Source organism: Paracoccaceae bacterium Fryx2, from assembly GCA_032334235.1.
In the GTDB taxonomy this organism is placed as follows: domain Bacteria; phylum Pseudomonadota; class Alphaproteobacteria; order Rhodobacterales; family Rhodobacteraceae; genus JAVSGI01.
In genome coordinates, this window is sequence record JAVSGI010000005.1 from 1 (window position 1) to 112,507 (window position 112,507).

The following is a 112,507-nucleotide window of genomic DNA, read 5'->3' on the forward strand; positions in this document are numbered from 1 at the left end:
GTGTTGCTCTGCCAGTGCCGCAGCAAAAGCAGCGGTTACATCTCGGCTCATGTCAGACTTCCTCGCAGTTCAAAGCGCCTCTCGGGCTGAGATCGTAAACCGATGCTGATCCGCCCGGCCAATGACCGTCGGCACCGGCGCCGTTAGCCGAAGAAGAACGGACGGGGCATTCAGGCCGATCGGCGTGCCGAGTTGAACAGTGCTGCGCAGGGAGGGTACAAACGCCAGCTCGGCCTCGCTACCCACTGGCGTCACATCCGCCGTCAGTTGATAAAGCCGTGTCGTCGCGTCCAATCCCAACTGGAAAAAATCCCCCGCGCGCAGACCAAGTCCCCAGCCTGCGGTGCGCAGCGTTGTGCCACCCGCCGCCTGCGTCTCGGTAACATAAGGATTGCCAGCCCCGACCAGCACCTCAATCGTTGGGTCGGGAAACAGGAACCGCCCCCGCAAACCGCCCAAAGCGGCAAAGAACGCAGACAACCTGCGCCCATTGGTGCCTTGCGTTACCGCCATTTCAATCTGGTACTCCCACCATGATGCGCCCCAGTCCTGGATCTGCGACGTGCCGGTAAAGGGTGAGCGTGCCTCGGCCACGGATGTAACCAGACGCCGCTCAAGTGCGGACACCAGCACCAGTGGCAACACCGCAACTGTCATATCGCCTGACCCCGCCGCCGCCCGTCCGCGACGCTTTGCTTGGCGATGCGCGCGATTTCGGGCAGCGCCGCGCGCAGGCGTGCCTCAATCTGTTCGGCCACGCCGATTTGTGCGCCGCGCGCGTCAATTGAGATCGACATGTTTGGCGCGGCACCACCTGCGCCATAGCCCGCTGCCTGCCTGCGGCTCAACACCCGCTCGCCGCGTTGCAAAATCGCGGGCACCTCATCGGGTTTCAGGCCCGCCCAGCCTCCAGCATGCATCCGCGGGGCTGCTGCAAAGGCCAGCGCGGGAACCCTGCGGCTGGTTCCGTCAGTCCCGACCATGCCGCCTGCATGCAAAACCGAGCCAAATATATCTCCACCCCCAAAGACCCCCGACAGCGCGTTGGCGATCGGGCCCAGAACCGCGCGCTTGAACGCCAGCGTTGCCAAATCAGCAAGGATGGAAGACACCAAGGACTTGAAGTCGAACTTGCCGGTGGTGATAAATTGCTTGAACGCAGTTTCCGCCGATTGAAAGCCACTGACTAAAGTGCTGCCAAGGCCCTTGCCCCAGTCCATTGCCTGCTTGGAATACTCCGCCAAGGATTGTGAGACGGCCGCCCAGCCGGTTTTGGCCACGTCGGCGGCGGTCTTGACCGCCCCACCTGCAGAGTTGGCCGCGTTTGTTGCGCTGTCCAAGGCCTCCGCAACGCCTGAGGCCGAGGCCTGTGCCTCATCAAGCGCATCAGCGCCCGCAGCACCACTGCCGCTTACGGCATCTTTGAGCGCCTGCCAACTTGCAAGCGGCGCTGTGGCCCCTGCAGCAAGATCGCTCGCGGCCTGGCGGTAGCTGTTCGCGGTCGCAAGCGCGTCAGTGGCAAGGCCGCTCAGACCAAGATCAGGGGCGGTCAGGGGATTTTTGGCAAAGGCGCGCTGGAACGCTTCGGCCGCCGCCGTGCCCGCCTCGGCTGAGGCCCCGGCAAAGGGGTTTGCAATATCGCCAAGGCTGATCTCGCCAATCTGACCAAAGGCTGTCTCGATCCCAACAGCTGCCAGCGCATCCCGGATTTTGCCGGTAAAAGCATCAATTTGCCCGAGGGCCCCGTTCAGCATTGCCTCAATGCCGTCGAGCATGCGGTTGGCCGCTGTGAACACCAGATCGCCGATCACGCCAGGCAGGCGCGACCAGATTGCCTTCACGGCCAAAAGAGCGCCTTCAAAGGTGTTGGCTGTCGCATTGCCAAACCCCACCACGCTGTCGATCGCGGATGCCATGCCCATGGCCGCATCTGACTTCAGATCGTAGAACATCGCGGTGGCCGTTGCTCCGGCCGAGCTGGTGGCCATTTTAATGCGGCCCCAGACCTCGACCGCGACGTCCTTCAATAGCCCCATCGCCGCGCCAAAGCCGCCAGCACCTGCAACAAGCCGGGTGAACCAATAGACCAACTCACCCGCCCCCACGATCAGCGCGCCAATGCCTGTGCGGATCAGCGCGCCCCGCACGATGACAAGGGCTGTGGCAAGCCCGCGTACCGACAGCGCCGCTATCGCCATTGCGCCAACCCAGCGCCCCGCAAAGAAGGCCGCAAAGGTTGCAGCATAAGTGCCAAGCCGTCCAAGATTGTCAAAAACACCCGCAATCGCTTGGCCCAGCGGTCCCGTGGTCTTGGATACCGCCGCCAGTGCGTTGGCCATCGCTTCAAGGGCTGGTGCCGCTGCCACCGCCAGCTGGTTTGACACACCCCGCCAGATCAGCCCGAGGCGCGACAGCGCATCATTGGTGCGCTCAATCTGGTCTGCGTCTTGCTCGGAGACAACAATGCCAAAATCAGTCACGTCAGCGGTGGCTTGGCGCAGCGTGGCGGTATCAATGCGCGTAAACACGAGGGCTGCGCGGTCGCCAAAGAGCTGTGAGGCGACAGCCGCGCGCTCGGCCTCGGGCACAAACTCCGCCAGCCGGTCCTGGATCAAGGCAATACGCTGATCGAGCGGCAGGCTTTGCAGCGCTTGGACTGACAGACCAAGGCGGTCAAGCGCTTGGACGGCAGGGCCAGCACCTGCCGCTGCCTGGCTCAGACGCCGTGTCAGCTGCACCGTGGCCTGCTCGACATTGCCCATCGAGACGCCAGAGAGATCAGCGGCCCGGTCCAGCACTTGCAGACTTTCCACCGTGGTGCCCAGAGATTGCGCCATTTTGGCCTGCGCATCGACGGTTTGCAGGCCAGAGCGGATCATGGCCACCCCGGCTACCACTGTGGCCGCAGCCATAACGCCCGCGGCAAGGGCCGCCCGGCGCGACAAGGCCGCAAGCCGCGCATTGGCCAGATCCATCTCGCGGGACAAACGCCCAAAGCCACGCGTGCCCGCATCGCCCACACCTTCCAGCTCGGCGCGCACTTGCCGCCCGCCGCTGGTAGAGAGGCGCACAGAGACCCGTTTTTCGCTCATAGCCCTTGTTCCATCCTCTCGTTAAGTTTCTGAACCATCACCGCCTCAACAGCCGGTAGCATCTCGGCCACAGCCAGCGGCGAAAGCCCAAGCGCGGAGGCCAGCGCAAAGGCCGCCCCCATGTCCCAGCCAATCACCGCATTGCCTGACACCCCTTGCGCCAGCCGCAGCTGGCCGCCCAAGCGCTGCACCAGGTCCCAAACCTGCCAGCCTTCATAGGTCTGCGGTGCGTTTACGCGGCTGGGGCAGTCGAGGCAGTCTTGCTCACAGGCGGCGCAATAGGCGTCACCCCCGCCGAAGGACCACTCGGCAAGGGCGCAAAGCCGTTTTTTTCCGCATCGATCAACAGGCCTTTGGCAACATATTGGGTCTGGAACGCCTCGAATAATGGCCAGAGATCCAGAAGCGCATCAATGGCAGCCTCCGAAGGTGGAAGTGGCACGCCGTCCGCATCGCCCACCCCCTCCCAATCGAGAATGGCCAGGCGGGCCAGTGCCTTGGCAAAGGCCACCGCGCGTTCATCATCACTGGCACCAGTGGCAAGGCCTTGGATCGCAGGATCCGCGCGCGCGGCCACCATCAGCGAGGTGGTGAGCGGGCGCAGCTGCAAACGCAGGCCTGCGATGAGATCAAGCCACTTCGGCCCGTTGGAAAGGTTGAGTTCTATCATGCATAGCTCGCGACTGAGTTGGTGAGGACAATGGTGCAAAGCCGTGCAGGCGTTGTCCCCTTCGCCGCCTGCCAATCAAACGAGGCTTGAATGCCCTGCGGCCCTTGGATCTCGATCCGGGGCCGGGGCAGATAGACCGCATGGGCCGTAAAGCTGAGGCTGGCACTGGCCCCAAGGCTGTAGCTGAACTCCAACTCGCAAGGTGCGCCGTCAATGGCTTGGGTCACCAGCGCGCTATCAGCAAAGCGCACATCAATCTTGCCCGTCAAAGCCGCCATCGCCGGATCCGCCCCATCAATCTTGCCATCTGCTCGGATGGTCTCCACCCGTTCCAAGGTTATTGGCATAGGTAATCTCTGCCGAGACCACATGGCCGAGGGCTGTGCCATTGCGCTTGATGGAGCCGTTAAAGTGGCCAAAACGCTGCAGCGCGATTGCGGCGGGCGTGCCCGCACCGGAGACTGTGGCAATCGTCTCGCCTTGGGCAATGATCTTTGCCGTTGCCGTCAACAGCCCCGAGCGCTGCATGGTCCAGCTCAGTTGATCCAGCATGCAGCCCGAATACATCGCATAGCGCGGTACCTCCGGCATGCCGGTTTCCACCGAGAAGCTCGGCAGCGCCCAAGACCCTGAGGTGAAGCTATGGGTTTTTGGCGTGGTGCCGCTGGTGGCGGGCGCGCCAAAGGCCGCCTTGAGCCAAAACCCGAAGGCCTCGATATCAATTGGCACCGAGACATCGCCGTCCGCCGTCACCGCATCTTTGATCGGGGCCAGCGGGTCGCGACCATAGCCCAAAAGGTCCGAGGCCAGCAGCGGTTGCTCAGCCCCGAGCGAGGTGCTGGCAAAGGGCATCAGCTTGTACCCCGTGGTCGGGGCGGTGCCATACGTCGTCTCAAACGCCAGCGCCATCTGCGCCCGCGCGCCTTGCGCTCGTGCCATCTTCATCTCCTCGGTATTGTTTGAATGAGTCCTAAAGCTTGACCAAAACGGTCTTTTTGGCTCAACTGGCCAAAATCAATGACAGAAGCTGCCAGTTTAATGTTTTCAAAAGGAAAGCCAGAACCCTCTAAGCCCGATGTCGCGCCCAACCGCGAAGCACCACAGATCGATGAACGACGCTCAATTCTTCTTGAGGGCACGTCCATCAAAGGCAATTTCTCTGTGGGTGGCATCGTTGAGTTAGGTGGCAGCATTGTTGGCGAGCTCACCGCAGAAACCCTCGTTGTGACAAAGTCTGGAAAAGTCGAGGGTGGGATCCACGCAGCAAGTGTGATTGTCGAAGGCCAGGTTGTTGGCACAATTCACGCGACATCCCTCACCATCAAACCAGGCGCGCGGGTCAAGGCCGATATAATAACCGCTGCAATCTCAGTTGATTTTGGCGCCAAGATTGAAGGTCGCATTAAGATGCCGGTACAACCTGTTGTCCCCGTTCAGGAAAGCGGATCCCCAGTTGAATAATGCAGCACGACCGTAAGGACGCCAGCTTTCAGGTTTGCTGCCCCCTCGACCGGCAGATCAACCGGGCGCGGCGCTTCCGCCTCAACCCAGTCGCAGAGGCCACCAAGCGTGTGGTCCGCAGAGATCACGGCACCGATCTGGCCGCAAAGTGTGGCAAAGCCCGCATCACGGTCCACACCCTGCACGATAACCTCCAGCTCCACGCGGTGCTGGAAGTGATACAAAAGCGGCGACAGCGTCACCGCCGGATCTCCCGGATCGCCGTCGCGTAGGATTATGAGGCCAGCTGCTGGCACGCGTTCCGGCACAACCTCGCCGCGCAGAACCGGGACGGACGGGATCAGCCGCAAGAGATCCGCAAGGGCGGTCAGGATGGTTTCGCGTGTCATCAGACTTTGCCCTCCACCCAGTTCGCTACAATCAATCCCGGCACGCGGTCAACGGCCCGCTCAGCATCGCGCGCCAGATCAAGGCGTTTCGCCAGCTTCACCTGTGGCACCAACAGAAATATCGGCACGGTCGCGACGCCACGCCCGGTCTTTGACTTTGACGCGACACCCAACCCACGGCTGTTTAGTCGCCCTTCAGCCACCAACAAACTCGGGCCCCGCCTGCGATAGATAAACAGCAACTTCAGACCTTGCTTGCGTTCCCATTCACCCGGAGTGATCCGGCCACCACGGGCTGACTTGCCCGCAGCCGCTGTCGGGATCGCCAGCCAAAACCCATTCTTGGACCGGATCAACGGCCCGGTGTCATGCGCGCGGAGGATCACCGGCGCTTGCGACCACACCAAAGCGGCCGCACTTAGGCTGTCACCAGATTTTGGGTAAGTTTGGCTTCTTATCGAGTTTGCAAGCCGCCGCCCAAGCCCGGCACTGGTGATCTGAGCGCGCCAAGCGGTCTTCAGCCCTGTACCCGCCTCGCGCATGGCGGTTGAGACAGCTTTTTCGCCTGCTTTGATCTCGGCGGCCATCGCCGCGATCAGATCAGGCGCAAGATCGAGTTTGATCCTCATGCTGGGGCCGCCTCAATGGTCCAAATCAGCCGGTCGCGGTCGCGCACAGGCTTGCCTTGAATTAGAAACGTCTCATCGCCGATCTGGATTTGCTCTTGCGAGCGGGGATTGGGCAGCTCTCGCACGCGCACATCAAAGCGGAAGGTCTCGGACCAGAGCCTTGCCGCCCCAAACTCCGTGATGCTGTCGGCACTGCGCGTAATGATGCGGAGCTTGGTGAATTGTCCCTCGCAATCACGATACCAAGCTTCCTGGGCAAGGTTTGGGTCCGCAAAAAGCAGATCCAAGGCCATTGCAAATGCGTGCATGTCAAACGGCCTTAAGTCGAACTCGTCAGTCGTATTGCCATGCGCGGCCGCTTGTTGACCGGCAGGATCGAGCTTTCCGTCATCAGATCAATCCAGCGGCCTTTTTCATCGAGATGCTGGCGGGCATAGAGGGGCAGACCGATGGTATTGGCGGCTTCCAGCAGATTGGCCGGCCCGCCATAGGTGGTGAAGGTGTCAAACGTGCCCAAGGGAAAGGCAATCCCGTCCCCCGCTGGGATCAACCGTTCTGCCGTCCCATTCGAGAGGGTGACAGAGCCGTTATATTCCTCAAACAGAACGCCCGCGAAAGGAAACGCGCGGCGCATGTCTTCGCGTAAGGGCTGCCCGCCCGTTGCGGAGAAGAACTTATAGGCTTCTTCGGTTTTGGGATGGCTGATCAGCTTGTCAAAGAACTCAGAGCTGACCAGCGCATGCGCGGTGGTCATGGTCTCGCCCAAAAGGTTGTCCTCAATCGCGCGCAACACAGAGCGGACCTTGCCTTGGATATTGGTGCCCGCAGTACCAAAGACAAAGTCGATGGCGAGTTGCTCAAGGCCAAACTCCGTGAAGTAATTGTAAAGCGTGGTGCCCGCGCCATCTTTCACAATGCCGCGCAGCGCATTTATCTCCATATATTCGCGGGTCTGGGCATGCTTGCGCCGCATCAGCTGCAGCTTGCGGTTCATCACCTCAACCAGCGGGTCGGCTGCGTCCGAGACGCCGAGTGCGGGCATGCCCTGAATATCCGAAGGCAGGATCACATCATCATGCGGGATCCAAGGCAGCGCGAATGAGCGCATGGAGCGGGCTTCACGATTGCCGACGGTGGCAGGGGCACCGAGTGGGACCGAGGGCAGGAGGCTCAACACGCCTTGATGCTGTTCGATCACGATGGCGCGTTGCGAGACACCCTCAAAGCGAAAGAGGCCGATCTGGCCAAGGCGGGTGTAGAGGTTGGGCAGGATGTTAATCGCCTGCGTCATCTCGGCGAGCGAATAGCCGCCCGCGTCAAATGGGTTACGGGTGAGGGTCATGGGAAACTCCAGCAAAAAGGGTGGGGATAGCCTTGGTTTGGGGATCATGGGCAGCGAAGCCGCCCGGCTGATGCGCCGTTGCGCGATCTGGATTAAGCGGTATCGCGCGGAATGATGCCAATGGCTGCGAGCTGGCCGTGCTTGGTCGCGGTTTTGGCGGCATCATCGACGGTGGTGTCAAAGACAAGGGCGGCTTTGGAGACGATGGCGGGGCCGCGCGCGATGATAAGGCCGGTGCCATCAGCGCCAGAGGCATCTACGTGGTAGAGCAGCATGGCGGCAGCTGTCTGCGCGCCATCCGTACCGCCGGAGGTGGCCAGCTTATATTTACCGCTGGCGGTGATGCGGCCCAGCACAGCACCCACGGGATAGGTGGTTCCTGCCAGCAGAGTGATAGTTTCTCGGGTATAATTTGGGTTTAGCTCATATTTGAGGATATCGCCCAGGCTGGGCGGTTGGGTCAGGACAGTCATGTCGGGGATCCTTCTGGGGATGGAGGCATAAGCAATCCGCCGCCTGGGAGGGAAGGCGGAGTTTTAACATGGTCGTGGCAGTATGGCGGCTGTGGAACCGCTCAGCGTTTTGCCCCGGAGGCAGCGGCGCGTTTGGCTGCGGCAACAATAGGGCTTTCACTGTTCGAAGAAACCACCGGGGCTGGGGTGATTGCCACCACATCCCGCGCATCGGCTGCGGCCGCCGCGTGCTCCAACACTGAACGGCGCAGCGCCGCAGGCGTGGTGCCCTCCCTCAGGGCTTTTGCTGCATCAATAGTAACGCCAAGCCGTCCCGCTTGCGCTGCAATCTCGGTGATCTCTGCCGCTTCAAGGCGAAGCTGGGCGGAAAGTTCGGCCCGCAGGGATGTCTGAAGGGCGGAGACGGGGTCAGCTTTTGGTGAGTTTGATGCTGCGGAAGGGGCTGCGAGCGATTGGGAAACAAGGGCTGTAGCAGGTGGCACTTCGGGATCTGTGCCGCCATTTGCGGCAATATCACTCTGCGTTTGGCTGTCTTGAGCTTCATCGGGGACGGGTTCAGTCTGTGGCAAGGTGTCGTTGCGCATGAGAGGATCCTTTCGGGATTGAATTTGGGCCGTGGTGGCCACGCGGGATGGGAGGGTTGCGCGGATGGAAGACAAGCTTTGTCGAAAACTGGCAAACCCACGCGCAAGATCGATGACTTCGTCGGCAAGACCCGCCGTCACAGCCTCGGTCCCGCGAAAGCTGGCGGCCTCGGTGGCGAGTGCGGCCTCTTGGCTAAGCCGCGCGCCGCGTCCCGCGGCCACTGTTTCCGCAAAGAGAAACCGCAGCACCTCTATTTCGCGCTGAATGTCGTCTTGGATATCAGCGGGCAGGGGCGTGTAGGGATTGGCATCAACCTTGTGCGATCCTGCGTGGATCAGCGTGACGCGCACCCCGTCTTGATCCAGCTGCCCGCTGAGATCGGCGTGCATCACCACAACACCGATGCTGCCCACCGCCCCGGTGCGCGGCAGCAAGATGCGGTCGGCCTGGCTGGCCAGCGCATAACTGGCCGAGAAGGCGTGTTCTGCCACAAAAGCCCAGACGGGCTTGCTAGCGCGAACCGCACGAATACGATCTGCGAGGTCAAAAACACCCGCAACCTCGCCGCCAAAGCTGTCAATTTCCAATGCAAGCCCGAGCACGGACGGGTCGCTTGCTGCCGCCTCGATCTGGGCCGCGATCCCCTCATAGCTGGTCTGGCCCGAGGACTGTCCGATCCAGCCCCCACGATGGATTAGCACGCCAGAAATTTCAATCACAGCGATGCCATCCACCACCGCGTAGGGGGCCTCACCATGCTGGCGGTAATCGTCCAGCATCACACCTGCCAAAATGCTGGCACGCGCTGTTGGCGGATGGGCGCTTTGCAACGCGAGGCCCTGATAAGTTGTCTCAACCTGCTGCCCGAGGATACGTGGCCCAAGGCCGGAGAGAAACGCCATGGCTTTGGAGGGCTCAACCAGCAGCGGCGTGTTGAAGGCGCGCGCGGCAATGCGGGCATGCAGCATCAGGTCTGGTCCTCAGGCTTGCGCGAAGGGTCTTCCGCGTCATCGGTTTCATCTGCCGGGTCGCTGTCGTCGTTTTCGTCTCCATTTTCATTCGGGCCGGGCAAAGCTTGCACACCTTGCGCGGGCGATCCGGGGCGGCGGAAGTCGAGGCCGAGCAATCGCTCGCGGCTGCGTTCGGCCGCGATCTCGCGGTCGACCTGTTCTGCGTCATAGCCGCGCTCGGCGATGGCTTGGGTGCGGGATTTGAGCCCTGCCTCGATCTGAGCGATTTCGGCATTGGCATCCTTCAGGGGATCAACCCAATCCCATTTGGTGGGGAGCCAGTTGGCCGCAAGGAACTGCGACCGGTTGGCCTCATAGCCGGGCAGAACCAATGCGCCCGATAGCACGGCAGCGTCCATCCAGCGCGCATAGACGGGACGGCAAAGTTGAAAGACCATCACAGAGTGCTGCCAGGCCGAAACGCGACGCCGAAATTCGATAAGGGCTAGTCGCGAGTTCGAAAAGTTCCCCTTCACCATGTCATTGGTCAGATAAGGATAAGGAATGCCCAGCGCCGAGGCGACCTGTAGCAGCGTGCGGTACTGGAACGGCTCGTAGGTCGCCCCTGAATCCGCAGGCTGGCCCACGGTGACATCCTCGCCCGGATCCAGCCGCACAACCTGGCCGGGGCTGATCTCGAAGCCGCCCAGCGTGTCGTCATCCTCGGACGGCAGCAGGGGGTTTTCTGGGGCAGGGGAGGTCACAAACATCGCATACATCGCGGCGACCTTTTTGCGGTCCAGCTCGGCATCGTCGTATTGATCGAGCAAAAACAGCCTCACGATGGCCGGTGCCAGCTTTGAGACCCCGCGCAATTGACCCGCTTCAACCGGATCGATCACATGGATGACCTCGCTTGCTGGAACCCGCACCATTTCGCCCGCCAGCCCCGGATCGGTACTGTCGCCGGGGTGCCGCCGGAGGAAGTGATAGGCCACACGGCGTCCGACCCGGTCAAATTCGATCCCCTGACGGATGGCATTACCATTGGCAGCCAGACCCGTTTGGTGCAGCGGCAACATCTCGGCGGGCAACATCTGTAGCTGCAAGGGCACCGACAATCCGTCACCTGCACGTCTAGGGCGAATCCGAAAGAAAACCTCACCGGCCAAAAACACTTCACGCGCCGCGCGCCGCTGCAGCCCGTAGAAATCGGTCAGACCTTCGCTGTCTGCTTCATCTGTCCAAGCCATCCAAAGGCGTTGTAGCTCTTCCTTGCGCGCAGCGTCCGTAATTTGCGAGATTGGCTTTATTCCGTCGCCCACGGTATTTGCGGCCCAGCTTTCAACAGCATTGGCCGCATAGCCATTATTGCGCACCAACCAGCGGGCGCGCGCAGTGATATCAGGTCCAGACGCCGCAATCAGCGCATTCACATGGGCGCGCGTTGCTTGGAACCCGCGCAGGCGGCGATGATGCTGGCCAGCATCAAAGCCACCGACAAAAGCCCCGAGGCGCTGCCGCCAGTTCATAGGTCCTTCACCGCATGGGGGCGCAGGATACGCCCAGCGCCGCGCTCAAGTTTCGCAATGCGGCGTTCGATGTCCCCTATCGCAGCGGCCAGCTCAGCATCAGTGCCATAGGTCAGGGTCTTGCCATCATAGCTTACAGAGCGTGTGCCGCTGTAGCGCGCAGTCAACAGCGCGCTGTGGTGGGATTTGAGGTCATCGAGGGTCATTGCGTACTCGCTATTCCATGTATTTGGGCGTGCTTACCCGCCAGCCCCGCTTGCGCGGAGCGGCGATCCGCCCGGCTTGAGGCTCGGACGGTGTGTCAGTGTCGGCTTTGGTGGCAGCCGTGAGGGTCTCTACCCCGGCTTGTTTTTCGAGTTGTCGCCACATCCGCTCATCGAAGCGGTCGGCCCCTAGGATCCAGACGGCGGCGCGGGCATAGACACGAGTATCCAGCGCTTCGTTGCGTTCGCGCATCTTTTGCCATTCTTGGCGCGCGTAGCCCCGCTTGTTGCGGATCGTGACCAGTTGCTCGGCCACCAGCTGCTTTAGCCATTCGCTGTCTGCCCAGTCTGGCATGTGGATCGTGCCCGCAGGATTTGGCGCGCCACTGGCACGGTCTACATCGCTCGGCCGCTCCAGCCGCAGATAGCGATAGGTCTCCGCCTTGAAGGTCGCGGTGGCCACCGTCCAGAGCCGCGCGCCGCGCTTGAGCTTTCGTCCGTTTACTGTCGCATCAACGTAGGTCGGCCCTGAGACCGGCGTTGTGCGGTTGAAGCCTTCCATGCCTTTGACGGGGGCCACCTGCGCGATGCCTTGGATGCGAGCCCATGCGTAGACGGCTGCCGTCTCATACCCTGTGTCGATGGCCAACTTTGCCAGGGGCATGACAGCACCGTGTTCGTGCACCCATGTTTGCCCCAGCAAAGCTGTCAGCTTGTCCCAGCAGGCAGGATCATCTGGCCCGCCAGAGATCACGACGTGATCGACAAGCCAACTTTCTAGGCCACGGCCCCAGGCCCAGACATCAACCTCGATGCGGTCCTTCTGCACGTCCGCCCCTGCGGTCAGGAACAGGCCGCGTGCAGGGATTTGTGCCACGAACGTCTCGCGGCGATCAGCAAGGCGCTGCCATTCTGGCGCATCACCAGACTCGACCCATGTCTCGCCCAGCAGGGTGTTGCGCGCGGCGCGAAGCATCTCTTCCGAGCCTTGGGCCGCTAGCCATTCGCGCGCGATCTGCTGCCAGCTCTTCCAGCCCAAAGGCGAATAGAGCGCGGAGATATGGAAGCCGATGGAATGCGGGTCGGACGACACGGCCGTTGCGCGCCATTCGCCCTGTTCAAGCATCTGCGTCTTGTGGTGCTCGGCGATGGGCTTCTCACAACCCTCGCAATGATAGGCGGCGGTGTCGGGTCGCCCTTTGTCCCAGCGCAGGCGCTCAAACTGCAGCCATTGCATCGCCCCGCAATGTGGGCAGGGCACGAAGTAGCGCCGCTGGTCTGATGCCTCGTATTCCCGCTCGATCCGGCTGATGCCCCGGATTGTCGGGGTGGAAACCATGAACACCTTGCGCCGGTGCGAGAATGTCGTGGTTCGGGCTTCGGCCAGCGTGACCGGATCGCCTTCCTCATCGGCAGAGGCTGGATAGGCGTCAACCTCGTCCAGAAAGATATAGCGCGCGGGCATTGAGCGCAGGCCGGTGGCAGAGTTCGCCCCGGTCAGCACCAGGATGCCACCTTGAAATTCCTTCGACAGCATCGAGTTTCCCGCGTCGCGCGACCGGGCCGGATTGACCAGCGCACGCAGCACCGGGCTTTCCGAGATCAAGGGGTCCAATCGCCCGCGCGAGGTGCGTTTTGCCATCTCCACCGTCGGCAGCACCGCCAGCATCGGGCCCGGCGCGTGGTGAATAACAAAGCCAATCCAGTTATTACCCGCCTCCGTGGCGCCGACCTGTGCGGCCTTCATGAAGCTGATCCGCTGCGCCGGGTGGCGCGGCGACAACGCATCCATGATGTCGCGCAGGTAGGGCGCGCGGGCCGTGCGATATCGCCCCGGTTCGGCCGCAGCACGCGACGACAGCCAGCGATGCGCATCCGCCCATTCCGACACCGTCAGGTCAGGATCCGGGCGCATGCCTTTGCGCCAGCTGCGCAAGATATCCTCGGCCCCATCAAACCCGAGGTCGAGGTCTGCGGTCAGGTCATCGCTATCTGAGGCTGACCCTGAGATCGGCGAGGGCTTCGAGGTGCTGTCTGACATGGGTTTCCAGCACCCTCTGCAGGATCGCGGCCTCGATTGTCACCGGTTTGGCCGTTTGTTTCTCCACCTCTGCCGCCACTTCGGCGGCCATTAATGCCGCCACCCTGCTGGGCCAGGTGACCCATGTGTCGCGTTCCTGACGCGCCAACCGGAACACCAGCGCTTCGGCGCGGGCCCGGTCCACCAGCGTGCCCTTCTTTTTCTGGATGCCAAGTTGCTTGTCCTGCGCCTGGTAGACGGTCAGCGCCGTGCGGGCCTTTAGGTATGACGAGCTGTCGGCGGGGCCGCTGAAACTGCTATCGCCGCCGCCGGTGCTGCGGCGCTGCTGATCAGGATCAGTCATATCGGCCCGGCGCACATCAGACGCGGCCGCGTTGATCGACCCGTCGCTGTAGACCACCAAGCGGCTGGCCTTGCGTGCCTTCTGGATCGCCCCGCGCGACAGGCCGGTATGGGCGGAATACTCGCGTTCTGACATACCTTCCATGGCGATTGCATTAACCTCAAGATGTTGGAATTAAACGAAAATAACGATCTTATTCAGTTGATTACACTCCGCGATAGAGCGATTCATGGTGCAAGGCAAACGGGTGCATCGCACCCCTTAAATGAGGATCGGAGACCACCATGCGCGCACAGGAAAAGATGGGACACAGCTCGATGAGCGACGGATGGCGGGACCACACCAGCCCCGCGCAGGAGCGGGTGAACTGGGTGATGGATGAAGTCATGTCGGGGCGGATGAGCCAGGAAGGCGGAATGGTCGAGATGGCACGCGCCCACGAGATGATGCGCGAGGAAGCCTGCGCGCGCACGACCCACCCAGAGCACCGCTGGGAGGAGTGATCATGGCCAAACGCAAAACCACCCCTACACCCGAAGACGTCCGCGAGGCCTTGATCCTTGGGATCGCCCGAAACCGGTTCTTCATTGAAACGCTGGAGACCCGGAACCGCGACCGCCTCGATTTCCACGATGTCGCGGTCTGGGCGATCCACGCGGCACTTGAAGACGCCTTTGAAGCCGGACGCCGCGCAGGCGCTGCTGCAAAACCCCAATCCTGAAAGGACAAGATCATGACCGCCACCACCACCATCCGCATCGACTACGTAACGCTGCCCGTACATTTCGACCGCTCGCGACCGAACGCCGTGGCCGAGGCCATCGAGGCCGCGCTGCGCGAGGATGGGATCACGGCTGAAGCCTCGGATGTGTTCTCGCACATCAAGATCGAGCTGCCGACCGCCCAGCTTGCCGCCGCCAGCGCGGTGCTGGCTGATCTTAAGCTGATCTGAGGGGAACGACCATGAGCACCCGCGCACAGATTGCAATTCAGATTGGTCCCGATGCATGGGCCCATGTTTATTGCCATTATGACGGCTACCCCTCTCACATGCTGCCAGCGTTGGCGCGCTGGACGCCCGAAGACATCCTCGCTGCAAAGGAAATCCGCCAAGTTCGCGCGGACGCGATCGACCGTTTCGATCCGCCACGCGAACCGCCCATCCTGCAGCGACCGACCTGTGAGCTATGCCACCTTTACGTCTGGCAGGACGGGGTGTGGGTTGAACTCAAGCCCAGTGCTATTCAGCCCGAAAGCCCTCAACCATGACCCTCACCCTCAACTGCCTGCCCGAAGGCGAGACCCTCGATGATGTCGTGCGTCGCAACTGCGCCATCGGCTTCGATCTGCGCTTTTGCCGCAGCGTCGCCGTATCTCAGGACGACCGCGACACCATCACCTGCGACCCGCCCGAGGCTGAATTTGCCACGCTTTACGCCCTGACCGATCTGGGCGAGGCCATCGCCATCCATGATGTGGAGCTCTCCAGCGCAGGGGCAGACGAGGTGGCCGCCGTCGCCCGTGCGCTGTTTGTCGCCATGATCAACGCGCGGCGTGATCCACCCGACGCGGCACAACGACACGAGGCCGAACAGGCGGCGCTGACCGATCCCCACCAGATATATTGATCATAAAGCAATGATATTGCTTGTTATTGCCTACACTAACCACCCCGTCAGCGCGATGGTGATTAGACCTAAACGATGCAACTTACCGAAGAAAGACCAAGCCATGACCACCCGCTGCGCCACCGACAAATCCAAAGCCCTCGACGCCTGCATGACCACCAAGTTCCAGATCGACGCGATGCTGGAACGGCTGCAGGCCCTGAGCGACGACCATTTCAACACCCACCCCGACGAGATCAACTGGGGCGACGTTGGCACCCTGAACCACTACGCCAGCCTGCTGCGCCAGATTACCGACAGCGCCTTCAAGGAGGGCGAACATGCCGATTGATCCCGCCCAACGCCACCAGATCGAACAGGACCCCGTCATGATGAAACTCACCGACACCCAGACCATCATCCTGAGCGCCGGGGCCCAGCGCCCCGAGAACATCGCCCTGCCGCTGCCCAAAGGGCTGCACGGTGCGGCAGCGAAGATGGCTGTCACCAAAATGATCGCACAAGGCTGGCTTCAGGAGGTCGACGCCAACCTGCGGCGCGGTGAACCGCTCTGGCGCGAGACCGGCGATGGGCATGGCACCACGCTGGTGGTGACCGACGCGGGGCTGCTGGCCATCGGGGTCGAGCCGGTGGCGGCCAGCACGGTGACCAACCTGCGCAATGCCAAGCCTGTGCCGGACCCACAGCCGACCGCAGCGGAGACGCCGAAACCGGTCAATATCCGCGCGGGCACCAAGCAGGCCCAGATCATCGCTCTGCTGCAGCGCCCCGGGGGTGCGGCGATCACCGAGATCGTAGCAGAGACTGGCTGGATGGCGCATTCGGTACGCGGCATGATCTCCGGGGCGCTGAAAAAGAAGCTGGGCCTTCCCATTGCCTCTGAAAAGGTTGAGGGCAGAGGCACTGTGTACAAGCTGGACGCGGCCTGACGCCCTGCTTCACCCCACGGGTCACCTGCGATGTGGACGCGAGCACCAGCGTTCGAACAAGCGGCGAAGCGTGTAGCTGCGCAGCAATGAGATGCCCACAAAGATCGCGCCGATGGCGAGGTTCTCGCCCAAGCTCGGATGCAGCCCGAACCATGGAAACACCACGATCTGCGTCGCCAGCGCCAGCGCATAGCCCACGGCAACATTGGTGACGGCTTCAACAAGTGACATGCATCGGGACTGGATCATTTGGCTCCCTCCGGCGCGTGCAATTCATCGAGGATGTGGTTTGCGATCTGACCCAGATTGACGACGATGCACGCGCGCTCATCTGGTGTGATCAAAATATCCCCGATGTTGGCGAGTTGAACAAACTCGCAACGGCTTACTTTTTTGAACCGATCTTCCAACCCATAGATCAACCAGACCACCCCAGTGCAATCGCCCGGCTGATCGACGCTGTCGCGCAGATATTGCAACAGGTGGTCCTGCACATACCGAAACGCGATTGATGGCCCGAGGCCGATGTTGCGCAAGTCCTGTGCCACGGCAATGGCCACCACGTCTCGCCAGCTATACCAGCGCTCCTTTCCGGGCTCGGGGGTGTGCTCCGGGCAAAAACCGTCGCGTGATATGGCCTGGTTCAGATCACCGCGCGGGATCGGGATCGCCTGCACCAGATCGCCCACTCGCCAGCGCATGTTCATTCCGCCGTTCCTTCCAATTCATCAACGGCCACGCCCTTGTGCTCGCGCCGTGCTACCTTCCCCGTCGCAATCTCCCACCGTCGCACGGCGACATCACAATAGACCGGGTCCAATTCCATCGCGAAGCATCGCCGTCCGCTGCGTTCGGCAGCGACCAACTGGGTGCCAGAGCCGCAGAACGGCTCATAGATCAGGTCGTCGGGATCGCTGAACGCGGTCAGCACCGCCTCGACCAGCGCCACCGGAAACACCGCTGGGTGCGACCCTGCTGCGCCCAGCCCGCCCTTGTGGCGCATGATGCGGAAGACGCTGTCGGGAATGCGGTGGCTTTGGATCGCGTTGCCGGTGCCGGTCTTGGCGTGAACGGTGCCGTCGGCGCCGCGCAGCCCACCGCCGCCGAGGGTTTCGCCTGCGTGCTTGGACGGGACTGTCTTGTGCGGTTTGCGGGGCGCGCGGTTGAAGTGGAAAATGAACTCGTGCGACGGGGCCAGGCGGCCGTTCCAGTCGCCCGGCAGGCCCGGACCCTGATCCCAGACATACCAGCCAAAGCGTCGCCAGCCAGAGGTGCGCATCCATTCCACCCATCCTTCCCAATAGGGCTGCCATTCACTGTCTCGGTGCACGAGGCCGAGGTTGACCAGCAGCTGCGCCTCAGCGGTGACCGGGGCGGCAGCAAACACGCCCTGCATCAGCGCATCCCAATCGCCGACCTTTTCCTTGGCCGCGCCGTAGTCGCGCTGCTGGGCATACGGTGGCGAGGTGAACATCAGCGTGGCGGTTTCACCTTGCATCAGCTTGGCGACAGCGGTCGGATCGGTGGCATCGCCGCAGCAGAGGCGGTGTTTGCCCAGCGCCCAGATATCGCCCGGCTTGGTGATAGGTTCGGCGGGCGGGTCGGGGATCGTATCGGCCGCATCATCGGAAATCGTTGGGCGGTCATCGGCGTCTGCCAGCAGGGCGTCCAGTTCATCTTCGGGGATCCCGATCAGGCCGAGGTCGAAATCCTCGGCCAGCAGGGCCTGCAATTCCTGCAAGAGCAGCGCTTCATCCCAGCCGCCCAGCTCGGTTAACTTATTGTCAGCGATGCGATAAGCCCGGCGCTGCGCCTCGGTCAAATGGCTCAGCACGATGACCGGAGCCTCGGTCAGGCCAAGATGGTCGGCGGCCAGGACACGGCCATGACCCGCGATCAACTCGCCGTCCTCGGCCACAAGGCAGGGCACAGTCCAGCCGAACTCGGCCATGCTGGCAGCGATCTTCGCCACCTGAGTGGCATCATGGGTCTTGGCGTTGCGGGCGTAGGGTTTGAGGCGGGCGAGGGGCCAGTGCTCGATCCGGTCGGGCTGCATCATCATTGCGCGGGTCCGGTCAAGGGCGTGTAGACCACCAACGTGGTTGTGCCGGGAAGCCACCAGCTTGGGAAATCCTCCGGCCAAGTGGTTTGCAGACCTTTCAATTCCGCAAACGCAGCGATGTCCTGCCGTTTGGCGGCATCAAAGGTGCCATAGAGATGTGCGGCGACGGCGCATGCCATCCGGTCCTTGCGATAGTAGAACGGATGATCAACCAGTTCCCGTGACCAGGGTTCAGCGTAGTAACCGCGGCCGTCGAACAGACCGCGCCGCGCCAGCACCGCCGCAGTAAAGTCGGACCGGGACAAGGCCCAGCCACGGGTCGCGCCAAACAGCACCGCAAGTCGTTGCTGCACGGTGCGCAGATCCTGTTGCAGGGCGTTCAGGCGCAGGACGGATTTGGTCCCTGCGATCATGGCGCGCTTGTCGGCAATGGCGCTGATCAGGATACTGATCTCCATTGCGCTTGGGCCGGTGATGGTGCCAGGCAATTTGGATTTTGCGTTGTTCATGCCGCCAGCCTCTTGACCTTCAGGTCGGCGAAGGTTTCGCCGGTGTCTGCCAGCACGGCATTGGCGCCGGTGAATTTCTGCCAGCGCTCGATGGCGACATCGACGTAGACCGGGTTCAGCTCGATCCCGAAGCACACCCGCCCGGTGGTTTCCGCCGCGATCAGCGTGGTGCCGGATCCCATGAAGGGTTCATACACCGCCTGACCGGGGTTGGAATTGTTCAGCATCGGGCGGCGCATGCACTCGACTGGCTTCTGGGTGCTGTGGATGGTGGTAGCGTCCTGATCCTTATTGGCGATCTTCCACAGCGTGGTCTGCTTGCGGTCACCGGCCCAATGGCCCTTGCCGGTCTTCTTGACGGCATACCAGCAGGGTTCATGTTGCCAGTGGTAATCGCCACGGCTGAAAACGAGGCTCTCCTTGGCCCAGATGATCTGCGACCGAACGTTGAAGCCTACCGCCATGAGGCTCTCGGCCACCTCTGCCGCGTGCAGCGCACCGTGCCAGACATAGGCGACATCGCCGGGGAACAGCGCCCAAGCCTCGCGCCAGTCGGCCCGGTCGTCGTTCAGCACAAGGCCGGTGCGCTTGGTCTTCGCCGCGCCCGTCTGGTTGCGCCAGGAGGGATCGTATTCGACTCCATAGGGCGGGTCGGTCACCATCAGCAGGGGGCGAACATCACCGAGCAACCGCCCGACCACATCAGCGGAGGTGCTGTCGCCGCAGATCAACCGGTGTGATCCCAGCTGCCAGAGGTCACCCGCAACCGACACCGGCGTGACCGGCGGTTCGGGAATGTCGTCTTCGCCCTCAACCGGCCCGTCGCCGCCCAGCGCATCTGGATCCCGCAACAGCGCATCCAGATCTTCGTCGGTGATCCCGAGCAGCGACAGGTCGAAATCCTCGGCCAGCAGCCCCGCGATCTCGTCGCGCAGCATCGCCTCGTCCCATTCGCCCAGCTCGGTCAGTTTATTGTCGGCGATCCGGTAAGCCCGACGCTCGGCTTCGTCGAGATGGCTGAGCCGGATCACCGGTACGTCCTTCAACCCGAGCATCGCAGCCGCCAGCACCCGACCATGCCCGGCAATCAGCTCGCCGTCGTCGGCCACCATGCAGGGCACAGTCCAACCAAACTTTGCCATGCTGGCGGCGATCTTGGCGACCTGGTCGGTGCCGTGGATTTTGGCATTGCGGGCATAGGGGCGCAGCCGGTCGAGAGGCCAAGTCTCGATCTGGCTCGGTGCAAAGACCAGGTCCATGGGGCGGTTCTCATTTGGGGCAGGGCGGACGTACCAACGCGCGCGGGCAACATGGCCAGCGACAGGATCGGCATCCGCGATGTGGGGAAAACAAAAACGCCCGCGAGGTTTATCCTCCGGGCGTAATTTCTCAATGATTTATAGGTAGGTCAAGGGGGCTAGAAATGTCAAGTGAAAAAATGACGTGGATTCAATGACTTCTTACGGGGTGGCTTCCGCTGGCTGATGGAGTGGATGCCTCCCTCCCCTACGGCATCGTAATGTGCCAAGCTTTGGACGTTGAAACCAAGCAAATCGAAGGAGGCATCCGTGAAAGAAGTGACCATCATTGGCGTTGATCTTGCAAAGAACGTTTTCCAGCTTCATGGCGCTGCGGCCGATGGTTCGGTCGTGTTCCGCAAGAAGCTTACGCGGGTTCAGTTTCATAAGTTCATGTCGGGTCATCCCGCCTGCCTTGTGGCGATGGAGGCTTGCGGCAGTTCGCATTACTGGGCGCGTGAGGTGGCACAGATGGGCCATGACCCACGTCTGATCGCGCCCCGCTACGTCAAGCCCTTCGTCAAGCGGCACAAGAACGATACCGCCGATGCCGAGGCCATCGTCGAAGCGGCCCTGCGTCCAACCATGCGCTTTGTGGACCCCAAGACGCCAGATCAGCAGGGGGGGGCGGTTTTGTTTCGGACCCGCGCGCAGTTCATTCGTCAGCGCACCGAGGCCATAAACGCGCTGCGGGCGCATCTTTATGAATTCGGCTATATCGCGCCGATCGGGGTTCAGAATGTGAAGCAACTGGTCGAGATCGTAGACGCTGACAACAGCGACCTGCCCGCGCTGGTGCGCTTTTCCTGCCGCGAGTTGATTGAACAGATCTCGCGGCTGACCGAGCGGCTTGCGGTGCTGGACAAGGAAATCTCTCGTCTTTCAGGCGAGGTCGCCCGGCGTCTGCGGACTATGCCGGGCGTCGGGCCGATCACGGCGCTGGCCGTCGAAACCTTCGCGCCGGTCATGGAAAGCTTTCGCTGCGGGCGTGATTTCGCGGCATGGCTTGGTCTGGTGCCATTGCAACGATCAACGGGCGGCAAGCAGATCTTGGGCAAGACATCGAAAATGGGCCAGTGCGATATCCGGCGATTGCTTATTGTCGGCGCGATGGCGGTGGTGGGTTCATCGGTTCGAAGGGGCGCTCCCAAGGGATCATGGTTGGAGAAAATGCTGGCCCGCAAGCCACGCATGCTGGTCGCCATCGCCTTGGCCAACAAGATGGCGCGCGGTCTTTGGGCCATGTTGACGAAAAACGAGGAATACCGGGGGCCGGTGATGGTGGGGTGAAATTGAACCCTGCCGCAACCCGCCGCCCGGGAGTGTGAGGAAGGCAATGACCTGCATGGGCAAATGATCGATCAGATCGGGATCAGGAAAACCAGGGGAAGCCAAAGCGCCAACTTGAGCGCGTCTGAGCTGATTTGGACCTGATCCGCGTATCTCCATACCGGCCCGCGGCATGTGAAAAGCCGCACAGAGAGGCCTGACACATGACCGCACTCGATCACATGCCAAGAAGGTCAAAATTTTCCTTGCACAACGGGAGGCATCCACACATGGCTTCCGGCAGGGTGGCTTCCACAAAGTGGATTCCCTGGATTCCGAAAAGAATCCAGCACGCCAAGATCATGATTCCGCAAGCCTTTGATAATGAGTCGCTTTTTCCAAAATCGAGTGGCAGGTGGATTCCGCCTGGATTCCCCGGTGAAAGTGCCTGTCGCTAGCGAAATGGCGCGCTGCGCCCCCCCGCATACGTTCAGGGCCGGGGAGGAACCATGCCGTGGGGGGGGGTGCGGTTTGTGGTTCCGGGCAATTATGACGGGTTGAGTGATCCCGCAGTCGCGCGTATCGTTAAAGAGAAAAAACAGCGGAAGTTGAAGGCAAACAAGCCCTTCCGAGGACTTTGGAAGGTGATATTTTGAGCCAGGACACGATCAAGACCAACGCCGGTTACATCTGGTCCATCGCGGAAATCTTGCGCGGGGATTTCAAACAATCAGAATACGGCAAGATCGTTCTGCCTTTTACTGTCCTACGGCGACTCGATTGCCTTTTGGAATTGACCAAAGCTGCAGTACTTGAAACAGCCGCCACGCTGCCGGAGGAAACCGACGACGAAGCGCGCGCGATGATCTTGACGGCTATCGCCTCACCGGGCGGGCAAATCTACAACGAAAGCCAGTTTACCTTCGCCTCGCTACGGGGACAAGACCCACGCCAGCTGCGGGCAAACCTGATCGATTACATTGCCAAGTTCAGCCCGAACGTCCGAGACATCTTTATCGAGAAATTCGAATTCACTGAAACCCTGAAGAAGCTGGACAATGCCGGTATTCTCTGGGCGGTTTTCGACCGGGTCAGCCAAATTGACTTGCACCCGGAAGCGGTGTCCAACCTTGAAATGGGATACCTGTTCGAAGAGCTGATCCGCCGTTTCTCGGAAATGTCGAACGAAACCGCTGGGGAGCATTTCACCCCGCGCGAAGTGGTGCGTCTGATGGTTGATCTGCTGATCGCCAATGATCAGGGTGCATTGTCCGGGCGCCACATCGTGCGGCGCATATATGATCCAGCATGTGGGACGGGCGGCATGTTGTCCATCGCCGAGGAACGCATGGTGGAGATGAACCCCACCCTTCACGTTGACCTGTTTGGCCAGGAACTAAACGCTGAATCCTTCGCCATCTGCAAATCTGACATGCTGGTGAAGGGCCACGATGCGTCGCGCATCGCTTTTGGCAACACCCTGATCCAAGATGCCCACAAGGGGCAGACCTTCCACTATATGCTGTCGAACCCGCCCTATGGGGTCGACTGGAAGAAATATGCCGATCCGATCAAGGAAGAGGCGGCTGATCGTGGGATGAAGGGGCGGTTCGGCGCGGGGTTGCCGCGCATCTCGGATGGGCAGCTGCTTTTCCTGCAGCACATGATCTCGAAGATGCGTGACGATGAAAATGGCTCGCGCATCGGTATCGTGATGAATGGATCGCCGCTGTTCACCGGTGGCGCGGCATCGGGTGAGTCCGAAATTCGGCGCTGGATGCTGGAACAAGATTGGGTCGAAGCGATCATCGCGCTACCAACTGACATTTTTTATAACACGGGCATTCAGACCTATGTGTGGATCCTGACCAACCGCAAGCCGGTTGATCGATGTGGCAGGGTACAACTAATCGACGGCTCTGGCGAGCGGTTCTGGCGATCCATGCGCAAGTCCCTGGGGTCGAAGCGCCGGGAAATCACGGATGACGCCCGGGCCGAGATCGTGCGCATCTATGGCGAGTATCTGAACGGCCATGCCGGTTACGGTGACGTGTCAAAGATTTTCCCCATTACAGATTTTGGCTATCGCGAGATCCGGGTGGAACGCCCGCTGCGTCTTCGCTTCGAGGTCACGGACGAGGCGTTGATCACGCTCGCCCAAGACAAGGCGATGGAAAAGCTGACCGCCACCGAGAGGCAGGAGCTGCTTATCGCCCTCAAAGCTGATCTGGGTGGCGAGGTGTTCATGGACCGGGTTGATTTTGACATTGCCCTGACCCGTGCTCTGCGCGACGCACGGCTGAAAATCGGAGCGCCGGTTCGTAAGGCCATTCTGTCCCAGTTTGGCACGCCGGATGAAGAAGCAGCGATCTGCCGTGACAAAGACGGCAACCCCGAACCCAACACCAGCCTGCGCGATCATGAACTGGTGCCGCTGCTGGAAGGCTGGCAGCTCTATTTCGACAGGGAGGTGCGGCCCTTCGTTCCCGATGCTTGGGTGGACACCGCGTATACCGATGACCGCGACGGCCTGGTGGGTCGGGTTGGGTACGAGATCAACTTCAACCGGTACTTTTACCGTTACGTCCCGCCACGCCCATTGGCCGAGATCGACGCCGAACTGAAGTCGCTCGAGTCGGAAATCGCAGCCCTCCTGTCCGAGGTGGTGGTATGAAATTTTTGTGTCTCGGTGCGGATCGTTATTGCTTTAGTGATACCTCTCGACTATCTGTATTTACAACAAGACCCGCCACGCCTCGGGCAGAGCTTCGGCTTTGTACTGCGCACCCTGGCGGGTTACTTGTTTTTAGGGCCTGCATTCGCGCCAAAACCAATAACATGGTGGCCCGATGAAGTTCACCAAGCCTGCCACATCCATTGATGATCAACTCGCCCTTCTGCGTCGTCGCGGCATGGTCATAGCTGACGATGTCTCCGCGCGGCACTACCTGCAGCACATCTCCTATTATCGTCTGCGCGCCTACTGGCTGCCCTATGAGGCCCCGGTTGCAAACGGTGATCATGGCTTCCTGCCCGATACGCGGTTCGAAGACGTGCTGGCCTTGTACGTTTTTGATCGGCAGCTGCGGCTGCTTATCATGGACGCGGTTGAGCGCGTGGAAGTAGCGTTGCGTGCCGGATGGGCGCATCACATGGCAATGACCTATGGCGCGCACGGCTACCTTGAGCAGAGATTATACGATAGCCGAGACCGCCACGCGCGCGCCGTTACGACACTGTCGGTTGAATTCAGTCGGTCAAAGGAAACGTTCGCCGATCACTATCGCACCAAATACACCGATCCGGTCCTGCCTCCGGTCTGGATGGCGGCCGAGGTCGTTTCGTTTGGGCAGCTGTCGAAGTGGATGGGCAACTTAAAGCTGCGGGCCGACCGCCAAGCCATCGCAAAGCCCTTTGGACTGGATGAGAAGGCATTAATCTCGTTCGTGCATCACATGAGTTATGTGCGAAACATCTGCGCCCACCACGGGCGGATGTGGAACAAGCGGTTCACTGTCACCATGTCTGTGCCAAAGTTTCCGGCAAAATTGCCGGTGGCGATGCGCGGTGCCCATGACCGGATGTTGCACAACACTCTTGTCATGCTGGATCACCTACTTCTGGTCGTGGCACCCGACAGTGGTTGGCGCGGTCGGCTGGTGGAGTTGATTGACGGCTGCCCGCAGGCCGATCCGGCGGCGATGGGCTTTCCGGCGGACTGGCGGGCGCGCGCGGCATGGAGGGTGGCGTGATGGAAATCATGCGCTTGCGTCATGTTGCGACCGTCATGAACAGCAATGTCGACAAGGTGATTGACCCTACCGAGATTCCGGTTCGGCTCTGCAACTATGTCCATGTTTACAAAAACGATTTTATCACGCCTGAAATGGAATTCGACAACGGCTCGGCGACCGAGGCTGAAATCAAGCGGTTCAGCCTGCGGGTAGATGACGTGATCATCACGAAAGATTCCGAAGATCGGCACGATATTGGCGTACCTGCCTATGTTCGCAATACGGCTGATGACTTGGTTTGCGGCTATCATCTGACTATCCTGCGCGCATTCAAGAAGAAGTGCCGTGGCGGTTTTCTGTTCTGGGCCTTGCAGTCCAAGGGTGCTCAAGAGGCATTTGCAGTCGCGGCAAGTGGAATTACTCGCTATGGACTGGGGCAAGAGGGCATCAAGGGCTTGTCGCTTCATCTTCCCGGCCTATCCATCCAGAAACTGATCGCCGATCTCCTCGACACTGAAACAGCCCGCATTGATGCGCTGATCGCAAAGAAGCAGCAGATCTTGTTGGCGATTGCGGACGCGCGTTTCTCCACCATTTCTCGCGCGGTCTCGGTCGGGCTGGATGCCAATGCGCCGCTTGTCGAAACCGAGTCACCCTACCTACCCAGCATACCTGCAACTTGGCGCATCTGGCGGCTGAAACATCTTGCCCGGGTTCGTGGCGGAATGACATTGGGTCGAACACTCCCCGAGGGCGCTGTTGTTATCACAACACCCTATCTGCGGGTCGCAAATGTGCAGGCGGGTTGGGTCAATGTCTCCGATGTTGCAGAAATCGACGTGACCGAAACTGAGATCAAGCGGTTTAGCCTGCGACGCGGCGATGTTCTGATGAACGAAGGGGGCGACAACGACAAGCTCGGTCGGGGTGCCGTCTGGCATGCGCCGTTTGAACCCTGCCTGAACCAGAACCATGTGTTCTGCGTCACGCCGGGCGATCTGCGCTATTCCGACTGGATTTCGATGGCCACTAATGCCCGATACGCACGAGACTTCTTCTATCTGCACTCGAACCAGAGCACAAACCTTGCGTCGATATCCAAAACCAATGTCGAAAAGCTGCCGATTGCGGTTCCGCCGCCCGAGGAAATGCGAGCGGTCCTTGACGATTTGAATGCCCGGCTCGATCGGTTCACCGCGATCTCGGAACGGGTCACAAACTCCATAGTTCGCCTGCGTGAATACCGTGCCGCCCTGATCACTGCCGCTGTGACAGGGCAGATCGATGTTGCTGCACATGCTCAATCAGCGGCTGCCAAGCCGCCGACGCGCGCTGTCGCCGAGGTCGTCCCGGTGCATCCCACCCCGCAACCCGTCACCGGACCAGATCGGTGCACTGTCCGTGTGCTGGTCGCCGCCGACGTGGTGCATCGGCTCGGCGCGCAGCCATCATTGGGGCGCATAAAGCTGCAAAAGATGATGTACTTGGCCGAAGCCCACGCTAACATCAATGAAATCGATGGGCGATATGAACGCTATCGCGCAGGCCCTTACGACGGCGCCATGATGCCGGAAATCGAAGTCGGGCTGCGCCAAGGACAGTTCTTCGACGCCAAGGAAGATGGCACCGCCGACCGCGGCAGGATCACTTTCCAGCGCATGCCCCGGGCCGGGGACCATCGCGACGCCTTGTCGGCACATCTAGGCGACAAGGTCGCCAGCCTTCGCAGCATGGTGGATCTTTTCAGGGACATGAATACCGAGGCAACCGAAGCCGTCGCGACCCTTTACGCCGTTTGGAACGACGCGCTGATCGATGGCCAGCAGCCCGACGATGCCGCGATCATCCGAGGCTTCCGCCAAAACTGGCACGCAGACAAGGGTAAGTTCAAAGAGGCCGATTTGCACAACTGGCTTGCCTGGATGCGCCGCAACGGCATCGTCCCGCATGGCGCGGGGCCGCGAACGATATCGACCAGCACGCCCAGCCTTTTTGAGAGTGAGTGACGGGATGATCGGTTATCAGTGGAGCGGTGCATGAGTGACGACGCAGACCATCTGCGGCATACACCGCTATTCACCGAGATGGATGACAGGGCCGCGCGTTTTGATGAATGGTCCTACCCGAAGGGGATTTTGCGGGACGGGATGGTTGCGTTGGTAGAAAATAAGCGTGGATTGGCAGATCAATACTTCAACGCGGCCGAAGCCATTGTGAAGCTGGTGAACGATAACCATGTGGCCGATTATACTGTCTCCAGCCCGATCCTTTATCTCTATCGCCACTCGTTTGAGCTTTACCTCAAGTCCCTGATCGAAGCGCATGGCGGAAAACCTGGCAGAGAACATGATCTGGCAAAGCTGATCGTCATGGCACCATGCCTGCCTGACTGGTCGCAGAACCGCATTCTTGAATTGCATGCGGTTGACCCACGCTCGACCTACCTGCGATACGGTGGCGAAAAAGGCCAGTTTCCCGGCCCCGAAGGTTGGGCCGAGATGGACTTTCTCCGCGACGCCATGCGTGCGCTCCGTGATCATTTTGTTGATTTGATTGAACGCCTGCGTCTGAATGTTCCGGCCAGCGTCGCTCGAGGAAAAAATTCATGACCAGCCCCAATATTCGCCGCGAGAAGTTGCACACCGAAGAGGCTGTCGAAATCCACCTCGTGGACCAGCTTGTTACACAGCAGGGCTGGGTGGAGCGTCCCTATGCGGCCTTTGACCGAGCGAACGCCATCGACCCCGAGATGGCGGTCGAGTTTATTCGTGCGACTCAACCCGGTGCATGGACTCGACTGAATGACCAATACCCCGGCCGCGCCGAGGCCGAACTTTCCCGGCAGATTGCCAGCCGCCTTGGCGCTGTCGGCACGCTGGAGGTGCTGCGGCAGGGTATCACCATCGTTCCAGGTATTCGCATAAGCCTGTGCGGGTTTCGTCCTGCTTCAGCGATGAACCCGGATCTGGTGCGTGCCTACGAGGGCAACATCCTGACCGCTATGCGTCAGGTGCGCTACAGTCGGTCATCGGAGAACGCCATCGACGTGGTGCTTTTTGTGAATGGCATTCCGGTGATCACGTTGGAGATTAAGAACACTCTGACGGGTTCCACCTATCAGACGGCAGAGACCCAGTATCGCCGCGACCGGTCGCCAAACGGTGAGTTCCTGCTGACGTTCAAGCGCGGGGCGCTGGTCCATTTCGCCTTGGACCAAGACAACGTGTCGATGACGACCCATCTTGAAAACGGTCGGACTCGGTTCTTGCCCTTCAACCGGGGGCGGAATGGTGGCGCGGGCAGTCCAGATATCGAAGGTGAATTTCGTATTGCCTACCTGTACCGCGATGTCCCAGGCTGCAAGGCGGTGTGGTCGCGCGAAGTGCTGCTCGATATTATCCACAAATTCGTATTGGTCAGTGAAGTCGAGGAGTCGGGTGGTAAGGTCAAGCGTACGACCATCTGGCCCCGTTTCCATCAACTTGATGCCGTGCGTCGCCTATGCGCAGATGCCAAGCAAAAGGGCGCTGGGCAGAACTACCTGTTCCAGCATTCGGCGGGTTCGGGAAAATCCAACACTATTGCATGGGTCGCCCATCAGCTTGCCACCCTGCACGATGATCAGGATCGACCAGTCTTTGACAGCGTGATCATCGTTACTGACCGGGTAGTCTTGGACAGGCAACTTCAGAACACGGTGAAATCCTTTGCCCAGACCGCGAACTATGTGAAGGCCATCGATGGCACGTCGAGGCAGTTACGGGCCGCCATCGAGCAGGGTGCCAAGATCATCATATCGACGATCCATAAGTTTTCCACGGATCAGATGAGCGTTCTGAAAAATGAGGCCCAGCGCCGGTTCGCGATCCTGATTGATGAAGCGCACAGTTCGCAATCGGGCAAACATGCCGATAGCATGGCGCGGATATTGGCGGACGGCGGGATTTCCGACGATGATGAGCACGATGGGGTGGAACGGGCCCTGCTGGAGTTGCAGCGCCTACGCGGTCCACAAACCAACCTATCGTATCTGGCTTTCACCGCGACACCTCGCAACGTTACGATGGAACGGTTCGGCATCAGTGGGCCAGACGGGTTGCCCGTTCCGTTCCATCTCTATTCTATGCGGCAGGCAATTGAGGAGGGGTTCATCCTCGACGTGCTTCAGAACTACCAGACGTATCAGGCCTATTTTGCCTTGGAGAAGGCCATCGACGAGGATCCGGAGCTTCTGGAACGAAAATCGCGGCGGAAGGTTGCCCGATACGTTGATTTCCATGAAACCGCGATGGATCAGAAAGCCGAGGTGATCGTTGAACACTTCCGTCGCCACGCCCTGCCAGAGCTGGGTGGCCACGCAAAGGCAATGGTTGTAACCTCCAGCAGGGAACATGCTATCCGCACCCATCAGGCGATCAGCCGATATGTCGTCGCGCAGGAATATGAGAATGTGCATTCTCTAGTAGCGTTTTCGGGCGAGATTTTGGTGGATGGTCAGTCCTACTCTGAGCCGGGAATGAACGGTTTTCCGGAAACGGAATTGCCCCGTCGGTTCGATGGAGCTGAGTTCAACGTGTTGGTAGTTGCTGAAAAGTATCAGACCGGATTCGACCAACCAAAGCTGTTGGCGATGTACATCGACCGCAAGCTGGACGGATTGCAGGCAGTACAAACGTTGTCGCGTTTGAACCGGACCTCTCCGACGAAAACCCGGACCTTCATTCTGGATTTCAGAAATGCGGTCCAGGACATCCAAGAGGCATTCAAGCCTTATTTCAATGCCACAGGAATGGAAGACCGTTCAGACCCAAATCAAATCTACAACCTGCAGGCGCGGTTGAATGCCTTCGGGATCCTGCAGCAGGATGAGATTGACCGCTTCGTTGGCCGGTTCCTCGGAAATAGGCAAGCTGCCGATGAGCGACCGGTATTGGAAGGGATTGTCCGTCAAGCGGTTGCTCGCTTTGAAGCCCAACTGGCTGAAGATGAACAGGAGGAATTTCGCCAGCTTTTGGCGTCGTTCCTGCGCTTCTATTCCTTCATCGCGCAAGTGGTCAGCTTGCAGGACACGGGGCTGGAAAAGCTGCATCTGTATGGCTCCTGGTTGAAGCGGTTGCTGCCGTCGCGTGCCGCGCCTGAAGGTGAAGACATAACTGACGACATGTTGCAGATGACTGCATACCGTCTACAAGATCAGGGTGTTTCGGATGGCCGCCTCCAACGTGACGATACCGCCAGCCTGTCACCAATCGACCGCTTTGGTGCGAATGCCTATACCGAGGAAGAACAAAGGGCGCTGTCCGAGATTATCGATGCATTCAACGCGCGTCATGGCACAAACTTCACTGAAGAGGACTATATCCGCTTCGAGGCGGTTAACGACGCTATTTTAGATGACGAGGCGTGGGTTGAGATTCTGCGCAACAATGCGCCGGAAGTGGTCAAGGACCGCTTTAACGCTGAGTTCATGCGCCGTGCGATCCATGTTTTCCAGCGGGACAACCAGATGCGAAACGCTTTCATGCAAGACAAGGAGGCCCGTGACATGTTGATGGAGTTGATGTTCCGTCGTGTGATGCGTGCAGCCCGAGCTGCATGATCATATGCGGTTTGAGGGTTGTGTCCTCTTGGACAGTGCCCATGGCTGCACCTTCGGCATCACCGCCGTCACTTCCATCTCGCGCAGCATGCCACCCGCCACCAACCCATCCCTCACCCAATCCAGCGCCTGCCACCAATCCTCATAGCCGCGCCGGGCGGCTGCGATCTGTTCCGGATGCGGTCGCCAGGTCACCGGGCAGGCGAGGATATCTATGGTTTTCCAAGTGCCGCGTGCAGTCGGACCTCGAACCCGGATGCGCTCAAAGCCCACGATGATGGTGCTTGATCGTTCGCCATACTGGTTCTGCTTGGTTTCCACCGGCACGCAGCGCGGCACCGCGCCGGGCATCCAGTCGGGCGTTATGCCTGCGTGCGCCATTTCGGCCACGCCGATCGCCATCCGGATGCCGCCGAGATTGTCAGGCATCCCCGCGACTGTGGCAGCGATCACTTCGGCGTCGGCATGGGTGTAGCTGCCCATCTTGTGCTGACCACCGTCAACCTTGCAGCCCAGCGCCGCGCGTTGCAGCAGGATGTATTCGAGACCAAACCCGTAGCCTTCCTCGATGGCACCCTTTGGTGGGGGCAATTCCAACTGCGCTTGTTCCACCCGGAACGCCCATTCCAGCAGCGCTTGCACGCCCAGCGCGCGTTTCACCTTAGCACCACCGGCGCGGCCAATCCGTCCCTGCATGCTCATGGCAGCGATCCGTCAAAGAGGCTCATTTGCGCTGGGCCCTCCGTTCCCTCGGTCGGCCGCCAGATCCAAGGGCCCGAGGCCATGGGCAGCTGCGAGAGTGCGCCACGCATGCGCTGCTGCCAGAGGATGAACTCCGTTGCCGAGCAGGCGCAGAGCGCATGCCCGATGGGCCAGCCCATCAGCCATCCGACGAAGATCGGATTGAGCCGCCGCCGTGCCCGGGCTTTCAGGATCCGTCGCGAGACGACCCGCCCATGCAAGGCAATCATTGAAGCCCACAGCGGGCGCGAGATCGGGCCGTGCGGTGAGAACCGCCGCCCATGCCTCCCGATCGCCGGGTCCGGGTGGGTGAAGCCCTGCTCCGCCCGGTAGTGCAGGATATCCATCCGGCTCTTGCCATCGGCGCGGGTGATGCTGGCCGCACTGCTGCCCTTCCAGTTCTGCGCCGCCGGTGTCGGCCACTGGATCGCCTGCGCCGACAACTTCGGCTCGCCCCGGCTGTTGATCTTGCCGCGCAGCCGGTCGACCTGATCGTCCGCCACCGGCGTCTGCCATTGAGCCGCCTGTGCTGGCAGGGGTGGGGTGCCGCCCGAACCATAGCTCTGACCCGGCCCGCCCTTCGCGCCGTCCGTCGCCTTGGGCGTCGACCAGTTCGTGATGCCCAGCGCAAGCGCTTCCGCCTTGCGGGTGAAGTCGCTGTTGCCCGCCGGGTTGTAGGTGGCCGTGCCCGGATGCAGGCTCATCGGTGTGGGCCAGGATGAAGATTCGTAACCGCTGGTGCGGCGCGCCAACTTCAGCCGCGCTGAACAGGCCTGCCGCAGGCGTGTAGCCCATTCTCCAAAGGTCTCGCAGCACGGCTTCAAGGCCGAGGCTGACGTGACCGGCGACGTTCTCAACGAAGACCCATTCTGGGATGCATTCCCGGATGACCCGGGCGACTTCGGGCCAGAGGTGGCGCGGATCGTCGGCGCCGCCGCGTTTGCCAGCGGCACTGAAGGGCTGGCAGGGATATCCGGCGAGAACCGTGTCAAAGGCACCGCGGAAGGACCGGGCTTTGAGGCTGCGCAAATCATCCCAGATTGGCGCTGGGGCGAAATACCCCGCGCGCTGGGCGGTGATGAGCACAGATCGAGGCCAGTCTTCACATTCGACGAAGGCGCGGGTGTGATAGCCGGGCTCGGCCAGCATGAGGCCCATATCCAAGCCTCCGCCGCCTGCGCAGAGGGACAATCCATGCCGGGGACGTGACACCATGCCATTCACCGCCCCTTTCGCAGCAGCAGCCGCTCGCGGGTGACAAGGCCACGCGCCAGCATGGCCTCGCACATGGCGTTGCTGATCATGCTGGCGGGCAGATATTCGTCGGAGTTCACCTTGGCGGCGTAAAAGGCCGCGAGTTGATCTTCACTGGGTGGAGGGCCAACATCGCGCTTGCGCTGCCGTTTGGCTTTCCCGCCGCTTGCATCTGCTGCGGCCTGCGCATCACGCTGAGCGGCGCGTTCCATGAACCGATCCAGCGCCTTTGGGCCATCGGGCGGGTTCGGGTGATCGCGCCGAGTCTCGGTGGCGGTCTCGATGATCCGATCCTCAGACAACCCGAGGTCATCGATCCAGCGGCGAACGTGCAATTGCGCTGGTAAGCCCTGCCACCACGCTGGGAGGCTGGCATCGGCGGCAAAGCCCAGCGCGCCGAGCAGTTCTGCGAAGAAATTCTCAAAATTGGAATCTCGCGCTTGCGCGTCCTCCTCCTCCTTTACAGGTTTACTTAAAGGTTCCCTTACAAGGTTAGTCTCCGGATTCCGGAGATGGCTTTGGGCAAAATCCGGAGATGGCTTTGTCGAAAATCCGGAGATGGCCCTATCTCCGGTTTCCGGAGTTGGGTCGACGTGTTGTTCTTCCTCTGTTCTGCTTAAACCGTGTCCGGTTTCCGGAGTTGGCTCTTGTGGAAACACTTCTTCAAACCCCAAGATGTAGCGTGTCGCCTGGCGCTTGTGCGTGCGCGGATCATGGACGCGGACGCGGTGGATCAAGTGCAGTTTTTCCAACTTGGCGAGGTGTTCGTTCAGCGCCGAGATCGACATTTCGGCATCATCGGCAAGCCGGGCCTGCGTCGGAAAACAGCCGAAATCCGGGTTGTGCCGGTCGCACAGAAACCAGAGCACGATCTTGGTGGCAGGCTTCAGCCCGCGTTGCTGGATGGCCCAGACAGTCGCTTTGTGGCTCATGGCTGGGCCCTCCGCACCAAGGTGGCCTCAGCGCGCTGAAATGTGTCGTGACTGACCACGCGGGTGGTGAACCCATGATCGGCAAGTGCACCCAGCGCATCGTCGAGACTGCGCACCAGTGCCCAGCCAAAGCCCTGCGCCAGCATGGCATCTCGAAACGCCTCCTGCGTGGGGCTCAGCCGCCCCTTGAGGGATTTCAGCTCCAGGAACAGTACGCGGCCATCGCAGAGCACGATCAAATCCGCAAAACCTGCATGCACACCCATGCCCACAAGGATCGCCTGGCGCTTCGCCCCACGGGGACCTGCCTCGGTTACCTCGTTGACGCAGTGATGAATGATTGCCCCCTTTGGGAGGGCAAAGCGAAGGGCGACCACAACAGCGCGTTGCAGATCTGCCTCCGGTGTCCCGCGCCGCTTCATCCTCGGTCCTCCCCGTCGCGAGACCTGCGATCGTCACGTCCGGGTGATTTAGCGTCTATGATGACCAGTAAGATGCGCGCATCCTCGCATTCCTCTGGCGTCTCGCCGTGCTGGACCAGAACCTTGCAGGCCATGCGCAGCAGGTGATCGGAATGATGAGCCACATCGGCCACAACTATCCGCGCCTCACGGCGGCGGTCGTCGATCCAGTCCTGGCGGGCCGCGTCACGCTCACCGCGCTGGTTGTGCTTGCGGAAGGGCAGCGAGATGCTCATCGACGGCTCCTCCGTTGACGGGGCGCGCGGCTTTGCTCACGGTTCAGCAGCCACTGCTCGACGCTGCTGCGGCGATAGAAGACCTTGCGCCCAATGCGCATGCAGGGCGGTCCCTCGCGCCTGGCCTCCCAGCGCGACAGCGTGTCGGGCTTCAGCATAAGGTCTTCGGCCAGATGCTCGCGGCTGATCCAGTCCGAGAGCAGGCTCAAAGGCTCGGTGGTCGGTTCAAGTGTCATCGTCTCTGACATGGGTGATCTCCTCGGTTCGCGCCCGAGACAGTCGGGCTGGGGAGATCACAGCAGAGGCCGAGGGGTGGAAACGAGGCGGAAGGTGGAATTGGGGCCGCAGACAAATTCCACCCCATATTTTATTGGGTATTTTTAGTTTTGTGCGCGCCAGCCGTTCGGTTTTGAAGGCAGATTCCGGAATTTTCCGGGGTAATTCCACCCCCACAGAATGGACACTTCAGCGCTGCTCCATGAATGGCTGCTTTGGTTCAGCGTTCAGCGGGGCGCACGGGATGGGCTGGGTGCGGAACGGCATGGGAACGCGTTCCACTCGGACGAGACCGCGTTTTTATGGAAATGAGGGGAAATCACTGCGCCGGTGTTCAGAAACCAGCTCGCGCAATTCATCCGGAGCGACGACTTCAACCGTGTCGCCCCATTTGTAAAGATGCCAGGCCATCTCCAACCAACCGCCCGCCTCAAAGCTGACGATCAGACCGCCATCTTGGTCATCCTGCAGTATCTGATTGGGATGAAACACATAGTCCCGCGCGAAGGGTGCCGCACGTTTGTTAAAGCGCCAAATCACGGTGCCAAATTCGGTTTCTGAATCAAACGACCCAAATGTTCGCGCGGCATGTGCATGGAGGTCAAATTCCTGATCCCGTGCAAAGCTCTCGTTCAGGCGTCGGGCCTTGAGGATACGATCAATCTGCAAATGCCTGGTGCGTTTGTCCGCATCGGGCACGCGGCAAACGAGATAACAGCGCAGACCGAACAGAACCCCGTATGGCTCAACAGTGCGCATGCAGGGGGCATCATCCCGCTCACCCAGATAGGTGATTTCCAGCTTGAACGGTCCCTTGAGGGCCAGATCGATCACCTCGAGAATTTCGGGATCATAGGAGGTATGAGGGCTGGGGCGACAGGTATGTCCCCGAGCTTGCAGCGTGGCCTCCGCGTCCACCTCAGCGCGCAGGACCTCGCCCACGGGATGAAGCGATATCACGCGATTGCGTAAAGTTTTCAGTGCTCTCGCTTCGGTTGCGGCCCCTTCCCGCAGAGCCCGGCGTATACCCATCTCCAGCGCGGAGAGTTCGTCATCCTGGATGCCCTGCAATCGCAATTGGCGCGTATCCCCTGCAAATGACCACCATTTCCGGCGGTCGGTCAAATCGATGCGCACGTTCACCGCCGGGAAGACAGTCTCCAGCGCACGTGCCATGCGCTGCGCGCTGCGGTGGTTTACATTGAAGGTGGCCTGAATATCCAAGAGGCTGACGCCCTTTGGGCGCAGGGCTGCCATGTCGGCGAGCTTCATCAACTCCAGCGTTTTTGAAAAGGGAACATAGGTCATGAATGGGGGTGCCATAGTTTTACGCCCTCACTAGTGCATTTGGTGCAGGTTTCCGCAAGCTGTCAGAACCGGCTGGAGCGATTCTTGCGCTCCCTTGGTACATAGATTTCGCAAATCATCCCCGCGCGCTGTCAGCGCGCGATCGGGAACACATTGCCCGGGCGCAGCGTGGGCAATGGCGAAGTATGTGCGGCTGGCTGAATGGTGGCGGAAACAAAGGAGAATGATTATGACAGCCTCACCAAGTGCGTTCTTTTCGATCATGGAATTGGCAATCCGCTGGGAATGCCCTGTGCACAGGGTGGTGGATGCTGCCATCCTTGGGCAGCTGCGCGTTATTGTCGGTATTTCGCCGGTCAATTGCGGGCATCACCGGATCGGGGGGCTCGTCCAGGTCAATGTCGCGGATATGATGCCCATGTTTCGTCGGATCGGTCCCAGCGAAGACGCAGCCACGCTGCGCCGTCTTGCCCCGTATGAGGGAGGAGATTGGATATTCATTACCGATCCGGCTGAAGGGATTGTTATCCGCAGCGCTGATCTGCTGGTGCCGGGACAGGATGTTCAGCGCTATGAAGATGAACACGACATTTTGCGCAGAAGCGCCCACTCGGCTGGGGCAACGCCGCGGTATGATTGGGATGCCATGTACGCGTGGCTCTTCAAACGCATCAATGATGAAGGGGTGCCAGAAACTCAGGCGGCCTTGGTGGGGGATGTGCAGGACTGGTTCATCCGCAACTCGAAGTCCGGCAAGGTTCCGGAGGACAGCACGATTCGAAAGCGCATCCTGCTGATCTGGCGGCTCTTGCGCGGGGGGAAGTAACGCCCAGCGCTTAGGCTGAGCGATTGTCCTTGTCGGCATCATGGACAAGCTGGGGGCGTGGCCGGAAAATGCTGGCCACGCTGTCCACGCCTGCACGCAGTGGCGATTCCATCAAATGGGCATAACGCTGTGTTGTTTGCATCTGGCTGTGGCCAAGCAGCCGCCCGATGACTTCGAGTGAGGCGCCACCGCTGACCAGAAGCGACGCGAAGGTGTGGCGCAGATCGTGGATGCGCACATCTGGCAGATCGGCCTCCTGCCGGATTTTGAGCCAGAAGCGGCGGACTTCCCGCACGGGCTTACCGATGGCATCGCCGGGAAAGAGCCATACATTTTCTTTCGGTACCACCAGCTTGCGCTGGCGCACGATGGCCACCACGTCTTGCGATATCGGCACACGGTGGATCTTGCGCTGCTTGGTGGTCGATGCGGGTTTTGACCAGATGGCGTAGTCGAGGTTGAACTGTTCAAACCGCGCCGTGCGCACCTCGCCGACGCGCGCGCCGGTCAGCATACACAGGCGCATGATTGAAGCGCCCCGCTGATCCGCCGCTTTGTCGAGTGCTGCGGCAAGCCGGACCAACTCCTCGGGGCTCAGGAAGCGCTCGCGGGCATGCTCAAGCCGCCGGTGAAAGCCCTGCGCGGGGTTGTCTGCGCGCCACTCCCATTCCACGGCCAATGTGAACATCTTGCGCAGCACCTCGCCCACGCGGTTGGCGCGTACTGGCGTTGGCTTGTGGCCCTGAAGCTTGCGCGCGCGGTTGTTGGGCTTTAGCTTGCAGGGGCGCGGTCGGCCCTCGGCCACAAAATCCAAAAACTTCGCAACATCAGATTTGGTGATGTCGGTGACCAGCCGGTCACCCCATGCAGGCTCAAGCATCTGCCGGAGCATTGATGTCTGATCACCCGCGTTGACCTGTGCCAGTTTGGGCAGGTGTTCGCGGATGTAACGGTCGATCATGTCGGTGATGTGTGGCGCTTCGCGCAGCTCTTCCTTGGCCGCCAGCGGATCCTGACCTTCGTCGATCATGCGGCGCAGGTCTTTGGCACGTTCGCGCGCGGCCGTCACACTCCACTCTGGCCAGCGGCCAATGGTCATGCGCCGCTGGCGCCCGGCGTAACGGTAATCCAGCGTGAACGTCCGCATGCCGGACGTCTGCACCTTTGCCGCAAGACCAAGAATTTCTGTGTCAAAAATCTGGTAGCTGTTGCCCTCGATTGGCTCTGCCTCACGCAGAGCTTTCTCATTCAGTTTCAATCGTTTGACCATCAAATTGGCCTCCTTTCCCAATAGACACAGGCGTAGATCGGCACCTCTATCAAGTCAGAACATGGGGCAGGGGGCGGAAAACAGGCGGAAGGTGGAATTGGGGCCTAGCTTGAATTCCACCCAATGATGCCAATGGGTTAGGATTGGCACCCAGCGCAGGCTGGGAGAGAATCGCGGAAACATTGGGAATAATCCGGACTTCGTTAAAGGGGCGGCACGCGCCCCAACGATTTATCTTATTGGACGGCGATTTTGGCCCTACTTTCGCCTCTGGTCCTGACTCCAGCATCACACATGAAATACGCACGTCGCTTGGTTCTGCGATGGTTGAGCGGCATAATCACTTCCTGCTTGTCTTATGAAGGTCCCAGCTTTTGTGCGAAACAAGAGCCACAGACAAGCATTTTGAAATGCTTGTCTGTGGTGGTGGTTGGATCGTTTAGAGCTTGGTCTTTGAGGACCGTATCAGAGTAAGATCAACCACCACCTTCGCCACAGGCCTGAACGGATACAGAGCGGCACGAAGCCCTCTAGGACAAGCATAGGATATGACGAAGATGCCCGATGATACCATTGGTATAGATATTTCCAAAGCCACTTTAGACATTCACCGGCTGAGCGACGGGAAGATGATGTCGTTTAGCAATTGCCCTGCAGGATTTAAGGCGCTTTCCAAGTTCTGCGCACAGACGACGGTAACACGCGTTGTTTATGAAGCAACAGGCGCTTACCACGGTGGGCTGGAGCGCGCCTTGGGTGCGCATTTACCATTGGTAAAGGTGAACCCTTTGCAGGCGCGCCGATTTGCGCAAGCACAAGGTGTACGCGCAAAAACCGACGCCGTTGATGCAAAAATGCTGGCCGCCATGGGGAATGCTTTTGCATTACAACCAGATGAGCCAGCCACAAAAATACAACATGACCTTAAGGAGTTACGCTCATTCAGATCGGGATTGATCAAGGATAGAACGGGCATCATGAGTCGTCTGAAAACCCAAACCCTGCCCATCACTTGCCGTCAAAGTAAAACCCGCTTGGCTCAAGTTGATAAGAACATCGCTGAAATTAATGCTGAGATTGACCGTCTGATAAATTCCAATGACACGCTGGCGAACTCAATGAAAATTCTCCGCTCAATTCCTGGCATTGGTGCGGTCTGTGCTTCAACCATTCTCATAGAGATGCCTGAAATCGGGAGTATGGACCGAAAGCAGGTGGCTTGTTTAACTGGAGTAGCGCCGATGACACGGCAATCTGGACAATGGCGAGGGAAATCATTCATTCAGGGTGGTCGCAAAGTAGTGAGGGACGCCCTCTACATGCCAGCCTTGGTCGCGATGAGATTCAACCCTGACCTCAAGGCAAAATATCAAGCCATGATTAAAGCTGTTGATGAGCGACAACCATCTTGGCCGGTGCCGACAACCACCTTGGCCGGTGGGGCTGGACGGAAGACGGGCATGCCCGTCTGGAGGGCAGCCCCACCGGCCTGATTGATTTTGGGAATAGGTGCAGGTCGCTGCGGGTTGGTAAACTGGGGTCTTCTGCCTTCAAACGGAGGACCTGGATTGGCCTACAAACCCATCACCGACCAGCAATTGAGAGTATACATGACCGACCTCCAAAATCACAGTCAGCGCACCGCGGCTGCCCGCGCCGGGTTCAGCGAACGGACCGCCAGACGCTTCGATGCCGACCCGACACCGCCTTCGCATCGTAAGATCATTCATGGGCGCACGGTGGCCGATCCCCTTGAAGACTATTGGGAGACCGATCTTCTTCCTCTGCTTGAGAAGGACAGCGCGTTGCAGTCCGTCACCCTGTTGCGCCACCTTCAAAGCGCGCATCCAATGGCGTTCCCCGATGATCGTATTCGGCGCACCCTGGAGCGGCGGGTGCGCCAGTGGCGGGCGCTGAGCGGCCCCGAGCGCGACATCATCTTCCGCCAGACGCCGGAGCCGGGATATATGGGCCAATCCGACTTCACCCATGCTGACGAGCTGGGCGTGACGATCGCAGGGCAGCCGTTCCCGCACCTGCTTTATCACTTCGTCATGGTCTACAGCCGCTGGGAACATGTCGGCGTGGTTCTTGGCGGCGAAAGCTTCACGGCCTTGGCCGAGAACCTGCAGCAGGCCCTTTGGTCGCTTGGCGGCGTGCCGCAAAACCACCGCACCGACAGCCTCTCAGCCGCTTTCCGTAATCTGACTGTCGATCAACGCGAAGATATGACGCAGCGCTATGATGCCTTCGTCAGTCATTACGGCATGGATGCCAGCCGCAACAACCGTGGTGAGGCCCACGAGAACGGGGCGGTGGAATCCCAGAACCGGCACCTCAAGTCCGCAATCAATCAGGCGTTGATCCTGCGCGGCAGCCGCGACTTCGCATGCGTCAAAGACTACCGGCGCTTTGTCGACATGCTGGTTGCCAGGCGCAACAAGCAACGGGTGGCTGCCGTTCAGGCAGAAAGGACGCATTTGAAGCCCTTGCCGCAACGGCGGACGACAGACTTCACTGAGATTGTGGCGCCGGTCACCCGGACGGGTGGGTTCCTGATCAAGAGCATCTTCTACAGCGCCCCATCGCAGTTGATCGGGCAACGTTTGCGGGTTCACCTCTACGATGACCGCATTGAGGCGTTTCTGGGCGGCACCCTCGTCGTGACCCATCCCCGGGCCCGTGGACGCAACGATGGCCATCGCGTCCACGTCATCAACTACCACCATGTCATCCACGCCCTGAAGCGCAAACCGCAAGCCCTGTGGAGTTCGATCTACCGCGACAGCCTGTTCCCCCGGACTGAATACGCCGAGGCATGGAAGGTATTGCAGCGGGACCTGCCAAGGCGGGACGCCTGCCGCCGGATGGTCGATCTGCTGTTCATTGCACATGTTCAAGCCTGTGAGGCGGAACTGGCGCATCTGCTGGCAGCAGACCTCGACGCAGGTCGGGTGCCGGAGCCCAAGGCCCTGGTGTTGCTGCTGGCTCCAAAGGCCACAGCATTGCCAAGGGACGTTGCTGTCGCTCACCCCTCGCTGGACAGCTTCGATGCTCTCTTGGGGGCAAGCGCATGACCGCCCGCGAGATCGACATCCACACGCTGCCCAGCATGCTGACCGCGCTGCGGCTGCCCAGCTTCCACAAACTCTGGGCCGAGATTGCCACCCGCGCCGACACCGAAGGCTGGCCAGCCGCCCGTTTCCTTGCCGTTCTGGCGGAATATGAACTGGCCGAGCGGGACATGCGCCGCATCAGGCGGCATCTGAACGAGGCACAACTACCGGCAGGCAAAACACTGGCAACCTTCGACTTCAAGGCCCTGCCAACCTTGCCGCGCCCCCGCATCGAGGCCCTGGCGGCAGGCGATTGGCTGGACGGCGGCGGCAACCTGATCGCAATCGGCAACTCAGGCACCGGCAAGACCCACATCCTGTGCGCTATTGGTCATGCCTTGATCGAAGCAGGACATCGCGTCTTCTACACCCGGACCAGCGATCTCGTGCAGAGGCTTCAGGCCGCGCGACGCGACCTCGTTCTCGAGGCGGCCTTGGCCAAACTCGACAAGTTCGACCTGATCATCCTCGACGACATCACCTATGCCCACAAGGATCAGGCTGAAACCGGCGTCCTCTTCGAACTGATCGCTCGGCGCTATGAATATCGCAGCATCGCCATCGCGGCCAACCAACCGTTCAGCGGCTGGGATCAGATCTTCCCCGACAAAGCCATGACTGTCGCCGCCATCGACCGCCTCGTCCATCACGCCAGCATTCTTGAGATGAACGCCGAAAGCTTCCGTCAGCGCGCCGCCGCCTCAAACAAAAGGGCACAGGCCGAAGCCCCAGCGACAACCATCACCGACAACCAAAACGAAGGAGAAACCTAACCAGAAACATTGAACGACACGCCAACCTCAGCGGCCTGAAACCCGGCCAAGATGGTTGTCGCGCGCTGACAAGGTGGTTGACGTTCTACAAGCTGGAAAGCCACCAAAAGTCGCCCTTACTGCGCTCATGCGAAAGCTGATTGAACTCGCCAACGCCCTCATCAAAGCAAACCGAAATTGGGTGATTAAAGAGGCTTGATCAAGACGGATACTCTGGTCAACGTCTGGTCAACCCGTGAACACAATTTTGGGCACATTGAGAGCCATCTCAACCCTTCGAAATCCGATCAAAAACGGCGAACACGTTTGTGCTTTCAAAGGCTTGTCCCGTAAGTGCTTGAAATTAAGAGGTTCCTGTATTTCAATGGGTTGTGGCTCATAACCTGAAGGTCACAGGTTCAAATCCTGTCCCCGCAACCAACACTAATTCGCAAATGTTATCAATGGCTTCGGAAATTCCATCCGAGGCCGCGCGGCTGTTTGGGCCCCCGGTGGCGCTGCCGGGGCCGACCACGGGCAGCCCGGTCGCGAATCGCAGCAGGCCCGCCAGCGCCCCGTGCAGGTCGATCAGCAGCCCCTCCCCCTCAGGGTCTGGGCTCAGCACGATCTTCTCGATCAGCGCCCGCAGCGTCTCCTTCGACATCTCCATCCCGTCCGCGTCCCCCAAGGCCGCGATCAGCGCCGAAACCTTGGCACGGTAGACCCCCGCCATCCCCGGATGAAACCGCACAGGGGCGGGGGCGTCGGTCGCGGCCAGCTGCGCCTCGAGCAGTTGGCGCCGCGCATCGAGGTCGATCATCCGGTCCCTGACCTGCAGCGCCGGGACGCCCGCGATGATGGCGTCCACCAGCTTCGCGTGGTCGCGCTTCTGTTGCGCGACAACCATCTTGGCCGGTGCCGACAACCACCTTGGCCGGTGGGGCTGAACGGAAGACGGGCATGCCCGTCTGGAGGGCAGCCCCACCGGCCTGATTGATTTCGGGGAAGGTGCTGGTCGCTGCGGGTTGGTAAGCCGGGTTCCTCTGCCGTCAAACGGAGGATCCGGGTTGGCCTACAAACCCATCAACGACCAGCAATTGAGATTATACATGTCCGACCTCCGATATCACAGTCAGCGCACGTCGGCCGCCCGCGCCGGGTTCAGCGAGCGCACGGCCCGACGGTTCGATGCCAACCCGACGCTGCCCTCGAACCGCAAGATCGTTCACGGGCGCACGGTGGCCGATCCCCTCGAGGGTTATTGGGAGGGCGACATCCTTCCCTTGCTGGAGAGGGACAGCGCCTTGCAGGCCGTCACCCTGCTGCGCCACCTTCAGGGCCTGCACCCGCTGGCCTTCCCCGATGACCGGATCCGGCGCACCCTGGAACGGCGGGTGCGGCAGTGGCGGGCGCTGAACGGACCCGAGCGCGACATCATCTTCCGCCAGACGCCGGAGCCGGGCCGCATGGCCCAGTCCGACTTCACTCATGCCGAGGAGCTGGAGGTGACGATCGCGGGCCAGCTATTCCCGCATCTGCTCTACCACTTCGTCATGGTCTACAGCCGGTGGGAGCATGTCGGGGTGGTCCTGGGCGGGGAGAGCTTCACGGCCTTGGCCGAGAACCTGCAGCAGGCGCTCTGGTCGCTCGGCGGGGCACCACAGGAGCATCGCACCGACAGCCTCTCGGCCGCTTTCCGCAACCTGACGGCTGACCAGCGCCAGGATATCACCACGCGCTACAATGCCTTCGTCGGCCATTACGGCATGGAGGCCAGTCGCAACAACCGCGGGGAAGCTCATGAGAACGGCGCGGTGGAGTCCCAGAACCGGCACCTGAAGAAGGCCATCGAACAGGCGCTGATCCTGCGCGGCAGCCGCGACTTCGCCAGCATCGAGGACTACCGCCGCTTCATCGACATTCTGGTGGCACGGCGCAACCGGCAGCGGGCGGCGGCCACGCAGGTGGAACGGGCGCATCTGAAGCCCCTGCCGTCCCGGCGCACCACCGACTTTACAGAGACCGTGGTTCCGGTCACCCGCACCAGCGGCTTTCTGGTCAAGAGCATCTTCTACAGCGCCCCGTCGCAGCTGATCGGGCAGCGCTTGCGGGTCCACCTTTACGACGATCGCCTTGAGGCCTTTCTCGGCAGCACCCTGGTCGTCAGCCATACAAGGGCGCGAGGTCGCGGCGATGGCCATCGCGTGCATGTCATCAACTACCATCACGTCATCCATGCGCTGCGGCGCAAACCGCAAGCCCTGTGGAGTTCGATCTACCGCGACAGCCTGTTCCCGCGAACCGAATACGCTGAGGCCTGGAAGGTGCTGCAGCGCGATCTGCCCCGCCGCGACGCCTGCCGCCGCATGGTCGACCTGCTGTTCATCGCCCACGACCGGGCCTGCGAGGCGGAACTGGCACATCTGCTGGCAGCAGAATTGGACGCGGGCCGGGTGCCCGATCCCGGACCTCTGGCATCCTGCCTGAACCCGCGGCAAACGGCGCTGCCGAGAGATGTTGCCGTCGCCCATCCCTCGCTCGACAGCTTCGATGCCCTTCTGGGAGCCTGCGCATGACCTCCCGCGAGATCGACATCCACACGCTGCCAGGCATGCTGACCGCGCTGCGCCTGCCCAGCTTCCACAAGCTTTGGGCCGACATCGCCACCCGTGCCGACACCGAAGGCTGGCCCGCTGCCCGCTTTCTGGCCGTCCTCGCGGAATACGAGCTGGCCGAACGCGACATGCGCCGCATTCAGCGCCACATGAACGAGGCACAGCTACCGGCTGGCAAGACGCTGGCGACCTTCGACTTCAAGGCGCTGCCAACCCTGCCGCGCGCCCGGATCGAGGCCTTGGCGGCCGGCGACTGGCTGGAGGGTGGCGGCAATCTGATCGCCATCGGCAATTCCGGCACGGGCAAGACGCACATTCTCTGCGCGATAGGCCATGCCCTGATCGAGCGGGGACACCGCGTGTTCTATACCCGCACCAGCGATCTGGTGCAGCGACTTCAGGCCGCCCGCCGCGATCTGGTGCTCGAAGCCGCGCTCGCCAAGCTCGACAAGTTCGACCTGATCATCCTCGACGACATCACCTACGCCCACAAGGATCAGGCCGAAACCGGCGTGCTCTTCGAACTGATCGCCCGGCGCTACGAATACCGCAGCATCGCCATCGCCGCCAACCAGCCCTTCAGCGGCTGGGACCAGATCTTCCCGGACAAGGCGATGACCGTCGCCGCCATCGACCGGCTGGTTCATCACGCAGCGATCCTGGAGATGAATGCCGAAAGCTTCCGCCAGCGCGCGGCCGCCTCCAACAAAGAGGCGCTGAGCAGACCGCCAACGACAACCATCGCCGACAACAAGGACAAAGGAGAAGGCTGAGCGAAAAACAATTCCAGATACGCCAACCCAGCGGCCTAAAACCGGCCAACGTGGTTGACGGTCACGGACATGCTGGTTGACGCGCTACACGCTTCACCGTCGCCAGGTCCTTCTCGACCGTCTTGCGGCTGGTCGTGGCAGCATTGGCCAGCCGGTTGCGCTCGGCGGTGTATTCCGTGCAGAAGATCGCCACGGCTTCGGGGTCCATCAGGTGATGCTGCAGTGCATCCAGCACCGCCCCCTCCAGTTCCGTCTGCTTGATCACGGCCATGTTGGTGCAGACCGCCTTGCCCTTGTTCCTTGCGGCCGAACAGCCGAAGGCGTCCTTGGAAATCTTCGAGAACCCCGACCCGCAGCAGCCGCATTCCATCAGGCCGGAAAACAGCGTCCGTGGGCGGCGGCGATCCCAGACGGGGATGTCGGTGTCCTTCGACTTCAGCACTCCCTGGCGGGTGCGGACCTTGTCCCACAGATCGTCCCCGATGATGCGCAGGTCCGGCACGTCGGTGATCACCCAGTCGCTCTCGGGGTTCAGGCGCGAGATGCGCTTGCCGGTGCCGGGATCCTTTACATAGCGCAGCCGGTTCCAGATCTGGCGGCCGACATAAAGCTCATTGTTCAGTATCCCGGTGCCGCGTTCGCGATTGCCATGGATGGTCGAGGTGCCCCACGGCCCGCCCTGCGGGCCCGTAATGCCTTCCAGGTTCAGCTGTTCGGCGATCTTCTTCGGGGAAACCCCCTTCGCATAGTTCCGGAAAATCCGGCGCACGATCGCCGCCTCGGCGGGTTCGATCACCCGCTCGCCCCGGATCAGGTCGCCATTGCGGTCCAACGCGCGCACGGCGCGGTAGCCGTAGGTCAAACCGCCCGCGGATTTGCCCGCCAGCGCGCGGCCCTTCAGCCCACGGTGCGTCTTCACCGCCAGATCCTTGAGAAACAGCGCGTTCATCGTGCCCTTCAGCCCGATATGCATCTCCGAGATCGCGCCCTCCGAGACCGTCTCGATCATCACATCGCTGAATTGAAGCGTCTGGTAGATCTGGGCGATGTCGGCTTGGTTCCGGCTCAGCCGGTCCAGGGCTTCCGACACGACGACGTCGAAGCGGCCGCTGCGCCCGTCGCGCAGCAGCTTCTGCATGCCGCTGCGCATCAGGCTCGCGCCCGACATGGCCCGGTCCGAGTAGACCTCGACGACCTGCAGACCCTGCCGCGCCGCATGGTCCCGGCACGAGCGGATCTGATCCTCGATCGAGGCGTCGCGCTGCATGTCGGTCGAAAACCGCGCGTAGATCGCGGCGCGAAGCTGTTCGGTCATCGTTTCACTCCCCGGATGCGTGACAGATGGTCAGGGCTGTTCGCGGTCATGATCCTGCCGCGCGGCCTCGCGCGCAAGCGCCCGGATGAAATCGAGATACCGAGACCGGGCGCCCGTTGCATCGGGCGGGGCAGGGGCCGGACGGCCGGACGGGTAAGCGGCGGCCGGGGCGGGGGCTGCGTCTTGCGCGGCACCCTCCCGGTTCCCGACATGCCTCTTCCGTTCCCGCGCCATTGCGAGTTGCCCCCGACGCACTGCCGGAGACCGGCGGCGGCGTTCTGATTGTTGATCCGCGGCCGGGCTGCAGTGCCTTCGCCGACAGGTTCATCATAGCGCATCAGGCCCATCCTCGTTCGTGTGAATTGCGCAAGGTGTTGTCATGATTGTGGAAAACTCCGCCAAGAATGTGGAAATCTCGTCACGGGAAAATCTTTGCTTGCGGTCTCGAAGCCCTCGCCCGGCACCAGCAGCCGGTCAGGGCGCGTTGAAGCGGCCCGGCGCGCCGCGATGAAATCCGGAAAACATGGAAAACCTGTCGTCCAGCGTGAGTCTTCCTGATCGTCCTCAAGGTCGATCCTCGCCCCACCTCCTGAAAATACAAAACCAGAAATGACCCGGCGGCAGACGGGAAGAAAGGGGAGAAGGAAGAAGGCACCGATCCCTGCCAGAAGGGAAACGAAAAAAGCGGAACGGAGAAGAACAGGAGAGGCGGCCAAAAGATATGGGACGGGGAAGGTTCAAGAAAAGGGTAAGGTAAGTGTAGCGCGTCAACCAGCATGTCAGTCGGCCATGGTGTCTGTCGCTGTACCGGTAAGGCCCTTACAATCACACTGACCGCAATGGCCCCACTGCATCGGGCTCAGTCTCCCCTCCCACACCCAGCTCGAGGCTAGCAGATGCCATCATCCGCATCGCTCAGCTTCAGGCAGAAGGCGTCCACCAGTTGCAGGAACCTCGGCCAGGCGATCCTCCCCCTCGCGGCCTCAGCGCCCACCGTCTTGACCTTCTCGTCGATGCCCAGCGGCTGGCCGAGCCGATAGCAGCCATCGAGGCAGCGGATGACCAGTCCCGGCGTTGTCTCGATCACGATGACCGCGGCGGTCAGGATGGGACGCGGTGCCAGCACCCCGAAGGTCGCCGTGCCATGGATGTGCGGGACATCGTGATCTGCGATAGCACACCAGTCGTCGATGATCGGGAAGACATTGACCAGATCGGGCGACAGGGGTTTGCGGCATTGAATCAAGGCCTGCTCGATCTGGGTCTGCGCCTGCTCTACGGTCTTCTGCATCTGTGGTGCTCCATCTACATCTTCAACGGCCGGATAGTCCGTCTCATCAACAGGCCAGCGGAGAGGCCTGCGGGCCAGCCAGGTCGACATCGGTCTTCAGAGCGGCCAGCAGCCCGCCCAGCCGCGCACCGGAGAGTTCACCCTCCGCCACGAGCGCATCGGCCAGGGCCAGCAGCTCTGCCTGATGCGCGATGATCACCCCGGTCGCGCGCGCCTCTGCCGCCTCGAGACGCGTGCGGACCCGGCCGAGCAGTTCGGGATCGCGAAGCCCCGCCTCCGGCATCCAGACGGGGCCATAGGCGCCCAGGCCGAACTGCGTCTCGATCAGGGTCGCAAGACGCGTCGCCTGGGCAAGGTCGGACTCCTTCGGCCCGCCGGACCCGGCAGAAACCGCCCCGAGCAGCAGGCGTTCCGCCGCCCGCCCGGCCATGTAGACGGTGAGGTGATCATCGAACGCACCCTCGAGGCTCTCGCCATGGTCAAAAGTCTGTTCGGTAAGGCCGCCGCCCTGGGCGAGGCTGACCCGCGTCACCCGGCCCTGGTTCAGCAGGTGTGCCACGACCGCATGAGCTGCCTCATGCACCGCCACGCGCCAGGACACCGCGGGGCTCGGCGCAGGCTGGGGAAGCCGGGCTTCGAGAATGGCAAGATCGAGCGGGCGCCCCGCCACCCGCGCTGCCGACCTGGCGCTGCGGATCAGGGCATCCACCGTGGCCATGCTCTCGCCGATCAGGCGCTGCGACAGGCGGTCGATCTCTGCCCCCGTGAGAGCCGTGCCCAGCCTCTGCTTCAGGACAGCGGCGATGGCCGCGCGGTGCGGCAGCGGAACGGCGACCTTCTGGTCGAGGCGCCCGGGACGCAGGATGGCCGGATCGAGCGCTTCAGGATCGTTGCAGGCGCCGACCAGGATCACCCCGCCCGCCGCGTTCAGCTCATCGATCGCCAGCAGAAAGCCGTTCACCACCTGGCGGTGGTAGGACGAGTTGGAGCTGTTTCCGCCCGATCGCGAGCCGGCGGAATCGATCTCGTCGATGAAGAGGATGCAGGGCGCGAGGCTGGTCGCCTCCGCGAAGCTCGCGTGCATCGCTTTCAGCATGTCGCCGAGATGACCGCAGCGTTGCCATTCAGCAAAGCTCGCGGTGACAAACCGCAGGCCCGGCTCGTTGGCCATCGCGCGGGCGATATGGCTTTTGCCGGTCCCGACCGGGCCATGCAGGAGGAGGGAATGCGGGATCTCGTCCCAGGCAACCCGCCCCTCCCGCCAGGCGTGCAGGTCCGCGACCAACGCGGAGGCCGCCTGGGCGGCCGAGCTGTCCGGCAGGTCTGCAAGCCGGGGGCCTGACGCGCGCGCCGTGCGCGCGGTCAGCGCATCCGCCACGCGCCGGGGATCGCCCTCGCGCAATGCGGCCACCACCATGATATCGGACATCCCCGCCAGCCGGTCATCGGAGGGCAGCCGTGCGACGATGGCCCGGGCACTGGCCTTGACGCGGGACGGGTGCGTCCAGGCAAAGTGAACCGCCCCGGGTTTACCGGAGGGCAAAACTCTCGGAGAATTGCCCGTTATGGAACAGACCTCAAAGAAGAAGACCTCGAAGCCGTATTCACCTGAGTTCCGCGAGCGTGCGGTGCGGCTGGCGATGGAACACCGCGATGATTATCAGAGCGAGGCTGCGGCGCTGACGGCGATTGCAGGTAAATTGGGCTGTTCGACGGACAGCCTTCGCGTCTGGATGCGACAGGTCCAGCGCGATGGTGGCGAACGGCCGGGACCTACCAGCGCTGAGATCGCGCGGATCAAAGAGCTTGAGCGCGAGAACCGGGAACTGCGGCAAGCGAACGAGATTCTGCGCAAAGCTTCAGCGTATTTTGCCCAGGCGGAGCTCGACCGCCCGTTTCGCAAATGACTGCTTTCATTGAGGAAAGCCGAGAGGCATTCGGGGTCGAGCCGATCTGCAGGGCACTGCAGTTTGCCCCTTCCACCTTTTATGACCGGCGGGCGATCATGCGTGATCCTGACCGGGCCTCGGCCCGGGCCAAATCGGATGCCGCCCTGAGCCTCAAGATCGACGCGGCCTGGGATGCCAACCGCAAGCTCTATGGCGCGCGGAAGATCTGGCATGTTTTGCGACGGCAGGGTGAAGACGCCGCCCGCTGCACCGTGGAACGATTGATGCGCCATCTGGGCATCAGGGGCGTGGTCCGTGGCAAGAAGGTCATCACGACCAATCCTGACACGTCTCTGCCTTGCCCGGACGACAAGGTGAACCGGCTGTTCATGGCGGATCGGCCGAACAAGCTGTGGGTTTCAGATTTCACCTATGTGCCCACATGGTCCGGCACCGTCTACGTGGCCTTCGTCATCGACGTCTTTGCACGTCGTATTGTCGGTTGGCGCGTCTCGACATCGATGAAGACCCAGTTTGTGCTCGACGCGCTGGAGCAAGCGATCTGGCAAAGAAAGACGCCGGATAACAAGAGCTTGGTCCACCATTCGGACCGCGGATCACAATACCTGTCGATCAAATACACCGAACGCCTGGCCAAGGCCGAGATCGACCTTTCCGTTGGAACAGTTGGCGATGCCTATGACAACGCCTTGGCTGAATGCGTCATCGGCCTGTTCAAGACAGAGGTCATCAACCAGATCGGCCCCTGGAAATCAATGCGCGAGGTCGAATGGGAAACGCTGAAATGGATCGATTGGTATAACAACCGCCGCCTGCTTGGCCCAATCGGATACATCCCACCCGCAGAAGCAGAGGAGGCGTTCTATGCAAACCTGAACTCACTCGATATGGTCGCGTAGTCATTGAACAAACCACCCTCCGGTAAACCCGGGGCGGTTCACTACAGGCCCGAGAATGTGTTTCGATCCACGCCCCCGTGGGGGGGCGACCCCGGGCTTTTTGGTTTCGACCGCAAGGAATAACCCGTTTCGATCCACGCCCCCGTGGGGGGGCGACCGCGACCCGCCGCCAAGCCAAACAGGCTCGCGTGTGTTTCGATCCACGCCCCCGTGGGGGGGCGACCGTCTTGAACGTGGGCCAGTGCCGCAGGCGCTTCAGGTTTCGATCCACGCCCCCGTGGGGGGGCGACCGTTCATCATCGCATACCCTTGTGGTGCGCCGAGCAGTTTCGATCCACGCCCCCGTGGGGGGGCGACCCACCCGCGCGCTGATGGCTGGCTGACCATTTGGCAGTTTCGATCCACGCCCCCGTGGGGGGGCGACCGCTCCAGCGACGGGCCGCCGACAATCTCCGCGCCGTTTCGATCCACGCCCCCGTGGGGGGGCGACCGGGGGGGGTGGACGGTCTATGACGTAAGGGTCAGAGTTTCGATCCACGCCCCCGTGGGGGGGCGACCGGCGCCTGGTCGCGGCGGACGGGGTCGTCGGGCAGTTTCGATCCACGCCCCCGTGGGGGGGCGACCGGCCGCGCCATGTCCCCCGCCCTGCCAAATCCAAGTTTCGATCCACGCCCCCGTGGGGGGGCGACCGTGACAAGAGCGCGCTGCGGCCTCTGGAGGTGGTGTTTCGATCCACGCCCCCGTGGGGGGGCGACCAGGCCAGCCGGTTGCTGGCGCTGGCGCTGGCGCAGTTTCGATCCACGCCCCCGTGGGGGGGCGACCCCGCGCGGCAACATGTGGCGGGCGATGCAGATGCAGTTTCGATCCACGCCCCCGTGGGGGGGCGACCGCGGTCTCAGTCGCCCCCGGAAGCGCCTTCACCCGTTTCGATCCACGCCCCCGTGGGGGGGCGACCGACCCTGCTCACGCGGCCATTCGACAAACACGTCGTTTCGATCCACGCCCCCGTGGGGGGGCGACCCGGTGGCCGGAAGGGTGCGGTTGCGGGCGGAATGGTTTCGATCCACGCCCCCGTGGGGGGGCGACCAAGTGAACGCCATAACCAAGATCCAACAGGGGATTGTTTCGATCCACGCCCCCGTGGGGGGGCGACCGCGGATCGCCACGGCCATGTCAAACCATGTGCGGGTTTCGATCCACGCCCCCGTGGGGGGGCGACCGCCGTGCAGAACCTGATGAGCCACGATTATGCCATCAAGGTTTCGATCCACGCCCCCGTGGGGGGGCGACCCCCCGCGCACGATCCCCGCCCGCGAGCGGGTCGTGGTTTCGATCCACGCCCCCGTGGGGGGGCGACCCAGCAGTGGGGGCGGGCTGACCGCCCCCATCCTCGTTTCGATCCACGCCCCCGTGGGGGGGCGACCATGTCAGCCGCGCCCTGAAGCCGGTCATCCTGCAGTTTCGATCCACGCCCCCGTGGGGGGGCGACCTCCGCAACGAACGCCAGTTGTTGGGTGTGCGGATTTCGCGGAGAATGGGCGCTGATTTCGCGCGATCGTGGGCACGCGTTTCGCGCCATTCTGGGCAGTCATTTCACGGGATCGTGGGCAGGCTGGCCGACGCTTTCATGGAGTCAGGCTTGAACGATTTGGTCAAGCTTTTTTGTGACGGCGGAGCGCCTGCGCAGGCTTTCACCTGAGAGGGTGAGGCGGTGTGCGTTGTGAACGAGGCGGTCGAGGATGGCATCTGCGAGCGTTGGGTCGCCGATGGCTTCGTGCCACTGGTCAACGGGGAGTTGGCTTGTGACGATGGTGGAAGCGCGGCCGTGGCGGTCTTCGAGGATTTCCAGCAGGTCACGGCGCTCCGGGGCGGTGAGGACGGCGAGGCCCCAATCGTCAATGATCAGCACATCCATGCGGGCGATGGTTTTGAGGATGCGTTCATGGCGGCCATCGCCACGGGCCAGAGCAAGGGCCTCGAACATGCGCGGCGCACGTTGATAGAGGACGGGCCGCCCATCCCGGCACGCCTTGTGGCCAAGGGCGCAGGCGATCCAGCTTTTGCCCAAACCGGTCGGCCCGGTTATCAGCAGGTTCTCGTGCCGGGCGATCCAGCCGCCATCGGCAAGATGCGCCATGACACTGCGGTCAAGACCACGTGGGCTGCGCAGGTCCAGATCCTCGACGCTGGCATCTTGGCGCAGAGCCGCAAACTTGAGCCGGGAGGCCAGTTTCTTGGTGTCGCGCTCTGCAGCCTCGCGGTCGACCAGCAGGCCGAGACGCTCTTCGAACGAGAGGGCGTCGAAGGCGGTTGACCTGCGTTGTTCTTCGAGCGCCGATGCAATGCCGGTCAGGCCGAGCGCCAACAGTCGGTCGTGGGTGGGATGGGTCAGCATTTTAGTCCTTTCTCAATGGTAATAGCTGCCGCCACGAATGTTGGCGTGCTGGAGGGGGGCGACCTCTTCGGAGCCTTCCAGGAAGGCGCGATCGAGGCCGGTCTTGAGGATCGAACGAATGGAGGTGACGGTGCGGGCCCGGATGGTCACACCCCGCTGGCAGGCCGCATCAACGCGCTCCGGCCCATAGGTTTTGACCAAGGCCAGCACACCCAGGCAGGTGCGGAACCCCTGTTCAGGATGGGGGCGGTCAGCCATCACCATCTCGCAAAAGGCGGCGACGGCGGGGCCGGTCTTGGTTGCCTGCGCCAGCATTCTGGCCGGGGTCCATTCGGCAAAGCGACGATGGGCCGATGGCATATGGTCGGCCACGGTGACATGGCTGCGCCGCCCCGGGGTGCGCACGTGGCTCGCAACCCTCTGACCACGATGGAATATCTCGACCGTCTGGCCGCTTGTGCGAACATCGACCTCTTGTTTGATCAGCGCGAAGGGCACGGAATACCATGAGCTGTCGACCTCAACGTGATAGTCGGGTGCCACGCGGGCGCGCTTCCAGCGGGCGAAGACATAAGGTTCGGGCGGTAGGGGCTGAAGATTGGGCCGATCCAAAGTGGCAAACAGATCGGCGCGGCTGGCGCCATAGCCGCGCATCACGCGCATGTTCAACTCGTCCAGCAGCCGCCGGATCGCCACGTTCAACTCGGCCAATGAGAAGAACCGGTGGTTCCGCAGCCGCGCCAGAATCCAGCGTTGTGCCACTTGGACAGCCACTTCCACCTTCGCCTTGTCCCGGGGTTTGCGCGGCCGGGCGGGCAGAACGGCGGTGCCATAATGCGCCGCCATCTCGGCATAGGTCCGGTTCAGCCCCGGATCAAACCGGTCTGCCTTGATCACGGCGGACTTCAGATTGTCCGGAACCACCGCCTTTGGCACGCCGCCCAGAAAGGCGAACATCCGGATATGCGCGAGGATCCAATCTTCCAACCCCTCCGATGCCACCGCCTCGGCATAGGTGTGATTCGATGCCCCCATTGCCGCCACGAACAGCTTCATGGCCCGCGCTTCGCCGGTCGTGGGGTCGATCACGTCGATGGTGTCGCCGGCAAAGTCAACGAACACCTTCTCGCCGCCCACATGTGTCTGGCGCATCGTCGGGCGCACCCGACCCTTCCAAGCCTCGTAATGCGTGCAAAACCAAGTATAGGCAAAACCCCCGGGGTGCGCGGCACGGTATTCTTCCCAGAGCAGCATCCGCGTCACCCCAGGGCGGCGCAACTCGCGGTCAATCTCCGCCCAGTCGGGCACAAGCCGCTCCGCGTCCGGCACCGTGGGCGGGGCTGGAAACAAAAGAAGTTCAAGGCTGTCGTCATCGATCCCCTCCGGCAAGGGCCACGTGAGCCCGGCATGACGCGCCCGTTGGGTGTAGCTTCCGACGCTCCCCTTGCTCAGACCGAGGGAAGCGGCAATGGACCGCTCGCTCAGGCCTTGCCCAAGCTTCAATCGCAAAACATCTCGTATCCGGCGCATGTTCAATCGTCCTGTCGGCATCAAGCCACCCCTTCATTCCTGAAGGCGCAACTATCCTCAATTTGCCGACCAGACCTGCCCGCGATCCCGCGAAATCAGTGCCCAGCTTCACGCGAAATGACTGCCCATGATCCCGTGAAATCGATGCCCACCATCAAGCGAAACACGCATTGGGTGTCCCCGTTTCGATCCACGCCCCCGTGGGGGGGCGACCTGAAATCATCCGGCCCGTGTCGGTTCTTTACCACGTTTCGATCCACGCCCCCGTGGGGGGGCGACCGCCCGCTTTGCCGCGCAGCGGAGCAGGGTGTGGGAGTTTCGATCCACGCCCCCGTGGGGGGGCGACCTGAGGGGATGCTAATTGTCCGGAGGATCAAGATAAAGGTGTGAGGTTCTGCGAACATGAGCATCTGCGCCACATCGTCGACCCGAACCAACGGCTGGATGACTTTTTTTAGTAAACGATTTCAAAGAGCTCGGACCAGTGCGAACCGCCCGCCTGTTGCCGGCACGCTTGTGGTTCGCAAGGGTGAAAAAGTGGCACCAGGCAGGCCTCAGATGATCAGCGGCCCGTTGAGGTCCGTCGCAGGCTTGGCCCCTACATGCTCGACCCGGCGGGTCCAGTTCGCCCCGAGGTAGTAGAATCGCAGGCTGTCATGTGCTGGGTCAATGATCGACTCCAGACGTGCCTTCAGCTTGGCCCATTGCGCGGGGTCGACCTCGATCTCGAACACCGAGAACTGCACGCGCTGGCCATAATCTTCGCAGGCCCGGGCAACCTGGCGCAAGCGTTTCTTGCCGCCAGGCTCCAGGGTTCTCACGTCATAGGTGACCAGAACCAGCAATTTACGTCCAGAACCAGGGCGGATAGGCGTCGATATCGCCACGCAGATGGCGGGCCAGCATCTGCGCCTGCAGATAGGGAACGAGGCCGAAGGGTGCCTTCTCGGCAAGAAAGGGGTGCAAGCGTTCCTCCTTTTTGCGATCTTGCCAGGCAGTCAGCACGAGCTTGCGGGCGTCGTCCGTCAGCAAAACCGCGCCACCTTCCATCTGGCGGAAATCGCTTGCCCGAAGCTGACGGCGGTTGACCAGCGACAGGGCAAGGCGGTCGGCCAGCGGCGCGCGAAGTTCTTCCATCAGGTCGAGCGCGAGACTGGGACGACCGGGACGGTCGCGATGCAAAAATCCCACTGCCGGGTCCAGCCCCACCGCCTCGCAGGCCGAGCGGCAATCATGGGTCAGCAATGTGTAGAGGAAAGACAGGAGCGCGTTCATCGCATCGAGCGGCGGGCGGCGGCTGCGCTGCGTCCAGCGCAGCTCGGCATCGGGAGAGCGGATCAGATGGTCGAAGCCGCCGAAGTAGAGATTGGCCGCCTCGCCCTCTGAGCCACGCATTTCGTCGACAGTGGCGTCTGCCAGTTGAACACGGCGCAGGACAAGTGCCATGCGGTCACTCGCGGCTTCCAGAGCCTCGCGTGCAGCTTGCGGCATCTCGGCACCATAATCACGCAAAGACCGGCGAAGCACCGCCCGCTGATTGGCAATCTTTCCCATGACGATGGAGCGCACGATGTCCTCGGCGCAATCGGCGGCCCGATATTGCGCGCGCCGCAGCAGGACGTTACCTGAAACCGGGCCCTCGATCCGGGCCTGGAATCGACCGACGCGGTCCAGCAGGGCAAAGGTGATCCCGCGTTCCGCACAGATGCCGATGAGTGCCGGCGAGACCAGGATCGGCCCGAAGACCACGACCGAGGCCAGCATGTGCAGGGGCACGCGGGCCTTCTCGGCGCCCTCGACTTCGGCCACCAGGTTCTCGCCGTCTTTCTTGAGTGCGGCACCTTCGGTAGTGACATAGACGGTGTTCAGCAGCTTTTTCACGGAGACTCCAGCACCTTGGCCAGCATCTTGTCGCGCCATTGCCGCACGGGACGGGCGACCGTATCGGGGCGACACAGCTCAATCAGCGAGCAGGCACGGCAGCGTGCCCGGTGCGGGGTCGGCGCCGGGGTCCGTCGACCTGCCAGCACTGCGGCAAGATCGGCCACCGTCGCCTCGGTCAGTTCGCGCAGGGGGGCGTCAAAAGGCACGGTGACCCGGCGCTTGGTCTGGGCATAGAACAGCGCGCCCGCAGGCACGGGCTGGCCGGTCATCTCTTCAAGACATAGTGCCTGCGCGCAAAGCTGCACCTCATCGGCCCGGTGCAGCTTGGGCTTGCCGCGCTTGTATTCGACGGGGAAGGGGACATCGCCGTGAAACTCCACCAGATCGGCGATGCCACTCAGGTTCAGCCGGGCCGAGGCCAGCGGCAGCGACATCACCTGCCGCACGCCGCGTGCCTTGCGGCTGCCACCCTTGTCGGCCACGGCATGCAGCACATCGCCCTCGGCTGTAAACCGGTTCTCAGCCCAGAGACGTTCAAGATGGATCAGCGCCGCCTGGCGGAGACAATAAACCGCATGCTGCACCGCCGAGAGGGGCATGGGCTCCCCATCGACGGGCAGGACGGCCATGGTCAGACCAGCTCGAGGATTTCGATATCCGCCGGAAGGCCCTCGCGGTCGATATCGATCATATAATCGCTGAACTTGCGGGCCGGACGCAGGTTGCCAAGGCCCCGGTCATCGACAGCACGAAATTCGCCATCGACATTGCGGCCGATCTTCACCCGATCGAACAGCACATGTGCGGGCGCATTGCCAAGCGCGCTTTCATGGCGGAAGGCGATCAGCTTGCGGGTCGTCATCTCGCCCCGCGCCGCAGATCGGTCATGCTCGAACATGCTCCCCAGTGCTTCGAACAGCAGACCGAGGTCAGTCTCGGAAAAGCCGGTGCGCTCGGCGAACTTGGCCGAGATAAAGCCATGCGCGACATAGAGACCGTAAGGCACGATATGCTTGCGCCCCATCGTGCGGTTGTCTGTGCGGGTGTCGCTTTCTTCTGCCCCCTCGGTGCGTTTCTTCTGCTCGGCCTCGTTGGTCGCTGCCATCCGGGTGATCGAAATTTCCACCGGCAGGATCGGCTCTACCGAGTTCGCAAAGGTCATCTGAACCGGGCCCTTCACCTGACCGCAGTTGATGCCGGTGGACATCACGGCACCAAAGGTGCGCACGTCGAAGAAGTTAGCGCACATCCAGTCGCGCAGCGCCGTCGCCTCAGCATCATCCTTGGGGTTCAGCTTGGCCTCCTTCTTGCCAAGGTTATCTCCCCGCAGGGCGACATAGGCCTGACGGTGCTTTTCATTCAGGATCGACCCTTCCTGCACATAGATGTGGTGCCCGGCCTCGCCAGTGCGGGCCAGTTCTACATAATTGCGGATCTTGCGCTTGAGGCTTACATCACTGACGAGCCCATGGTTCGTCTCGGGGTCTAGCCGCGGCAGGTTGCCCGCATCGGGGTCGCCGTTGGGATTGCCATTGGTCACGTCGAAGATCAGCACGAAGTCATGGCGGCGGGACAGCGTTGTCATTTCACGGGCTCCTCGGAGGTCTTGTCATCGTGCTTGCGGAAGAAGTCGCTGCGCTGGTGGTAATAACCGATGCCAAAAAGCGCCTGTTCGCTGGCATTCAGCGAGGCTGGAATCGGATCATTCCCAGGATCCATCAGGTCAGTGATCGAGGTCAGCAGCTTTTCCAGATTGACCGCGCGACCTGGTGACTGCTTGCGCAGCTTGGAAAAATGGTTCTGTGATCCCGCATCCAGGGTGCGGAACACCTTTTGCGGCGTCGCCGAGGCCGCGCCGTAAAACTTGTCCTTGATGGTGGCATTCACGTTGCCGCCAAGCGCGCCGCGCTGGACTTCCTCGTAGACGGCGAACAGCCGCCCGAGCATGTAGCCCTTGTTGGTATTGGCCGGATCGAGTGCCACTGGGGCCTCCCTGGACTTGAAATTGCGGATCAGAACAGACTTCAGAATGGCAGCACGCAGGGCGTTCACCTCTCCATCCGCACGGATGCGCATCAGAGTGGTGGACAGAAGTGTCAGCGGATAGGGTGCGCCGGTGAGTATCGCGCGCGTCCATTCCCCTGCGATCAGCGGCGGCACATTCTCGCGTTTGCCCTGCGAGGCCAGTTCAACCAGATAACGCCACAGCGGCGGCCATCCGTCACGCGGCGGGGGCAGCAAGGCGGTGTCGCAAAGGTATCGTTGATAGTTCGCCGTCAGCGTGCCGAAATCGCCGGTCCAGAAGAAGCGGACTGAGACCCGCGCAGCATTGGGCGCAAGGCCCAGAACGTAGAACCGCACACCTTGCGAGAGTTCGGGCGCAATCTCGGACAGCCGCACGCCTTTGCGGATCTGCGCCAGTTTGCTGCCGATCTTCCCGGCAGCAAGCTTGTCTTCGCTGGCCGGGTCGAGAAAGGCGGCGAACAGGTGCTCGGCCTCGGCCGCCTCCTCTTCTGCGGCATCCGCCCAGAAGACCGTCGAGGCATCACCAATCTGGATGCGGTGCGCCTTGTCGGCCAGAAAGCCGTTCAGTGCGCTGGTATAGGCAAAGGCGGCGGCCTCGGACACAGGGGCATTGTCGCCCTGTTCGTGGCCATAGGAGGCGAAGGCGTCTAGGTTAAAGGAGATCAGGCTGGCCCCCGAAGACTGGGCCCCCCAGACGCCTTTTATCGACGGATGCAGCCGGGCTATCGGGCCGGGCTCTCCGGTCACGAGACAGATCTGCGTTGCAGAGGCCCCCTCCGCCCCCAGCCGTTGCCAGAGTTCCTTGGCGGCGGAGCGGTCGTGCAGATAATCGAACGTGCCGGTCAGCCGGAAGACCAGGTTCTGATCACGCAGATCATCGGGCCAGAGCGGCGCAGCGAAGGCTTCGGCCTGCCAGCTTTCGATGAAGCGCCGCAACGCAACAAGGCCGTCGTCCGTAGCCCCGGCCAGCCATTCAAGATGTCTCTCGCGGAACTTCGCGTGCTCTGCGGCGGTGCGCTTACCCTCTCCGGCAGTGACGCCCAGCACATAGGCTGTCTTGTCCCAAAGGAAGTTCGGCGCGATGCCGACAGTGCGTTTGACTGCCTGCGGCACCAGCAGCAGCTTGGGACTGCGTTTCTTGTCAGTAGCACGCAGGTCGGTGATTTCACAGACCGACCCATCAGCATCGAGCGCCACGCAAAAGCCGATCTTCTCAGGCGAATAGCCATAGGGTGGGGCGGCGGGCAGCCGGTCATAAGCGCGGACCAGCGACGCGAGCAGGCTCATCGCTTCACCTCGGGACTGCCCGGTTGCGGCACCTCCATCATGCCATCGCTCAAGCTGGCGCGGAACAGCAGCGAAGGCCGACCGGGTGCGGCGTGGTCGATGTCCCACAGCATGAAGCCCAGATCGCGCGGGCTGCCGAAGCCAAGGTCGGCAGTTTCTGCGGCGGGGTTGCGGGTCGGCAGCGGCGCGCCGGGCGCGATCAGGGCGAAATGTGCCGCGAATTCGCGGGTGCCGAGGCAGGGCTGGTGAAAACACTGCCCCTTCGCGGCGCGGCGGTTGAAGATGTCCAGATGCTTGCCTTCGCTCTCGGATGCCTCGGCCCGCGCGGTCAGCTCGAAATGCGCCTCGATCACATAGGCGGGGGCGACCAGAACGGTAGAGGCGCGCTGCTGGCGATCTTCATCGACCAGCAGTTGAACGCCCTCGAGATCACCGCGATTCATCGCCCGCTTGATCGTGCCCGCAGGTGCCTTGTGCCCCACCTCGTTCCGACGGATCGACTGGAAGCGGATCGGTTCAAGCACATGGATGCGGTCGATCACCCAGCGGATTGACGGTTTCCAGTGAATCGCCTCAAGGATGCCCCGTGCCGCCGAAGGCGTCATGACATCGTAAGTGAGGCGTTCGACCTTCAACTCGGGACGGGTGAACAGGCCGTGTTGGCCCCAGACGTGCAGACGAATGCCAAATGCCATGAACCGTCCCTGTTTTGTGATAGACTATCGGCATGCGGATACCGCTCAAGCGCGTTATTGCCGCAGGTTGCGGGGCGTCAGGAGCATTTTGGAAACGGCCGCTGGTTATACCCAAGGTCCGCCTCGTTGGAGCGGAACCTCAGGATCATCTCCCGTTCGACAGCAAGAACTTCGGAGATACTCGCCGTCTGCGACTCCCAAAGGATCTCCCGAGTCACAGTCATGTGGCGCCGTTCCTCCCTTGTTGGAAAATCGCGCTCCAAGAGTTCCTTCGCAGGGCAGCCAAAATAGGCAATGCTATCCGTCCGGTCGCTGCCGATGTAAATCTTGCCGTTCGGCCAAGTGATCTTGTAGACGATTTTCCAGTTCGACATTCTCTTCCCGCTCAGATGTTCAACTGGCTGTCGTCCAGATAGTCGGCCCCCTCCCACCACAACCCGCTTTCTTCGCGGTAGAGGGAGGAATCCGCCGCCAGCACGCAGAACTGGTCGCCGCGAAGCTCCGGGGCGTGAAAGCTGGCATGGCCATTGCGGACCAGCAGGGCACGCATGTTGTCGGGGATCTGCACCGTGTAGGACTGCAAGGCGCGGGCGATCTTGCCCGACGGCACCTCGGGAAACCCCAGTTGCCGCACTGCCGCCTGTGCGGTGTCCTCACGGGCGACGATCACCGGCACCATCCTGCTTTCGACCATCTGGAACGCTTCTGCCGTGCTGCGATAGGGGAAATTTGTGCCGCTGCGCGCAAGGATGAAGGCATCGACCATGGGCTGCCCCAACCGCTCTGGTCCCGCAGTCCAATAGACATGTTCGAACCAGTCGCGGATCGCTTCAGGTGCCAGCAGGTCGGGATGCCGCATTGCCGTGCTGCGCATCGCTGCGATCAGCGGACCCATGTCGCGCGGGACCGACCTGCCCGGAGCCGAGAACACGGTCAGCGTGCTGTCCGCCAGCGGGCGTTTGCCCTCGCGGTTCACGCGACCCGCAGCTTGAACGATGCTGTCAAGCCCGGCTTCTGCCCGCCATCCCCTCGGGAAGTCGAGATCCACCCCCGCCTCGATCAGGCTGGTTGCGATCAGCCGACAAGGCGCGCCCGATGCCAAGCGCTGGCGGATGTCCTCGATGATGCGGCGTCGATGGGCGGGATACTGACGTGTGGTCAGGTGGATGGCCCCATCCAGCCCCTCGTTGCGTGCTGCATCAAACAGGTCCAGCGCATGCTTGCGGCTGTTCACGATGACCATTCCTTGCGCCGTGCGGCTCAAAGCCGCGACCAGCGCCGCATCTTCCATTTCGCCTGCGAGCACCACCTGCGCGCGCCGCAGCCGTCCCGCCAGTGCGTCAGGTGCCGGCGCCAGTTCCCGCCCCTCCAGCGGCAGGCCCTGTTTCAGTTGTCGGCTGTCAAAGGCCGGTTGCGTTGCCGTGCAGAGCACGATGCTGCAGCCATAATGTGCCGCCAGCGTGTCGATCATCCGCAGCGCCGGCAGCAGAAGCGGGCGCGGCAGGCATTGCGCCTCGTCCAGCACGATGACCGAGCCAGCAATGTTGTGCAGCTTCCGGCAACGCGAAGGACGGGAAGCAAAAAGGCTCTCGAACAACTGCACGTTGGTGGTGACCACAATTGGTGCGGCCCAGTCTTCCATCGCCAGACGCGATTTTTCCCGGTCATGCCCCGGCTTTTCGGACTCGCGGTGCGAGCGGTGTTCCACATCAATGGCCGAGTGGTGCTCCAGCACGACATCACCGATCCCGCGGAACATCTTTCTGAAGATGGCGGCGGTCTGGTCGATGATCGAGGTGTAAGGAATGGCATAGATGATCCGCCGATGCCCGTGCCGTGCCGCATGATCGAGGGCGAAGCCGAGCGAGGCGAGAGTCTTGCCGCCACCGGTCGGCACCGTCAGAGTGAACAGGCCCGTTGGCAGCACAGCCTGGCCGCGGATACGGCCCAGGATCTCGGTACGCAGCAGGTTCAGGTCGGACTCGACATTGAAGGTCGCCATGTGCGCGTCAAAGGCGCTGCGCAGGCGAGGGAGCAGATCGGGCAGGGTGGGCCAGTCCCGGTCGGCCTCACGATGTTCGAGTTGGTTGTAGAAGGCTTCTGTATCGCGGAAATCGGCATCGACCAGACTGGAGAAGATCATCCTGCCAACGACTGACAGATCAAAATTTGCCTGACCTTGCCTGAGTTTTGCAAGTATCTCGTGGAGCACCGGTTTCAGATCCACCTTGGCCGCCGCAGTGACCTGCGCCGCAATCGGATCACGGAACTGCTCAATCCGATGGTCCATGCTGCCATCAGCGTTTCGTGCATCAGGTAGCCCGGCGTGATGGCCGAGAATCGCATAGGCGAGGAGTTCGCCAGCGATCCGTTCCGTTCCCTTCGCCCGATCCAGCAGCAGTTTTGCGCCTGCCGTGGAGTGATCGACCCGCACCTGTTCGCCCTGCAACACCCGGTCAAAAGCGGAGTCGTGCTTGCCGAAGTCGTGAAACAGCCCTGCGGTCCACGCGGCGGCCGAAAGTCCAAGAGGGCCCCCGCGCCGGGCGGCAAGATCTGCAGTGGCGGCGAGGTGGTCTGCCAGGGATTGCCAGTCACTCCGGTCCGCACAAACTCCGGAATGGGCAAAAGCTACGCCGCCCGTCTCACTGGTCATGTTGCCCACCCCGCACATACGTTCGAGAATCCTCTGGCGGCGAATTTCCCGCTGCCTGAGCTTCTGCAAGGGGTGATAGCCGTTCACGACCGATGGTGTCACGGAAATCCGGAATCGTGTCCCCAGCATCGCGAACGGGAGCGACAACGGAGCCAGAACGCTAAACTTCGCACCTTAGTTCAGGTAGGTTACGGCGGTTGCCCGTCCCCGCAACCAAATTCTTGTTATATATCAAAGACTTCAAAGCCGAGCATAACGCTCGGCTTTTGTCATTCCAAATTCTTGTCAACACCTGGTCAACGTTTTACGAGGCCCACCTACGCGGGCCCGATGATCGAGTCATCGCTGGCCAAGATCAGTCGTGCAGGTCGTCACGGAACCGATCAATTTGATGCATCTGCTCGTGCAGGATCGTCACGATGCCGATGTCGCCGTTCGACAGACGCCGCCAGTATACGAAATGATGCTCGTGCCGGAAGTAGAAGCCGTCGATCGCGAACTCTGCCGGAATTGGCCGCGACACGATGCCGTGCACCTCGATCTTGCCAAACGCTGCAAAGAGATCGGTGATGTAGCGATCAGCCTGTTCACTGCCCCAACGGTCGCGCGTGTACCGGTAGATCTCGTCAAGCCGCAGGGATGCGGCCTCCTGAACGCAGACGGCCATTATGTCAGCCCCGGTTCCGGGCGATGACCTCGGCCGCCGTCAACGGGCGATAGCTTTCCTCCGGCGCTGCGAAGGCGCGTGTCAGTTCAGCCTTAAGCCGGTTGAACGCTTCCTGCTCTGCACGCTCCTTGTCGCGCCTGATCAGGTCGCGGACGTATTCGCTGATGTTCTCGTAGGACCCGTTCTCGCCGACGTTCGACGCCACGAACTCGCTCAGCGCACCACTGATGCGGACAGTCATCGTTGTTGTATGGGACATGGCGGCCTCCGGTTGTCGTCTTCAAGATAAGCAATAATGAAGACGCATGCAAGTTTCCCTACAGTCGGTGTCCCCGCTTTTGTGCCGAGCGAACATGGTTGCAGACGCCAGGGACCAAAGCGCAAGCTGCCTTGGATGGTTTACAAGGCACATGCTATTGATTCGGTTGCAACAAAGACCACTGTTCGGATTTCTCGTGAACCCCTTTGGCACGACTGCGCGTGCCATTGAGTTGCAGGGCGATCATCTTCTGGTCACCGGAGGGAGCATGCCCGCGTCGGTTTCGTTGGCGGATATTGGCGAGGCACCAGCCCTTCTGAAGGGTGCGCTTGGCACGACGCTGTCCCTGCAGTCGTCCGTGCAAAGCAATGTCATCCTACGGGGTGCTGGTCATGCCGATGCGCGCGCATTCGCGGACAGCGTCAAAGCCGCCTGGATCAGCTTCAACACCGCTGCCTTTGACCGTGAAGCGCAGCGGTTCGACCGGCTGCATGCCGCAGTTTCCGACCTCGCGCGACCGGGCCGATATCCAGCTGCCTGCGCTCTTGCGCTGCTTCTTCAGGATGCGCGGTCGCTGGATACTTCGCTTCTTTCGAAGCTGAGGTCCGAGGCGATCGGGATGGACAGGGCAGAGCGCGTGGCCCTTGTGCGCAAGTTCGTCGCCGATCCCAGGGCGGCGCGGGCAAATGCGATATCGGTCTTTGTCGCCGCTGAACTGGATCGCTGGAAGCAGTTCTTCGACACCATCGAAAGCAAACCGCTGACGGCCGAACAGCGCCTTTCCGTCGTGGTGGATGAAGACGCGACCCTTGTGCTGGCCGGTGCCGGGTCGGGTAAGACCAGCGTGATCACTGCGAAGGCGGCTTACCTCGTCACAGCCGGGATCCGGAAGCCAGAAGAAATCCTGCTGCTGGCGTTTGCCAAGAACGCGGCGGCAGAAATGTCAGAACGGGTCGAAGCGCGATCTGGTGTGCCGATTGTGGCGCGGACCTTCCATGCGCTGGCCTACGACATCATCGGCATCGTGGAGGGGTCAAAACCCGCGCTTGCCGATCACGCCACCGACGACTTGGCCTTCACCAACCTGATCAAGCAGATCCTGAAGGACCTGGTGCATTCGCTTTCAGAGGTGTCGAAGGCGATCATCCAGTTCTTCGCGCATTTTTTGATCGAGCCGAAAACCGAATGGGACTTCAAGACCAAGCATGAATTCTACACCCATATGGAGGCGCAAGACCTCCGCACCCTGCAGGGCGAGAAGGTCAAGAGCTACGAAGAGTTGCAGATCGCCAACTGGCTTTATGAAAACGGCGTCGAATATGAATACGAACCGGTCTACGAGCACAAGATCCCTGAAACGGGCAGGCGGGACTATCAGCCGGATTTCCGGCTGACCGAAAGCGGCGTCTACATTGAGCATTTCGGGGTGCGCCGTCAGAAGATGGCAGATGGCAGCGAAAAGCTGTTTACGGCGCCCTTCGTAAACCGCGACGAATATCTCGCCAGCATGGAATGGAAGCGTCAGGTCCATGCCAAGCATGAGACGACCCTGATCGAAACCTTCAGCTATGAACGGCAGGAAGGACGGCTGTTGACCGGACTCGCGGAAAAGCTGGTGCCGCATGTCACCCTCAAACCGCGTCCGGCCGAAACGATCTATGACCGCATCGTCGATTTGAAGCAGGTTGATGACTTTTCGAAGCTGCTCGGGACATTCCTGCGCAAGTTCAAAAGCGGCGGCTACAGCCTTGAGGATTGTGAGACCAAGTCCGACCGGATGAAGCTGGGCAAGCGGGCAAAGGCGTTCCTCGACGTGTTCTCGCCGGTCTTCGAAGAATACCAGAAACGCCTCGGGGGGCGGATCGACTTTGAAGACATGATCCTGCGCGCGGCGCGCTATGCCGAGACTGGCCGCTATGTCAGCCCCTTCCGCCACATCCTCGTCGATGAATTCCAGGACATTTCGCAAAGCCGGGCCCGTCTGGTGAAGGCGCTGAAAGCCCAGCATCCGGATGTCCGCGTCTTTGCTGTCGGCGACGACTGGCAGTCGATCTTCCGCTTTGCCGGGTCCGACATCCATCTGATGCGCCACTTCGGTCGGGAGTTCGGCGGCAGCTTCGATGGCGAGGCAGGCGTGCACAGGGCGGTCGATCTTGGCCGCACCTTCCGGTCCGTCGACCAGATTGCCTTTGCCGCCAGGACCTTTGTTCTGCGTAACCCGGTCCAGATACAAAAGCAGATCGTCCCTGCCGGGACTGCCACTGAACCGGCCATCAGGATAGTGATGGTGGCAAAAAACGAGGGCGAGAAGGCGCTTTCGGATGTGCTTGCTGCACTGTCGTCCAAGTCCGACGCGGCTGGTAAAACTGCAAGTGTGCTGATGCTGGCCAGGTATCGATATCTGGAGCCTGACCTGCAGGATCTGCGGCGACGGTTCCCGCGTCTGACATTCAGTTTCAAAACCATCCATGGCTCAAAAGGTTTGGAAGCAGATCACGTGGTCCTGTTGAACGCAGACAGTGGACGGGTCGGTTTCCCCTCCGAGATCGTGGACGATCCCCTCTTAGGATTGGTATCGCCCGACGAAGAGACGTTCCAGAATGCAGAGGAACGACGCGTGATGTATGTCGCGATGACGCGCGCACGGCACACCCTGACCATCATCGCATCGAATGCTCGCCCGTCGGCCTTTGTCACCGAGCTTGTGAAGGATCCCGCCTATGGGATTGTCCAGCCGCCCGGGCCTGATCAGGAAGTGCACGAATGTGGCGAGTGCGGTGGCCGCCTGCTAAGCGTGCAAGGCCAAGACGGCCGGACTTGGTATCGCTGCGAGCATTCCGAGCACTGCGGCAATTTCCTGCCAGCCTGTTCGGAATGCGGTGCAGCCCTGCCGCGTCGTGCGAAGGGTGCACCGCAAGCCAAGTGCAGCTGCGGAAAAGTGCACCCCAGTTGCCCGGAATGCGCTGATGGCTGGCTTGTCGAACGCACTGGCCCGCACAGCACCTTTCTGGGCTGTGTGCGTTTCCCAACTTGCCTCGGGAAAGCGCAACTGCCCCGCGAGCAGAGTGGGCGTGGTTCCCCAGCAAAGTGCCGAAGGTGACGAAACGGACGGGCCAAGCCCCTAATGCCTATCGGTTTCGCTTGTCCGCCACCGACCACACCACTGACCCGATTGTCAGCAACGCGCCGATGACCGGTTCGATATCGGATGCTTGGACATAGCCCTTGGCGACGAGCGCGGTGCCCGCGACGGTCAGGATCTGGCGAATGAGGGCGAGGACTGCAGGTTTCAGCATGATGTTCTCCAGTTCAGATTTCATTGGTGGTTGCGAGGAATTCGCCTGGCTTCATGGTCGGCAGGCGTTGGGGGCGGGGCGGATAGGTCGCGGGCCAGCGCGCGCCGAGCAGGCGGGACTTGGCGATGCGGGCGATGGTGACGGCGTCGGACTGGTTGCCGCCCAGCACGTAAAAATGCGTGTCATCCTGGCCGACCGCGAAGCCGACGTGGCCGCCTGACCCACGTTCGAAGATCAGCACCGCGCCAGTGATGGGCTGCACCACTTGCCCGAACAGCAGCCAGTTGCGCGCCCAATAGGGGTTGGTGCCCAGCGCGCCGAGCAGCGGTTCTTCCGGCAGAGCCATGCGGATGCAGGTTTCCACGAAGTCGCCGCACCAGGGGTTTTTGCTAGGATCGCCCAAGGTGCGGCCATCACGCTTCAGCCAGTCCATCAGCCAGGACCGGTCACGCGCTTCGTTGCGGCCCAGCGCGATTTTCGCCTCGGTGATCCACGGCAACGGGCCGGGTGGGGCCAAGGCGGCCGAACGTCCATTTGCGGACAGCAATTGCTTCAGCGCCCATGCGGTGCGGACACCCCATTTGCCGTCGATGGCACCGGGGCTGTGGCCAAGTTTGTCCAACCCGCTCTGGATCAGGCGGATGGCGTCGTTCTGGTCGGTGGACATGGAAACGCTCCTTCTGCCCGGCGTCGGGCAACAAAAAACCCGCCTCTGGGGCGGGTCGGGGTGGGTCGGCGTGTTGATGTGGTGATGGTCAGTCGGTGCGGCCGCGCTGGAAGGCCTCGAACATCACGTCGCGCATGGCGCGGATGTCCGTCTCGATGCGTTCCAGCCGGTCGGCATCGGCCTTACGGTCTTCGGCGCGCTGCTTGTCGATCCGCTCGCGCTCGAGGTGCAATTCACGGTCGAGGCGCTCCAGCATGGCCTCGTTGGTGAATGCTTTGCGGGTGACGGTGGCGGCGATGGCGAGCGAGCCGCCGACCAACGCGGTGATGGCGGCGGTCAGGCCATTTTCGCGGAATGCCTGGCCGACCTCCTGCAGGATGGTGGTGCGTTCGGTCATGATGGTCCTTTCAATAATCGGTCTCGAGATAGAGGCCCGCGCAGTCGTAGGCGACGGCGGCGGCGGTCGCGCCGGTGTTGAGATAAAGGCGGGGCGAGAGGAATTGCGTTTTGGCGGGCAGGTCGGTGGTGATCTCCTGCTCAAAGACAGCGCCGGTGACCTCGTTCACCGCCCGCACCCAGACTGAGGCGGCGTTCGGCGGGGCAGCGATGAACAGGGTCAGCACGCCGCCCAGCGCGATGGAGAAGGCTGCGCCCATGTCAGTCAGGGTCGGCGCGCCGGTGCCGTCGTTCGTGACCAGCTGCCAGTTGGCATGGGTGCCGCGCTGGAAGCCAATCCCGACCGCGTTGATCACCGCGGCCAGCGTCAGGTTGACGGCCAGCGCGGCGATGGAGCCGTAGAGGCCGAAGAAACCCATGCCAGTGGCCTGCAAGGTGGTCAGCGAAATCCGCGTGACATAGGTCCAGCCACCGAGGCCAGCCGCGTTGCCACGCCAGCAGGCCCAGCCTGCGGAGCGCTGTTCGGCGACTGAATCCACCACAGCCGCTGAAGTCAGACGCCAGCGCCGCATGGATGCCGCGAGGTTGGTGGCCGCCAGTGTCGGATGCGAGACGGTGCCGACGTTGGTGATCGGCAGACCCTCGGTGGTGATCGTGGTCGTGATCGAGGGCGACCAGTTGGCAATGCGGTTCACCCCGAAATGCGGTTGCAGCGGAAAATCCCGACCCGATGGCCGCATCACGTCGATCCACGGCGCCCCGGCGCGGTTGCGTGCGTAGATCGAGGTCTTGCCTGTTGGCGGTGGGGTCGGCGTGGCGTTCAGGCCCGGCAGCACGGTGGGCTGGGGCAGTTCCACCTGACCATTGGTGCGATCCACCACGATGGCATCGAAAAACGTCGATCCGTTCGGGCTGACCTTGAAGCTGAAATTGTCGTTGCCCAGAAGGCCGATCAGCGCCCGAACTGAGAACCCGGTCTTGAATGCAAACGCCGCATCGTTCCCGGCGGCTGCTTTGTTGACGGTTGCCTCGATCCCCGCGCCTGCGTTGTTCAAAAGCACTGCGGGGGTGTTCATCGACAGTCGGTTGAAGCTGTCGGCTGTGGCACCGTGCGGATTTCGCGGAGAATGGGCGCTGATTTCGCGCGATCGTGGGCACGCGTTTCGCGCCATTCTGGGCAGTCATTTCACGGGATCGTGGGCAGGCTGGCCGACGCTTTCATGGAGTCAGGCTTGAACGATTTGGTCAAGCTTTTTTGTGACGGCGGAGCGCCTGCGCAGGCTTTCACCTGAGAGGGTGAGGCGGTGTGCGTTGTGAACGAGGCGGTCGAGGATGGCATCTGCGAGCGTTGGGTCGCCGATGGCTTCGTGCCACTGGTCAACGGGGAGTTGGCTTGTGACGATGGTGGAAGCGCGGCCGTGGCGGTCTTCGAGGATTTCCAGCAGGTCACGGCGCTCCGGGGCGGTGAGGACGGCGAGGCCCCAATCGTCAATGATCAGCACATCCATGCGGGCGATGGTTTTGAGGATGCGTTCATGGCGGCCATCGCCACGGGCCAGAGCAAGGGCCTCGAACATGCGCGGCGCACGTTGATAGAGGACGGGCCGCCCATCCCGGCACGCCTTGTGGCCAAGGGCGCAGGCGATCCAGCTTTTGCCCAAACCGGTCGGCCCGGTTATCAGCAGGTTCTCGTGCCGGGCGATCCAGCCGCCATCGGCAAGATGCGCCATGACACTGCGGTCAAGACCACGTGGGCTGCGCAGGTCCAGATCCTCGACGCTGGCATCTTGGCGCAGAGCCGCAAACTTGAGCCGGGAGGCCAGTTTCTTGGTGTCGCGCTCTGCAGCCTCGCGGTCGACCAGCAGGCCGAGACGCTCTTCGAACGAGAGGGCGTCGAAGGCGGTTGACCTGCGTTGTTCTTCGAGCGCCGATGCAATGCCGGTCAGGCCGAGCGCCAACAGTCGGTCGTGGGTGGGATGGGTCAGCATTTTAGTCCTTTCTCAATGGTAATAGCTGCCGCCACGAATGTTGGCGTGCTGGAGGGGGGCGACCTCTTCGGAGCCTTCCAGGAAGGCGCGATCGAGGCCGGTCTTGAGGATCGAACGAATGGAGGTGACGGTGCGGGCCCGGATGGTCACACCCCGCTGGCAGGCCGCATCAACGCGCTCCGGCCCATAGGTTTTGACCAAGGCCAGCACACCCAGGCAGGTGCGGAACCCCTGTTCAGGATGGGGGCGGTCAGCCATCACCATCTCGCAAAAGGCGGCGACGGCGGGGCCGGTCTTGGTTGCCTGCGCCAGCATTCTGGCCGGGGTCCATTCGGCAAAGCGACGATGGGCCGATGGCATATGGTCGGCCACGGTGACATGGCTGCGCCGCCCCGGGGTGCGCACGTGGCTCGCAACCCTCTGACCACGATGGAATATCTCGACCGTCTGGCCGCTTGTGCGAACATCGACCTCTTGTTTGATCAGCGCGAAGGGCACGGAATACCATGAGCTGTTAACCTCAACGTGATAGTCGGGTGCCACGCGGGCGCGCTTCCAGCGGGCGAAGACATAAGGTTCGGGCGGTAGGGGCTGAAGATTGGGCCGATCCAAAGTGGCAAACAGATCGGCGCGGCTGGCGCCATAGCCGCGCATCACGCGCATGTTCAACTCGTCCAGCAGCCGCCGGATCGCCACGTTCAACTCGGCCAATGAGAAGAACCGGTGGTTCCGCAGCCGCGCCAGAATCCAGCGTTGTGCCACTTGGACAGCCACTTCCACCTTCGCCTTGTCCCGGGGTTTGCGCGGCCGGGCGGGCAGAACGGCGGTGCCATAATGCGCCGCCATCTCGGCATAGGTCCGGTTCAGCCCCGGATCAAACCGGTCTGCCTTGATCACGGCGGACTTCAGATTGTCCGGAACCACCGCCTTTGGCACGCCGCCCAGAAAGGCGAACATCCGGATATGCGCGAGGATCCAATCTTCCAACCCCTCCGATGCCACCGCCTCGGCATAGGTGTGATTCGATGCCCCCATTGCCGCCACGAACAGCTTCATGGCCCGCGCTTCGCCGGTCGTGGGGTCGATCACGTCGATGGTGTCGCCGGCAAAGTCGACGAACACCTTCTCGCCGCCCACATGTGTCTGGCGCATCGTCGGGCGCACCCGACCCTTCCAAGCCTCGTAATGCGTGCAAAACCAAGTATAGGCAAAACCCCCGGGGTGCGCGGCACGGTATTCTTCCCAGAGCAGCATCCGCGTCACCCCAGGGCGGCGCAACTCGCGGTCAATCTCCGCCCAGTCGGGCACAAGCCGCTCCGCGTCCGGCACCGTGGGCGGGGCTGGAAACAAAAGAAGTTCAAGGCTGTCGTCATCGATCCCCTCCGGCAAGGGCCACGTGAGCCCGGCATGACGCGCCCGTTGGGTGTAGCTTCCGACGCTCCCCTTGCTCAGACCGAGGGAAGCGGCAATGGACCGCTCGCTCAGGCCTTGCCCAAGCTTCAATCGCAAAACATCTCGTATCCGGCGCATGTTCAATCGTCCTGTCGGCATCAAGCCACCCCTTCATTCCTGAAGGCGCAACTATCCTCAATTTGCCGACCAGACCTGCCCGCGATCCCGCGAAATCAGTGCCCAGCTTCACGCGAAATGACTGCCCATGATCCCGTGAAATCGATGCCCACCATCAAGCGAAACACGCAGGCACCGCCCAGCCCGAGCAGTTGGGCGGTCAGATTGGCCTGCGGCATGCCGACCTGTGTCACGGCATTGGCGAAAGTCACCGTTGGCGTGTTCACGACCGTGGTTCCGCCAGCGCCTGCGGTCGTCGACCCGATATTGACGACGGTGGTCGACCCAGATGCGCCGCCTGTGCCAAGGTTCAGGGTCTTGGTCACGCCGGTCGGGTTGACCCCTGTCCCCATCCCATAGGTCGCGGCGGTGATGGCCGTACCGATCGAGGCTGCTGCCGCCGAAACCGTGACCGTGCCCGAGGCGGTCAGGGTGCCGGTGATGGACACGGCCCCCGACGCCGTCAGCGAACCAGAGAAGGTCTTGTTGCCGGTAAAGGTCTGGGTGCCCGCGAGGATCGCCAGTTCCGACGATGTGTTCGGCAGGGTGAATGACCGGGTCGTGCCGGTGGTGATGCCCGAGAGGGAGAACAACGCCTTCCTCGTCGGATCGGCGTCGTTCACCAGGCTGAAAACGGCATCCGACACATCCACCGGTTCGCCGACCAGATCCCAAGCCGATCCATTCCACGCGACAAAGGTCTGTTCCGCCGCGATCCATGCCAGCCAACCCGGGCGCGGCACCAGCCGCATCCAGACACCATCGACCCAGAAGGCGACGTTCAGATCCCAGCCAGCCCAAAGACCCGTCGCGCCTGACGCCACGATATGCCGGTCGCCATCGGTCGGGCTGGCGGGCGGCGCGGTGCGGGTTCGGTCGAGGACCGACAATTGCACCATCGCATCCAGCAGGCGCAGCGCCTCGTTGTGGGTGACATGCTTCTGGGCCTGCGATGCCAGGATGTAGGGCAGCAGGAGATGGGTGGTGATGTCGGACATGATCCTGCTTTCAGAAGGTGAGCGTGACGGATCGCCCAGCGCCCCGGCCGATCAAGGCTGAGAGCTGATAGATGCGGATGGCGAGGGATTGGCCGGGCCCGATGGTCGCGCCCCAATCGGCGGTTTGCTGGACAGCGGTGTAGAGGGCGCTGGTCGTGGCAGTCGTCAAGGATCGCTTGACAACTGACCCGTCCAGAATGTCGATCGCATAAGCCTCGCTGTCCTCCGCCAAAGGCACATCGCCCGCGCCCCAGCTGTCTGCGGCCAGCGACCGCGAACGACGCATCCAGCGGATGGTCAGATCGCCGGGGCTGCGAGCAATTCGCCATGGCTGCTCGACATGGCCCACCGAAAACGGCCGCAGCCCGGTGCCTTCGGGGGTAAAGGTCGTTGCGACAAAGGTTTCATCGCTTACTGGACGCGAGGCCGGGCCGATGCGCCAGTTCCACGGCAGGCCCAGATCGGCCTCGGAAATCGGCAGGGAAGCTAAGGTTGCATCCAGCACGACCACCCGCGCGCCGGTCGGCACCATGCTGACCATGGCCCCTTCCGTTCCACGCTGGCCGCGTAGCAGCCGGGTCAGCCGGTACCGTCCGGGTGCGATCAACTCGGCCGATCCCGCTTGAACAATCTCCCACAGCCCAGCGCCGGTTTCCACCGCCAGCGCGTTCGCTCCGCCAAGCAAGGTGATGTCCGTGACGCTTTCCAGCGTGCCCGAGAACAGATCGACCACCAGGGCATTGCCCAGATCGAAGCGCGAGACCGGCCCGGCAAAGAAATCCGCCGCCAACACGCCCATGCGCGCCCGGGTGCCAAAGGTGGTCAGCAGGGCAAAGCCGTCCGTCGCGGCGCTGCGGTAAACCGCGATCTCGCCCGGCCATGGTTTGGCATGGGCTGCGATCATAGGCCGATGCGCTGGCTGATCTTCGCGCAGCTGCGGCAGGTCCATCAGGATGACGTCCGGGGTGCCAAACACCGTCGGCGTCGAGAGCGAGGCCGGGCGGGGCTCGCCGGGCGGCAAGTCATAAACTGTCCGGTCCTGGCGGACAGCGTCGATGCTTCGAAGGTCGGAGTCTGCAATGGAGACCAGCCGCAATTCCGTCAGGCGGCCATCGTGATCGAGCAGGATCACATCGCAGGGATCCAGCGCCAGCCGTGAGGGCGGCAAGCGGAACACGGCACTTTCGCGTCCAACCCATGCCTCCATCAGCGCGCGACGGCATCTGCGTTCGGCTTCTTCTGGAGGGATCGCCATCGGGAAACTTTCCGAAGCGATCCGGGTTGTATCGACAGTGATCCGCCGCGCCTCGACCTGTGCCGCGTCGTAATCCTCGTCGGCCCGCGCGACCTGCCATTTCAGGGCCTGCGGCAGTTCGGTTTCCTGCGCCCGGGTCAGTTCCATCCCGTCGCCCTGCGCCGAGGCAGCTGCCACCATGCTGTCCGGGGTAATGGTCAGACCGGCAATGCGGCCGCGCATCAGGAACTTGATCCGCCCCTCGCTCTCCACGGCATCAAAGCCGAAATGCCGCGCCAACGTGGAAATCGAGGCGCGTGGAGCCTCCAGTGCCGAGATGACATAGCCCTCTACCGCGCCCCAGAGGCCGGAGACGTCGAGCAATTCCTCCGGCATGCCAGCCCGCAAGCAGAGGTGACGCACGAGGGCGGCGAGCGACACAGCACCCAGCCTTCCGGTCAGCCAGTGCCCCAACCGCCAGTTCGGGCCGTCGGTCCAGACATCGGTCAGCTCTGGAAAGAACGGATAGGGTCGTGCATCCCAAGTCCAGGCGGCGCATTCGGGGACATGGACCATGCGCGCGCCATAGACCGAGGACACCGGGTTGTTCGCCCCGGCGCCCCAGAACAGATATGTCGCCTCCAAATAAGCCCGCTGGATCGCATCGTCCCGCCAGCCCCGCGAAAAGTAGGGCGTGAAGCTCTCCGAGGACTTCGGGTCGAAGAACACGTTGGGCTGGTTGGTGCCGCGGTCAATCGCCGGGCAGCCCAGCTCGGTAAACCAGACGGGCTTCGACTGCGGAACCCACGCTGTCGGCGTCCCGCTTTCCACCCCGCCGGGTCGGTTGAAATGCGGATTTTGCCACCAGGCGCGCAGATCCTTGAAGCGGAACACCCAAGGTTTGGCCGCCGCCCCATCGGTGATCGGTGTCCGGTTTTGCGCTGTCCGGTTCAGAGCACTGGCATAGAACCAATCAAACCCTTCGCCGCCAGTGATGTTGGATTGCAGATAGGCACAGTCGTAGATCGCCGGTGCCAGCGACGCATCGGCATGATCGAAGCCGTCGCGCCAGTCGGACAGCGGACTGTAGTTATCGATGCCGACGAAATCGATGTTGGCGTCTGACCACAGGGCGTCGAGGTGGAAATACACATCGCCCGAACCATCGCCCGGATGGTGGCCGAAGTATTCCGACCAGTCGGCGGCGTAGCCGATCTTGGGCCCAGCACCGAGGATGGTCCGCACGGCAGCGGCGAGGCTCTTGAAAGCGGCGACGGCAGGATAGGTGCTGGCGCCCGAGCGGATCGTGGTCAGGCCGGGCATTTCCGATCCGATCAGGAAGGCGTCCACGCCCCCGGCGGCTTTGCACAGATGCGCGTAGTGCAGGATCATCCGGCGCAGGGACCATTCCCCGACCGGGCCGGTCCAGCTGACAGTGGTGCCCGACACGCTGACGTTCGCGGGCGTGGCTGTGCCGAACAGCGTCGATACTTGGGTGGCGGCCGGGGCGGTCTTGTCGACCGATCCTGCAAAGCCCGCTGCCGGGGAACAAGTGATACGCCCGCGCCAGGGGAAGGTCGGCTGGCCGGAGGTGGCGGCATTGGCGCTGTAGGGGTTTGGCTTGGTATTGCCGGGTGGGACGTCCATCAGGATGAAGGGATAGAAGGTGACCCGCAACCCGCGTGCTTTCATCTCCTGGATCGCCTGCACCACGGCAAAGTCAGCGGGCGTGCCGCCGTAGACCGGTCGATCCTCGGCATCACGGCTGACAAGAAATGCATCGGCACGGCTGACGCCATTCACAACCCAAGCCGAAGGTGTCGTGGTCTTGGTGTCCACTTCGACGCCCGGACGCACCTTGCACGATCCTGCGCGCAGGTCGTCGCCAAACCAGGCTATGACGAGGCTGACGCTTTCGACGGCAGGGGCCAGCGATTGCAATCGGTCCAGTGCCACGACGATGTCAGCCGTGTCGGAAATTGCGTTCAGATTTTCCGCGACGGTGCTGCCGCCCGAGGTCTGTCCGAAGATGTTGGTTCTGCCGCCGCTGGTCTTCTTGACCGGTGCAGTCGCGTAAGTGAATTCGCCCGAGGCAGGGATCATCGTGACAGCCTTCACCAGCCCCTCGGCTGTGTCAGGATCTGCTAGGGGCCGGAATACCTCGAAGCTGATCTGGGGCAGGCGGTTGCCGAAGGTGCTGAGGTTCAGCTCCTCGAAGACGACATAGGCCGTGCCGCGATAGGCGGGGGTCTTGGCCGAACCCATCTTGGCCGAAATGAACGGGTCGGGCGCTTGCGCCTCGTCACCCGGATACCAGCGCCACGTCACGCCGGTTAAATCCATCGCCTTGCCGTCGGCCCAGACGCGACCGATGCCGGTGATCTCACCCTCGCACAGCGCGACAGCGAAGCTGGCGTAGTACAGATATTCGGTGGTGGTGACCTTCGGCCCGCTGCCCTTGCCACCACCTTGACGCGTGGTGTTCACCTCTTCGCGAAAATCGGTGGCCCAGATGATGTTGCCGCCGATGCGCATGCGCCCGAAGAGGCGTGGGATCACGGCCCCTTCGGTCGAGGAGGTGATGCGCAAGCTGTCGAGCCGCGCGCCCTCGATCCTCTGCGCCGGGGCGAGGGACGACACGATCCAGTTGTCGACGACCGACCCGATGGTCGAGCCGATGAAGCCGCCGATAGCTGCGCCGGAGAATCCAAGGATGGCCCCGCCAAATGCGCCGCCAATCGCGGAGCCGACGGCGCCGAGAACCAAAGTAGCCATAGTCAGTTTCCATTAAGTTGGGGATCGACGGGGGAACCGTCGCAAGGTTGATTGGGAGGGGTCTTGGCTGTAGCCTTTTGCCATGGGCCACGCATTCGATCCTCAGGTACTCTTGCAACTGCCGCTGATGGCAAACCTCGCGACGATCTGCGCCGAGGGGCCGCGGAATTCGCCGGTCTGGTTTCTTTGGGAAGACGGAGTCATCTGGATGCTAGGTGACAAGGGTGGCAGTTCCGTCAAACGTTTGAATACCGACCCTCGTTGCGCGTTTGAGCTCGTGCACTTCAACCGTAAAGAAGGCCACCTCCTGCATCTTGGACTGCGCGGCTCAGCAACGATCACACCGATGGACCCAAGGCTGTTCGAGAGGCTTCTCGATAAATATCTGGGCGCGGATCGTTCGCAATGGAACGCCTGGTTCATCGAGAACATTGCCCAAATTGAAGACCCATCGGGCCGATTGATCCGCCTGGAACCAGAGACGTTTTACACCAACAACGTCTCCTATTTTCTCACTGGCCCGGCACTGGCTTGGTCGGATGGAATGCCGCTCCCCTGAGTGGCGGAATCGTCGGGAAAGACGAAGGCGAAGGCGATCTTGCGCGCCCAAGAGGGCGTCACGGCTTCCTCGACCACACCAAGCCGTTCATAGGCATGGATGAAGCGGTCTGGCGTGGTCAGGATCCCGACGTGCTTGGCGATGGCGCGTGGGGCCATCCGGAACAGGACCAAAGAGCCAGGACCGGCCTCGGCCGGGAGGACTTCAGACATCATCGCCCGAGCGCCGTCGGCCAGCACCTCTCTCGGCCCGGTCTCACCCCAATCCCGGCTGTAGGGTGGGATCGGGAACGGCTCATCGCCCACCACCTCGCGCCAGACGCCGCGCGCCAGGCCAAGGCAATCGCAGCCGACGCCCCGCAAACTGGCCTGATCGTGGTAGGGCGTGCCTAGCCAAGATCGCGCGACGGCGATCACCAAGGCTGGATCAGCGGCCGTCACAGAACGTTCCCTTCATGGCCGCCGTCCTGGCTGGCATAGCGCAGCACGGCATCCTGCCCCGGAATGTTCGGAAAACCCCGGAAGTTGGCGACGTTTGCGAACTTTGCGCTGCAGGTTGCAATGCGCTTGTCGCAGCCCGCGCGCGCGATGAAGCTGTTGCCCTCGGCAATTTGAAGCATCGGGGCTTCCAGCAGCGTCAATGTCGCGATGGCATCGGCCAAGCCATGGGACAGCACTTCGGTAGTGCGCCCCGCATTTGCGCCGCTGGTCCAGGTGAGAGTCCCAGAAGTGAACCAGCCCGCGTCGAACCCGCTCAGCCCTGATGCCATGAACGCCCGGTCGCGCAAGAGATCGGTGACGACGCCCGTGCCCTTGTAGACGTTGTTCTCGAGGTCGATCCCGCAGCGCGCATCGCCCAAGCGGGCGTCGCATCCCGCCTGAAACGTCCGCCCGACAGTCTGACCCAGCACATGCGCCAGGGACCGGACTTCGGCCACGAAGGCCATCCGTCCCCGCCGGATTTGCCCCACTGCACCCCGGCGCAACAGCACGCGCTGGCTGACATCGGCCCAATTCACCCTCCACAGCTCGACCGCCGCATTGTCCCAGCGACCGTCGAGGATGTCGGTTTCGGTGATCCGGTCCGAGGTCAGCACGCCGGTCGCGTCCTGCGCATCGACGGCGAGGTCTGAACTGGCGCGGATCTCTGACGCCGCAAATCCGCTCTCCGGCTCAAAGCCAGTGCCGTCGAAACTCAAGGCGCGGTCATGATCGGTGAAGCCCAGCGCTACGCCATCGCTGCGCGAAATCCGCCAGCACCATGATAAGGTGGTGGTGCCATCATCGAGATGGGCCTGCAGCGCAGGGGAAAGGTTTTTCATCTGCGGATCTCCAAGAGCGGGATGGAGGTGATCGATCCGAGCCGTTCAAAATCGAGGGTCACGTCGAGCGTGTCGCTGTCGAAGCGCACCGGCACATCGAATTCGAAACCCGCCCGCACGATGACGCCATTGGCGGGCGCGGTGGTGAAGGTAATGACGCCGGTGCTGGCATCCAGCGTCCAGCCCGACATCTGTTCGACCACGCCCAGCGCGACGCGGACGGTTCCGGCGACGGGTGTTCAGCGACAACCATCTTGGCCGGTGCCGGCAACCACCTTGGCCGGTGGGGCTGAACGGAAGACGGGCATGCCCGTCTGGAGGGCAGCCCCACCGGCTTGATTGATTTCGGGGAAGGTGCTGGTCGCTGCGGGTTGGTAAGCCGGGTTCCTCTGCCGTCAAACGGAGGATCCGGGTTGGCCTACAAACCCATCAACGACCAGCAATTGAGATTATACATGTCCGACCTCCGATATCACAGTCAGCGCACGTCGGCCGCCCGCGCCGGGTTCAGCGAGCGCACGGCCCGACGGTTCGATGCCAACCCGACGCTGCCCTCGAACCGCAAGATCGTTCACGGGCGCACGGTGGCCGATCCCCTCGAGGGTTATTGGGAGGGCGACATCCTTCCCTTGCTGGAGAGGGACAGCGCCTTGCAGGCCGTCTGAACCGCCCCGGGTTTACCGGAGGGCAAAACTCTCGGAGAATTGCCCGTTATGGAACAGACCTCAAAGAAGAAGACCTCGAAGCCGTATTCACCTGAGTTCCGCGAGCGTGCGGTGCGGCTGGCGATGGAACACCGCGATGATTATCAGAGCGAGGCTGCGGCGCTGACGGCGATTGCAGGTAAATTGGGCTGTTCGACGGACAGCCTTCGCGTCTGGATGCGACAGGTCCAGCGCGATGGTGGCGAACGGCCGGGACCTACCAGCGCTGAGATCGCGCGGATCAAAGAGCTTGAGCGCGAGAACCGGGAACTGCGGCAAGCGAACGAGATTCTGCGCAAAGCTTCAGCGTATTTTGCCCAGGCGGAGCTCGACCGCCCGTTTCGCAAATGACTGCTTTCATTGAGGAAAGCCGAGAGGCATTCGGGGTCGAGCCGATCTGCAGGGCACTGCAGTTTGCCCCTTCCACCTTTTATGACCGGCGGGCGATCATGCGTGATCCTGACCGGGCCTCGGCCCGGGCCAAATCGGATGCCGCCCTGAGCCTCAAGATCGACGCGGCCTGGGATGCCAACCGCAAGCTCTATGGCGCGCGGAAGATCTGGCATGTTTTGCGACGGCAGGGTGAAGACGCCGCCCGCTGCACCGTGGAACGATTGATGCGCCATCTGGGCATCAGGGGCGTGGTCCGTGGCAAGAAGGTCATCACGACCAATCCTGACACGTCTCTGCCTTGCCCGGACGACAAGGTGAACCGGCTGTTCATGGCGGATCGGCCGAACAAGCTGTGGGTTTCAGATTTCACCTATGTGCCCACATGGTCCGGCACCGTCTACGTGGCCTTCGTCATCGACGTCTTTGCACGTCGTATTGTCGGTTGGCGCGTCTCGACATCGATGAAGACCCAGTTTGTGCTCGACGCGCTGGAGCAAGCGATCTGGCAAAGAAAGACGCCGGATAACAAGAGCTTGGTCCACCATTCGGACCGCGGATCACAATACCTGTCGATCAAATACACCGAACGCCTGGCCAAGGCCGAGATCGACCTTTCCGTTGGAACAGTTGGCGATGCCTATGACAACGCCTTGGCTGAATGCGTCATCGGCCTGTTCAAGACAGAGGTCATCAACCAGATCGGCCCCTGGAAATCAATGCGCGAGGTCGAATGGGAAACGCTGAAATGGATCGATTGGTATAACAACCGCCGCCTGCTTGGCCCAATCGGATACATCCCACCCGCAGAAGCAGAGGAGGCGTTCTATGCAAACCTGAACTCACTCGATATGGTCGCGTAGTCATTGAACAAACCACCCTCCGGTAAACCCGGGGCGGTTCAGTAGTGGCAGGTGACGTTGTGTGCGGTGGCGCCCGCGGGAATGATCGGCAGGCGGTCGATGTTGCGTTTGAAAGCCATGGTTCCGCCCCCCTATGCCAGCACGTTGGACAGACGGCCGTAGATCAGCTCGTCGGCCCCTTCGGCGTGGATGTCGCCCGCGTCATCCACCCGCAGCGCGAATTGCGGCAGGTTCTGCGTGGCGTGCCCCCAGACCTGCTGTCCGCCCTTTTCGCAATCGAACCGGCTGAAATGGCCGGGGCAGTTCAGCGTCTTGTCGGCGGCGTGATAGGACAGGGCAAACCCCTTGTGCGGGCACAGCACCGAAAAGGCGACGATGTCGCCGTCAGGGCCCGCGCCGCCTTCGACCGCCGACCCCAGCTTCAGCAGGATGCCGGGGCTGTCGGCATCGGGATAGCCGATGTCCATCGGCTCGTTCACCTGCAGATCGGCGATGTTGGCCAGTCTGGTGGACGGATAGTCCAGCATGGCCCGGCCGGCCTGGGCCTGCGCCGGCCCCGCGGGCATCACGGTGGCGGCTGCCGCGCCGGCCACGCCCATGACGCCGCCGCGCAGGAACTGGCGTCGGCCGACATCGACCAGACGGTTGCATTTCATGGCTTGCTCCTCCCGAAAGCTTGCTTTGTGGCAGACAGGGTAGCAAAGCCGCGAAACGGTGTTTCAGCATTATCAAATCGCCAACCATATGAAATTGTGAAACAATTAATGTCTGTTCGGTTTTCCGAACAGGTGCGTGCCGGGGCGCGCGGCGATCAGAGGCCCAGCTTCTGCATCTTTTCCCACAGTGTGGTGCGCGAGATCCTCAGGCGCCTCGCCGCCTCGGTCATCTGTCCGCCGCAGGCTTCCAGCACCCGCTGGATGTGCAGTCGTTCCGCCGCGTCGCGCACGTCCGACAGACTTGCCGGACTGGCCGAGACAGCCTCGATTTCCGGAAACAGGTGGACCGGCATCAGGATGTCCTGCTGCGCCACTGCCATGGCCTGCCGCAGTCGCGCCCGCAGCTCGCGGCCATTTTCTGGCCAGTCATGGGCGCGCACGGCGGCTTCGGTCTGGGGCGAGATTCCCCGCATCGGCTGCCCGCGCAGGGCGTTGAAGGCGGCGAACAACCGGTGCAGCAGCCAGACCGCATCTTCCGGCCGGTCCTTCAGCGGGGGGATTGGGATCTCGAGCCGGTTCAGCCGATGAAGCAGGTCGCCCCGGACGCGGTTCGGTTTCACCGCAATGGTCGTGTCGGTGCCGCAGGCCGTGACAATGCGGGCGGGCGTTCCCCGGTCAAGCCAGACCATCAACCCGTCCTGAAGGGCACGGTCCATGTGGCAAAGGCCGTTCAGGAAGATCGTGCCCTCGCCAACCTCGGTCATCGCCGCGCGCAATGCGGCGGCGGTGTCTTCCGCCCGCGCCAGGTTGGCGTGCGCAAAGAGGGCGGCCCTGCGGTCCGACAGGCTGTGGATCTGCCGGGCCACCAGCAGTTTCCCCGTGCCGCCCGCGCCACGGATCAGCACCGGAAGGTCCGAGCCTGCCGCCTGCACGGCAAGGTCGTCGATGCGCCGCGCGGCGGTGCTGATGCCCAGCAGGCCGACATCCTTTCCCGCTTTTTCAGGGGCCACGAGCATCGCCAGCCGTTCCAGGAACTCGGCCATCGCGAAGGGCTTGGTGATGTAGTCCGCCGCCCCCGCCTTCAGCAGGCGGACCGCCTGATCGATGCCGCCCTGCCCGGTGATGAACAGGAAGGGCGGCGGCGTCATGGTGCGGCACAGCGTCTCGAACAACTCTTCCCCCGTGCCGTCGGGCAGCCGAATGTCGCAGATCACCGCGTCGATCGGCGCGCGCGGGGTGCGAAGCGCGCCGACGGCGCGGTTGACCAGCTTCAGCCAGATCACCTCGGCGCCCTCCAGCCGAAGCCGCTGGTCGAGCGAGGCGCCCATGATCTCGTCATCTTCGACCAATGCGATGCGGCGGCCCGACAGCAGGCTCATGGCGCGGCCCGTTCCGGAAAGAGGATGCGGATTTCCGTCAGACCGGGGCCGCGCGCATGGACGATCCGCGCCCCCGTCCGCGACGCCAGTTCCCGGACCAGCCGCAGCCCCACCCCGCCGCCGCCCGGCGGCACGCGATCATCCGACAGCAGCCGCGTCGCAGCCGAAGCCGTCAGGCCCGGCCCGTCATCGCTGACGCGCAGGTCCAGCCCTTCCGGCGTGTCTGCCACCCGCAAGCCGACCGTGCCGCCATGCCCCGCCGCCTGCGAGGCATTCAGCAGCAGGTTCAGCGCGATCTGGCGCACCGGCATCGCCTGCCAGCGCGCCAGATCGGCCGCATCGACCCGCCAGTCCAGCCGTTGACCCTGACGCACGGTTTCGGGTTCGAACAGCAGTTTCAGGTCCGCGAAATCCTCGCGCGCAAGGGGCACGCCCTGCCGGTCCATCCGGTTCTGTTCCAGCGTCGCGCGGGCGACATCGCGCAGGTGCCGCAACCCGCGGTCCAGCAGCGCCGCCGCATCGCGCACCACCTCGGGCCGGTCGGCATAGCTGAGGATGGTGTCGGTGGCGTTCAGCAGGCCGCCCAGCGGGTTGTTGATCTCGTGTGCCAGCGACGACGACAGACGGCCAAGGCTGACGAACCGCTCGCGCTCGGCCAGGCGGCGTTCGGCATCGGCCTTGGCGCTGCCCGCCTCGACCATGGCGTTGTAGGTGCGGAACAGCCGGGCCAGTTCCTTGTCGCCGACGGGAATCTCCGCCTCGGCAATCGCCTCGGGCTGGCCCTCGGCCGCCGACATCCGCGCCGACAGCAGCGTCACCGGGCGCAACATGCGGCGCATCGCCAGATAGCCGCCGGTCGCCAGCGTCAGCGTCGCCAGCGCGTTCCCCGCCAGAAGCAGCACCAGAACCCGCCGCCGTTCCGCCGCCAGATCAGAAACATCCAGTTCGGTCAGCATCTTCCCGACGGTGCGGCCCTGGTAGGTCAGGTCGGCCAGCACCCGCACATGCGCGTCGGCCCCGGCCAGCGTGACCTGCTCGATGGTCTGCGCACCGGCCAGCAGCGGCCCCAGATCGCTGTCAACCGGCGCGCGGTTGGGGTCCGAGGCGGCAACCACGGCGCCATCCTCGTCGGCCACCACGGTCAGGACCGTGCGCTGCCCGGCCATCGCCTGCCTTGCGCGGTCCAGAATGTCATAGACCTCCCAGACATCGCGGCGCAGGACCGCGGGCCCCAGCGCGATGGCCAGCCCGTCCACGTGCAGGCGGGCCAGTTCGCGCAGGCGGTCCTCCTGCACCTTGCCGAGGGCCGTCATCACCTGCTGCGAAGCGACGACACCCACCAGCACCATCATCCCGGCGGCGATCATCGGCACCTTGATCGACAGGGGCAGGCTGCCCGACAGCCTCATGGCGCCGCCACCATCCGCATTCGCTGGCGGATGCCCTCGAACAGCGCGATGTCCCCGGCCACCACGCCGTCAAGCTGCAGGAGCGACAGCGCGGCGCGGCCGTCCCCGGTCCTGTCCAGCGCCATGAGAACGTCGCGCAGCACCGAAACGGTGTCGTCCGCCGCCCTGTCCTTGCGCACCACGAAGGGCGGGAAGCCCAGGGGTTCGGACCGGGCGATGATCCTGGTGCGCGCGGTCAGGTCGGGTTCCAGCGCGGACAGGGCCTCCCACACGTATCCGTCGACGCTGCCCGACCGTGTCAGCCCCCCCGCCACCGCGCGCACCACGTTGCGGTGGCCATAGGTGAACAGGAAGCTCGCGAAGAACGTGTCCGGCCGCTCGCCCATCCGGGCCAGGTCGGATGCGGTCACCAGCCAGCCGGAATTGCTGTCGGGGTCGGAAAAGGCATGGGTGCCGCCCCGCAGGTCCGGCAGGCCCCGGGCGGAGTCGGTCGCGGCGGCGATCAGGTAGGACCGATACAGCGGCGCACCCCGCCAGACCGGCACGCCGATCAGGGCAAGTGCCGCTTCGTGCTGCAGGAACGGATAGCCGCACAGCCAGGCCGCATCGACGGTTCCTTCCAGCAGCAGGCCCGTCACCTCGCGGTAGGTCCGGCGCTGCACAAGCTCGACCGTCCGACCGGTGCCCCTGCCCAGCGCGGACCTAAGCCGGGCAATGATCTCGGCGTCGTTGTCCAGGAAAACCGGGGTCAGGCCCAGCCGGATCGTGCCCGCCGCCCGTGCGATGCAGGGGGCGGCAAGGCAGGCCCCTGACGCCGCAAGAAATTTGCGTCGATCCATGCTCGCAAAGTCCTCCCCTCGGGCAGCATGACGCCGGTTTCCGTTTCCCGCAACGGCCTTTGTCGGGGCAGATCCGGCCACCTGCACGGGGTCGGCGCGTCGATCGGCGGACGGCAATCGGCGGACGGCAGTCGGCGGACGGCAGTCGCGCGCGCAGCCTCGGGCGGAATGCCGGAAAGACCGTCCTCCGTCTGGCCGTCCACCCCGCCGCGGCGCGGCATCGCCGCCTCCGGCAAGCCGCGGGCAGTTGTCAGGGGCGGTATCGACGGCCCGCGCGGGTGCTTGCGCCCCGGCAGGCGCTGGTCGGAAAGCCTGTCCACCGCAGGGCCGGGCCGCCCCGTGCACCGGCAAAGGGCCCGCCGCTCCGCCGCCGCCAGCCTGCCGGACTTTGGATCGAAAGGCAGTTCCGGCTGGGTTGAGGGGGTGATCTGTGGCAAAGTCGGGACGCGCGTGCCCGGGAACGCTGGTTCCCCGTTTGGCGGGCGGCAAGCCCCTTAGGACATGAGGCCCCGATGACCCGAACCCCGAAAGCACAAGAAAGCCTTGCAGCCGCGCCGGTTGCTGCCGGGCTGCCGGCAGTGGTCGCACCCCGGCCCGCCCCCCCGCAGGACCATCCGCACCGCAACTTCGACCGGGCGGTCAGGGGGGCCATGGCGCGGCTGAGCGGCGGGGTCTCGCCCCACGCCTTCCTCGAAGCCTGGAGCGACTGGGCGCAGCATCTGGCGCAATCGCCCGGCCGCCAGATCGATCTCGCCGAACATGCGCAGCACAATGCGCTCAAGCTGATGGCGCTGACGACCAGCCCTGCCGACGCGCCGCCCTTTGCCCCGAAGCCCTATGACCACCGCTTCGACCATCCCGGCTGGCAGAGCCTGCCGTTCCAGATGTGGCAGCAGGGCTTTCTGGCGGTGCAGGACTGGTGGGACCATGCCACCGACGCCACGCGCGGATTGCGGCAGGAGGATGCCGACCGCACCCGCTTTCTGGCCCGCCAGACGCTCGACGTGCTCTCGCCGGCCAATTTTCCCCTGCTCAACCCCGAGATCATCGCCGAAACGGTCAGGACCGGCGGTCTGAACCTGACCGAAGGGGCGGCGCATTTCACGCATGACGTGCTGAAGACGCTGTCGGGGCAGCGCGACCCTGCGCCCGAAGGCTACCGCATCGGCGAGGATCTGGCCTGCACCCCCGGTCAGGTGGTGTTCCGCAACGACCTGTTCGAACTGATCCAGTATGCGCCGCAGACCGCACAGGTGCAGGCCCGGCCGATCCTGATCGTCCCGGCCTGGATCATGAAATACTACATCCTTGACCTGTCGCCGCACAACTCGATGGTCGGATACCTCGTCGGCCAGGGCTTCACCGTGTTCATGATATCGTGGTGCAACCCGACCGCCGACCAGCGCGACCTGGCGCTGGAGGATTACCGCAAGCGCGGTGTGATGGCGGCCCTCGATGTCGTCTCTGCGATCGTGCCCGACACGCAGGTGCATTCGGTCGGCTACTGTCTGGGCGGCACGATGCTGGCGATTGCGGCGGCCACGATGGCACGCGACGGCGACGACCGGCTGGCCTCGGTCACGCTGATGGCGGCACAGGTCGATTTCGCAGAGGCGGGCGAACTGCTGCTGTTTCTCGACGAAAGCCAGATCGCCTTCCTGGAAGATCTGATGTGGGAACAGGGCTATCTGGACCGCCCCCAGATGGCCCGGGCCTTTGCCGCGATCCGGGCCGAAGACCTGATCTACACCCGCAACGTGCAGCGCTATTTCCTGGGGCGGGATGACCTGCCGACCGATATCGGGGTCTGGAACGCCGACGCCACGCGGATGCCCGCACGGATGCATTCGCAATATCTGCGCAGCCTGTTTCTGGAAAACCGGCTGACGGCGGGGCGGTTCGCGGTTGAAGGCCGGGTCATCGCGCTGAAAGACATCGACGCGCCGCTGTTCGTGATCGGCACCGAAGCCGACCACATCGCGCCGTGGCGGTCGGTCTACAAGACCCAGTTGTTCACCGATTGCGACCTGAGCTTCGTGCTGACCAAGGGCGGGCACAACGGCGGCATTCTCAGCGAGCCGGGGCACAAGGGGCGGCATTACCGCCTGTCGCACCGCCCGGCCGGGGCGCTTTACGCAGGCCCCGATGCCTGGCTGGCGCAGCACCCGGCCAGGCCGGGGTCGTGGTGGCCCGCCTGGGCAGACTGGCTGCAGGCTCGCGGGGGCGGTCCGGCTCCGGCTCCGGCGATGGGCGCACCCGACAGGGGCCACGCTCCGGTCGGTGACGCGCCCGGCACCTATGTCTTCCAGCCGTGACCGGGGAAAGCCCGCGGTCGGCGGCATCTGGCCGCCGCCGAGGTTGTGTCACGGCGCAGCAGCGGCTGCGCCAGCCAGGCACGGGCGACCGTTGCGGGCGCCCGTGCCGCTTGACAGGGAAGCGTGATCAGCAGGCGGCGATGAAACGCTGGCCTGCCGAATTGCGGTAGTAGCATTGGCCCTGCTGCGGTGCCGGGCCGATCAGAGTCGAGGCCGCGACGCCGACGGCGGCACCGATCAGGGCGCCTTGGGTGCGGTCGTCTCTATCGGAGACCGCAGCGCCGAGTGCTGCACCGCCGAGTGCGCCCATGGCGGCATTCTGGTCGGTGGTGGCGCAGGCAGACAGCGACAGGGCGAGAATCGGCAGGATCAGGACGAATTTTTTCATGGCAGCCTCGTTAGGGGAATGTGCTCTGATCATACAACGACTCAGGATCGGAATTGTTCCATTGAAATGCGTGGCGGCGGTTTCCTGCCGGGCACCGGGGCGGGCAGCGGCGAACATTAGAAATCGCCCGTGGCGTCAGGCCTTGTCATGGCGGGGGGGCGGGGTTGCCCCCGCCCCTGGGTCAGGCCTGGCGCGCGGCGGCGACCGAGGCTTCGAGGATCTCCATCGCCTCGGCGAAATGCGCGTCGGGGATGGTGATCGGGGCAAGGAAGCGGATCACGTTGCCATAGACGCCGCAGGTCAGCAGGATCAGGCCGCGGCTCAGCGCCTCCAGCCTTACGCGGTTGGTGAAGCCCGCGTCGGGTTCGTGGCTGCCGGGGTTGGCGAACTCGACCGCCACCATGAATCCGGGGCCGCGGATGTCGACGATTTCGGGCGTGGTGGAGCGGATCTGTTCCAGCCGCTGCTTCAGGCGGCTGCCAAGTTCGTTGGCGCGGGCGCAGAGGTCTTCCTCCTCGATCACGTCGAGCACGGCATGGGCGGCGGCGATGCCCAGCGGGTTGCCGCCGTAGGTGCCGCCAAGCCCGCCGGGGTGGGCGGCGTCCATCAGGTCGGCCCGGCCGGTGACGGCGGCCAGCGGCAGCCCGCCGGCCAGACCCTTGGCCATGGTGGTCAGGTCTGCGGCCACGTCGTAGCCGTGCATGGCGAACAGGGTGCCGGTGCGGGCAAAGCCGGTCTGCACCTCGTCTGCGATCATCACGATGCCATGCTCGTCGCAAAGCTTGCGGATGCCGCGCACGAGGTCGGCCGGGGCGGGGTAGAAGCCGCCTTCGCCCTGCACGGGTTCGAAGATGATCGCGGCGACGCGGCCGGGGTCGAGATCGGCCTTGAAAAGCTTGGTCAGCCCGGCCATCGCATCGGCGGTCGAGATGCCGTGCACGTCCTGCGGGAAGGGCACATGCCAGACGTCGGGCATCATCGCGCCGAAGCCCTTCTTGTAGGGCTCCACCTTGCCGGTCAGCGACATGCCCATGAAGGTGCGCCCGTGGAAGGCGCCGCCGAAGGCGATGACGCCCGAACGCCCGGTGGCGATGCGGGCGATCTTGACCGCATTCTCGCAGGCCTCGGCGCCGGTGGTGACGAAGATGGTCTTCTTGGCAAAATCGCCCGGAACGGCGGCGTTCAGCCGTTCGGCAAGGCGGATGTAGGATTCGTAGGGCAGCACCTGGTGGCAGGTGTGGGTGAAGCGCGACATCTGCTCGGTGACGGCGGCCATCACGCGCGGATGACAGTGGCCGGTGTTGACCACCGCGATGCCGGCCGCGAAGTCGATGTAGCGGTTGCCCTCGATATCCCAAACCTCGGCGTTCAGGGCGCGGTCGGCGTAGATCTGGGTCATCATGCCGACACCACGGGAAATGGCATCGTCACGGCGTTTGGCGACTTCGGCGTTCAGCATCGGGGGCTCCGGTTTCAGGCCCGGTCGGGCGTTTGGCGCATATGATCCGGAATCGGGCGGCGGTTCAATCGGGAAGGTGGGAAGGCGCCTCCGGCGGGGATATTTGGACAAGGTGAAACGGGAGGTGATTCACCTCGTGTTAACCAGTGTCGGGGCAGGCTGCGTCCGGGATCTGCGGCGAGGATGCGATGGCGGAACGTGCGATGTCTGTTGGCGGCCCTGCGTGGACGGAAGCCGAGCGGTTGGACTGGCTGCGGCTGATCCGGTCGCGGCGGGTCGGGGCGGTGACGTTCCACCGGCTGCTTGCCGACCACGGCTCGGCGGCCGGGGCGCTGGCGGCGCTGCCCGGAATCGCGGCGGCGGCGGGGGTGGAGAATTACGCACCCTGCCCGGTGGAGGTGGTGCGGCACGAGATGGCGCAGGCGCGGATTGCGGGCGCGCGGCTGCTGTGCTTCGGCGAGGCGGATTATCCGGCGGCGCTGCACGATCTGGCGGATGCGCCGCCGGTGCTGTGGGTGCAGGGCAATGCGGCGCTGCTGAACCGGCCGATGGTGGCGATGGTGGGGGCGCGCAATGCGTCGAGCCTGGGGCTGCGGATGGCGCGGCGGCTGGCGGAAAGCCTGGCCGAGGCCGGGTTTGTCGTGGTTTCCGGCCTCGCGCGCGGCATCGACGCCGAGGCACATGCGGCGGCGCTGGCCTCCGGCACGGTGGCGGTGCAGGCGGGCGGGGTGGATGTGGTCTATCCGGTCGAGAATGCGGCGCTGGCTGCCGACATCGCGGCGAAAGGCTGCCGCGTATCGGAACAGCCGATGGGGATGGAGCCGCAGGCGCGGCATTTCCCGCAGCGCAACCGCATCGTCTCGGGGCTGGCGCAGGCGGTGATCGTGGTCGAGGCGGCGGGGCGCTCGGGCAGCCTGATCACCGCGAAGACCGCGCTCGATCAGGGGCGCGAGGTGCTGGCGGTGCCGGGGCATCCGTTCGACGCGCGGGCCGCCGGGTGCAACATGCTGATTCGCGACGGGGCGACGCTGATCCGCAATGCCGCCGACGTGATCGAGGCGCTGGGCGAGGGCGTGACGGGGCGGCTGGTGGTGCCGAGGCGGGACGAGCCCGTGGCGTTGCCGCCCCTGCCGGGGCCGGTGCCCGCCCGGCGCCCCTTGCAGGAAATCGCCGCGCTGCACAGCCGGATTCTGGCGCGGCTCGGCCCCAGCCCGCTGGCCGAGGATCAGCTGATCCGCGACCTCGCGATGCCTGCGGCCCATGTCGCGCCCGAACTGCTGACGCTGGAACTGGAAGGGCGGATCCAGCGGCAGGCGGGGGGGCTGTTGTCGCGGAACGACTAGGGGGGTCTCAGGGGCAGGTGTCCGTCAGGACGGCGGCGAAATCGGGGCAAAGGGCGGGGTCGGCATACCAGACATCGGTGGGCCCGATGGCCCAGTGGGCGACCTGCCAGAAGCCGTCGGCGTATCGCATCAGGGCATCGACGCCGGGGCCGTCGATGGTATCGGGCGCGCGGCCTCTTTGCACCATCGGGGTTTCGGCAAGGTCGATCTCGCCGCCGCCGGGGCGCTGCGCGGTCAGCCGCATCAGGGCCACGTCGCCGTCAAGCCGCAGGTCGCGCACGACGAACTCGACCGGCGCGCCGAGTTCCTGTTCTGCGACCGGGCGCAGGGCATCCATCAGGGCGGCACGGTCGGCGGAACCCCGGGCCGGTTCGGTCCAGGCGTGCAGGGGCAGGGCGGGCAGCAGCGCGCAGGCAAGGGCAGCTCTCAGCATCGGGTGTCACGTCCTGGTCCGGGGGACAAAGGCGGCACCGTGGCGGCGGCCGGGTGGCGCGTCAAGGGCACCAATCGGTGTTGCCGCAGGGTGCAGAGGCTCCATTGACAAGGACAGCGCTACACCCACATCTTGCCGCGCTACCGCAAGGGGCGTTTCAGAGTGAGGTCGTCATGGCAGTCGTCGTCGTAGAATCCCCGGCCAAGGCCAAGACAATCAACAAGTATCTGGGGTCCGACTACACGGTTCTGGCGTCTTACGGCCATGTGCGCGACCTGCCGCCCAAGGATGGCTCGGTCGACCCCGAGCATGATTTCGAGATGAAATGGGAAGTTGCGGCCGACAGCCGGAAACACGTCCGCGCGATTGCCGAGGCGCTGAAGACCGACAACGAGCTGATCCTGGCCACCGACCCCGACCGCGAGGGCGAGGCGATTTCCTGGCATCTGCAGGAGGCGCTGGCCTCCAGCATCAAGAAGGGCACCAAGGTCAGCCGCGTGACCTTCAACGCGATCACCAGGGCGGCGGTGACCGAGGCGATGAAGAACCCGCGTCAGGTCGACGGGCCGCTGGTCGATGCCTATCTGGCAAGGCGGGCGCTGGACTATCTGGTGGGCTTCACCCTGTCGCCGGTCCTGTGGCGCAAGCTGCCGGGCGCGAAATCGGCCGGGCGGGTGCAATCGGTCTGCCTGCGGCTGATCGTGGACCGCGAGATGGAGATCGAGGCGTTCCGGGCGCGCGAGTTCTGGACGGTGGGGGCAACGCTCGTCACCCCGCGCGGCCAGGAGTTCGAGGCGCGCCTGACGGTGCTGGCGGCCAGGAAGCTCGACAAGTTCGACATTCCGACGGCAGAGGCCGCCGAACTGGCGGTGCAGGCGGTCACCTCGCGTGCGCTGACGGTGCAATCGGTCGAGGCCAAGCCCGCCGCGCGCAACCCCTCGGCGCCCTTCATGACTTCGACCCTGCAGCAGGAGGCGAGCCGCAAGTTCGGCATGGGTGCCAAGCAGTGCATGAACGCGGCGCAGCGGCTCTACGAGGCCGGGCACATCACCTACATGCGGACCGACGGCATCGACATGGCGCCCGAGGCGGTGATGGCGGCGCGCGACGAGATCAGGCGCCGTTTCGGGGCGGCCTATGTGCCCGACAGCCCGCGGATGTACAAGAACAAGGCCAAGAACGCGCAGGAAGCGCACGAATGCATCCGGCCGACCGACATGGCGGCGGCCCCCGAAAGCCTGCGCCTGACCGAGGCCGACCAGCGCAAGCTCTACGACCTGATCTGGAAACGCACCATCGCCAGCCAGATGGCGGCGGCGCGGCTGGAGCGGACGACGGTCGATGTCGGAAGCGCGGACGGCCAGGTGGTGCTGCGCGCCACGGGCCAGGTGGTGCTGTTCGACGGCTTCCTCAAGGTCTACGAGGAAGGGCGCGACGACGAGGAGGGCGACGACGCCCGCCTGCCGCAGATCATGCCGGGCGAGCCCGCCGAAAAGCGGAAAGTGGCGCAGGAGCAGCACTTCACCCAGCCGCCGCCGCGCTACACCGAGGCCACGCTGGTCAAGCGGATGGAGGAACTGGGCATCGGGCGGCCCTCGACCTATGCCAGCATCCTGACCACCATCGTGGACCGGGAATATGTGCGCAAAGACAAGAACCGCCTGATCCCCGAAGACAAGGGGCGGCTGGTGACGGCGTTCCTGTCGAACTATTTCCGAAAGTATGTGGAATACGACTTCACCGCCGATCTGGAGGGGCAGCTTGACGATGTCTCGGCCGGGACGCGCGCCTACAAGGAAGTGCTGGCGCGGTTCTGGCGCGATTTCTCGGCGGCGATTGCCGAGACGGCAGACCTGCGGATTGGCGAAGTTCTCACCAAAATTGACGAGTTTCTGGCGCCGCATCTCTACCCGCCACGCGCCGACGGGTCCGACCCGCGCATCTGCCAGGTCTGCGGCACCGGGCGGCTGCATCTGAAGACGGCGCGTTCGGGCGGGGCGTTCATCGGCTGCGGCAACTACCCCGAGTGCCGGTATACCCGGCCGATCTCGGTGACCGGGGACGAGGGTTCTGTGATCTCGCCCGACGGGCAGGTGCTGGGGCAGGACGAGAACGGCGTGCCGATCAGCCTGCGCACCGGGCGGTTCGGCCCTTACGTCCAGCGCGGCGAGGCCAGCGAAGAGGTGCCGAAACCGCCGCGTGCCAGCCTGCCGAAAGGCTGGGCGCCCGACACGCTGACGCTGGAACGGGCGCTGATGCTCTTGGACCTGCCGCGGCTGGTCGGGGCGCATCCCGAGGATGGCCTGCCGATCGAGGCGGCGATCGGGCGGTTCGGGCCCTATGTCAAGCATGGCAGCACCTACGCCAACATCGCCGATGTCGAGGAGGTCTTCACCATCGGCATGAACCGCGCGGTAGAGGTGCTGGCGCAGAAGTTCACCCGTGGCGGGCGGGCCGCTGCTGCGGGGCCGCTGCGCGAACTGGGCGAGCATCCCGATGGCGGCCCGGTGTCGGTGATGCCGGGGAAATACGGGCCCTATGTGAAATGGGGCAAGGTCAACGCCACGCTGCCGAAGGAACTTGCGCCCGAGGTGGTGACGCTGGAAGAGGCGCTGGCGTTGGTGGCGGAAAAGGCGGGCAAGGGCAAACCCGCGAAGAAGGCGGCTGCCAAGCCCAAGGCGGCGGCCAAGCCGAAAGCGGCGGCCAAGCCCAAGGCCGTGGCAGAGGGGGCCGAGGCCAAGCCGAAAGCTGCGACGAAACCGAAGGCGGCCGCCAAGGCCCCGGCCAAACCCAAGGCGCCGGCCAAGCCGAAGGCCCCGGCCAAGCCCAAGGCCGCGCCGAAACTCGCCAAGGGCTGAAGCGTCACGCCAGGGTGGCGCGCGGGTCGATCAGGCGGGCCAGCACCTGCTCGACCCGGATCACGCCGCAGGGCGCGCCTGCGTCGGTCACCACCACCTCGCCCGCGCCGTCGCGCAGCATCTGCATCACCCGGCGCACCGGGGTTTCGGCGGTCACGCTGTGGGGGGCCGACGAGGTGCCGGGCTGCATCACGTCGCGGGCGGTCAGAACCCCCAGCGGGTTCATGTGCGCCACGAAATCCGCGACGTAATCCGACACCGGGTTGGCGATGATCTCGCGCGCGGTGCCGCACTGCACCATCCGGCCGCCGTCCATCAGCGCGATGCGGTTGCCGATCTTGAACGCCTCGTCAAGGTCATGGCTGACGAAGACGATGGTGCGTTTCAGCGTGGCCTGCAGGTCCAGCAGTTCGTCCTGCAACCGGGCCCGGATGAGGGGGTCGAGGGCGGAAAAGGGCTCGTCCATCAGCAGGATCGGCGCGTCGGTGACGAAGGCGCGGGCGAGGCCGACGCGCTGCTGCATCCCGCCCGAAAGCTCTCCCACCCGGCGGTCGGCCCAGGCGGTCAGGTTCACCAGCGCCAGTTGCTCGTCCACCTTGACGCGCCGCTCGGCCGGGGTCTGGCCCGCCAGTTCCAGCCCGAGGCCGACATTCTCGCGCACCGTACGCCACGGCAGCAGGCCGAAGGCCTGGAACACCATGGCGATGGTGGTCAGGCGCAGGCGGCGCAGCGTGTCGCGGTCGGCATTGGTGACCGAGACCATGCGCCCGCCGTCCGCCACCCGCACCTCGCCGCGCACCACCGGGTTCAGCCCGTTCACGCCGCGCAGCAGGGTCGATTTGCCCGAGCCCGACAGGCCCATCAGCACCAGTATCTCGCCCGAGGCGACCGACAGGCTGCAATCATGCACGCCCAGCACCTGCCCCGACTGTTCCTGCACCTCGGCCCGCGTCAGGCCGCGGTCCATCAGCGGCAGGGCGCGGTCGGGGTTGTCGCCGAACACGATGGAAACACGGTCGAACTCGACAGCGGGACTGGGCGCTGCATCGGTCATTTGCGGGTCACCCTCAACATCCGGTCAAGGATGATCGCCACGACGACGATCACGAAGCCCGATTCAAAGCCCAGCGAGGTGTCCACCCGGCTCAGCGCCTGCACCACCGGCTTGCCCAGCCCGTTGGCCCCGACATAGGCCGCAATCACCACCATCGACAGCGACAGCATGATGGTCTGGTTCAGCCCCGCCATGATCTGCGGGAAGGCCCAGGGCAGCTCGACCTTCCAGAGCCGCTGCGACGGGGTCGCACCGAAGGCGGTCGCGGCCTCCATCAGCGCCAGCGGGGCGGTGGAAATGCCAAGGTAGGTCAGCCGGATCGGCGCGGGCAGCACGAAGATCACCGTGGCAATCAGCCCCGGCACCATGCCCAACCCGAAGAAGATGATCGCCGGAATCAGATAGACGAAGGTCGGCAGCGTCTGCATCAGGTCAAGCACCGGGCTGATCGCCTGATAGGTGCGGGGGCGGTGCGCCAGCCAGATGCCGGTCGGCACCCCCAGCCCCATGCAGACCACGCAGGAGGAAAGCACCAGCGCCAGGCTTTCGGTGGTTTCCTTCCAGTAGCCCTGGTTGAGGATGAACAGGAAGCCGAGCGCCACCACGAGGCAGGTCTTCCATGACCGTTGCAGCACCCAGGTGATCGCCACGAACACAAGGATGATCAGGACCGGATGCGGCGCCTGCAACATCCACAGCACCCCGGCAATCAGCCAGTCCATCGCCTCGGACAGCGCGTCGAACAGCCAGCGCGCATTGGTCTTCAGCCATCTGAACACCGTTTCGGCGGTGTCGCCCACGGGCAGTTTCGGAAGGTTCAGGAAGTCCATCTTGCCCCGCTGCGGCCCGGAAAAGGTCGGCCCCGGGGGATGCCCGGGGCCGGAGGGGTTACTTCAGCGCCGCAGCAACCGCTGCCGCCGCATCGCCGCCGTCCCTGGTGGTGACGCCCGCAAGCCAGGGGGTGACCGCATCGGGGTTGGCCGCCAGCCATTCTTTCGCGGCCTCGGCCGGATCGGTGCCGTCGTTCAGGATCTTGCCCATGATCTCGTTTTCCATCGCCAGCGTGAACGACAGGTTGTTCAGCAATGCCCCGGTGTTCGGGCACTCGGTGACATAGCCCTTGCGGGTGTTGGTCATCACCGTGGCGCCGCCAAGGTTGGGGCCGAAGAAATCGTCGCCGCCGGTCAGATAGGACATGGAGAAGTTGGCGTTCATCGGATGCGGTTCCCAGCCGAGGAAGATCACCGGCTCGCCGCGTTCGTCGGCACGGGCGACCTGCGCCAGCATCCCCTGTTCCGACGACTCGATCACCTCGAACCCCTCCAGCCCGAAGGCGTTCTTGGCGACCATGTCGATGATCAGGCGGTTGCCGTCGTTGCCGGCCTCGATGCCGTAGATCTTGGCCCCAAGCGCCTCTTTCTGCGCGGCGATGTCGGCGAAATCCCTGATGCCAAGCTCGGCACCCTTGGCGTTGGTGGCCAGCGTGTATTTCGCGCCCTCAAGGTTGGTGCGGACCACCTCGACGGTGCCCGCGTCGCGGTAGGGGGCAATGTCGCCCTCCATCGTCGGCATCCAGTTGCCAAGGAACACGTCGATGTCGCCTTCGGCCATCGAGGTGTAGGTGACCGGCACCGACAGCACCTTGATGTCTGTCTCGTACCCCAGGGCTTCGAGGATCAGCGTGGTGACGGCGGTGGTGGCGGTGATGTCGGTCCAGCCGACATCCGAGAAGGTGATCTTGTCGCAGCCTTCGGCGGCGGCGGGCCCGGCCAGAAGGCAGGCGCAGGCGGTCGCGAAAAGGGCGGATTTCAGGTCTTTCATGATTGGTCGTCCCTGTGGTTTCCGGGTGGTGGTCTTTTTGTTGATTGACGAGTCAATAAACTTCACGCTACCTCGCCTTGGCAAGCATTAAATCAGGAGTCTGGCAGGTGCCGAAACTTGGGATGGAGCCTATCCGAAAGGCGGCGCTGGTCAAAGCCACGATTGTCGAGATCGGCCGTGTCGGCAGCCTGGATGTGACGGTCAGCCAGATCGCCAAGCGGGCCGGCATGTCCTCGGCGCTGGCGCATCACTATTTTGGCGGGAAAGAGGCGATGTTTCTGGCGGCGATGCGGCATGTGATGGCGCTTTATGCCGCAGAAGTGCGCGGTGCGCTCCTGGCGGCGCAGGGGCCAGAGGCACGGTTGCAGGCCATCCTGCTGGCCTCGTTCAGCGCGTCGAGCTTCCGGCGCGAGGTTGTGGGGGCCTGGCTGAACTTCTGGGTGATGGCGCAGACGGTGCCCGAGGCGCGCCGCCTGCTGGCCGTCTATCAGCGGCGCCTGCGGTCGAACCTGCGGGCCTGCCTGCGCCCGCTGGCGGGGGCACGGGCCGAGGCGGTGGCCGATGGTCTGGGCGCGCTGATCGACGGGGTCTATCTGCGCGAGGTGCTGAAGGAAGGCCCGCCCGATGGCGCGGCGGCGGTGGCGCTGATGCGGGGCTTTCTCGATGCCGAACTGGCGGTGCGGCGATGAGGGCGCAACCTACGGCCAGCCATTTCGTCAACGGCGCCTATCTGGAGGATGCGGCGGGGGAAGCGTTCGACGTGGTCCATCCCGCCACCGGCGAGGTGATCGCCCGGCTGCACGCAGCGACCCCGGCGGTGATCGACGCGTCGCTGTCGGCGGCGCAGGGCGCGCAGAAGGCCTGGGCCGCGACCCGCCCGGTCGAACGTGCCCGCATCCTGCGCCGGGCGGCCGACCTGATCCGGGCGCGCAACGACGCGCTGTCGCTGCTGGAGACGCTGGATACCGGCAAGCCGCTGCAGGAAACCACCGTGGCCGACTGGCCTTCGGGTGCGGATGCGCTTGAGTTCTTTGCCGGGCTGGCGCCGTCTGTGACCGGCGAGACGATCCCGCTGGGGCGCGATTTCGTCTATACCCTGCGCGAGCCGCTGGGAGTCTGCGTCGGCATCGGCGCGTGGAACTACCCCAGCCAGATTGCCTGCTGGAAGGCGGCGCCCGCGCTGGCCCTGGGCAATGCGATGGTGTTCAAGCCGTCGGAGGTGACGCCGCTGGGGGCGCTGCAACTGGCGCAGATTCTGGCCGAGGCGGGCCTGCCCGCCGGGCTGTTCAATGTGGTGCAGGGGCAGGGCGCGGTGGGGGCGGCGCTGGTCACCGATCCGCGCGTGGCCAAGGTGTCGCTGACCGGCTCGGTGCCGACCGGGAGGCGGGTCTATGCGGCGGCGGCCGAGGGGCTGCGCCATGTCACGATGGAACTGGGCGGCAAGTCGCCGCTGCTGGTCTTCGACGATGCCGATCTCGACTCGGCGGTCGGGGCGGCGATGCTGGGCAACTTCTATTCCGCCGGACAGGTGTGCAGCAACGGCACGCGGGTGTTCGTGCAATCGGGCATCCTGCCCGCGTTTCTCGACCGTCTGGCGGCGCGGACGGCGGCGATGGTGATGGGCGACCCGCTGGACATGGCAACGCAGATCGGGCCGCTGGTCTCGGCCGCGCAGGCCGACCGGGTGATGGGGCATATTACTGCGGCGGTGGCAGAGGGCGCGCGGCGGGTGTGCGGCGGGACGCGAAACGGTTGTTTCGTGGCCCCCACGGTGTTCGCCGGGGTCACCGACGCCATGGCGCTGGCGCGGGACGAGGTGTTCGGGCCGGTGATGGCGGTTCTTCAGTTCGAATCTGAAGAAGAGGCCGTAACCCGCGCCAATGCAACGGAATTCGGCCTTGCCGCCGGGGTGTTCACCGCCGATCTGACCCGGGCGCATCGCGTCGTGGCGGCGCTGGAGGCGGGCACCTGCTGGATCAACGCCTACAACCTGACGCCGGTCGAGGCGCCGTTCGGCGGCGTGAAGCTTTCCGGCGTGGGGCGCGAGAACGGGCGGGCGGCGGTGGAACATTATACGCAGGTCAAGTCGGTCTATGTCGGGATGGGGCCGGTCGATGCGCCGTATTGACGGGCCACCTGCCAAAGGAACAGGCGCATGACGGCGGAGTATGTGATCGTGGGGGCCGGCTCGGCCGGGTGCGCGCTGGCCTACCGGCTGGGCGAGGCCGGGGCGCGCGTGACGGTGATAGAGCATGGCGGCAGCGATGCCGGGCCGTTCATCCAGATGCCGGCCGCGCTGTCTTACCCGATGAACATGGCGCGCTATGACTGGGGGCTGAAGACCGAACCGGAACCGCATCTGGGGGGCAGGGTGCTGGCCACGCCGCGCGGCAAGGTGATCGGCGGGTCGTCAAGCATCAACGGCATGGTCTATGTCCGCGGCCATGCCCGCGACTTCGACCATTGGGCCGATCAGGGGGCGCAGGGCTGGAGCTATGCCGACGTGCTGCCCTATTTCCGCCGGATGGAAAACTGGCACGGGATCGAGGGCCAGCCCGAATGGCGCGGCCATGACGGGCCGCTGCACATCACGCGCGGACCGCGCCACAACCCGCTGTTCGATGCCTTCATCGCGGCCGGCGCCGAGGCCGGCTATCCGGTGACGCGCGACTACAACGGCGCGCAGCAGGAAGGCTTCGGCCCGATGGAGGCGACGATCTGGCAGGGGCGGCGCTGGTCGGCGGCCAACGCCTATCTGCGCCCGGCGCTGAAGCGCGGCAACGTGCGGGTGGTCCGGGCCTTCGCCCGGAGGGTGATCGTGCAGGGCGGCCGCGCCTTGGGCGTCGAGGTCGAGCGGGGCGGCAAGATCACCACGATCCGCGCCAGCACCGAGGTCATTCTGGCAGCTTCGTCGATCAACACCCCGAAATTGCTGATGCTTTCTGGAATAGGCGAGGGCGGCCATCTGGCGGCGCATGGCATCAAGGTGCTGGCCGACCGGCCCGGCGTGGGTGCCAACCTGCAAGACCATCTGGAGCTTTACCTGCAGTTCGCCTCCAGCCAGCCGATCACGCTGTTCAAGCACTGGAACCTGCGCGGCAAGGCAAGCATCGGGGCGCAGTGGCTGTTCACCGGCAAGGGGCTGGGCGCGTCGAACCAGTTCGAGGCCTGCGCCTTCATCCGCAGCAAGGCGGGCGTGGATTACCCTGACATCCAGTATCATTTCCTGCCGATCGCGGTGCGCTACGACGGCAAGGCGGCGGCCGAAGGGCACGGCTTTCAGGCGCATGTCGGGCCGATGCGGTCGAAATCGCGCGGGGCGGTCACGCTGCGATCGGCCGACCCTTCCGACCCGCCGCGCATCCTGTTCAACTACATGTCGCATCCCGAGGACTGGGAGGATTTTCGCCGCTGCATTCGCCTTACGCGCGAGGTTTTCGGGCAGGCGGCCTTCGCGCCCTATATCGGTCCCGAGATACAGCCCGGCGCCACGCTGCAATCGGACGCCGAACTGGATGGCTTCATCAAGGCGCATGTCGAAAGCGCCTACCATCCCTGCGGCACGGCGCGGATGGGGCGGCGCGACGATCCGCTGGCGGTGGTTGACCCCGAATGCCGGGTGATCGGGGTCGAGGGGCTGCGGGTTGCCGACAGCTCGATCTTCCCGCGGGTGACGAACGGCAACCTGAACGGGCCGTCGATCATGGTGGGCGAGAAGGCGGCCGATCACATCCTTGGCCGGATGCCGCCCGCGCCGATGAACCTGGAGCCGTGGCTGCACCCCGACTGGCGCACCGCGCAACGCTGATCCGGCGATCCGCGTTAACCATTTGTTAACTTTTGGCTTGATCGGGGGCTGAAATGGCCGCAGACCGGGCGGATGTTAATTATTCGTTCGCTTCTTGTTCTGACTCTGGCGCTGGTCGTGCTGCCGGCGGTGTCGCCCACCCTGCTGGGCGTGGCGCGTGTGATCGACGGCGACACGCTGGAAGTGGCCGGGCAGCGTGTGCGCCTGTTCGGCATCGACGCGCCGGAACGCGACCAGACCTGCGACCGCAACGGCGAGGTCTGGGCCTGCGGGCAATGGGCCGGCGCGATGCTGGCCGGGGCGCTGACCGGCCCGGTCAGTTGTGCGGTGCAGGACCATGATCGCTATGGTCGCGCCGTGGCAATCTGCCATGCCGGGGGCCGCGATCTGGGGCGGGCGCTGGTCGAGGCCGGGGCGGCGCGGGCCTACCTGCGCTATTCCGACCGCTACGCCGCCGTCGAAGCCGATGCCGGGGCGGCGCGCCTTGGCATCTGGGCCGGGCCGATGGTGACGCCCGAGGCGCACCGCCACCGGGCCGAGGCGGCACCGGCGGGTTGCGCGATCAAGGGCAACATCTCGGACAAGGGCCGCATCTTTCACCGGCCCGGCCAGCGCGACTATGCCGCGACCCGCATTTCGCCGGAAAAGGGCGAGGCGTGGTTCTGCACCGCCAGCGACGCCGAGGCCGCAGGTTTCCGCCCGGCGCGGCGCTGACTTGATCCGCATCAAGGTTTGCCCGCGACCCTCCGGTTAGGGTCTGGGCTGACGAATGACACAGGAATGGATGCATGTCGCACACGCCGCACGAACTGAACGAGGAATTTCCCGCCGAGATCGAAAGGATTCATGCCCTCAAGACCACCAACGCGCATTTCGCGCGACTGGTCGAAGAATACAACGGCGTCAATCAGGAAGTGTATCGCGCCGAGACGCGGATCGACCCGACCTCGTCGGAGCATGAGGCCATGCTTCGCCAGAAGCGTCTGAAACTGAAAGACGAAATCCGCAGGATGCTGAGCGCGGCCTGAGCCGCGGGCACGGTGATGCCGTCCGGTGGTTCAGGCCGCCGGACCCTCTCCATGCGGCTGCCTGCGCTGCAGCCTGCGCGCGAATTCGTGAAACATGTTGGTGATGCGGTTGCGGGCGGCGTCTTCGTGGTCGCCCAGCAGCTTGCCCGCCAGCCCCCCGCCCTCGATGGTGCCGAGATAGCTCAGGTCGGTGGCCTCGTCGATCCGCGCCAGCGTCAGGTCAAGATCCAGCGCCAGCGACCCGCCCAGCAGGTGCCTGGCCCGCGCCGTCATCCGGTAGGCGCGCCGCGGCGTCAGTTCGAGGATGGTCAGGGTGCCGGGCAGTTTCAGGGTGATCATCGCGGTTTCGCGCATCGCCAGAAAATCGAACACGGTTTCCGATGTCCGGGTGACCTTCGACCCGCCGGGCAGGAAGGATTGCAGCAAGACCGGATCATGCAGCGCACGCACCACCGCAGGCGGGCGGACCGCAACGTTGACCTGACCCTGAACCTGCATGATCGCCCCTTCCCGTCGCACCGGCCATGCGGCCCGGCCCGGAGCCGGATCGTCCGGCCGGGCGGGTTTCACGTTGTCCGGACAAGGGTCTAGCCCAAGGCGAAACGCGGGGCAAGCCCGGCCTAATCTGCGATTTCGTAAGGCAGCAGGCCGCGCCGGTCGGGGTCGACGCGCAGCCGCCGTTCCAGCGGCGGAACGGACCGCTGGTGGCAATCGGTCCGCTCGCAGATGCGGCAGGAAATGCCGATCGGCTCGAACCGGCCGCGCAGATCGAGGCCGTCGGCATAGACCAGCGCGCCGGCATGTGCCACCTCGCAGCCAAGGCCGATGGCAAAGCGCCGCACCGGGGCCTGATACGACCCGCCGGGCTTGGACACATCGCGGGAAAGGCACAGGTAGCGCACCCCGTCGGGCGTTTCAGCCAATTGGCGCAGGAAGCGTCCCGGCGTCTCGAACGCCTGATGCACGTTCCACAGCGGGCAGGCGCCGCCGAAGCGGGCGAACTGCAGGCGTGTTGCCGAGTGGCGCTTGGTGATGGTGCCCGCCTGATCGACCCGAACGAAGAAGAACGGAATGCCCTTGGCCCCCGGCCGCTGCAGGGTGGAAAGCCGGTGCGCCACCTGCTCGATCGAGGCGCCGAACAGGTCGGCCAGCCGTTCCAGATCATGCCGCGTGTCCAGCGCCGCCTGCAGGAAGGCGCGGTAGGGCAGCAGCGCCGCCCCGGCAAAATAGTTGGCCAGCCCGATCTTGGCGATGTCGCGCGCCTCGGGCGTGTGGAAGCGTGCGAGGTCGAGCGTTGCCTCCAGCAGGTCGTTCTGGGTGGTCAGCGCCACCTGATACAGGATCTGGAACCGCTGCGTCGGCCCCGAGGCGCGCGAGGATATGTGCAGCGTGGTGGTGGCGGGCTGAAAGCGGCGGATCACCGGGTCGTCCGAGAACGCGACCCCGATGCCGTGGCGCGACAGCGTTTCGGTCGCGGTGATTTCCATGTCTTTCCCGATACCTGCGGGCGATGCGTAATGTTCCGCCGCCCGGTCGATGGCGTCGAGGTAGTTGTCGCAGTAATGGAAGAAATCGCGCACCTCCTCCCACGGCGAGGGGCGCAGCGCGGTGTCTTCGCGCCCCAGCGCCTCGTCCAGCGATGCCAGCCGCTCGTGGGTCTGCCGGTAGGCGCGGTGCAGCACCAGAAAGGCGCGCGCCAGCGCAGGCGCGTTGGAGGCCGCCAGCCGCAGGTCGGCCAGCGGCGGGGCGGTGGCGGCAAACACCGGGTCGGCCAGCGCCTCGCGCATGTCGGACACGATGCGTTCGGCGTCGCCCGTGGTCAACTCGGTCACATCAAAGCCGAACTCCTGCGCCAGCGCCAGAACCACGCTGGCCGAGACCGGGCGGTGGTTGTTCTCCATCTGGTTGAGGTAGGGCAGCGACACGCCAAGCTTGGCGGCGAAAGCCTTCTGGGTCAGCGCCAGCCTGCCGCGCAGTTCGCGCAGCTTGGCCCCGGCATAAAGTTTCTGGATCGCCATGCGCCCCCCTTTGCAAAGCGACTGTGCGCTTTGCAAAGGGTGCGCGTCAAGCGCCGAGGCCCAGCCTGTGCGCCCGGGCAATCACCGCCCGGATCGCCAGCAGCGAGGCGAAGGACGAGGCGACCATCAGCAGGATCAGCGGCATCTCGCTGGCCCCCGGTGCCAGCAGAAACCCCGCCAGCGCCGCCAGGGCCGCGCCGCCACCGATCATGATCGCCCCGCCCAGCCCCGAGGCGGTCCCCGCCAGATGCGGCTTGATCGACAGCATCCCCGCGGTGGCGTTGGGGATCGTCATCCCGTTGCCGATGCCGACGAAGGTGATCATTCCGAAGAACACGTTGACATCGTGCAGCCCTGCCAGCGTCATCGCCAGCAGCGTCGACAATCCGGCCAGCGTGATGATCGAGCCGAACAGCACCATCCGGTTCATCCCGATCCGCACCGAAAAGCGCCCCGAGACGAAGTTGCCGATGGCGTAGCCAAAGGCAGGCGCCGCGAAATAGACGCCGACCTGCGCCGAGGTCAGCCCGAACACCACAGACCCGACATAGGCCGCCCCGCCCAGATAGGCAAAGAACGCGCCCGAGGCGAAGGCGGCGCACAGCGCATAGCCCCAGAAGCGGCGCGAGGCCAGCAACTCGGGGTATTGCCGGATCTGCGCGCCAAGGCTGACCTTGCGGATGGTCGCCGTCTCGCCCAGATCGGCCCAGGTCAGGACCAGCACGCCGATCCCCGCCAGCAGCAGGAAGCCGAAACTCGCCTGCCAGCCGAAGGCGGCATCCAGCAGCCCGCCGATCATCGGCCCGATCATCGGCACCAGCGACATGCCCATGGTGACATAGCCCAGCATCGAGGCCGCCTGCGCATCCGGCACCATGTCGCGCACCACCGCCCGGCTGAGCACCATGCCCGCCGCGATCACCGCCTGGATCATGCGCAAGACCAGGAACACCGTCGCATTGGGTGCCAGCAGCGTGCCCAGCGTTGCCAGCACAAAGATCACCAGCGCCACCAGGATCACCCGCCGCCGCCCGTAGCGGTCGGAAATCGGGCCGATCACGATCTGCAAAAGCGCGCTGAGCGCAAGGTAAAGCGCCACCGACAACTGCATCAGCGCATAGGGCACCCCGAACCATTCGGCCATGCCGGGCAGCGACGGCAGGAAGATGTTCATCGTCAGGGCCGAAATCCCGGCCAGCAGGATCAGCGTCGAAATGTGCGGGGCGGTGGTGCGGTCCAGAAACCGGACATGGGGCGGCTGTTTCATCCGGTCTGGCTACGCCGCCGCCCGGCCCCTGTCCATCGCGCAAACGCACAGGGGGGTGTGCGGGCGGCCCCGCATCAGCCCCATCTGTGAAAGATGAAGAAGGCCCCCAGCGCGATGAAGGCAAAGCCGACCGCATGGTTCCACGACAGCGGCTCTTTCAGAAAGAACACCGAGAACAGCGCGAACACCACAAGGGTGATGACCTCCTGGATGGTCTTCAGTTCGGCGGCGGAAAAATAGCCGTGGCCGATCCGGTTGGCGGGCACCTGAAGCATGTATTCGAACAGCGCGATGCCCCAGCTGATCAGGATCACGGCGATCAGCGGGGCGGTCTTGAACTTCAGGTGGCCATACCAGGCAAAGGTCATGAACACGTTCGAGGCGATCAGGAGGCCGATGGTCACCAGCGGAACGGGCAGGGCAGGGAAGGGCATCGCGGACTCCGGTTCAGGGGGGGCGGTGCAGGTGTGGCGCGAGGGCGGGCGGCTGGCAATGCTTAGCAATTTTGCAATTAGCAAAATATCTTGGGACAATGATATGCAAATTATCCGGAAACCACTTTCTGCCACCCGCAGCACCCGGTAAGGTGCGGCAGTTTCACGGGGGGGGGCAAGGCCATGAAGGACATTCTGCAACAGCTTGAGGACCGTCGCGACATCGCCCGGGCCGGCGGGGGCGAGCGCCGCGTCGCCGCCCAGCACGCAAAGGGCAAGCTGACCGCCCGTGAACGGATCGAGCTTCTGCTGGACGAAGGGTCGTTCGAAGAGTTCGACATGTTCGTGGCGCACCGCTGCACCGATTTCGGGATGGCGCAGGAACGCCCGCCCGGCGACGGCGTCGTCACCGGCTGGGGCACGGTCAACGGTCGCATGGTCTATGTCTTTGCGCAGGATTTCACCGTGATGGGCGGGTCGGTGTCCGAAACCCATGCCGCCAAGATCTGCAAGATCATGGACATGGCCCTGCAGAACGGCGCCCCGGTCATCGGGCTGAACGACAGCGGCGGCGCGCGCATCCAGGAAGGCGTCGCCAGCCTTGCCGCCTATGGCGAGGTGTTCCAGCGCAACATCATGGCCTCGGGCGTGGTGCCGCAGATTTCGGTGATCATGGGGCCCTGCGCGGGCGGTGCGGTCTATTCGCCGGCCATGACCGACTTCATCTTCATGGTGAAGGATTCGAGCTACATGTTCGTGACCGGCCCCGACGTGGTGAAGACGGTCACCAACGAACAGGTCACGGCCGAAGAACTGGGCGGCGCCTCGACCCATACCCGCAAATCCTCGGTCGCGGACGGCGCGTTCGAGAACGACGTGGAAGCCCTGGCCGAAGTGCGCCGTCTGGTCGATTTCCTGCCGCTGTCGAACCGCGAGCGGGCGCCGGTGCGGCCGTTCTTCGACGCGCCCGACCGGACCGAGCCTTCGCTCGACACGCTGATTCCCGACAACCCGAACCAGCCCTACGACATGAAGGAACTGATCGCGAAGATCGCCGACGAGGCCGACTTCTTCGAGATCCAGAAAGACTTCGCCGCCAACATCATCACCGGCTTCATCCGGCTGGAGGGCCAGTCGGTCGGCGTGGTCGCCAACCAGCCGATGGTGCTGGCCGGGTGTCTGGATATCGACAGCAGCCGCAAGGCCGCGCGTTTCGTGCGGTTCTGTGACGCATTCGAGATTCCGATCCTGACGCTGGTCGATGTGCCGGGCTTCCTGCCGGGCACCGGGCAGGAATTCGGCGGCGTGATCAAGCATGGCGCGAAGCTGCTGTTCGCCTATGGCGAGGCGACAGTGCCGAAGGTGACCGTGATCACCCGCAAGGCCTACGGCGGCGCCTATGACGTGATGGCATCGAAGCACCTGCGCGGCGATTTCAACTATGCCTGGCCCACGGCAGAGATTGCGGTGATGGGTGCCAAGGGCGCGGTCGAGATCCTGTATCGCGCCGAACTGGGCGACAAGGACAAGATCGCGCAGCGCACCAAGGACTACGAGACCCGCTTTGCCAACCCCTTCGTGGCCGCCGAAAAGGGCTTCATCGACGAGGTGATCATGCCGCATTCGACCCGCCGGCGGGTCGCCCGCGCCTTCGCCTCGCTGCGTGGCAAGAAACTGACCAATCCGTGGAAGAAGCACGATAACATCCCCCTCTAGGCAGATGCGAACAGGGGGAATTCATGGGGCAGGAAACCGGGCCGGTGCCGGTCGAACTGGAGGGCGCGCGAATCGAGCCGGGCGACGGCGCGCCGATCGTGGTGCCCTCGGGCCAGCCGGTGATGTTGCAGGACGTGATCTGGAACGAACCCGGCCCCGAGGGGCTGACGCTGCGGTTCCGCTTCGTGGCACCCCAGATATCGCGCATGGGGGGCACGGTCGATTTCGATACGGCGGTTGCGGACATGCGGGCACTTTGCGAAAGCTACGCCCTGCCGCGGATCGCGGACCTTGGCCCGGAACCCGCGCAGATCATCGTGTCGATGTCGGACATGCCGGTGCCGTTCGGCGAGGCGGCGCCCGAGGCGACACAGTTTTTCGAGGCCTTCACCGTGCAGGAAGGGGCCTGCATATGGGAAATCTTCTGATGAAAACACCAGATGTTGCGATTTTTACCCCCGTGGCGGGCGGGCCTGATGTAGCAGGGTCACATACCGCCGACTTGCACCTTTCCGCGTGTCATTCCCCTGGCAGATCGGATATGGTTTTTTCAGGCCGAACCCAAGCGGCCTTCGCCTCGCATCGGGGGCGGCGGAAGCGACTGTCATTTCCGCCGACTCTCCAAGAACATAGGAGTAGAGGATGTCTAAGAGCACTCAGATCATTCTGTCGCTGTGCATGGTTGCCTTCGTGGCCGGCTGCGCAGCCAAGAAGCAGGAAGTCGTTTACGTGGACGAGCCTGTCACGACCGAACCGGTCTACACCGGCAAGTACAAGTAAGCCTTCGGGGCGGGCCGCGCGGGTCGCAGAGACCCGGCTCGCCCCCAAACCTCCTGCCTGCCGGGCGGGGGGTGTGACATGCTGAAGCATCGCGGCTTTCCGGGCCGCCTTCCCAGCACCGACCATCAGTTCGTGATCCGCCACGCCCACAAGGCAGGGGCGGCAAAACTGATCAAGCGTGAACGATTCCGCGACCGCAAGGCCACCGACCGTGCCGCCGACAGCGGTTTCATGGCCGCGCTCTGGGCGCATTTCGGTGAAGAACCGTTCGAGCGCGGCAATCTGGACGCGGGCCGCCTGTCCTGGCTGTTCGGCCGCGAGGTGGTGCCCGCCGAAGACCCGTTCGACCCCGAAAGCTATGACGCCCTGCTGCGCATTGACCGCAAGCGCGCCGAGGCGTCATTCCCCGAGGTCTTTGCCCCCGGCGCCGCACCCGTTTCTGCGGATGATGACGAGTTCGGGGACGATTAGGCATGTTTCCGCGCAACCCACGGGCGTTCCGGCAGAGTTTCGCGCATCCCCCCGCGGATGCCGCGAATGGCTTTGCGCGACGCGGGGGCGTTGGGCATCCTGATGACAGGGCGGCTGCACGAACGGCAGCCCCGTTTCCGGCGGACCTTTCCCCTGCAAACTGGCCTGGCCCGCAACGGGTCGGGCCGCTTTTGCGGCCCCGTCGTGGCGCAGATGCGCGGCGGTCCGCCGATGCGGCGCCAGCAGCCAGTTTTGAATTGTCCTTCCCGGATTTCCGGGTAGATTCTGCCCACATAACAATCCCCAATGGAGGCAGAGCAACTTGCGTATTTCCCCCCTTCTTCTCGTGGCAGTCCTGGCAACCGGCCTGGCTGGCTGCATGCAGACCCCGACCGAGCGCGCCATGGTCGGCGGGCTTGCCGGCGTCGCCCTTGCCGATGCGACCGACAACAACATCGTTGCGGGCGGTGCGCTTGGCGCGCTGGCCGGTGCCGCATCCTGCGGCGTTCCGGGCCTGCCCGCCTGCTACTGACCTGACGGCCGCCGCGCGCGGCCTTTCATGCTGCATCAAGACCATCCGGGCCCCGCGCCCGGGTGGTCTTTTGTCATTTCCCGCCCCCGCCGGGGTGGTGCCACAGAAGGGACGACCATGTTCAAGAAGATCCTGATCGCGAACCGGGGCGAGATTGCCTGCCGCGTCATCAAGACCGCCCGCAAGATGGGCATCAAGACGGTGGCCGTCTATTCCGACGCCGACCGCAACGCGCTGCATGTCAGCATGGCGGACGAGGCGGTTCACATCGGCCCGGCCCCCGCCGCGCAATCCTACATCGTGATCGACAAGATCATGGAAGCGGTGCGCCAGACCGGCGCCGAGGCGGTGCATCCGGGTTACGGATTCCTGAGCGAGAACATGAACTTCGCGGCCGCTCTTGAAGCGGCTGGCGTGGTGTTCATCGGCCCCCCCAGCCCGGCGATCGAGGCGATGGGCGACAAGATCACCTCGAAAAAGCTGGCGATGGCGGCGGGCGTTTCCACCGTGCCGGGCCACATGGGCCTGATCGCGGACGCGGACGAGGCGGTGAAGATCGCCGCCCAGATCGGCTATCCGGTGATGATCAAGGCCTCGGCCGGCGGCGGCGGCAAGGGGATGCGCATCGCCTGGAACGAACAGGAGGCGCGTGAGGGCTTCGAGTCGTCGAAGAACGAGGCGGCGGCAAGCTTCGGCGACGACCGCATCTTCATCGAGAAATTCGTGACCCAGCCGCGCCACATCGAGATTCAGGTGCTGGGCGACAAGCACGGCAACATCGTCTACCTGCACGAACGCGAATGCTCGATCCAGCGCCGCAACCAGAAGGTCATCGAAGAGGCGCCCTCGCCCTTCCTTGACCCCGCAACGCGCAAGGCGATGGGCGAACAGGCCTGCGCGCTGGCCCGGGCGGTGGGCTACACCTCGGCTGGGACGGTGGAATTCATCGTTGACGGCGACCGCAACTTCTATTTCCTCGAAATGAACACCCGGCTTCAGGTCGAACACCCCGTGACCGAACTGATCACCGGCGTCGATCTGGTGGAACAGATGATCCGGGTCGCGGCAGGCGAGGCGCTGCCCTTCGCGCAGGACGATCTGAAGATCAACGGCTGGGCGATGGAAAGCCGCCTTTACGCCGAAGACCCCTACCGCAACTTCCTGCCCTCGATCGGGCGGCTGACCCGCTACCGCCCGCCGGTCGAAAGCGCCACCCCCACGGCGGTGGTGCGCAACGACACCGGCGTGTTCGAGGGCGGCGAGATCAGCATGTTCTACGACCCGATGATCGCCAAGCTTTGCACCTGGGCGCCAACCCGGCTGGAGGCCATCGAGGAGATGCGCCTGGCACTCGACACGTTCGAGGTCGAAGGCATCGGCCACAACCTGCCCTTCGTTGCCGCCGTGATGGACCATCCGCGCTTCGTGTCGGGCGACATCACCACCGCCTTCATCGCCGAAGAATACCCCGACGGCTTCCAGGGCGCCACGCTCGACGCCACCACCCTGCGCCGCATGGCCGCCGCCGCCGCCGCGATGAACCGGGTGGCCGAGATCCGTCGCACCCGGATTTCCGGCACGATGGACAACCACGAACGCAAGGTCGGCGTGAACTGGGTGGTGACCGCGCAGGGCGAAAGCCACGCCGTCACCATCGCCGCCGACCGCGAAGGCTCCACCGTCAACTTCACCGATGGCAGCAGCCACCGCGTCACGTCCGACTGGACGCCGGGGCAACCGCTGGCGCGGCTGTCGGTCGATGGCGAACCGCTGGTGATGAAGGTCGGCAAGATCCCCTCGGGCTTCCGGTTGCGGCTGCGCGGGGCCGACCTGAAATGCCACGTCCGCACCCCGCGCCAGGCCGAACTGGCGGCACTGATGCCCGAAAAGGCACCGCCCGACACCTCGCGCTTCCTCCTCTGCCCGATGCCGGGCCTGATCGTGCGGATCAACGTGGCCGAGGGCGACGAGGTGCAGGAAGGTCAGGCGCTGGCGGCGGTCGAGGCGATGAAGATGGAAAACGTGCTGCGCGCCGAACGCAAGGGCGTGATCAAGAAGATCAACGCCGTGGCCGGGGCCAGCCTGAAGGTTGATGACGTGATCATGGAGTTCGAATGACCGCTCACCTGCCCGACGGGTGTTTCTCAAGCTCCTCCTGGCGCACCAGGGGGAACTTGTCGATGGCGCGGGTGATCTCGCGCACATCCCAGGGCAGGGGCTTGCGCATCTTGGCCTCGAAATCCTTGTCCATCAGCACAAGGCTGAAGCCGCGCGGCCGGAGTTTCAGCCGCAGCGCGCTGCGCGCGTCCGGATCGGTGTCGGTGATCACGATCACGTCGCGCGCCGCCAGTGCGGCGGGGTCTGCCGCCAGCAGGGCCATCTGGCGCTGGAACGCCGGGTCGTCCGGGCTGTCGGCAAAGACCACGATCGGCCGCTTGAGCCAGAGAAGGTCCGCCACCACCACCTCGGCGGCGGGGACAGGGGCCTCTCCCGCAAGGGCGGCCAGCGGCATAAATGCTGCAAGAACAAGAATGTGAAGTGGTTTCATGCGTCCTCCTGAGCCCTAGATATAGGGTGGGGCGCGGCAAAACCAAAGGACGTTTCCCGGCTTTCGCCGGACCGCAGGAAGGATGACCCCGATGACCGACGCAACCGAAGGCTGGCGCAAACTGGCCGAGAAGGAACTGAAGGGCCGCACTCCCGACAGCCTGACGTGGAACACGCTCGAAGGCATTGCGGTGAAGCCGCTTTACACCGCCGAGGATGTGGCGGGGCTGGACCACATGGGCTCGATGCCCGGCATCGCCCCCTTCACCCGCGGCGTGCGCGCCACGATGTATGCGGGCCGCCCCTGGACGATCCGGCAATACGCCGGCTTTTCCACCGCCGAGGAATCCAACGCCTTCTACCGCAAGGCGCTGGCCGCCGGGCAGCAGGGCGTCTCGGTCGCCTTCGATCTCGCAACGCATCGCGGCTACGACAGCGATCACCCGCGCGTGGTGGGCGATGTCGGCAAGGCCGGCGTCGCGATTGACAGCGTCGAGGACATGAAGGTGCTGTTCGACGGCATTCCGCTGGAAAAGGTCAGCGTTTCCATGACGATGAACGGCGCGGTGATCCCGATCCTCGCATCCTTCATCGTCACGGGCGAAGAACAGGGCGTGGACCGGCGGCTGCTGTCCGGCACCATCCAGAACGACATCCTTAAAGAGTTCATGGTGCGCAACACCTACATCTATCCGCCCGAACCCTCGATGCGGATCATTGCCGACATCATCGAATACACCGCAGCCGAGATGCCGAAGTTCAACTCGATCTCGATTTCCGGCTACCACATGCAGGAAGCGGGCGCCAATCTGGTGCAGGAATTGGCCTTCACGCTGGCCGACGGGCGCGAATACGTCCGCACCGCGATTGCGCGCGGCATGGATGTCGATGCCTTCGCCGGGCGGCTGTCGTTCTTCTTCGCCATCGGGATGAACTTCTTCATGGAGGCGGCGAAACTGCGCGCCGCCCGGCTGCTCTGGCACCGCATCATGACCGAATTCGGCGCGAAAAAGACCGAAAGCCTGATGCTGCGCACCCATTGCCAGACAAGCGGCGTCAGCCTGCAAGAGGCCGACCCCTACAA

General features: G+C 63.5%; 109 protein-coding genes, 3 pseudogenes, 1 CRISPR repeat array and 2 other annotated features (1 of these 115 cut by a window edge). Of the genes and pseudogenes, 42 read left to right on the forward strand and 70 right to left on the reverse strand.

What is annotated here, in order from left to right:
• Nucleotides 1-69: 69 nt before the first annotated feature.
• The 5 genes and pseudogenes from RNZ50_09200 to RNZ50_09220 all read right to left on the reverse strand — a co-directional run bounded on the left by RNZ50_09200 (nt 70) and on the right by RNZ50_09220 (nt 4,701).
• Entirely contained in the window at nt 70-657 is a 588-nt protein-coding gene (locus tag RNZ50_09200) for a hypothetical protein (GenBank protein ID MDT8855186.1), read from the reverse strand.
• Nucleotides 654-3,092 (reverse strand): phage tail tape measure C-terminal domain-containing protein, encoded by a 2,439-nt coding sequence (locus RNZ50_09205; protein ID MDT8855187.1) that lies wholly within the window; start codon nt 3,090-3,092, stop codon nt 654-656. Before RNZ50_09205 ends, RNZ50_09200 begins: the two co-directional genes overlap by 4 nt.
• Nucleotides 3,089-3,283 (reverse strand): hypothetical protein, encoded by a 195-nt coding sequence (locus RNZ50_09210; GenBank protein ID MDT8855188.1) that lies wholly within the window; start codon nt 3,281-3,283, stop codon nt 3,089-3,091. Before RNZ50_09210 ends, RNZ50_09205 begins: the two co-directional genes overlap by 4 nt.
• A 41-nt stretch (nt 3,284-3,324) precedes the next feature.
• The gene (locus RNZ50_09215; protein ID MDT8855189.1) at nt 3,325-3,762 is read right to left on the reverse strand and encodes a hypothetical protein; all 438 of its coding nucleotides are present in this window, start codon (nt 3,760-3,762) and stop codon (nt 3,325-3,327) included.
• Nucleotides 3,759-4,701, reverse strand: a pseudogene (locus RNZ50_09220) (phage tail tube protein). The gene RNZ50_09215 and the pseudogene RNZ50_09220 overlap by 4 nt, the downstream one beginning before the upstream one ends.
• 78 nt (nt 4,702-4,779) lie before the next feature.
• Here RNZ50_09220 and RNZ50_09225 point away from each other — a divergent pair.
• Nucleotides 4,780-5,223: a polymer-forming cytoskeletal protein gene (locus tag RNZ50_09225; GenBank protein MDT8855190.1), complete on the forward strand. Its 444-nt coding sequence runs from the start codon at nt 4,780-4,782 to the stop codon at nt 5,221-5,223.
• Here the strand turns inward: RNZ50_09225 and RNZ50_09230 are convergent.
• The 10 genes from RNZ50_09230 to RNZ50_09275 form a co-directional block, all read right to left on the reverse strand.
• Nucleotides 5,196-5,612 (reverse strand): acyl-CoA transferase, encoded by a 417-nt coding sequence (locus RNZ50_09230; GenBank protein MDT8855191.1) that lies wholly within the window; start codon nt 5,610-5,612, stop codon nt 5,196-5,198. The genes RNZ50_09225 and RNZ50_09230 overlap by 28 nt on opposite strands.
• Entirely contained in the window at nt 5,612-6,241 is a 630-nt protein-coding gene (locus RNZ50_09235; GenBank protein MDT8855192.1) for a DUF6441 family protein, read from the reverse strand. The genes RNZ50_09230 and RNZ50_09235 overlap by 1 nt, the downstream gene beginning before the upstream one ends.
• On the reverse strand, nt 6,238-6,549 hold the full coding sequence (locus RNZ50_09240) for a hypothetical protein (protein MDT8855193.1): 312 nt from the start codon (nt 6,547-6,549) through the stop codon (nt 6,238-6,240). Before RNZ50_09240 ends, RNZ50_09235 begins: the two co-directional genes overlap by 4 nt.
• Before the next feature lie 11 nt (nt 6,550-6,560).
• Nucleotides 6,561-7,583 carry a major capsid protein gene (locus tag RNZ50_09245; GenBank protein MDT8855194.1) on the reverse strand — a complete coding sequence of 341 codons (1,023 nt, stop codon included), beginning with the start codon at nt 7,581-7,583 and terminating at the stop codon, nt 6,561-6,563.
• Nucleotides 7,584-7,675: 92 nt separating this feature from the next.
• Nucleotides 7,676-8,056 carry a head decoration protein gene (locus RNZ50_09250; protein ID MDT8855195.1) on the reverse strand — a complete coding sequence of 127 codons (381 nt, stop codon included), beginning with the start codon at nt 8,054-8,056 and terminating at the stop codon, nt 7,676-7,678.
• 101 nt (nt 8,057-8,157) lie between these two features.
• On the reverse strand, nt 8,158-9,609 hold the full coding sequence (locus RNZ50_09255) for a S49 family peptidase (GenBank protein MDT8855196.1): 1,452 nt from the start codon (nt 9,607-9,609) through the stop codon (nt 8,158-8,160).
• The gene (locus RNZ50_09260) at nt 9,609-11,123 is read right to left on the reverse strand and encodes a phage portal protein (protein MDT8855197.1); all 1,515 of its coding nucleotides are present in this window, start codon (nt 11,121-11,123) and stop codon (nt 9,609-9,611) included. Before RNZ50_09260 ends, RNZ50_09255 begins: the two co-directional genes overlap by 1 nt.
• Nucleotides 11,120-11,329 carry a hypothetical protein gene (locus RNZ50_09265; protein ID MDT8855198.1) on the reverse strand — a complete coding sequence of 70 codons (210 nt, stop codon included), beginning with the start codon at nt 11,327-11,329 and terminating at the stop codon, nt 11,120-11,122. The genes RNZ50_09260 and RNZ50_09265 overlap by 4 nt, the downstream gene beginning before the upstream one ends.
• 10 nt (nt 11,330-11,339) lie before the next feature.
• Nucleotides 11,340-13,367, reverse strand: a complete 2,028-nt coding sequence (locus tag RNZ50_09270) for a phage terminase large subunit family protein (protein ID MDT8855199.1) — start codon at nt 13,365-13,367, stop codon at nt 11,340-11,342.
• On the reverse strand, nt 13,315-13,854 hold the full coding sequence (locus tag RNZ50_09275; GenBank protein MDT8855200.1) for a hypothetical protein: 540 nt from the start codon (nt 13,852-13,854) through the stop codon (nt 13,315-13,317). Before RNZ50_09275 ends, RNZ50_09270 begins: the two co-directional genes overlap by 53 nt.
• 173 nt (nt 13,855-14,027) lie before the next feature.
• Here RNZ50_09275 and RNZ50_09280 point away from each other — a divergent pair, with 173 nt between their 5' ends.
• The 7 genes from RNZ50_09280 to RNZ50_09310 all read left to right on the forward strand — a co-directional run bounded on the left by RNZ50_09280 (nt 14,028) and on the right by RNZ50_09310 (nt 16,267).
• Entirely contained in the window at nt 14,028-14,213 is a 186-nt protein-coding gene (locus RNZ50_09280) for a hypothetical protein (GenBank protein MDT8855201.1), read from the forward strand.
• Between the two features lie 2 nt (nt 14,214-14,215).
• Nucleotides 14,216-14,431 carry a hypothetical protein gene (locus RNZ50_09285; GenBank protein MDT8855202.1) on the forward strand — a complete coding sequence of 72 codons (216 nt, stop codon included), beginning with the start codon at nt 14,216-14,218 and terminating at the stop codon, nt 14,429-14,431.
• 12 nt (nt 14,432-14,443) lie between these two features.
• Nucleotides 14,444-14,662: a hypothetical protein gene (locus tag RNZ50_09290; GenBank protein ID MDT8855203.1), complete on the forward strand. Its 219-nt coding sequence runs from the start codon at nt 14,444-14,446 to the stop codon at nt 14,660-14,662.
• 11 nt (nt 14,663-14,673) lie between these two features.
• Nucleotides 14,674-14,979 carry a hypothetical protein gene (locus RNZ50_09295; protein ID MDT8855204.1) on the forward strand — a complete coding sequence of 102 codons (306 nt, stop codon included), beginning with the start codon at nt 14,674-14,676 and terminating at the stop codon, nt 14,977-14,979.
• Nucleotides 14,976-15,338 carry a hypothetical protein gene (locus RNZ50_09300; GenBank protein MDT8855205.1) on the forward strand — a complete coding sequence of 121 codons (363 nt, stop codon included), beginning with the start codon at nt 14,976-14,978 and terminating at the stop codon, nt 15,336-15,338. Before RNZ50_09295 ends, RNZ50_09300 begins: the two co-directional genes overlap by 4 nt.
• Nucleotides 15,339-15,441: 103 nt before the next feature.
• A complete protein-coding gene (locus RNZ50_09305; GenBank protein MDT8855206.1) occupies nt 15,442-15,669 on the forward strand; it encodes a hypothetical protein in 228 nt (75 codons plus the stop codon).
• 37 nt (nt 15,670-15,706) lie between these two features.
• Nucleotides 15,707-16,267: a DUF3489 domain-containing protein gene (locus RNZ50_09310; GenBank protein MDT8855207.1), complete on the forward strand. Its 561-nt coding sequence runs from the start codon at nt 15,707-15,709 to the stop codon at nt 16,265-16,267.
• Nucleotides 16,268-16,288: 21 nt separating this feature from the next.
• Here the strand turns inward: RNZ50_09310 and RNZ50_09315 are convergent, their stop codons facing one another.
• From RNZ50_09315 to RNZ50_09335, 5 genes are read right to left on the reverse strand one after another with little or no spacing between them, the layout of a single operon-like run.
• Nucleotides 16,289-16,516 (reverse strand): hypothetical protein, encoded by a 228-nt coding sequence (locus RNZ50_09315; GenBank protein MDT8855208.1) that lies wholly within the window; start codon nt 16,514-16,516, stop codon nt 16,289-16,291.
• On the reverse strand, nt 16,513-16,974 hold the full coding sequence (locus RNZ50_09320; protein MDT8855209.1) for a hypothetical protein: 462 nt from the start codon (nt 16,972-16,974) through the stop codon (nt 16,513-16,515). Before RNZ50_09320 ends, RNZ50_09315 begins: the two co-directional genes overlap by 4 nt.
• Nucleotides 16,971-18,329 (reverse strand): site-specific DNA-methyltransferase, encoded by a 1,359-nt coding sequence (locus tag RNZ50_09325; GenBank protein ID MDT8855210.1) that lies wholly within the window; start codon nt 18,327-18,329, stop codon nt 16,971-16,973. The genes RNZ50_09320 and RNZ50_09325 overlap by 4 nt, the downstream gene beginning before the upstream one ends.
• A complete protein-coding gene (locus RNZ50_09330) occupies nt 18,326-18,838 on the reverse strand; it encodes a hypothetical protein (protein ID MDT8855211.1) in 513 nt (170 codons plus the stop codon). The genes RNZ50_09325 and RNZ50_09330 overlap by 4 nt, the downstream gene beginning before the upstream one ends.
• The gene (locus RNZ50_09335; protein MDT8855212.1) at nt 18,835-20,097 is read right to left on the reverse strand and encodes a site-specific DNA-methyltransferase; all 1,263 of its coding nucleotides are present in this window, start codon (nt 20,095-20,097) and stop codon (nt 18,835-18,837) included. The genes RNZ50_09330 and RNZ50_09335 overlap by 4 nt, the downstream gene beginning before the upstream one ends.
• A 309-nt stretch (nt 20,098-20,406) precedes the next feature.
• On the opposite strand from RNZ50_09335, the gene RNZ50_09340 reads away from it, so the two are divergent.
• From RNZ50_09340 to RNZ50_09365, 6 genes are all read left to right on the forward strand, one after another.
• Nucleotides 20,407-21,426 carry an IS110 family transposase gene (locus RNZ50_09340; GenBank protein ID MDT8855213.1) on the forward strand — a complete coding sequence of 340 codons (1,020 nt, stop codon included), beginning with the start codon at nt 20,407-20,409 and terminating at the stop codon, nt 21,424-21,426.
• Nucleotides 21,427-22,057: 631 nt separating this feature from the next.
• Nucleotides 22,058-24,079: a class I SAM-dependent DNA methyltransferase gene (locus RNZ50_09345; protein MDT8855214.1), complete on the forward strand. Its 2,022-nt coding sequence runs from the start codon at nt 22,058-22,060 to the stop codon at nt 24,077-24,079.
• A 175-nt stretch (nt 24,080-24,254) separates the two neighbouring features.
• Nucleotides 24,255-25,157, forward strand: coding sequence for an Abi family protein (locus RNZ50_09350; protein ID MDT8855215.1), 903 nt, complete (start codon nt 24,255-24,257; stop codon nt 25,155-25,157).
• Nucleotides 25,157-27,145 (forward strand): hypothetical protein, encoded by a 1,989-nt coding sequence (locus RNZ50_09355; protein ID MDT8855216.1) that lies wholly within the window; start codon nt 25,157-25,159, stop codon nt 27,143-27,145. Before RNZ50_09350 ends, RNZ50_09355 begins: the two co-directional genes overlap by 1 nt.
• 30 nt (nt 27,146-27,175) lie before the next feature.
• Nucleotides 27,176-27,748 carry a hypothetical protein gene (locus tag RNZ50_09360; GenBank protein ID MDT8855217.1) on the forward strand — a complete coding sequence of 191 codons (573 nt, stop codon included), beginning with the start codon at nt 27,176-27,178 and terminating at the stop codon, nt 27,746-27,748.
• Entirely contained in the window at nt 27,745-30,738 is a 2,994-nt protein-coding gene (locus RNZ50_09365) for a DEAD/DEAH box helicase family protein (protein ID MDT8855218.1), read from the forward strand. Before RNZ50_09360 ends, RNZ50_09365 begins: the two co-directional genes overlap by 4 nt.
• Here the strand turns inward: RNZ50_09365 and RNZ50_09370 are convergent, their stop codons facing one another.
• On the reverse strand, nt 30,739-31,440 hold the full coding sequence (locus tag RNZ50_09370) for a hypothetical protein (GenBank protein ID MDT8855219.1): 702 nt from the start codon (nt 31,438-31,440) through the stop codon (nt 30,739-30,741). It lies immediately after the preceding gene.
• Nucleotides 31,437-32,183 (reverse strand): DNA methyltransferase, encoded by a 747-nt coding sequence (locus RNZ50_09375; protein ID MDT8855220.1) that lies wholly within the window; start codon nt 32,181-32,183, stop codon nt 31,437-31,439. Before RNZ50_09375 ends, RNZ50_09370 begins: the two co-directional genes overlap by 4 nt.
• Before the next feature lie 133 nt (nt 32,184-32,316).
• Between RNZ50_09375 and RNZ50_09380 the strand changes: the two genes are divergently transcribed.
• Entirely contained in the window at nt 32,317-32,688 is a 372-nt protein-coding gene (locus tag RNZ50_09380; GenBank protein ID MDT8855221.1) for a hypothetical protein, read from the forward strand.
• A gap of 11 nt (nt 32,689-32,699) precedes the next feature.
• On the opposite strand, the gene RNZ50_09385 is transcribed toward RNZ50_09380, so the two are convergent.
• The 5 genes from RNZ50_09385 to RNZ50_09405 form a co-directional block, all read right to left on the reverse strand.
• On the reverse strand, nt 32,700-33,665 hold the full coding sequence (locus RNZ50_09385) for a helix-turn-helix domain-containing protein (GenBank protein ID MDT8855222.1): 966 nt from the start codon (nt 33,663-33,665) through the stop codon (nt 32,700-32,702).
• The gene (locus tag RNZ50_09390; GenBank protein ID MDT8855223.1) at nt 33,662-34,087 is read right to left on the reverse strand and encodes a VRR-NUC domain-containing protein; all 426 of its coding nucleotides are present in this window, start codon (nt 34,085-34,087) and stop codon (nt 33,662-33,664) included. The genes RNZ50_09385 and RNZ50_09390 overlap by 4 nt, the downstream gene beginning before the upstream one ends.
• Entirely contained in the window at nt 34,084-34,362 is a 279-nt protein-coding gene (locus tag RNZ50_09395) for a hypothetical protein (protein MDT8855224.1), read from the reverse strand. The genes RNZ50_09390 and RNZ50_09395 overlap by 4 nt, the downstream gene beginning before the upstream one ends.
• Complete coding sequence (locus tag RNZ50_09400) at nt 34,359-34,610, reverse strand: DNA-binding protein (protein ID MDT8855225.1); 252 nt, start codon at nt 34,608-34,610, stop codon at nt 34,359-34,361. The genes RNZ50_09395 and RNZ50_09400 overlap by 4 nt, the downstream gene beginning before the upstream one ends.
• A 328-nt stretch (nt 34,611-34,938) precedes the next feature.
• Nucleotides 34,939-35,946, reverse strand: a complete 1,008-nt coding sequence (locus tag RNZ50_09405; GenBank protein ID MDT8855226.1) for a WYL domain-containing protein — start codon at nt 35,944-35,946, stop codon at nt 34,939-34,941.
• Nucleotides 35,947-36,121: 175 nt separating this feature from the next.
• On the opposite strand from RNZ50_09405, the gene RNZ50_09410 reads away from it, so the two are divergent.
• Complete coding sequence (locus RNZ50_09410) at nt 36,122-36,772, forward strand: hypothetical protein (GenBank protein ID MDT8855227.1); 651 nt, start codon at nt 36,122-36,124, stop codon at nt 36,770-36,772.
• Nucleotides 36,773-36,782: 10 nt separating this feature from the next.
• Here RNZ50_09410 and RNZ50_09415 read toward each other — a convergent pair whose 3' ends face one another.
• Nucleotides 36,783-38,042, reverse strand: a complete 1,260-nt coding sequence (locus RNZ50_09415) for a site-specific integrase (GenBank protein MDT8855228.1) — start codon at nt 38,040-38,042, stop codon at nt 36,783-36,785.
• A gap of 557 nt (nt 38,043-38,599) precedes the next feature.
• Between RNZ50_09415 and RNZ50_09420 the strand changes: the two genes are divergently transcribed.
• From RNZ50_09420 to RNZ50_09435, 4 genes and pseudogenes are all read left to right on the forward strand, one after another.
• Complete coding sequence (locus RNZ50_09420; GenBank protein ID MDT8855229.1) at nt 38,600-39,535, forward strand: transposase; 936 nt, start codon at nt 38,600-38,602, stop codon at nt 39,533-39,535.
• 75 nt (nt 39,536-39,610) lie between these two features.
• Nucleotides 39,611-41,119, forward strand: a complete 1,509-nt coding sequence (gene istA / locus RNZ50_09425) for an IS21 family transposase (protein MDT8855230.1) — start codon at nt 39,611-39,613, stop codon at nt 41,117-41,119.
• On the forward strand, nt 41,116-41,931 hold the full coding sequence (gene istB / locus RNZ50_09430) for an IS21-like element helper ATPase IstB (GenBank protein MDT8855231.1): 816 nt from the start codon (nt 41,116-41,118) through the stop codon (nt 41,929-41,931). Before istA (RNZ50_09425) ends, istB (RNZ50_09430) begins: the two co-directional genes overlap by 4 nt.
• A gap of 94 nt (nt 41,932-42,025) precedes the next feature.
• Nucleotides 42,026-42,130: pseudogene (locus RNZ50_09435) on the forward strand (IS110 family transposase).
• Nucleotides 42,131-42,307: 177 nt separating this feature from the next.
• Here RNZ50_09435 and RNZ50_09440 read toward each other — a convergent pair.
• Complete coding sequence (locus tag RNZ50_09440) at nt 42,308-42,835, reverse strand: hypothetical protein (protein MDT8855232.1); 528 nt, start codon at nt 42,833-42,835, stop codon at nt 42,308-42,310.
• A 142-nt stretch (nt 42,836-42,977) separates the two neighbouring features.
• Here RNZ50_09440 and istA (RNZ50_09445) point away from each other — a divergent pair, with 142 nt between their 5' ends.
• Both istA (RNZ50_09445) and istB (RNZ50_09450) read left to right on the forward strand, forming a co-directional pair.
• A complete protein-coding gene (istA, locus tag RNZ50_09445; GenBank protein MDT8855233.1) occupies nt 42,978-44,486 on the forward strand; it encodes an IS21 family transposase in 1,509 nt (502 codons plus the stop codon).
• Entirely contained in the window at nt 44,483-45,298 is an 816-nt protein-coding gene (gene istB / locus RNZ50_09450; GenBank protein MDT8855234.1) for an IS21-like element helper ATPase IstB, read from the forward strand. Before istA (RNZ50_09445) ends, istB (RNZ50_09450) begins: the two co-directional genes overlap by 4 nt.
• A 61-nt stretch (nt 45,299-45,359) precedes the next feature.
• On the opposite strand, the gene RNZ50_09455 is transcribed toward istB (RNZ50_09450), so the two are convergent.
• The 3 genes from RNZ50_09455 to RNZ50_09465 form a co-directional block, all read right to left on the reverse strand.
• The gene (locus RNZ50_09455) at nt 45,360-46,613 is read right to left on the reverse strand and encodes a recombinase family protein (protein ID MDT8855235.1); all 1,254 of its coding nucleotides are present in this window, start codon (nt 46,611-46,613) and stop codon (nt 45,360-45,362) included.
• An 889-nt stretch (nt 46,614-47,502) separates the two neighbouring features.
• A complete protein-coding gene (locus RNZ50_09460; GenBank protein ID MDT8855236.1) occupies nt 47,503-47,994 on the reverse strand; it encodes a hypothetical protein in 492 nt (163 codons plus the stop codon).
• Nucleotides 47,951-49,333, reverse strand: a complete 1,383-nt coding sequence (locus tag RNZ50_09465; GenBank protein ID MDT8855237.1) for an AAA family ATPase — start codon at nt 49,331-49,333, stop codon at nt 47,951-47,953. Before RNZ50_09465 ends, RNZ50_09460 begins: the two co-directional genes overlap by 44 nt.
• A 136-nt stretch (nt 49,334-49,469) precedes the next feature.
• Here RNZ50_09465 and RNZ50_09470 point away from each other — a divergent pair.
• Nucleotides 49,470-50,713, forward strand: a protein-coding gene (locus tag RNZ50_09470; protein MDT8855238.1) for an IS3 family transposase whose coding sequence is annotated in 2 segments (ribosomal slippage) — nt 49,470-49,773 and nt 49,773-50,713 — 1,245 coding nt in all. Because the reading frame shifts where the segments join, the coding sequence is not laid out codon by codon here.
• Nucleotides 49,766-49,882 (forward strand) — a sequence feature (AL1L pseudoknot). It overlaps the preceding gene by 117 nt.
• Before the next feature lie 59 nt (nt 50,714-50,772).
• Nucleotides 50,773-52,203: a CRISPR direct-repeat array (repeat unit 32 nt; unit sequence GTTTCGATCCACGCCCCCGTGGGGGGGCGACC).
• 143 nt (nt 52,204-52,346) lie between these two features.
• Here RNZ50_09470 and istB (RNZ50_09475) read toward each other — a convergent pair.
• The 12 genes from istB (RNZ50_09475) to RNZ50_09530 all read right to left on the reverse strand — a co-directional run bounded on the left by istB (RNZ50_09475) (nt 52,347) and on the right by RNZ50_09530 (nt 64,108).
• Entirely contained in the window at nt 52,347-53,108 is a 762-nt protein-coding gene (istB, locus tag RNZ50_09475; GenBank protein ID MDT8855239.1) for an IS21-like element helper ATPase IstB, read from the reverse strand.
• A 12-nt stretch (nt 53,109-53,120) separates the two neighbouring features.
• On the reverse strand, nt 53,121-54,659 hold the full coding sequence (istA, locus tag RNZ50_09480) for an IS21 family transposase (GenBank protein ID MDT8855240.1): 1,539 nt from the start codon (nt 54,657-54,659) through the stop codon (nt 53,121-53,123).
• A 533-nt stretch (nt 54,660-55,192) separates the two neighbouring features.
• On the reverse strand, nt 55,193-55,483 hold the full coding sequence (cas2, locus tag RNZ50_09485) for a CRISPR-associated endonuclease Cas2 (GenBank protein MDT8855241.1): 291 nt from the start codon (nt 55,481-55,483) through the stop codon (nt 55,193-55,195).
• 1 nt (nt 55,484) lies between these two features.
• On the reverse strand, nt 55,485-56,519 hold the full coding sequence (gene cas1c / locus RNZ50_09490) for a type I-C CRISPR-associated endonuclease Cas1c (protein ID MDT8855242.1): 1,035 nt from the start codon (nt 56,517-56,519) through the stop codon (nt 55,485-55,487).
• Nucleotides 56,516-57,121 (reverse strand): CRISPR-associated protein Cas4, encoded by a 606-nt coding sequence (gene cas4 / locus RNZ50_09495; protein ID MDT8855243.1) that lies wholly within the window; start codon nt 57,119-57,121, stop codon nt 56,516-56,518. Before cas4 ends, cas1c begins: the two co-directional genes overlap by 4 nt.
• A gap of 32 nt (nt 57,122-57,153) precedes the next feature.
• The gene (gene cas7c, locus RNZ50_09500; protein MDT8855244.1) at nt 57,154-58,107 is read right to left on the reverse strand and encodes a type I-C CRISPR-associated protein Cas7/Csd2; all 954 of its coding nucleotides are present in this window, start codon (nt 58,105-58,107) and stop codon (nt 57,154-57,156) included.
• Nucleotides 58,104-59,834, reverse strand: coding sequence for a type I-C CRISPR-associated protein Cas8c/Csd1 (gene cas8c, locus RNZ50_09505; GenBank protein MDT8855245.1), 1,731 nt, complete (start codon nt 59,832-59,834; stop codon nt 58,104-58,106). Before cas8c ends, cas7c begins: the two co-directional genes overlap by 4 nt.
• On the reverse strand, nt 59,831-60,529 hold the full coding sequence (gene cas5c, locus RNZ50_09510; protein MDT8855246.1) for a type I-C CRISPR-associated protein Cas5c: 699 nt from the start codon (nt 60,527-60,529) through the stop codon (nt 59,831-59,833). Before cas5c ends, cas8c begins: the two co-directional genes overlap by 4 nt.
• Nucleotides 60,530-60,606: 77 nt before the next feature.
• Nucleotides 60,607-60,903 (reverse strand): hypothetical protein, encoded by a 297-nt coding sequence (locus tag RNZ50_09515; protein MDT8855247.1) that lies wholly within the window; start codon nt 60,901-60,903, stop codon nt 60,607-60,609.
• A gap of 11 nt (nt 60,904-60,914) precedes the next feature.
• On the reverse strand, nt 60,915-63,311 hold the full coding sequence (locus RNZ50_09520; protein MDT8855248.1) for a CRISPR-associated endonuclease Cas3'': 2,397 nt from the start codon (nt 63,309-63,311) through the stop codon (nt 60,915-60,917).
• A gap of 226 nt (nt 63,312-63,537) precedes the next feature.
• Nucleotides 63,538-63,849, reverse strand: coding sequence for a type II toxin-antitoxin system RelE/ParE family toxin (locus tag RNZ50_09525; protein ID MDT8855249.1), 312 nt, complete (start codon nt 63,847-63,849; stop codon nt 63,538-63,540).
• A gap of 4 nt (nt 63,850-63,853) precedes the next feature.
• Nucleotides 63,854-64,108, reverse strand: a complete 255-nt coding sequence (locus RNZ50_09530; protein ID MDT8855250.1) for an addiction module antitoxin — start codon at nt 64,106-64,108, stop codon at nt 63,854-63,856.
• Between the two features lie 268 nt (nt 64,109-64,376).
• On the opposite strand from RNZ50_09530, the gene RNZ50_09535 reads away from it, so the two are divergent.
• Entirely contained in the window at nt 64,377-67,208 is a 2,832-nt protein-coding gene (locus RNZ50_09535) for a UvrD-helicase domain-containing protein (GenBank protein MDT8855251.1), read from the forward strand.
• Nucleotides 67,209-67,236: 28 nt separating this feature from the next.
• Here RNZ50_09535 and RNZ50_09540 read toward each other — a convergent pair whose 3' ends face one another.
• The 8 genes from RNZ50_09540 to RNZ50_09575 form a co-directional block, all read right to left on the reverse strand.
• Entirely contained in the window at nt 67,237-67,404 is a 168-nt protein-coding gene (locus tag RNZ50_09540; protein MDT8855252.1) for a hypothetical protein, read from the reverse strand.
• A gap of 13 nt (nt 67,405-67,417) precedes the next feature.
• Nucleotides 67,418-68,071 (reverse strand): TIGR02594 family protein, encoded by a 654-nt coding sequence (locus RNZ50_09545; GenBank protein ID MDT8855253.1) that lies wholly within the window; start codon nt 68,069-68,071, stop codon nt 67,418-67,420.
• Between the two features lie 88 nt (nt 68,072-68,159).
• Entirely contained in the window at nt 68,160-68,468 is a 309-nt protein-coding gene (locus RNZ50_09550) for a hypothetical protein (protein ID MDT8855254.1), read from the reverse strand.
• Nucleotides 68,469-68,478: 10 nt separating this feature from the next.
• On the reverse strand, nt 68,479-69,528 hold the full coding sequence (locus RNZ50_09555) for a hypothetical protein (GenBank protein MDT8855255.1): 1,050 nt from the start codon (nt 69,526-69,528) through the stop codon (nt 68,479-68,481).
• Between the two features lie 165 nt (nt 69,529-69,693).
• On the reverse strand, nt 69,694-70,455 hold the full coding sequence (gene istB, locus RNZ50_09560; protein MDT8855256.1) for an IS21-like element helper ATPase IstB: 762 nt from the start codon (nt 70,453-70,455) through the stop codon (nt 69,694-69,696).
• A 12-nt stretch (nt 70,456-70,467) separates the two neighbouring features.
• A complete protein-coding gene (istA, locus tag RNZ50_09565; GenBank protein MDT8855257.1) occupies nt 70,468-72,006 on the reverse strand; it encodes an IS21 family transposase in 1,539 nt (512 codons plus the stop codon).
• A gap of 74 nt (nt 72,007-72,080) precedes the next feature.
• The gene (locus tag RNZ50_09570) at nt 72,081-73,022 is read right to left on the reverse strand and encodes a DUF2793 domain-containing protein (GenBank protein ID MDT8855258.1); all 942 of its coding nucleotides are present in this window, start codon (nt 73,020-73,022) and stop codon (nt 72,081-72,083) included.
• A 10-nt stretch (nt 73,023-73,032) separates the two neighbouring features.
• Complete coding sequence (locus tag RNZ50_09575; protein ID MDT8855259.1) at nt 73,033-77,031, reverse strand: glycoside hydrolase TIM-barrel-like domain-containing protein; 3,999 nt, start codon at nt 77,029-77,031, stop codon at nt 73,033-73,035.
• A gap of 82 nt (nt 77,032-77,113) precedes the next feature.
• On the opposite strand from RNZ50_09575, the gene RNZ50_09580 reads away from it, so the two are divergent.
• Nucleotides 77,114-77,590 carry a pyridoxamine 5'-phosphate oxidase family protein gene (locus RNZ50_09580; GenBank protein ID MDT8855260.1) on the forward strand — a complete coding sequence of 159 codons (477 nt, stop codon included), beginning with the start codon at nt 77,114-77,116 and terminating at the stop codon, nt 77,588-77,590.
• On the opposite strand, the gene RNZ50_09585 is transcribed toward RNZ50_09580, so the two are convergent.
• The 3 genes and pseudogenes from RNZ50_09585 to RNZ50_09595 all read right to left on the reverse strand — a co-directional run bounded on the left by RNZ50_09585 (nt 77,536) and on the right by RNZ50_09595 (nt 79,147).
• The gene (locus tag RNZ50_09585; protein ID MDT8855261.1) at nt 77,536-78,030 is read right to left on the reverse strand and encodes an NlpC/P60 family protein; all 495 of its coding nucleotides are present in this window, start codon (nt 78,028-78,030) and stop codon (nt 77,536-77,538) included. The genes RNZ50_09580 and RNZ50_09585 overlap by 55 nt on opposite strands.
• Nucleotides 78,027-78,911, reverse strand: coding sequence for a DUF2163 domain-containing protein (locus tag RNZ50_09590; protein ID MDT8855262.1), 885 nt, complete (start codon nt 78,909-78,911; stop codon nt 78,027-78,029). Before RNZ50_09590 ends, RNZ50_09585 begins: the two co-directional genes overlap by 4 nt.
• Nucleotides 78,908-79,147: pseudogene (locus tag RNZ50_09595) on the reverse strand (DUF2460 domain-containing protein). The gene RNZ50_09590 and the pseudogene RNZ50_09595 overlap by 4 nt, the downstream one beginning before the upstream one ends.
• A gap of 177 nt (nt 79,148-79,324) precedes the next feature.
• Between RNZ50_09595 and RNZ50_09600 the strand changes: the two are divergent.
• On the forward strand, nt 79,325-79,576 hold the full coding sequence (locus RNZ50_09600; GenBank protein MDT8855263.1) for a hypothetical protein: 252 nt from the start codon (nt 79,325-79,327) through the stop codon (nt 79,574-79,576).
• A 48-nt stretch (nt 79,577-79,624) separates the two neighbouring features.
• A protein-coding gene (locus RNZ50_09605) for an IS3 family transposase (GenBank protein ID MDT8855264.1) occupies nt 79,625-80,868 on the forward strand; the annotation gives its coding sequence in 2 pieces (ribosomal slippage) (nt 79,625-79,928 and nt 79,928-80,868; 1,245 coding nt in all).
• Nucleotides 79,921-80,037: a sequence feature (AL1L pseudoknot), on the forward strand. It overlaps the preceding gene by 117 nt.
• A 131-nt stretch (nt 80,869-80,999) precedes the next feature.
• Here the strand turns inward: RNZ50_09605 and RNZ50_09610 are convergent.
• From RNZ50_09610 to RNZ50_09625, 4 genes are all read right to left on the reverse strand, one after another.
• Nucleotides 81,000-81,524, reverse strand: coding sequence for an arsenate reductase (azurin) small subunit (locus RNZ50_09610; protein MDT8855265.1), 525 nt, complete (start codon nt 81,522-81,524; stop codon nt 81,000-81,002).
• Nucleotides 81,525-81,679: 155 nt separating this feature from the next.
• Nucleotides 81,680-82,903 carry a response regulator gene (locus tag RNZ50_09615; protein MDT8855266.1) on the reverse strand — a complete coding sequence of 408 codons (1,224 nt, stop codon included), beginning with the start codon at nt 82,901-82,903 and terminating at the stop codon, nt 81,680-81,682.
• The gene (locus tag RNZ50_09620) at nt 82,900-84,312 is read right to left on the reverse strand and encodes a HAMP domain-containing sensor histidine kinase (protein ID MDT8855267.1); all 1,413 of its coding nucleotides are present in this window, start codon (nt 84,310-84,312) and stop codon (nt 82,900-82,902) included. Before RNZ50_09620 ends, RNZ50_09615 begins: the two co-directional genes overlap by 4 nt.
• Nucleotides 84,309-85,151, reverse strand: coding sequence for a PhnD/SsuA/transferrin family substrate-binding protein (locus tag RNZ50_09625; GenBank protein ID MDT8855268.1), 843 nt, complete (start codon nt 85,149-85,151; stop codon nt 84,309-84,311). Before RNZ50_09625 ends, RNZ50_09620 begins: the two co-directional genes overlap by 4 nt.
• A gap of 512 nt (nt 85,152-85,663) precedes the next feature.
• On the opposite strand from RNZ50_09625, the gene RNZ50_09630 reads away from it, so the two are divergent.
• Nucleotides 85,664-87,466 carry an alpha/beta fold hydrolase gene (locus RNZ50_09630; GenBank protein MDT8855269.1) on the forward strand — a complete coding sequence of 601 codons (1,803 nt, stop codon included), beginning with the start codon at nt 85,664-85,666 and terminating at the stop codon, nt 87,464-87,466.
• 127 nt (nt 87,467-87,593) lie between these two features.
• On the opposite strand, the gene RNZ50_09635 is transcribed toward RNZ50_09630, so the two are convergent.
• Nucleotides 87,594-87,854, reverse strand: coding sequence for a glycine zipper 2TM domain-containing protein (locus RNZ50_09635; protein ID MDT8855270.1), 261 nt, complete (start codon nt 87,852-87,854; stop codon nt 87,594-87,596).
• A gap of 181 nt (nt 87,855-88,035) precedes the next feature.
• Nucleotides 88,036-89,313: a 4-aminobutyrate--2-oxoglutarate transaminase gene (locus RNZ50_09640; protein ID MDT8855271.1), complete on the reverse strand. Its 1,278-nt coding sequence runs from the start codon at nt 89,311-89,313 to the stop codon at nt 88,036-88,038.
• A gap of 203 nt (nt 89,314-89,516) precedes the next feature.
• Between RNZ50_09640 and dprA the strand changes: the two genes are divergently transcribed.
• Nucleotides 89,517-90,656, forward strand: a complete 1,140-nt coding sequence (gene dprA, locus RNZ50_09645; protein MDT8855272.1) for a DNA-processing protein DprA — start codon at nt 89,517-89,519, stop codon at nt 90,654-90,656.
• Nucleotides 90,657-90,663: 7 nt separating this feature from the next.
• On the opposite strand, the gene RNZ50_09650 is transcribed toward dprA, so the two are convergent.
• Nucleotides 90,664-91,089 carry a hypothetical protein gene (locus RNZ50_09650; GenBank protein MDT8855273.1) on the reverse strand — a complete coding sequence of 142 codons (426 nt, stop codon included), beginning with the start codon at nt 91,087-91,089 and terminating at the stop codon, nt 90,664-90,666.
• 173 nt (nt 91,090-91,262) lie between these two features.
• Here RNZ50_09650 and topA point away from each other — a divergent pair, with 173 nt between their 5' ends.
• Nucleotides 91,263-93,947 (forward strand): type I DNA topoisomerase, encoded by a 2,685-nt coding sequence (gene topA / locus RNZ50_09655; GenBank protein MDT8855274.1) that lies wholly within the window; start codon nt 91,263-91,265, stop codon nt 93,945-93,947.
• Nucleotides 93,948-93,951: 4 nt separating this feature from the next.
• On the opposite strand, the gene choV is transcribed toward topA, so the two are convergent.
• From choV to RNZ50_09670, 3 genes are read right to left on the reverse strand one after another with little or no spacing between them, the layout of a single operon-like run.
• On the reverse strand, nt 93,952-95,001 hold the full coding sequence (choV, locus tag RNZ50_09660) for a choline ABC transporter ATP-binding protein (protein MDT8855275.1): 1,050 nt from the start codon (nt 94,999-95,001) through the stop codon (nt 93,952-93,954).
• Nucleotides 94,998-95,831, reverse strand: coding sequence for a choline ABC transporter permease subunit (gene choW, locus RNZ50_09665; GenBank protein MDT8855276.1), 834 nt, complete (start codon nt 95,829-95,831; stop codon nt 94,998-95,000). Before choW ends, choV begins: the two co-directional genes overlap by 4 nt.
• 58 nt (nt 95,832-95,889) lie before the next feature.
• Nucleotides 95,890-96,822, reverse strand: a complete 933-nt coding sequence (locus tag RNZ50_09670; GenBank protein MDT8855277.1) for a choline ABC transporter substrate-binding protein — start codon at nt 96,820-96,822, stop codon at nt 95,890-95,892.
• A gap of 122 nt (nt 96,823-96,944) precedes the next feature.
• Between RNZ50_09670 and betI the strand changes: the two genes are divergently transcribed.
• The 5 genes from betI to RNZ50_09695 all read left to right on the forward strand — a co-directional run bounded on the left by betI (nt 96,945) and on the right by RNZ50_09695 (nt 101,658).
• The gene (gene betI, locus RNZ50_09675) at nt 96,945-97,511 is read left to right on the forward strand and encodes a transcriptional regulator BetI (GenBank protein ID MDT8855278.1); all 567 of its coding nucleotides are present in this window, start codon (nt 96,945-96,947) and stop codon (nt 97,509-97,511) included.
• Nucleotides 97,508-98,950, forward strand: a complete 1,443-nt coding sequence (betB, locus tag RNZ50_09680) for a betaine-aldehyde dehydrogenase (protein MDT8855279.1) — start codon at nt 97,508-97,510, stop codon at nt 98,948-98,950. Before betI ends, betB begins: the two co-directional genes overlap by 4 nt.
• Nucleotides 98,951-98,977: 27 nt before the next feature.
• On the forward strand, nt 98,978-100,630 hold the full coding sequence (gene betA / locus RNZ50_09685; GenBank protein MDT8855280.1) for a choline dehydrogenase: 1,653 nt from the start codon (nt 98,978-98,980) through the stop codon (nt 100,628-100,630).
• Between the two features lie 72 nt (nt 100,631-100,702).
• Nucleotides 100,703-101,344, forward strand: coding sequence for a thermonuclease family protein (locus RNZ50_09690; protein MDT8855281.1), 642 nt, complete (start codon nt 100,703-100,705; stop codon nt 101,342-101,344).
• Nucleotides 101,345-101,418: 74 nt separating this feature from the next.
• Nucleotides 101,419-101,658, forward strand: a complete 240-nt coding sequence (locus tag RNZ50_09695) for a YdcH family protein (GenBank protein ID MDT8855282.1) — start codon at nt 101,419-101,421, stop codon at nt 101,656-101,658.
• A 30-nt stretch (nt 101,659-101,688) separates the two neighbouring features.
• Here RNZ50_09695 and RNZ50_09700 read toward each other — a convergent pair whose 3' ends face one another.
• The 4 genes from RNZ50_09700 to RNZ50_09715 form a co-directional block, all read right to left on the reverse strand.
• Nucleotides 101,689-102,156 (reverse strand): SRPBCC domain-containing protein, encoded by a 468-nt coding sequence (locus RNZ50_09700; GenBank protein ID MDT8855283.1) that lies wholly within the window; start codon nt 102,154-102,156, stop codon nt 101,689-101,691.
• A 122-nt stretch (nt 102,157-102,278) separates the two neighbouring features.
• Nucleotides 102,279-103,676, reverse strand: a complete 1,398-nt coding sequence (locus tag RNZ50_09705; GenBank protein MDT8855284.1) for a short-chain fatty acyl-CoA regulator family protein — start codon at nt 103,674-103,676, stop codon at nt 102,279-102,281.
• Nucleotides 103,677-103,722: 46 nt separating this feature from the next.
• Nucleotides 103,723-104,943 carry a multidrug effflux MFS transporter gene (locus RNZ50_09710; GenBank protein ID MDT8855285.1) on the reverse strand — a complete coding sequence of 407 codons (1,221 nt, stop codon included), beginning with the start codon at nt 104,941-104,943 and terminating at the stop codon, nt 103,723-103,725.
• Between the two features lie 74 nt (nt 104,944-105,017).
• Entirely contained in the window at nt 105,018-105,377 is a 360-nt protein-coding gene (locus tag RNZ50_09715; protein ID MDT8855286.1) for a DMT family protein, read from the reverse strand.
• A gap of 183 nt (nt 105,378-105,560) precedes the next feature.
• Here RNZ50_09715 and RNZ50_09720 point away from each other — a divergent pair, with 183 nt between their 5' ends.
• From RNZ50_09720 to RNZ50_09745, 6 genes are all read left to right on the forward strand, one after another.
• Complete coding sequence (locus RNZ50_09720; GenBank protein ID MDT8855287.1) at nt 105,561-107,093, forward strand: acyl-CoA carboxylase subunit beta; 1,533 nt, start codon at nt 105,561-105,563, stop codon at nt 107,091-107,093.
• Between the two features lie 23 nt (nt 107,094-107,116).
• On the forward strand, nt 107,117-107,521 hold the full coding sequence (locus RNZ50_09725) for a DUF6497 family protein (protein ID MDT8855288.1): 405 nt from the start codon (nt 107,117-107,119) through the stop codon (nt 107,519-107,521).
• A gap of 214 nt (nt 107,522-107,735) precedes the next feature.
• Entirely contained in the window at nt 107,736-107,873 is a 138-nt protein-coding gene (locus RNZ50_09730) for a hypothetical protein (protein ID MDT8855289.1), read from the forward strand.
• A 78-nt stretch (nt 107,874-107,951) separates the two neighbouring features.
• A complete protein-coding gene (locus RNZ50_09735; GenBank protein ID MDT8855290.1) occupies nt 107,952-108,344 on the forward strand; it encodes a hypothetical protein in 393 nt (130 codons plus the stop codon).
• Between the two features lie 379 nt (nt 108,345-108,723).
• Nucleotides 108,724-108,876, forward strand: a complete 153-nt coding sequence (locus tag RNZ50_09740) for a hypothetical protein (GenBank protein MDT8855291.1) — start codon at nt 108,724-108,726, stop codon at nt 108,874-108,876.
• 117 nt (nt 108,877-108,993) lie between these two features.
• Nucleotides 108,994-110,994: an acetyl/propionyl/methylcrotonyl-CoA carboxylase subunit alpha gene (locus RNZ50_09745; GenBank protein MDT8855292.1), complete on the forward strand. Its 2,001-nt coding sequence runs from the start codon at nt 108,994-108,996 to the stop codon at nt 110,992-110,994.
• Nucleotides 110,995-110,998: 4 nt separating this feature from the next.
• On the opposite strand, the gene RNZ50_09750 is transcribed toward RNZ50_09745, so the two are convergent.
• A complete protein-coding gene (locus RNZ50_09750) occupies nt 110,999-111,424 on the reverse strand; it encodes a DUF4174 domain-containing protein (GenBank protein ID MDT8855293.1) in 426 nt (141 codons plus the stop codon).
• Nucleotides 111,425-111,515: 91 nt separating this feature from the next.
• Here RNZ50_09750 and scpA point away from each other — a divergent pair, with 91 nt between their 5' ends.
• Nucleotides 111,516-112,507, forward strand: the 5' portion of a protein-coding gene (scpA, locus tag RNZ50_09755; GenBank protein ID MDT8855294.1) for a methylmalonyl-CoA mutase. The gene runs 1,138 nt beyond the window's last position; only the first 992 of its 2,130 coding nucleotides appear in the window; the start codon lies at nt 111,516-111,518; the stop codon falls past the right edge of the window.

Excerpts from the sequence above, each read along its gene's own strand:
- betI (MDT8855278.1), top strand. The coding sequence starts at position 96,945 with ATGGAGCCTATCCGAAAGGCGGCGCTGGTCAAAGCCACGATTGTCGAG.
- RNZ50_09355 (MDT8855216.1), top strand. The coding sequence starts at position 25,157 with ATGGAAATCATGCGCTTGCGTCATGTTGCGACCGTCATGAACAGCAAT.
- RNZ50_09690 (MDT8855281.1), top strand. The coding sequence starts at position 100,703 with ATGTTAATTATTCGTTCGCTTCTTGTTCTGACTCTGGCGCTGGTCGTG.
- RNZ50_09230 (MDT8855191.1), bottom strand. The coding sequence starts at position 5,612 with ATGACACGCGAAACCATCCTGACCGCCCTTGCGGATCTCTTGCGGCTG.
- RNZ50_09580 (MDT8855260.1), top strand. The coding sequence starts at position 77,114 with ATGGGCCACGCATTCGATCCTCAGGTACTCTTGCAACTGCCGCTGATG.
- RNZ50_09280 (MDT8855201.1), top strand. The coding sequence starts at position 14,028 with ATGAGCGACGGATGGCGGGACCACACCAGCCCCGCGCAGGAGCGGGTG.
- RNZ50_09240 (MDT8855193.1), bottom strand. The coding sequence starts at position 6,549 with ATGCACGCATTTGCAATGGCCTTGGATCTGCTTTTTGCGGACCCAAAC.
- RNZ50_09330 (MDT8855211.1), bottom strand. The coding sequence starts at position 18,838 with ATGAACAACGCAAAATCCAAATTGCCTGGCACCATCACCGGCCCAAGC.
- cas4 (MDT8855243.1), bottom strand. The coding sequence starts at position 57,121 with ATGCCCCTCTCGGCGGTGCAGCATGCGGTTTATTGTCTCCGCCAGGCG.
- RNZ50_09285 (MDT8855202.1), top strand. The coding sequence starts at position 14,216 with ATGGCCAAACGCAAAACCACCCCTACACCCGAAGACGTCCGCGAGGCC.
- RNZ50_09420 (MDT8855229.1), top strand. The coding sequence starts at position 38,600 with ATGCCCGATGATACCATTGGTATAGATATTTCCAAAGCCACTTTAGAC.
- RNZ50_09410 (MDT8855227.1), top strand. The coding sequence starts at position 36,122 with ATGGCGAAGTATGTGCGGCTGGCTGAATGGTGGCGGAAACAAAGGAGA.
- RNZ50_09700 (MDT8855283.1), bottom strand. The coding sequence starts at position 102,156 with ATGCAGGTTCAGGGTCAGGTCAACGTTGCGGTCCGCCCGCCTGCGGTG.
- betB (MDT8855279.1), top strand. The coding sequence starts at position 97,508 with ATGAGGGCGCAACCTACGGCCAGCCATTTCGTCAACGGCGCCTATCTG.
- RNZ50_09350 (MDT8855215.1), top strand. The coding sequence starts at position 24,255 with ATGAAGTTCACCAAGCCTGCCACATCCATTGATGATCAACTCGCCCTT.
- topA (MDT8855274.1), top strand. The coding sequence starts at position 91,263 with ATGGCAGTCGTCGTCGTAGAATCCCCGGCCAAGGCCAAGACAATCAAC.
- RNZ50_09300 (MDT8855205.1), top strand. The coding sequence starts at position 14,976 with ATGACCCTCACCCTCAACTGCCTGCCCGAAGGCGAGACCCTCGATGAT.
- RNZ50_09305 (MDT8855206.1), top strand. The coding sequence starts at position 15,442 with ATGACCACCCGCTGCGCCACCGACAAATCCAAAGCCCTCGACGCCTGC.
- RNZ50_09400 (MDT8855225.1), bottom strand. The coding sequence starts at position 34,610 with ATGTCAGAGACGATGACACTTGAACCGACCACCGAGCCTTTGAGCCTG.
- RNZ50_09260 (MDT8855197.1), bottom strand. The coding sequence starts at position 11,123 with ATGAACTGGCGGCAGCGCCTCGGGGCTTTTGTCGGTGGCTTTGATGCT.
- RNZ50_09750 (MDT8855293.1), bottom strand. The coding sequence starts at position 111,424 with ATGAAACCACTTCACATTCTTGTTCTTGCAGCATTTATGCCGCTGGCC.
- RNZ50_09235 (MDT8855192.1), bottom strand. The coding sequence starts at position 6,241 with ATGAGGATCAAACTCGATCTTGCGCCTGATCTGATCGCGGCGATGGCC.
- cas5c (MDT8855246.1), bottom strand. The coding sequence starts at position 60,529 with ATGGCATTTGGCATTCGTCTGCACGTCTGGGGCCAACACGGCCTGTTC.
- RNZ50_09535 (MDT8855251.1), top strand. The coding sequence starts at position 64,377 with ATGCCCGCGTCGGTTTCGTTGGCGGATATTGGCGAGGCACCAGCCCTT.
- RNZ50_09570 (MDT8855258.1), bottom strand. The coding sequence starts at position 73,022 with ATGTCCGACATCACCACCCATCTCCTGCTGCCCTACATCCTGGCATCG.
- RNZ50_09275 (MDT8855200.1), bottom strand. The coding sequence starts at position 13,854 with ATGGAAGGTATGTCAGAACGCGAGTATTCCGCCCATACCGGCCTGTCG.
- RNZ50_09390 (MDT8855223.1), bottom strand. The coding sequence starts at position 34,087 with ATGAAGCGGCGCGGGACACCGGAGGCAGATCTGCAACGCGCTGTTGTG.
- RNZ50_09615 (MDT8855266.1), bottom strand. The coding sequence starts at position 82,903 with ATGAGCCTGCTGTCGGGCCGCCGCATCGCATTGGTCGAAGATGACGAG.
- istB (MDT8855256.1), bottom strand. The coding sequence starts at position 70,455 with ATGCTGACCCATCCCACCCACGACCGACTGTTGGCGCTCGGCCTGACC.
- RNZ50_09255 (MDT8855196.1), bottom strand. The coding sequence starts at position 9,609 with ATGCTGCATGCCCGCATTGCCGCGCGCGCCTTCAACACGCCGCTGCTG.
- RNZ50_09740 (MDT8855291.1), top strand. The coding sequence starts at position 108,724 with ATGCAGACCCCGACCGAGCGCGCCATGGTCGGCGGGCTTGCCGGCGTC.
- RNZ50_09720 (MDT8855287.1), top strand. The coding sequence starts at position 105,561 with ATGAAGGACATTCTGCAACAGCTTGAGGACCGTCGCGACATCGCCCGG.
- RNZ50_09590 (MDT8855262.1), bottom strand. The coding sequence starts at position 78,911 with ATGAAAAACCTTTCCCCTGCGCTGCAGGCCCATCTCGATGATGGCACC.
- RNZ50_09315 (MDT8855208.1), bottom strand. The coding sequence starts at position 16,516 with ATGATCCAGTCCCGATGCATGTCACTTGTTGAAGCCGTCACCAATGTT.
- RNZ50_09620 (MDT8855267.1), bottom strand. The coding sequence starts at position 84,312 with ATGAGGCTGTCGGGCAGCCTGCCCCTGTCGATCAAGGTGCCGATGATC.
- RNZ50_09670 (MDT8855277.1), bottom strand. The coding sequence starts at position 96,822 with ATGAAAGACCTGAAATCCGCCCTTTTCGCGACCGCCTGCGCCTGCCTT.
- RNZ50_09520 (MDT8855248.1), bottom strand. The coding sequence starts at position 63,311 with ATGCTGGGGACACGATTCCGGATTTCCGTGACACCATCGGTCGTGAAC.
- RNZ50_09610 (MDT8855265.1), bottom strand. The coding sequence starts at position 81,524 with ATGAAATGCAACCGTCTGGTCGATGTCGGCCGACGCCAGTTCCTGCGC.
- RNZ50_09725 (MDT8855288.1), top strand. The coding sequence starts at position 107,117 with ATGGGGCAGGAAACCGGGCCGGTGCCGGTCGAACTGGAGGGCGCGCGA.
- RNZ50_09250 (MDT8855195.1), bottom strand. The coding sequence starts at position 8,056 with ATGACTGTCCTGACCCAACCGCCCAGCCTGGGCGATATCCTCAAATAT.
- RNZ50_09395 (MDT8855224.1), bottom strand. The coding sequence starts at position 34,362 with ATGAGCATCTCGCTGCCCTTCCGCAAGCACAACCAGCGCGGTGAGCGT.
- RNZ50_09710 (MDT8855285.1), bottom strand. The coding sequence starts at position 104,943 with ATGAAACAGCCGCCCCATGTCCGGTTTCTGGACCGCACCACCGCCCCG.
- RNZ50_09705 (MDT8855284.1), bottom strand. The coding sequence starts at position 103,676 with ATGGCGATCCAGAAACTTTATGCCGGGGCCAAGCTGCGCGAACTGCGC.
- RNZ50_09325 (MDT8855210.1), bottom strand. The coding sequence starts at position 18,329 with ATGATGATGCAGCCCGACCGGATCGAGCACTGGCCCCTCGCCCGCCTC.
- RNZ50_09715 (MDT8855286.1), bottom strand. The coding sequence starts at position 105,377 with ATGCCCTTCCCTGCCCTGCCCGTTCCGCTGGTGACCATCGGCCTCCTG.
- istB (MDT8855239.1), bottom strand. The coding sequence starts at position 53,108 with ATGCTGACCCATCCCACCCACGACCGACTGTTGGCGCTCGGCCTGACC.
- RNZ50_09735 (MDT8855290.1), top strand. The coding sequence starts at position 107,952 with ATGCTGAAGCATCGCGGCTTTCCGGGCCGCCTTCCCAGCACCGACCAT.
- RNZ50_09310 (MDT8855207.1), top strand. The coding sequence starts at position 15,707 with ATGATGAAACTCACCGACACCCAGACCATCATCCTGAGCGCCGGGGCC.
- istA (MDT8855257.1), bottom strand. The coding sequence starts at position 72,006 with ATGCCGACAGGACGATTGAACATGCGCCGGATACGAGATGTTTTGCGA.
- RNZ50_09525 (MDT8855249.1), bottom strand. The coding sequence starts at position 63,849 with ATGGCCGTCTGCGTTCAGGAGGCCGCATCCCTGCGGCTTGACGAGATC.
- RNZ50_09335 (MDT8855212.1), bottom strand. The coding sequence starts at position 20,097 with ATGGACCTGGTCTTTGCACCGAGCCAGATCGAGACTTGGCCTCTCGAC.
- RNZ50_09625 (MDT8855268.1), bottom strand. The coding sequence starts at position 85,151 with ATGGATCGACGCAAATTTCTTGCGGCGTCAGGGGCCTGCCTTGCCGCC.
- cas8c (MDT8855245.1), bottom strand. The coding sequence starts at position 59,834 with ATGAGCCTGCTCGCGTCGCTGGTCCGCGCTTATGACCGGCTGCCCGCC.
- RNZ50_09205 (MDT8855187.1), bottom strand. The coding sequence starts at position 3,092 with ATGAGCGAAAAACGGGTCTCTGTGCGCCTCTCTACCAGCGGCGGGCGG.
- RNZ50_09635 (MDT8855270.1), bottom strand. The coding sequence starts at position 87,854 with ATGAAAAAATTCGTCCTGATCCTGCCGATTCTCGCCCTGTCGCTGTCT.
- RNZ50_09650 (MDT8855273.1), bottom strand. The coding sequence starts at position 91,089 with ATGCTGAGAGCTGCCCTTGCCTGCGCGCTGCTGCCCGCCCTGCCCCTG.
- RNZ50_09200 (MDT8855186.1), bottom strand. The coding sequence starts at position 657 with ATGACAGTTGCGGTGTTGCCACTGGTGCTGGTGTCCGCACTTGAGCGG.
- RNZ50_09405 (MDT8855226.1), bottom strand. The coding sequence starts at position 35,946 with ATGACCTATGTTCCCTTTTCAAAAACGCTGGAGTTGATGAAGCTCGCC.
- RNZ50_09550 (MDT8855254.1), bottom strand. The coding sequence starts at position 68,468 with ATGACCGAACGCACCACCATCCTGCAGGAGGTCGGCCAGGCATTCCGC.
- RNZ50_09370 (MDT8855219.1), bottom strand. The coding sequence starts at position 31,440 with ATGAGCATGCAGGGACGGATTGGCCGCGCCGGTGGTGCTAAGGTGAAA.
- dprA (MDT8855272.1), top strand. The coding sequence starts at position 89,517 with ATGTCTGTTGGCGGCCCTGCGTGGACGGAAGCCGAGCGGTTGGACTGG.
- RNZ50_09515 (MDT8855247.1), bottom strand. The coding sequence starts at position 60,903 with ATGTCGAACTGGAAAATCGTCTACAAGATCACTTGGCCGAACGGCAAG.
- RNZ50_09640 (MDT8855271.1), bottom strand. The coding sequence starts at position 89,313 with ATGCTGAACGCCGAAGTCGCCAAACGCCGTGACGATGCCATTTCCCGT.
- RNZ50_09695 (MDT8855282.1), top strand. The coding sequence starts at position 101,419 with ATGTCGCACACGCCGCACGAACTGAACGAGGAATTTCCCGCCGAGATC.
- RNZ50_09320 (MDT8855209.1), bottom strand. The coding sequence starts at position 16,974 with ATGAACATGCGCTGGCGAGTGGGCGATCTGGTGCAGGCGATCCCGATC.
- istB (MDT8855231.1), top strand. The coding sequence starts at position 41,116 with ATGACCGCCCGCGAGATCGACATCCACACGCTGCCCAGCATGCTGACC.
- istB (MDT8855234.1), top strand. The coding sequence starts at position 44,483 with ATGACCTCCCGCGAGATCGACATCCACACGCTGCCAGGCATGCTGACC.
- istA (MDT8855240.1), bottom strand. The coding sequence starts at position 54,659 with ATGCCGACAGGACGATTGAACATGCGCCGGATACGAGATGTTTTGCGA.
- RNZ50_09545 (MDT8855253.1), bottom strand. The coding sequence starts at position 68,071 with ATGTCCACCGACCAGAACGACGCCATCCGCCTGATCCAGAGCGGGTTG.
- RNZ50_09630 (MDT8855269.1), top strand. The coding sequence starts at position 85,664 with ATGACCCGAACCCCGAAAGCACAAGAAAGCCTTGCAGCCGCGCCGGTT.
- RNZ50_09225 (MDT8855190.1), top strand. The coding sequence starts at position 4,780 with ATGACAGAAGCTGCCAGTTTAATGTTTTCAAAAGGAAAGCCAGAACCC.
- RNZ50_09745 (MDT8855292.1), top strand. The coding sequence starts at position 108,994 with ATGTTCAAGAAGATCCTGATCGCGAACCGGGGCGAGATTGCCTGCCGC.
- RNZ50_09365 (MDT8855218.1), top strand. The coding sequence starts at position 27,745 with ATGACCAGCCCCAATATTCGCCGCGAGAAGTTGCACACCGAAGAGGCT.
- RNZ50_09360 (MDT8855217.1), top strand. The coding sequence starts at position 27,176 with ATGAGTGACGACGCAGACCATCTGCGGCATACACCGCTATTCACCGAG.
- choW (MDT8855276.1), bottom strand. The coding sequence starts at position 95,831 with ATGGACTTCCTGAACCTTCCGAAACTGCCCGTGGGCGACACCGCCGAA.
- betA (MDT8855280.1), top strand. The coding sequence starts at position 98,978 with ATGACGGCGGAGTATGTGATCGTGGGGGCCGGCTCGGCCGGGTGCGCG.
- RNZ50_09460 (MDT8855236.1), bottom strand. The coding sequence starts at position 47,994 with ATGTCGACCTGGCTGGCCCGCAGGCCTCTCCGCTGGCCTGTTGATGAG.
- RNZ50_09415 (MDT8855228.1), bottom strand. The coding sequence starts at position 38,042 with ATGGTCAAACGATTGAAACTGAATGAGAAAGCTCTGCGTGAGGCAGAG.
- RNZ50_09575 (MDT8855259.1), bottom strand. The coding sequence starts at position 77,031 with ATGGCTACTTTGGTTCTCGGCGCCGTCGGCTCCGCGATTGGCGGCGCA.
- choV (MDT8855275.1), bottom strand. The coding sequence starts at position 95,001 with ATGACCGATGCAGCGCCCAGTCCCGCTGTCGAGTTCGACCGTGTTTCC.
- RNZ50_09465 (MDT8855237.1), bottom strand. The coding sequence starts at position 49,333 with ATGTCCGATATCATGGTGGTGGCCGCATTGCGCGAGGGCGATCCCCGG.
- RNZ50_09530 (MDT8855250.1), bottom strand. The coding sequence starts at position 64,108 with ATGTCCCATACAACAACGATGACTGTCCGCATCAGTGGTGCGCTGAGC.
- cas7c (MDT8855244.1), bottom strand. The coding sequence starts at position 58,107 with ATGACAACGCTGTCCCGCCGCCATGACTTCGTGCTGATCTTCGACGTG.
- RNZ50_09290 (MDT8855203.1), top strand. The coding sequence starts at position 14,444 with ATGACCGCCACCACCACCATCCGCATCGACTACGTAACGCTGCCCGTA.
- RNZ50_09540 (MDT8855252.1), bottom strand. The coding sequence starts at position 67,404 with ATGCTGAAACCTGCAGTCCTCGCCCTCATTCGCCAGATCCTGACCGTC.
- RNZ50_09385 (MDT8855222.1), bottom strand. The coding sequence starts at position 33,665 with ATGAGCCACAAAGCGACTGTCTGGGCCATCCAGCAACGCGGGCTGAAG.
- RNZ50_09215 (MDT8855189.1), bottom strand. The coding sequence starts at position 3,762 with ATGATAGAACTCAACCTTTCCAACGGGCCGAAGTGGCTTGATCTCATC.
- RNZ50_09295 (MDT8855204.1), top strand. The coding sequence starts at position 14,674 with ATGAGCACCCGCGCACAGATTGCAATTCAGATTGGTCCCGATGCATGG.
- RNZ50_09270 (MDT8855199.1), bottom strand. The coding sequence starts at position 13,367 with ATGTCAGACAGCACCTCGAAGCCCTCGCCGATCTCAGGGTCAGCCTCA.
- RNZ50_09730 (MDT8855289.1), top strand. The coding sequence starts at position 107,736 with ATGTCTAAGAGCACTCAGATCATTCTGTCGCTGTGCATGGTTGCCTTC.
- RNZ50_09265 (MDT8855198.1), bottom strand. The coding sequence starts at position 11,329 with ATGACCCTCGATGACCTCAAATCCCACCACAGCGCGCTGTTGACTGCG.
- RNZ50_09455 (MDT8855235.1), bottom strand. The coding sequence starts at position 46,613 with ATGACCGAACAGCTTCGCGCCGCGATCTACGCGCGGTTTTCGACCGAC.
- RNZ50_09245 (MDT8855194.1), bottom strand. The coding sequence starts at position 7,583 with ATGACCCTCACCCGTAACCCATTTGACGCGGGCGGCTATTCGCTCGCC.
- RNZ50_09375 (MDT8855220.1), bottom strand. The coding sequence starts at position 32,183 with ATGAGCCTGCATCCGGGCACGGCCACCTACAACCCGGCGGGCAACAGC.